We start from the raw sequence: 115,343 nt of genomic DNA on the forward strand, positions 1-115,343 counted from the left end.
CGTTGGCAACCAAGCGCATCCAGACGCCGGCGTCGTTCGGCAGCGCACTCACACCGAACAAGCCGTCCGGCAGAGTGGCGGCCAGCGCGTCGTGGAGCAGATCCGCGAGCACGGCGACCGGCACCAGCGGAGTGAACACGTACAACATCGCGAGGATGTCGTGGTCGGCCAGGACGCCGAGACTCGGTGCTGCGGCGGAATCGTGATCCTCGCCGGGACACAGCCGGACCCGGTCGAGTGCCACGAGACGACCGCCGGGCCGCCGGACTTCGACGTCGGACGCGTAGACCTCGTACCTGTGGCGCTCGTCGCGGGCGAGCCGTCCGGCATACACGGTCTCCCCGAGAAGGAGCGTGGCCGATTCGTCGAGCGTCACCGAGGTGTGCTGGTAGAAGCGCGATCCGGCGAACGGAACCACGGGTTCGGGCAGGTACTCGGTGTACGCACCGGCCCCCACCGAGATGTTCGTGACGGACGACGCGTAGTCGTAGTCCATCCGATACACCCTGGTTTGCGCCTGCGTCGTCACATGTGCCGAGGTGCCTGTCCCGAATGTGAGATCGGTGCGCAACCGGTCCGCCTGGAGAATGCCGCCGCCCGAGGACATCACGTACGTGTACGGAACATCGGGGCGCAACGGATCGAAGTACAGCGGGCGCATGATCTGCAGCGGTGACTTCTGATAGTGCTGCACGAGTTCGGTGCGGTCCCGGTCCTGGTTGTGCTCGAAACCGAGTTGGAGGATACCGACCTTGCCCGGGCTCCCGACCGGGAGAGGCGAGTCACCGCCCGCATACCGGAGTACCTCGGCCGGCACCCGGACGGGCTCGAAGTAGTCCGGCTGGAGCCGATATCCACCGGGGTGCACCGGGCGGACGGGTAATGGGCTCACGGGTGCCAAGCCCCGGGGCGCGTTCGGATCCGCCCCGGGATCGAGGGCCCTGCCCGTCGAGATGTCGGCCGTCATCAGACGAGTTCGGTCCGTGCGCCGTTCCACAACGACAAGATCTGGTCGAGGAGCACGTCCAGGCCTTCGCCGGTGAGCGAGTTGGTGAGGACGACGGGGGCGCCATCGCGTACCCGGATGGCGTCACTCTCCATCACGCCGAGATCCGTCCGGACATACTGTGCGATGTCGATCTTGTTGATCACCAGGATGTCGCTGTCGGTGATGCCCGGACCCCGCTTACGCGGCATCTTCTCGCCTTCCGCCGTGTCGAGGACGAACACGAAGACGTCGGCCAGCGAGGGCGAGAACGTGAGAGTGAGATTGTCCCCACCGGATTCGTAGATCAGCGTGTCGATATCCGGGAATCGCTGCAGCAATTCCTCTCCGACGGCGAGATTCATCGTCGGGTCGTCGCGCACGGCCGTGTGCGGGCACGCGCCGGTCTCGACGCCCACCACCCGTTCGGGGTCGAGCACCCCGTCGAGTTCGCGCCGGACGTGCTGCGCGTCCTCCTGGGTATAGATGTCGTTCGTGATGACACCCGGAGTGCGTCCGGCTGCGATGAGCAGGGGCACAAGCGCTTCGGTCAGTGCCGTCTTCCCCGATCCCACCGGTCCCCCGATACCGATCCTCAATGCGTTGTCACCCATAGTTTTCGTTCCCCTCGGATCTTCACGGGGCCGGCGCTTCGGCCGGCCGCTCTTCGGTATGCGCGGTCAACTGGCGAACAGGCGCGCCTCGGCCCGTTCGTGCTGTGCGGACATGATGTCGGCCATCGGTGCGAAGCCTCCGAGATCGTGCACGTCACGTTCGGCGGCGTCGTGTGCCACCTGCTCGATCACCGGGCCGACGGCGTGCAGAATCACCTGCGCCTGCCGGTGATCGGCCAGCCGGAGGCGCAGCGCGGCGCCCACGAAACTCACCGCGAATGCGGAGAGATCGGAGGCCACCGCGATGCCCGTTCCGACGCCGGTCGCCGAGTAGATGAGAGCGGACACCACCGGCTGGCATCCCGGCGTGGCCCGCGCCTTCACTCGCCGTTGGTACTCGTCCAGCGCGTCGCTGCCGAGCACCACGTCGGCAAGGTCCGCGAGCTGGTGACCGCTGCGTACGGACGCCCGTCGCATCTCGGCATTCAACTTGGACGCGAACAGGCGGTGATCGATTTCCTCGACGAGCTCCCAGTCACCCGCCCCCGCCGCCCGATGTGCGGCGGCGAGGGCTGTCGCGTCCCCGGGCCCGACCGTGTGGACGAGCAACGAACACAACAGGTCCTGCACCTCACCGGGGTCGACGAGGCGGGCCTGACTGTAACCCTCCAGTCCGTGCGACATGGTGTAGAAGCCGCTCGGGAACGCCGAGTCCGAGAACTGCAGACTCGTCAGCAACTGGCGAATATCGGACGTCACCGTGTCACCTCAGGCCAGGAAGAACATCTGCGTGAGCGGGAGGGTCTGCGCAGGATCGATCGCCGCCGGTTTTCCGTCGTACGTGACGTCGTAGGTCTCGGGATCGACTTCGACGACGGGGGTGGCGGTGTTGCGCACCATGTGCTGCTTTCCGATGTTGCGGCACCTCTTCACCGGCAGCACCTGACTCTCCAGCCCCAGCTTTTCGGGCACACCGTTCGCGATCGCCGCCTTCGACATGAACGTGGCTCTCGTGGACTGCAATGCCCTGCCCTGCGCACCGAACATCGGGCGGTAGTACACCGGCTGCGGCGTGGGCAGCGACGCGTTCGGTTCACCCATCAGACCCCAGTTGATCAGGCCGCCTTTGACGATCACCTTGGGCTTGGCGGCGAACGACGTCGTCGGCCACAGCACGATGTCGGCCATCTTCCCTTCTTCGAGCGACCCGATGTAGTCCGAGACGCCCTGGGTGATCGCGGGGTTGATGGTGATTTTCGCCAGGTAGCGCAGCACGCGGAAGTTGTCGTTGTCCGGCGAGTCCTCCGGCAGCTTGCCGCGCTTGTCCTTGCAGTGGTGTGCGATCTGGAACGCACGCATGAAGGACTCGCCGATACGGCCCATGGCCTGTGAATCGGAGGACACCATCGAGATGATGCCTTCGTCGTGGAACACCGTTTCGGCGGAGATCGTCTCGGCACGCACGCGGGAGTCCGCAAATGCGACGTCTTCCGGGATGTCGTGCGACAGGTGGTGGCACACCATCACCATGTCGAGCAGTTCGTCCACCGAATTGGCCGTGTAGGGGAGCGTCGGGTTGGTGGAGGACGGCAGCACGTTCGGGTGACCCGTGACCTTGATGAGGTCGGGTGCGTGTCCGCCGCCGGCGCCCTCGCTGTGGAACGTGTGGATCGTCCGGCCGTCGATCGCATCCAGAGTGTTCTCGACGAAGCCCGACTCGTTGAGGGTGTCGGTGTGTACGGAGATCTGGATGTCGTAGCGGTCGGCGACGTCGAGTGCGTTGCTGATCGCGGCGGGTGTGGCGCCGTAGTCCTCGTGCACCTTCAGACCTGCCGCGCCGGCTTCGATCTGCTCACAGAGCGCCTCCGGCAGGGATCCGTTCCCCTTTCCGAGGAAGCCCATGTTGACCGGCATGGCTTCGGCGGATTCGAGCATCCGGTGGAGGTTCCAGACGCCGGGGGTGGTGGTGACACCGTTGGTGCCGTCCGTCGGTCCGGTGCCGCCACCGAACAAGGTGGTGATTCCGTTCGCCAGGGCCGTCACGCCCTGCTGCGGGGAAATGTAGTGCACGTGGGAGTCGAAGCCGCCCGCCGTCGCGATGCAATGTTCACCGGCGAGGAGTTCGGTACCCGGCCCGACGACGAGTCGGGGATCGACGCCCTTCTGAAGATGCGGGTTGCCGGATTTGCCGACACCGGCGATCTTTCCGTCCCGTACTCCGATATCGCCCTTGAGGACGCCGAGCACCGGATCGAGGATAATCGCGTTGGTGATGACGAGGTCCAGCACTCCCTGGGCATCGGTTCCCTGGGGGTCGGCGCCCATTCCGTCGCGCGCCGTCTTGCCGCCGCCGTAGACGATCTCGTCGCCGTAGTTGCCCTCGTTGAAGTCTTTTTCGATCTCGATGACGAGGTTCGTGTCGGCGAGGGTGACTCGGTCACCCGTCGTGGGTCCGAAGAGGTCCGTGTACTGCTTGCGCGAGATGATTGCCATTACTTTGCGCCCTTCTTCTTCTTCGAGGTGCTCGAGCTCTCTCGCGCCTTGGGTGTGCCGTCCTGGTACTCGAGTTCCTTCATGAGCGCCATGGCACGGATCTTTGTGCCCTCGGAGTCCAGACCGCCGTCGACGAGGTTGTTGAAGCCGATGACGTGGCGGTTGCCGGCGTACGCGACGAGGGTCACCTCACGGGTGTCGCCGGCCTCGACGCGCACCCCCAGCCCGGAAGGCAGATCCAGGTGCATTCCGTAGGCGAGTTCACGATCGAACAGCAGCGCCTTGTTGACCTCGAAGAAATGGAAATGGGACCCGATCTGGATTGCACGATCTCCGGTGTTGCTCACCTGCAGGGTGACGCTGCGCCGCCCCGCGTTGATCTCGATGTCGGCTTCGCTGTGGTCGTATGTGGGCTTGGCTACCATGATGATTCCTTCCTCGCGGAGCGGTTGCGTGTTGCAGCGCGCCGTCGGGTCGATCTGCCGGTCAGTGTGAAGACGCGGTAGCGGGGTGTCGGTGGCTGTGTTCGGTGCCGGGATCGTCGCCGGGACGGCTCCGATCTGCGTGCTCGTGTCCGTGTCCGTGTCCGTGTCCGTGGCCGTGCGCGCTGTCCGGCGAGTCGTCGAAAGCGTGCGAATGGGCGTAGCCGTGGCCGTGGTCCGCCATCAGGCCGGACTCGACTCCGGTACGGCCGTGGGCGAGTTCGTGCACTGCGTCGCGGATGCGCGCATCGATGATGCGGATCGCTGCCTGTTCGCTCATCAACGGTCCGTAGAACTCACAGCCGGTAAACCTGCTGTCGTCCAAAGGAACAGGGGACTCCCGGCGAAAGCCTGCCGGAACGACTACGGCGTGCGGGTTGCCGAGCCGTCGCAGCCGTTGCAGAACGTCGACAAGATCGTCGTCGGTGTGTGTCGTGGCAACCTCCACTACGTTGCCTGCTCCGTGGGTGCGCACGAGGTGCGCGACGCGGTGCAGTTCCGCCTCGTCGAAAGGGTCGGAGGAAGGGGCCTGGATCACCATCGCGGCGTCGGACGAGCGGCTCCGAATACCCGTGGCCGCCAGGCGCAGCCACGAGATCAGATGGTCGGGGCTGCCGAACGGCGCCGCCAGCGCGAGACGTTCCGGCGCGCTCGCTGCCAGCCACCGCACCGTCTTGGCGGTGTCGGCCACCAAGGTCGGATTACGCCCCATCGTCATGGGAACGACCACGATCGGGCCGTCTCCGGACGCCAGATGGCGGGTGAGCAGATTGTGGAGCGGCCGGCCGATCGGGGTGACGAACCACCGGTTGCGAGCCTGTTCGAGGTATCGCACGTCCGCGCCCTCGGCGCTTTCGTGGCCCGCGACCAGAATCGTGGTGGCGTCTTTCCCGGCGGGTTCGGCCACGTCAGTTCCCGATCGGGTCGTGGCAGGAGACCAGCTTGCTCCCATCGACGAACGTCGCTTCGACCTGCAGGAGCGGCAGGCGTTCCCGCACGCCTCCCATGCAGTCCTTCTCCGCGACGATCGTTCTTCCCAGCTCCATCACTTCCGCAACGGAGCGTCCGTCGCGAGCGCCTTCCAGGATCGCCTCGCTGATGAGCGCGGTCGCCTCGCTGGCGTTGAGCTTCGTGCCCCGTTCGCGTCGTCGGCGTGCAAGTTCTGCAACCTGGTACACGTAAAGCTTTTCGATTTCTCGTGGAGTCAAATCCATTTCTGCTCCCGCAATGCCGTAGGTTCCGATTCGATGAGCATCTCCCGGCGACGAGCCGGAGCTCGCTGTCTCGGACGATACGCCGGATCCGCAATGAAGTTCGGCCTTTGGTTTTTTCATCGGACGCGGGCAGCGCCGACGCCGAGACCGATAAGCGCGGCAACATCCGGCGAACCTCCAGATATAGGAACAGCGGTCGTTGTCGTCGTCCGTGAATTGAATATCTATTCATATGTGCAGTCGTTCAGCCTGCATACGTGGCTCCCGACGCTGTAGTGACGTGCGTCTGCTGCTCCGACCCTCCACCGGGGAACGAAAGGCTTCGTGTGCCGGATCCGTGGAAGACTGCATTTCGGCCGATCCGAAGAATGGTCGACTCGGTGGTGCGAATCGGCTGCACAATTTCCGGACGGAACAAAAGCCCGAAACGGACGGATCGCAATTCTTTGTCGTGCGTTCAGTTTCGGAGTCGAGCGAGAGTCGGTGAATTGCGCGTGGACCGCCGGCGGTCGGGTCGCCGTATCGGGTAACGGCAAGCCCGGACATATTTCTCGAGGTCCAGAATTGCGGCCGACCGGATTTCCGTACCAGCGTCGTGGTTCTTCGACGGCGGACACATCATCGCCGAATCCGGTCGTGACATCGATAAGGCGTGCGGCGCACAGTCGCCGCACGCCCCTCCACCGCTCGGGTGTGCTATCCGCTCTCGACCGGCACGACGGTCATTTCGACGAGGTCGTCGCCCAACGCCGACAGGGCGCTTCGCACGCTGGTCAGCGACTCCGCAGGGGTCAGGATTTCCGCGCGGACCCGTGGGGTGACATCCATGGTTCGTTTCTGTCCTCGGACCATCTGGTCGACCGACGAAGCCGTCGTGACGAATACCTCGGACAACATCGCGCGGCGGGCACCTGCGGCGAGCACTTCCCGTTCCACGCCCGCGGCCCCGCCCGAGTCGAGAACGGCGGTGACCAGGTACAGCGTGTTTCCGGGCTCCAACGGTTTCGCAGCCCCGGAAACTGTTGCCCCGTCGGCCGTGGGATCGGGGGGAGTGGGACCCTCGTGGTACGCGCTCATCCCTTGCTGGCTGAGGTCGAGGTGTTCTTCTTCCTCGGCACTGACGCGCAGTCCGATCGTCTTGTCGATCGCGAAGGCGATCACCAGCGTGAGCACCAACGCGTAGGCGATCACCGAGGCCAGTGCGACGACTTGATATCCGAGCAGCGTCAATCCGCCACCGTGGAACAGCCCGTCTCGGCCGATCGCGTTGATGGCTTCTTCCCCGAAGAGCCCGACGCACAGGGTGCCGAACACGCCGCCGATGAAGTGGACCGCCAGCACGTCGAGCGCATCGTCCACGCGCAGAAGCCGTTTCAGGCCGAGGGCCAGGTAGCAGACAACTCCGGCGAGGGCGCCGATGACTACCGCGGCCCAGCTGCTGACATAACCTGCGGCGGGGGTGATGGTCGCCAATCCGGCGACCGCGCCGGTCACGGCTCCGAGCACGGTCGAATGGCCTTCCCGGTACCGCTCGAACACCAGCCAGACAAGCATCGCAGTGGCACCCGCCAACTGGGTGTTGACCAACGCCTGCGCGGCAACTCCGTTGGCCTGCAGTCCGTCACCGGCGTTGAAACCGAACCAGCCGAACCAGAGTATTCCCGCTCCCACGATCACCAACGGGACCGAGTGCGGCAGTGGTGCCCGGTTGGGCCGCACCTTGCGCCGCCCGAGGACGATCAACAGACCGAGTGCGGCAGCCCCCGCCGACGCGTGGACAACCATTCCACCTGCCCAGTCCTGCGCTCCCATCTTGGTCAACCATCCCGTGGGGGCCCACAACCAGTGCGCGACGGGTGCGTACACGATCACCGACCAGATGGCGATGAACACTGCCCACCCGAAGGCCTTGAGGCGATTGGCCACTGCGCCGGTGGCCAGCGCCGGGGTGATGATCGCGAACATCAACTGATACGCGAAGAACGCCAGCGTCGGGATCGCCACGGTTTCGGTCACCACGTGGAGGTCCGGCTTGGGGGCGTCGTCGATGTTGGTGAGTGCGACGAATCCGAGATCGGCGACGATCCCGTTACCTCGGTCGTTACCGAACGCGATGCTGTACCCGAAGGCGAACCAGGTGAGCGAGATGATGCCGAGCCCGATCAGATTCTGCTGCAACATCACGAGGGTGTTGCGCTTGCTCACCATGCCGGCATAGAAGAACGCCAGGCCCGGTGTCATGAACAGCACAAGGGCTGCGCACACCAGCACCCACGCGGTGTCACCGGTGTTGATCACGTCTTGGGACAAGGTCGTAGAGGTCATCGACGGGCCTGCGCTTTCGGGCGAGGTGTGTGATCAATCGCGAACGGCTCTGCTGAACAAGGCATTTCGGACTTCTGTCGACCTGGAGATGGTGCCTGCGGGCTTCGCCCTGCATGGTGTCGAGCGGTATGCATCGAGCGACCTCCGATCCTTGCACCGGTCAGTCACGCTTTTCTCGGCACGCCGGCGCACTGTCGCCGGAAGGACGAGACTTGCAGTCCGACGCGAGCATATACACCGTGTTTGTGTCACGCGGGTCAATCGCGTCAACTCGAACGGGCCGCTCATGAACAGGTTCTCGCGGTACACCTCGCGATCGCCCGGATAGTCCGTTCTTCGCCGTCGATCCCGTTATCCCGTACCCGTACGGTCGTGTAGCCCTAGACTTGCGCCGTGGACGCTGTCCAGTGGCTCGGGATCATCATCCTTGGGTTGACGCTGCTGGATGTATTCCTCACCGCCCTCAATTACGACGACGCAGGCTTTCTCACGCGCGCTGTGACGTCGTGGGTCTGGCGTGTCATCAGACGAGTGACGCGAAAGATGTCACGCGGACGGCGACCCGCCGTACTCCGTCAGGTCACGGGCATTCAGCTCATCGTCACGGTGGGCATGTGGGTGGGCGGCACGATCCTGGGATACGCCTTCATCTACGTCGGCATGATGAGGGAGCAAGACTTCCTGTACAACGGCGGCACCGACGATGCCTTCGGCGCAATTTATTTCAGTACAGCCCAGCTCTCCACGGTGGGCACGTCCCAAGTCGTTCCCGACACCGATGTATCCCGGATCATCTCGGTCCTGGAGACTCTCACCGGTGTCGTGCTCGTCTTCCTGATTCTCACGTTTCTTCTCGGGGTCTACGGAGTGATCAGCGCCCTGCGCGGTCTGTCCGCGCAGTTCTACAATCCCGGAAACAGCGTCGGCGACCCGGTCGCGAGCCTGAAGCCGTACTTCCCGGGCGGCGAATCGCGCGACCTCGACTCCAAACTCTCGTCCATCGCCGACAGTTTCAGCAGCTACACCGACGGTGTCCGGCTGCACCACTCCGCCTACTACTTCCAGAGCGGCCGCGACACGTTCTCGCTGCCGTATTCGATCCGGATGCTGAGCGGGGTCGTCGGGGCACTTCGGTGGGGGTTGCCCAGATCCCACCCGGTGACTGTCGAGCCGATGCTGCTTCCGCTCACCGACCAGTTCCTGAAGTTCGCGGACTACATGCATCCTCTGCTCGGGTGGACGAGCACCGATGTTCCCGAGACGAGGTCGCGTGGGGAGTTCCGCCGGCTGATCGGGGAGGACATCGAGCTGCACCGGACGGACGGACATCGCTCGGCGCCTCCTGTCGAGAGCGAGGATCCGTGGGTTGCCCGGTTCGCCCGGGTGAATCGGAAGATGGGCGAACTCGTTCACCTCGAACCACTCACCGATCTCGACGAGGCCTACGAACGGTACGTCGAGTGGCTGCCGTTCGCGTACCGGGCGCAACAGTTCACCGATGCGGTCGGCCGGGACCTCGATTATCAGCCGGTGTACGCGCCCGGCTGGGCGGATGTTCCGGAAACCACTGCTCCGGGAACCCGGAAGCCCGCCACCGGCGGCGTACGAGCCTTCTTCGCCAACCGGTTCACGCTCATCGATCCCGGCTACATCCGGCTATTCGGGTCCTTGCGCGTGCTCATCGCGGCGGTGGTCTCGGTGGCGGTGGTGGCGATCGGCCTCGAACTCGCAGGGAAAGCCCCGATGCCCACGGCCATCTTCGGCGGAATGATCGCGATGTTCGCGGGCGGGGTTGCGGCGCAAAGCGGTGCGCGCCCGGGACTCGCCAAGTTCGGCGGGATGCTGACGCTCGTCCCCGTGGTCGTCGCGGTCGGTTTGATCACCCTGGTTCCACGCGAACGGTTGCCGTCGGTGCTCGCCGTCGCCGCCCTCGCCTTCGTGGGTGTGTTGCTGTCCCGGTTCGGACCACAAGGGGCCGGGCTCGGCCGCGTGTTGTTCATGACGTTCTACTTCAGCCTGCTGCTTCGGCTGAGCCCTGACGATTTCTGGCTGTACGCACTGACGGGGCTGGTGAGCGTCACCGCGTCGGTACTCGTTCAGTTCATTCCGCTCGGTCACGGACACGTCGGGCTCGTACGGAGCGGCGTCCGGGCGTTCGAGAACAGTGTTGCGCACAGCATCGATCCCCTCGTCGATACGGTGTCGGCAGCCCGGTGGGATCCGGATCTGCGCAAACGTATGCACAGCGGACTCGACCAACTCCACCACACCGCGTCCTTTCTGGGAGGTCAGCTCACCAAACAGGACCCGGCCCTGCACTTCTCCGCAGAGCAGCAGAACAACCTGCGAATACGTCTCTTCGATGTCGAGCTCGCAACGGTCAATCTGTCTGCGGCGGCTCGGGATGCGACCGGGTCGGGCATGCCCATCCCGGTCCGGGCTCGGCTCGCCGGCGAACTCGAACAGCTCCAGCTCCACATTCGTAGTTATCCGGACCTTCCGGCGTGGATGGGCGATTCCGGAGACGAGAACGACGCGATCCGTCCACCCGACGACGTGCCCGATCCCATCGACTGGCCTCTGCCGGCGCAGCGGTTGCATCATGCCGTGCGCGAACTCCGGTTTGCTGTGGACGCGTTGCATACCGCCCGCCCCGAAGACCTCATCGGCAGCCCCGGCGACACCGATGGTGCAGGCTCGACTTCCGCGGTCGGAGCGGGATCTGCTGCGGGTGAGCAGGAATCGTCCTCCGCTCCGAGCGGAGGACGCGCGCCGGCCGGCACGAACGCCGGGCCGATCCGACGCGCGGTGCAGGCCGCACTCGCGACCGGGCTGGCCCTCTGGATCGGAGGGTCCGTATCGGAGACCTACCAGTATTGGGCCGCGCTGCCGGCGTTCTTCGTACTGGGTGAGACGGACGGGGAGACGTTTCTCAAGGGGATGCAGCGCATCGTCGGAACCGTGGCCGGAGCCGCGATCGGGTTCGGCTTCGCGATCGTGGTCGGGACCGACACTCCCGTGGTCCTCCCGCTGCTGGCCCTGTGCATCTTGGCGTCGACGTACTTCCGTCCTGTGTCGTCCGTCCTGTCGGCGCTCTGGATCACGGCGTTCGTCGCGTTGCTCTACGACCTGCTGGGAAGACTGGATACCGAAACCATCGAACTGCGTGTCGTGGAGACGGTGATCGGAGCGGGGCTCGCGCTGGTGGTCGCCGCGGTCGTTCTGCCCACCCGTACCCGCACCCGCTTGTCGTCGGACACGTCTCAGTTGGTGCGGACCGTCCAGGACGTCACCGGCATCTGTCTCGCACACCTGCGGTCCGGATCCACGGGGACCCTGGACAGGCAGGAACTCGCACGCCGGGAACTCGCGCTGACCACGCTGGTCCAGAAGGTCGAGGCCACCGCCGTCCCGCTGCGCCGTTCTTCCGGGGCGCTCGATGTCCGGGGGATCGAAGGGCGGCTCACCGCACTGTGGGCTCTGTTGTTCTACACGCGGCATCTGGTGTCCGCCACCGAGCGTCTCTCGGCCGACGAGAACGTCCTGACCGACTCGCAGTGGGGCGCGATCCAGGATATCGGTGAGGACAACTTCGAGGCCCTGCTGAAAGCGCTGGCAGGGGAGACGCCCTCCGCGGTGCAGGAGGACATGCAGGCCACCGACGAGTACGACATCCCGCACGACAGCACGTTGTCCCGTGTGCTCCAGTCTCTCGAACGAATCGATCAGACCGTGACCTTCATGGTCGAAGAGGTGTTGCCGAGTGAAGGGCGACTGTCGCGGTTCACGTCGTCGTTCCGCCGGGTCTGAACCCGAATCTCGGGAGACTGTCCGAATACACTGCCGGGCAGTCGTTTCTGTTTCGTCTCGATCCGCGGCGACGCCGCCGGGCGGAGCGTCCGTGCTGGTGACCGGCACGTGCGACGCGCTCGTCTAGACTCGATCGATGTGGCCCACCCGATGATTGCCCCCTCGATTCTGTCCGCCGATTTCGCTCGTCTCGCCGACGAGGCGCAGGCCGTCGCCGGTGCCGACTGGCTCCACGTCGATGTGATGGACGCCCATTTCGTGCCGAACCTGACTCTCGGTCTGCCCATCGTGCAGTCGCTGCTGAAGGCGACGGACATCCCGCTCGACTGCCATCTGATGATCGAGAACCCGGGCCGGTGGGCCCCGCCCTATGCCGAAGCGGGCGCACACAACGTGACGTTCCACGCCGAGGCGACGGACGATCCGGTGGCCGTGGCCCGCGATATCCGCGCCGCAGGCGGTAAGGCCGGACTGTCCGTCAAACCGGGCACCCCCATCGAGCCCTACCTGGAGATCCTCCGCGAGTTCGACACGCTGCTCGTCATGAGCGTCGAACCCGGTTTCGGCGGCCAGGCGTTCATTCCCGACGTACTCGACAAGGCGCGCGCGGTGCGGAGACTGGTGGACTCCGGCGAACTGCGCCTCCTGGTGGAGATCGACGGCGGAATCAACGCGGACACCATCGAAGCGGCGGCGGAGGCCGGCGTGGACTGCTTCGTGGCCGGTTCCGCCGTCTACGGTGCCGAGGATCCGGCCGAGGCGGTGCGCAAGCTGCGCGCACAGGCGGCGGCCGCCTCGCCGCACCTGACGCTCGCGACGTGACGCCCCCCGAAGTCACCGAGGCATTCCAGTTCGCGCTGGATGCGTCGGAGGCCGTGCGGGGAACCACCAGCCCGAACCCGCCGGTCGGCGCCGTGATCCTCGACGCGAACGGGCAGGTCGCCGGGGTAGGTGCCACAGCACCTCCGGGTGGTCCGCACGCGGAAGTGCGGGCCCTGGCTGCGGCCGGCGACCGGGCACGCGGCGGCACCGCCGTGGTCACCCTCGAGCCGTGCAACCACACCGGACGCACCGGCCCCTGCGCCCGCGCGCTCATCGACGCCGGAATCGTGACGGTGTACTACTCCGTCCCGGACCCCGGTCCGGTGGCAGGGGGAGGAGCAGAGACCCTGCGTGCCGCGGGGATCACGGTGCATCCGGGACTCGGGGCCGACGCCGTCATCCACGGCCCGTTGCGGGCCTGGCTTCACCGGGCACGCACCGGCCGGCCCCATGTCACGTGGAAGTACGCGGCGACGCTCGACGGCCGGAGCGCCGCGCAGGACGGAACCAGCCAGTGGATTTCCGGACCGGAAGCGCGTGCCAGGGTGCACGACGAGCGCAGTCGGCTCGACGCGATCGTCGTCGGCACCGGGACGGTTCTGGCCGACGATCCGTGGCTGACCGCCCGGCTGCCCGACGGAGATCTCGCACCGCACCAACCGCTGCGCGTGGTCGTGGGGATGCGGGAGATCCCGACCTCGGCACGTGTGCTCGACGACGCGGCGCCGACGCTCGTGCTGCGTACCCGCGACATCGGGGACGTCCTCGACGCCCTCGCCGACCACCCGGACGTGCTGCTCGAGGGCGGGCCGCGACTTGCCGGGGCGTTCCTCGCCGCGCGCAGTGTCGACCGGATACAGGCCTACCTCGCGCCGATGTTCCTGGGTGCGGGAACGCCCGCTGTGCAGGACGCCGGCGTACACAGCATCACCGAGGCGCTACGGTTTCGTCGGGAGCGCATCGACACCGTCGGCGCGGACGTGTTGTTGACCCTGGTCCCGGAACGGGATCTGTGAGACCGGTCCCGGAACGGGATCTGTGAACCGAACCCGGCCTCGGCCGGGAGTGAAGGAGCCCGAACGTGTTCACCGGCATCGTCGAGGAACTGGGTGAGATCGTGGCGCGAGAGGATCTCGCGGACGCAGCGCGCTTCACCGTGCTCGGCCCGGTGGTGACCTCCGACGCGAAACACGGCGACTCGATCGCCGTCAACGGCGTGTGCCTGACGGTGGTGGACGTGCAGGCCGGCGACTCCTTCACGGCGGATGTGATGCAGGAGACACTGAACCGGTCTTCGCTGGCGCGGCTCGCCGCGGGAAGCCGGGTCAACCTCGAGCGTGCTGCCGCGCTGAACAGCCGGCTGGGCGGGCACCTCGTGCAGGGACACGTCGACGGCACCGGCACCGTGATCTCCCGGGCGCCGTCCGAGAACTGGACGGTGGTGCGAATTTCGCTGCCGGACAGCATCTCTCGATACGTGGTCGAAAAGGGATCGATCACCGTGGACGGAGTGTCCCTCACCGTCTCCGCGCTCGGTGGCGATCCGGGTGACGAGTGGTTCGAGATCTCGCTGATCCCCACCACCTTGTCGCTGACCACTCTCGGTTCAGCCGAGCCCGGCACGCTGGTCAACCTCGAGGTCGATGTGATCGCCAAGTACGTGGAGCGACTGCAGAACGCCCGTTAGGTAGTCGTAGGGTGGACACGACAAGTGGACGCGAAGCACGAGTCGTCCGGATACGAGATTTGGAGCCCAGGCAAGTGACGAGGTTCGACACCATCGAGCGCGCGGTCGCCGATATCGCCGCCGGTAAAGCGGTAGTCGTGGTCGACGACGAAGACCGTGAAAACGAGGGTGACCTCATCTTTGCGGCGGAGAAAGCCACACCCGAACTCGTCGCCTTCATGGTGCGATACACCTCCGGGTACCTGTGCGTCCCGCTCGACGGCGACGACTGCGACCGGCTCGGGCTGCCTCCGATGTACTCGACCAACCAGGACAAGCACGGCACCGCCTACACGGTCACCGTCGATGCGAAGGAAGGCATCGGCACCGGCATCTCCGCGTCCGACCGTGCGGCGACCATGCGCCTGCTCGCCGATGCAGACTCGCGCGCCGACGACTTCACCCGGCCCGGCCACGTCGTGCCGCTGCGTGCCAAGGAGGGCGGTGTCCTGCGCCGCCCCGGGCATACCGAAGCCGCCGTCGATCTCGCCCGCATGGCCGATCTCCGTCCCGCCGGTGTCATCTGCGAGATCGTCTCGCAGAAGGACGAGGGCGAAATGGCCCGCACCGACGAACTGCGTGTCTTCGCGGACGAGCACGAACTCGCACTGATCTCGATCGCCGACCTCATCGCGTGGCGCCGCAGGCACGAGAAGCACGTCGTGCGGGTCGCAGAGGCGAGAATCCCCACCCGGCACGGGAGCTTCACGGCCGTCGGATACCAGAGCATCTACGACGAGGTCGAGCACGTCGCGCTGGTGATGGGAGATATCGCCGGACCGGACGGCGACGGGGCAGACGTCCTGGTGCGGGTGCACTCCGAGTGCCTCACCGGCGACGTCTTCGGTTCACTGCGGTGCGACTGCGGACCGCAGCTCGATGCGGCTCTCGAGATGGTCGCGCAGGAAGGCCGGGGCGTCGTGCTCTACATGCGCGGACACGAGGGCCGTGGAATCGGCCTGATGCACAAGCTCCAGGCCTACCAGCTTCAGGACGCCGGCTCGGACACCGTCGACGCGAACCTCCAGCTCGGCTTGCCCGCCGACGCCCGCGACTACGGCATCGGCGCGCAGATCCTCGTCGACCTGGGTATCTCCTCGATGCGCCTGCTGACCAACAACCCGGCCAAGCGCGTCGGCCTCGACGGCTACGGTCTGCAGATCACCGATCGGGTCCCGATGCCGCTGCGCGCCAACCGCGAGAACCTCACCTACCTGCGGACCAAGCGCGACCGCATGGGCCACGACCTCGTCGGACTCGACGAGTTCGAAGCCGGGGACGCCTGATGAGCGGGGAAGGTCTGCCCGACCTGCAACTCGGTGACGCCGCGGACCTCCGCCTCGCCGTCGTCGCAGGCAGCTGGCACGCCGAGATCTCCGGTGCCCTGATCGCCGGCGCCCTGCGCGTCGCCGATCGCGCCGGCATCACCGACGTCACGGTCGAGCGGGTCGCGGGGGCTGTAGAACTTCCCGTCGTCGCACAGCAACTGGCACGAACCCACGATGCCGTGGTCGCACTGGGCGTGGTCATCCGCGGCGGAACTCCGCATTTCGAGTACGTGTGCGACGCGGTCACCTACGGACTGACGCGGGTTGCTCTCGACGAGAGCACACCCGTGGGCAACGGGGTGCTCACCACCGACACCGAGGAGCAGGCGCGTGACCGCGCGGGACTGCCCGGCTCGGCCGAGGACAAGGGCGAGCAGGCATGCGCGGCCGCACTCGACACCGCCGTGACGTTGCGCCGGCTGCGGGAGGCCCGGACATGACCTCTGCCGACACCCGATGGGAACTCGAGGTCCGACCGGCGAAGATGCGCCTGTGGGTGGTCCTCGGTGCCGTCTTCGTCCTCGCCGTACATATCGGCGCCGCGCTGGTCCTGCGCGGCGGCGGCGATTCGGGCGTGCATCTGCGACTGGCGGACCAGATCGCCATTCTCACGATCGGGATCGCGTTGTCGGGCGCCCTGCTGCTGTTCACCCGGCCACGGTTCCGTGCCGGCGCGGACGGCGTCGCGGTGCGCAACGTCGTGGCCGAGAGACACGTCCCGTGGGACGAGGTTCGCGGTCTGTCGTTCCCCGAGGGCGCGCCGTGGGCGCGTCTCGAACTGCCGTACGACGAATACGTGCCCGTGGTCGCGGTGCAGGCGAGGGACGGCGGAAGTGCCGTCGACGCCCTGGACCGGTTCCGGGAACTCGAAGCCCGGTACAGCCGGGGTGTCGTCGGCGACGACTAACCTGGACTCGTGCCCGACCCCTCCACATACCGCCCGGCTCCCGGCACCATTCCGACGGAACCGGGGGTCTACAAGTTCCGAGACCCGCACGGCCGGGTCGTCTACGTCGGTAAGGCGAAGAACCTCCGCTCGCGTCTGAACTCGTATTTCGCCGACGTCGCATCGCTGCATCCGCGTACCCGGCAGATGGTCACCACCGCCGGCAGCGTCGAGTGGACCGTGGTGCGCACCGAGGTCGAGGCGCTGCAACTCGAGTACAACTGGATCAAGGAGTTCGATCCTCGGTTCAACGTCCGCTATCGCGACGACAAGACGTACCCCATGCTGGCGGTGACCCTCAACGAGGAATACCCCCGCCTCTTCGTGTACCGGGGACCCCGCCGCAAGGGCGTCCGGTATTTCGGGCCCTATTCCCACGCGTGGGCGATCCGCGAAACCCTCGACCTGCTGCTCCGCGTCTTTCCCGCCCGCACCTGTTCCGCCGGGGTGTTCAAACGACACACCCAGATCGGCCGTCCCTGCCTGCTCGGCTACATCGACAAGTGCTCGGCCCCGTGTGTCGGCCGGGTCGACGCCGACGAACACCGCCGCATCGTCGAAGCGTTCTGCGACTTCCTCGCCGGCCGTACCGACAAGATGGTCCGCGAAGTCGAACTGAAGATGCAGGCGGCCGCCGACGAACTCGACTTCGAGACCGCAGCCAGGCTCCGCGACGATCTCGGAGCGCTTCGCAAGGCGCTCGAGAAGCAGGCGGTCGTGCTCGGTGACGGGACCGACGCCGACATCGTCGCGTTCGCCGACGACGACCTCGAGGTCGCCGTGCAGGTGTTCCATGTGCGCGGCGGACGGGTCCGAGGCCAACGTGGCTGGGTCGTCGAGAAATCCGGCGACGTGCTCGACCGCCCCGACGACAGGAACACCCCCGGCGAAGCCACCGAGCACGTCGGCGACGTGGAAGAGGTCTCCTTGCTCGTCGAACAGTTCCTCACGCAGTTCTACGGCGAGGAAGCCGCACTCGTATCCGGTGCGCCGGCCGACGAGGAGACACACGAAGGCGGTGCGGTGCCGCGGGAGGTCCTGGTGCCCGCACTGCCCCCGGAACCGGAGGAGATGACTCGCTGGCTCGGCGGTCTGCGCGGTGGCCCGGTGCGCCTGCGGGTGCCGCAGCGCGGCGACAAGAAGGCCCTTGCCGACACGGTGCAGCGCAATGCGAAGGAGGCGCTGGCGCAACACAAGCTGCGACGCGCCGGTGATTTCACCGCGCGCTCGGCGGCATTGCAGGGAATCCAGGAAGCACTCGACCTCGATTCGGCGCCGCTCCGCATCGAGTGCGTCGACATCAGCCACGTGCAGGGCACCGATGTGGTCGCGTCGCTGGTGGTGTTCGAAGACGGACTGCCCCGCAAGTCCGACTACCGGCACTACGGCATCAAGCATGCCGCCGGCGACGGGCACTCCGACGACGTCGCGTCCATCGCGGAGGTCACGCGCCGCCGGTTCCTGCGTCACCAACGCGACACGACACCGGCCGATGCCGGCAACGGCGGCGATTTCGCGCCCGAAGCCGCGCTGGATCCCGCGACCGGCCGCCCCCGCCGATTCGCCTATCCGCCGAACCTCTACGTCGTCGACGGCGGTGCCCCGCAGGTGGCGGCGGCCGCAGAGGTCCTCGACGAACTGGGGATCACCGACGTCGCCGTGATCGGCCTCGCCAAGCGACTCGAGGAGGTGTGGGTACCGGGGGAGGAAGACCCGGTGATCCTGCCGCGCACCAGCGAGTCGCTCTACCTGCTGCAGCGCATCCGCGACGAAGCGCACCGCTTCGCGATCACCTTCCACCGCAGCAAGCGTTCCCGCCGTATGACCGCCTCGGCGCTCGACGGGGTCAAAGGCCTCGGGGAGACCCGTCGCAAGGCGCTCGTCACCCACTTCGGCTCGGTCGCGCGGTTGCGCGAGGCGGACGTCGAGGAGATCACCGCTGTGCCGGGTATCGGCAAGACCACCGCACAGGCGGTTCTCGATGCGCTGCACGCCGAGCGCACCCCGCCGGGTTCCAGCAAGGACGCCGACCCGGGTGCGCCGGTCCCGTCCGTGGGCGATGATGACCCGGTCGGCGTGTCGGCGTCGCGAGCGGAGGCTGAACAGTGACGGAAGTGGATCGTAGGTCCCGGGAGCGGGACGAGCACGGGACGAGTCCGGCAGGGGAGAAGGAAGCGCGTGCAGAGGTGATCCTCGTGACCGGACTGTCCGGTGCGGGACTGAGCACCGCTGCGACCGCGCTCGAGGACCTCGGCTGGTACGTCGCCGACAATCTGCCGCCCCAGCTCGTGATCTCGATGGTCGATCTCGCGGTGCACGCCGACCCTCCCCTCGAACGGCTCGCGGTGGTCATGGACGTGCGCAGTCGCTTGTTCACGGGCGATCTCGGGCGGGTTGTGACCGATCTCGCCGCGAGGCCGGTGAGCACCCGCGTGCTGTTCCTCGACGCCACCGATGCCGTCCTGATCCGCCGGTTCGAGCAGGTCCGGCGCAGTCACCCGCTGCAGGAGGACACCGCCGACCGGACCCTCTCCGACGGCATCGCCGCCGAACGGGCTCAGCTCGCTCCGGTGAAGGGCGCCGCCGATCTCGTCATCGACACCTCCACGCTGTCCGGGCCCGAGCTGCGCCGCAAGATCGAAGCGGCATTCGGCGACGCGGCGTCCGACACGATCAGGGTCACGGTGGAGTCGTTCGGCTTCAAGTACGGACTCCCCATGGATTCGGATCTCGTGTGCGACGTGCGGTTCCTCCCGAATCCCCATTGGATCGCGGAACTCCGCCCGTATACCGGGCAGGACCCCTCGGTCCGCGATTATGTACTGTCCCGCGACGGTGCCGAAGACTACTTGCGCACCTATCACCGGCTCCTGGAATTGACCACGGCCGGTTACCGTCGGGAGGGGAAGCGCTATATGACGATCGCGGTGGGATGCACCGGCGGCAAACACCGAAGCGTGGCGATGGCAGAAGCACTCGCCGCGCGCCTCGAGCGGGAGCCCGGGCTCGCGGTGCACGTCGTGCACCGGGATCTGGGGCGCGAGTGACCGCGCACCCTCCGACTCCACCGCCCGGCGACGCTCGCTCCGGGCCCGCGATCACCGCCCTCGGCGGGGGGCACGGACTGTATGCCACGTTGAGCGCGGTCCGGCGGCTCACCGATCGCGTCACCGCCGTGGTGACGGTCGCCGACGACGGCGGATCGTCCGGCCGGCTCCGCGCCGAACTCGGTGTGATCCCGCCCGGAGACCTGCGGATGGCCCTCGCGGCGCTGGCCGCCGACACCCCGGACATTCGTGTGTGGACCGAGGTCGTGCAGCACCGCTTCGGCGGCACCGGCGCCCTCGCGGGGCACTCGGTGGGCAACATGATCCTCGCGGGGCTCACCGAGGTGGTGGGCGATCCGGTGGAGGCACTGGACATGCTCGCCAAGGTCCTCGGACTGCGGGGACGGGTGCTTCCGATGTCGCCGATCGCACTCGACATCGAAGCCGACGTCTCGGGGCTCGAAACGGACCCCCGGGTGAGCCGGTGCATCCGCGGGCAGGTCGCGGTCGCGACCACCCCCGGCAAGGTGCGGCGGGTGCGGCTGATCCCCGCCGATCCACCGGCGTGCCCGCTCGCGGTCGACGCCGTGTGCGAAGCGGACATGGTGGTGCTCGGACCGGGTTCGTGGTTTTCGAGCGTGATCCCGCACGTGCTCGTCCCGGAACTCCACGAGGCCCTGACGCACACCTCGGCGACGAAGGTCCTCGTGCTCAACCTCGCTGCCGAGCCGGGGGAGACCGCAGGTTTCTCCGCGGAACGGCACCTGCACGTCCTCGCGCAGCACGCTCCGGACTTCCGGGTCGACCACATCGTCGTCGACGCGGGCTCGGTGACCCCGGGGCGGGAACGGGACCACCTGAGTCGCGCGGCTTCGCACCTGGGCGCGGACGTCTCGTATGCCGACGTGTCCGAAGACGGAACCCAACGACACGACCCCGCCAAGCTGGCGGTCGCACTGGAAACGTATCTGTCACCGATTCGCGGCAGCGCCCGCGCCGGAATCGGCGACCGGAGGGAGATCATCTCGTGGCAATGACAGCGGAGGTCAAGGACGAGCTGAGCAGGCTGTCGGTCACCCGTACCAGCAATCGCAAGGCCGAAGTGTCCTCCCTTCTGCGCTTCGCCGGCGGGCTGCACATCGTCACCGGCCGCGTGGTCGTCGAAGCCGAGGTCGACCTCGGTTCGATCGCGCGTCGGCTGCGCCGCGAGATCTTCGAGCTCTACGGCTATGCCGCCGACGTCCACGTGCTCGGCGCGGGTGGCCTGCGCAAGAGTTCGCGGTACGTGGTGCGGGTCGGAAAGGACGGCGAGGCCCTCGCGCGCCAGACCGGACTGCTCGACGGCCGCGGACGCCCGGTGCGAGGACTGCCCGCCCAGGTGGTCGGTGGCAGCGTGTCCGACGTAGCCGCGGCATGGCGGGGAGCCTTCCTCGCACACGGCTCGCTTACCGAGCCCGGACGGTCGTCGGCGCTGGAGATCAGCTGCCCCGGACCCGAAGCCGCGCTCGCGCTCGTCGGTGCGGCTCGCCGCCTCGGCGTCACGGCCAAAGCGCGGGAGGTACGCGGCGCCGACCGCGTGGTGATCCGCGACGGTGAAGCCATCGGAGCGCTCCTCACCCAGATGGGAGCCCAGGACACCCGGTTGACCTGGGAGGAGCGCCGGATGCGCCGGGAAGTACGGGCGACCGCGAATCGGCTCGCGAATTTCGACGACGCCAACCTGCGCCGATCCGCGCGCGCGGCAGTCGCGGCTGCGGCCCGCGTCGAGCGGGCTCTCAACATTCTGGGCGACGACGTTCCCGAGCATCTGGCCGCTGCCGGCACGCTCCGGGTCGAGCATCGCCAAGCCTCCCTCGAGGAGCTCGGGCAGCTCGCGGACCCGCCGATGACCAAGGACGCGGTCGCCGGACGCATCCGGCGTCTGTTGTCGATGGCCGACCGCCGAGCGAAGGACCTCGGGATTCCCGATACCGAGTCGGCGGTGACCGCGGAGTTGCTGGACGACGCGTAGAGGCGCACGCTTGTGGGGAGTTCGTCACACAGGGCGGATCTCACACGGTGGCCCCGGCGCATTAGGGTAGGGGTCACAACGGCACAATCATCAGCACAATTATCGAGATCTGGGCAAAGGAGCTCTACTGTGACTGTCCGCGTAGGCGTGAACGGGTTCGGACGTATCGGGCGCAACTTCTTCCGCGCAGTCGAAGCGCAGAAAGCGCTCGGCACCACTGACATCGAGATCGTCGCCGTCAACGACCTGACCGACAACGACACTCTCGCAACGCTCCTGAAGTACGACTCGATCCTGGGTCGCCTCGACAAGGATGTGCGTGTCGAAGGCGACTTCATCATCGTCGGAGAGCAGAAGATCAAGGCGCTCGAAATCAAGGAAGGCCCGGCCGCGCTTCCGTGGGGCGACCTGGGTGTCGACGTCGTCGTCGAGTCCACCGGTATCTTCACCGACGCCGCCAAGGCCAAGGGGCACCTCGACGCAGGTGCCAAGAAGGTCATCATCTCCGCGCCCGCCAAGGGTGAGGACATCACCATCGTGATGGGCGTCAACGACGACAAGTACGACGGCAGCCAGAACATCATCTCCAACGCCTCGTGCACCACCAACTGCCTCGGACCGATCGCCAAGGTCCTCGATGACAGCTTCGGCATCGAGCGCGGTCTCATGACCACGATCCACGCCTACACGCAGGACCAGAACCTCCAGGACGGCCCGCACAAGGATCTGCGTCGCGCCCGCGCCGCAGCCCTGAACGTCGTTCCCACCGGCACGGGTGCCGCCAAGGCCATCGGCCTGGTTCTTCCGCAGCTGCTCGGCAAGCTCGACGGCTACGCGCTGCGCGTGCCGATCCCGACCGGCTCGGTCACCGACCTCACCGCCAACCTCCGCACCAAGGCGTCGATCGAGGAGATCAACGCCGCGATGCAGGCTGCGGCAGAGGGACCGCTCAAGGGCATCCTGAAGTACAACACCGATCCGATCGTCTCCTCGGACATCGTCACCGACCCGCACTCCTCGATCTTCGACGCGCCGCTGACCAAGGTCATCGACGATCAGGTCAAGGTTGTGGCCTGGTACGACAACGAGTGGGGCTACTCGAACCGCGTCGTCGACCTCATCGGCCTCGTCGGCAAGTCGCTCTGAGACCCCGAACCGGACAGGACACCCGAACAGTGGCAGTTCAGACCCTGAAGGATCTGCTCGACGCCGGGGTGGAGGGGCGCGGTGTGCTGGTGCGCTCCGACCTCAACGTCCCCTTGGACGGCGCGACGATCACCGATCCCGGCCGCATCATCGCGTCCGCCCCGACGATCGAAGCACTGGCGGAAGCCGGCGCCAAGGTCGTGGTCGTGGCGCACCTCGGCCGGCCCAAGGGCGAGCCGGATCCGAAGTTCTCGCTCGCGCCCGTCGCGGCGAAGCTCGGTGAGGTGCTCGGCCGCAACGTCCAGCTCGCCGGCGACGTCGTCGGGCAGGACGCTCTGGCTCGCTCCGAGGGCCTGACCGACGGCGACATCCTCCTGCTGGAGAACATCCGCTTCGATCCGCGGGAGACCAGCAAGGACGAGTCGCAGCGTCAGGCGCTCGCCCGCGATCTCGTCGAGCTCGTCGGCGACGACGGTGCTTTCGTCTCCGACGGTTTCGGTGTCGTGCACCGCAAGCAGGCGTCGGTGTACGACGTGGCGAAGCTGCTCCCGCACTACGCCGGTGGCCTCGTCGCTGCCGAGGTGGCAGTGCTCGAGAAGCTCACCACCGACACCGAGCGTCCCTACGCGGTCGTGCTCGGCGGATCGAAGGTCTCCGACAAGCTCGCAGTGATCGAGGCGCTCGCGCCGAAGGTCGACACGCTGGTCATCGGTGGCGGAATGTGCTTCACATTCCTTGCGGCACAGGGCATTTCGGTCGGCAATTCCTTGCTCGAAGAGTCGATGATCGAGACCTGCAAGGGACTGCTGGACCGCTACGCCGATGTCCTGCACATCCCGCAGGATGTCGTGATCGCCGACAGCTTCTCGGCCGACGCCGAAGCGAAGACCGTCCCGGTCACGGAGATTCCGGACGGCTGGATGGGTCTGGACATCGGACCGGAGTCGGTGCAGCGGTTCGCGTCGTTGCTCTCGGCGGCCAAGACCGTGTTCTGGAACGGCCCGATGGGCGTGTTCGAGTTCCCGAAGTTCGCGGCGGGCACCAAGGGTGTCGCCGAGGCCATCGTCGACGCCACCGGCAAGGGTGCGTTCAGCGTCGTCGGCGGTGGCGATTCCGCTGCGGCAGTGCGCCAGCTGGGCCTGCCGGACGACGGGTTCTCACACATCTCCACCGGCGGCGGTGCCTCCCTCGAATACCTCGAGGGCAAGGAACTGCCCGGCATCTCGGTTCTGGAGGCCTGAGCGCGATGGCACGCACACCGCTGATCGCGGGCAACTGGAAAATGAATCTGAACCACCTCGAGGCCATCGCGCTGGTGCAGAAGATCGCGTTCACGCTGCCCGACAAGTACCTCGAGAAGGTCGATGTCACGGTCATCCCGCCGTTCACCGACATCCGTTCGGTACAGACGCTGATCGACGGCGACAAGATCAAGCTCACCTATGGTGCGCAGGATGTCTCCGCCCACGATTCCGGTGCGTACACCGGGGAGATCTCCGGTGCGATGCTCGCCAAGCTCGGCTGCACCTACGTCGTGGTCGGGCACTCCGAGCGACGCACGATGCACGCCGAAACCGACGAGATCGTGCGCGACAAGACGAAGGCCGCGCTCAAGCACGGCCTGACTCCGATCGTGTGCATCGGCGAGGGCCTCGACATCCGTGAGGCCGGCGACCACGTCGCATACAACGTCGCCCAGCTGAAGGGCTCGCTCGCCGGGCTGTCCGCCGACGACATCGCCAAGATCGTCGTCGCGTACGAGCCGGTGTGGGCGATCGGCACGGGCAAGGTGGCCTCGGCCGCCGACGCCCAGGAAGTCTGTGCGGCGGTGCGCTCCACCCTCGCCGAACTCGCCTCGCCCGAGGTGGCATCGTCGGTCCGTGTCCTCTACGGCGGATCGGTGAACGCCAAGAACATCGGCGAGCTCATCGCGCAGACCGATGTCGACGGTGGCCTCGTCGGAGGCGCCTCGCTCAAGGCCGACGAGTTCGCTCAGCTCTCCGCAATCGCGGCGGGCGGCCCGCTCCTGTAGGCCGGCCCGAGCAGCAGTACGGCTCACTCGATCGTGGGGCGCAGGATCTTCGGATCCTGCGCCCCACGGCGTTTCCGAGTGTGCACCCGAACCGAAAGGCATCACGCGTATGACCGCCCCCGCCGACACCGGCCCGAGCACCCGCAGCGTGGTGTTCGGGTTGGCAGCGGTGCTGCTCGTCGCCGCTTGCCTGCGCCCGGCCATCACCGCGATCGGGCCGCTGCTCGAGGACATCGGCGCCGACACCGGGCTCGGCAACACGGCGCTCGGCGTGCTCGGCGCCGTGCCGCTGTTGTGCTTCGCGGCGGTCTCCCCGTGGATTCACCGCCCCGCGATCCGTTACGGGACGCAGCGCATGGTGCTCGTCGCGATGCTGGTCCTGACGGCCGGAATCCTGCTGCGGTCGATTCCCGGCGCGCTGTGGCTGTGGGGCGGCACGATCGCGATCGGTGTGGGAATCGGCATCGGCAACGTGCTGTTGCCGGCAGTCGTCAAACGCGACCATCCCACGCGCATCTCGACGGTGACCGGCGTGTACTCGTCGGTGACGACCGGCGCCGCCGGACTGGGCTCCGGTTTGGCGGTGCCCTTCGTCGCCCTGACAGGCAACTGGCGTGGCGCGCTCGCGTTGTGGGCCGTGGTGTCGCTGGTCGCGGCGGCCGTGTGGGTCGTGCGCGGACGGGTCCTGCCGACACCGCTGCCGGCCGCCCCGGACACGACACCCGGCGTGTCCATGTGGCGTTCCGCCACCGCGTGGCAGGTCACCGCGTTCATGGGTCTGCAGTCCACCACGTTCTATCTGCTGGTGACGTGGCTGCCGTCCATCGAGACCGGTCTGGGTGTCGACCGCGCGGCCGCCGGATGGCACCTGTCGGTCTATCAGGTGGTCGGCATCGTGGCGGGTCTGGGCGCCACCGCTCTGATGGGACGCCGCACCGACCAGAGTCGGCTCACCGCTGTCGCCGGTTCGGCCCTCGTCGTCGCGATGATCGGTGTGCTGTGGGCGCCGCACCTCGTCCTGTTGTGGGTCCTGGTCGCGGGGATGAGCAGTGGCGCGACGTTCATCATCGCGGTGTCGCTGTTCGGTCTCCGCACCCGCACAGTCGCCCAGACCGCGCAACTCTCGGGCATGGCGCAATGCCTCGGCTACCTGCTCGCGGCGTGCGGGCCGGTGCTCGCCGGCGCGATCTTCGACCTCACCGGCACCTGGACCACGGTCCTGCTGCTGGTCGCGGTGTGCGGGGCCGGGCAAGCTGTGGTCGGGGCGTTCGCGGGTCGCGACCGGTATACCCACGACGAGCCCTGAAGGCCCACGATCCGCGAGGACGGCGAACCGGGTGCGGCAATTCTGGGATTCGCCGGGACCGGGTAAGCTGACGGCCGACGTCACCCACCATCGAAGGACACCGAACGCCGACATGGAACTGTTCCTGGACATTCTGCTGATCGTCACGAGCCTGCTGCTCATCCTGCTGGTGCTGCTGCACCGCGGCAAGGGCGGCGGTCTGTCGAGCCTGTTCGGCGGCGGGGTCCAATCCAACCTGTCCGGTTCGTCGGTAGCCGAGAAGAACCTCGACCGGCTCACCGTGTTCACCGGCATCGTGTGGGTCATCGCCATTCTCGGTATCGGATTGCAGATCAAGTTCAGCTGATCGGCAGCGGTCGCATATCGGCCCCGGGGCGCCGATACTGGCCGAATGACGGATACCGTGCCGGCTTCGGCCACCGAACCCCTGCGTGACGACATCCGCCTGCTGGGCGGCATCCTCGGTGATGTCGTCCGCGATCAGGCCGGCGACGAGGTGTTCGAACTCGTCGAAGCCGCGCGGGTCGCGAGTTTCCGGATCCGGCGGTCCGAGATGGACCGCGCCGATCTCGCCGAGCGTTTCGCTGCCGTCGAGACCGCAGATCTGCTGCCGGTCGCCCGTGCGTTCAGTCACTTCGGGCTGCTCGCCAACCTCGCCGAGGACCTTCATCGCGAACGCCGGCGCGCTGTCCATCTCGAGGCCGGTGATCCCCCGCAGGACAGCGCTCTCGCCGCGACCTACGCCAAGCTCGATGCGGTCCCGCTCGATGCGGACGGGGTCGCCGATGCGCTCGCGGACGCACTCGTCGCACCGGTGATCACCGCGCACCCGACCGAAACCCGCCGCCGCACCGTATTCGACGTGCAAACCGCCGTCACCGACCTGATGCGGCGCCGCGACCGCACCGTCGACCCCTACGAGCGGGACAGCATCGACCGTGCCCTGTACCGGCACATCCTCACCCTCTGGCAGACCGCACTGATCCGGCTGGCGAGGCTTCGCATCAGCGACGAAATCGACAACGGCCTGCGCTACTACGATCTGGCGTTCTTCGAGGTCGTGCCCACTCTCAACGCCGAGGTACGCCGTGCGCTCCGGGAGCGGTGGCCCGATGCCGCAGTGCTCACCCGTCCGCTCGTGCGTCCCGGCACGTGGATCGGCGGCGACCGTGACGGAAACCCCAACGTCGACGCCGCGGTCGTCACCACGGCCGCCGACCGCGCGTGCGCGACCTCCCTGCGCCATCACCTGGCCGAACTCGCCGTGCTCGAACAAGAGTTGTCGATGTCGGTGCGCACCACGACCATCACCGCCCGCTTGCAGGAACTCGCCGACATCGCCGGCGACGAGAATCCCGCGCACAGCGACGAGCCGTACCGGCGGGCCGTGCGGGGAATCCGCGGACGCCTCACCGCGACCGGCGCCCGGCTGCTCCCGGACGTCGACCTCCCACACACCGTCGAGCCGTCGCGCGAGCCGTACCGCACCCCCGCGCAACTGCTCGCCGATCTGTCGGTCGTCGACGCGTCGCTGCGCGCCGGCGGGGGAGCGGTCATCGCCGACGATCGTCTCGCCCGACTGCGCGGCGCAGTCGAGGTCTTCGGGTTCCACCTCGCTCCACTGGACCTGCGGCAGAACGCCGACGTCCACGAGCGCGTGGTAGCCGAACTGCTCTCCTGGGCGGGTGTGACAGACCGCTACGCAACGCTGCCGGAGGATGACAAGGTCGCGTTGCTCACCTCCGAACTACGCATCCGGCGGCCCCTGACCACCCCCGACGCGCAGTTGTCGGACGAAACGGCCAAGGAACTCGGCATCTTGCGCGCCGCAGCGAGCGTCGTGCGCCGCATCGGGCCCGCCGCGATCGAGCACTACATCATCAGCATGTGTACCTCGGTCTCGGATCTGCTCGAGGTGGAAGTCCTCCTCAAGGAAGTCGGGTTGCTCGACCTCGACTCCGGATATCCGCGGAGCAGCGTGCAGGTGATTCCGCTGTTCGAAACCATCGAAGATCTGCGCAGCGGCGCGTCGACGCTGACAGCGGCCCTCGCCGTACCGGAATTCCGGAGCCTGGTCGATGCGCACGACGGGCTGCAAGAGGTCATGCTCGGCTACTCCGACTCCAACAAGGACGGCGGATATCTCGCCGCCAACTGGGCGTTGTACCGAGCAGAACTCGACCTCGTCGAGGCGTCCCGCGCCGCGGGTGTTCGCCTGCGTCTGTTCCACGGCCGTGGGGGAACCGTCGGCCGCGGCGGCGGTCCCAGTTACGACGCCATCCTCGCCCAGCCGCCCGGTGCGGTGCGGGGCTCGCTCCGGGTGACCGAACAGGGAGAGGTGATCGCCGCCAAGTACCGCGAACCCGTGCTCGCCCGTCGCAACCTCGAGGCGCTCGTCGCCGCGACTCTGGAATCCACACTGCTCGACGTCGAAGGGCTCGGCGCGGATGCGTCGGCTGCCTACCGGATCTTCGACGAACTCGCGGACCTGGCCCGAAACGCCTACCGGCGTCTGGTTCACGAGACGCCCGGATTCGTCGAGTACTTCACGACCTCGACGCCCGTCGCGGAGATCGGAGCGCTCAACATCGGCAGCCGGCCGGCGTCGCGCAAACCGACCGCGGCCATCGCCGACCTGCGTGCGATCCCGTGGGTGCTCGCGTGGACACAGAGCCGGGTGATGTTGCCGGGCTGGTACGGCACGGGCAGCGCGGTGGCCGAGTGGGTCGGCGACGATCCCGAGAAGCTCGAGTCCTTGCGAGCCCTGTATCGGCGCTGGCCGTTCTTCCGCACGGTGCTCTCGAACATGGCGCAGGTGATGGCCAAATCCGATCTCGGAATCGCCGCGCGCTACTCGGAGTTGGTCGAGGACACTGATCTGAGGGGACGAGTGTTCGGCCGGATCGTGGAGGAACACGCCCGGACCGTCGACGCCTACCAGCGGATCACGGGCTACGACTCGCTCGTCGCCGACAATCCTGCATTGGAACGGTCACTGCACAACCGGTTCCCCTACCTAGAACCGCTCAACCACCTGCAAGTCGAGTTCCTGCGCAGATTCCGGGCGGGCGAGGACACCGAACAGGTTCGCCGGGGAATCCAGCTGACGATGAACGGACTCGCCACCGCGCTCCGGAACAGCGGCTGACCGGCCGCCGAAAGAAAATCTCGCGCGCGTGTCGATTTCGGTAGGGAGAGTTCGTCGTCATGGTGTACGGCGAATCGTCGTACCGAACCACGAGGAGACGATCATGAAGTACATGCTGTTGATCTACACATCGGCGGCCGACGAGAGCACCTGCACGGTCGAGGACTGGCAGGACTACGAAAAGGCGATGCGGGACGCGGGGGTGCTCGTCACCGGCCACGCACTCCAGGACCTCACCACCGCGACCGCCGTACAGGTGGCGGCGGACGGTCGTCGCACGGTCACCGACGGCCCGTATGCGGAGACCCGGGAGGTACTGGGCGGCTACGACGTCGTCGATGTACCGGACCTCGACGTCGCGATCGAGTGGGCGTCCCGGTGTCCGGGCGCCCGGGACGGCGGCACCGTGGTGGTGCGCCCGATCGCCGAGTTCGGCGACTAGCCGTGCCCGATGCGGGTGTCTCGGCCGAAGCGGTGTTCCGCGAGGAGCACGGGCGGCTTCTCGCGGCGCTGGTGCACCGTTTCGGCGATCTGGACCTGGCCGAGGAAGCCGCATCGGACGCCCTCGAGGCGGCACTCGTGCACTGGCCGGTCGGCGGGGTGCCCGATCGGCCGGGCGCGTGGCTGCTCACCACCGCCCGTCGCCGGGCACTCGACCGGGTACGCCGCGACCGCGTCTACACGCAACGTCTGGCCGAACTCGCGATCGACATCGAGCGGCGCGGCTCCTCGGATCCGCGCGGCGACGAATTGCCCGACGAACGACTCGAACTGTTCTTCACGTGTGCCCACCCGGCACTGGCTCCCGACGACCGTGTCGCGCTGATCCTTCGTTGTCTCGGAGGTCTGACCACCGGCGAGGTCGCGCGCGCGTTCCTCGTTCCGCACGCCACGATGGCGCAGCGGATCGTGCGGGCCAAGAACAAGATCCGTGGCGCGCGAATCCCGTTCCGGGTTCCTCGTCCGGACGAACTCGACGAACGGCTGCCGGTGGTTCTCGGTGCCCTGTATTCGATCTTCACCGAAGGGTATGCGGCCAGTAGTGGCACCGATCTGCAACGGCCCGATCTGGCAGACGAATCGCTTCGGCTGGTGCGGATCCTGCACGGGCTCATGCCTTCGCAACGTGAGGTGGCCGGGTTGCTCGCGCTGGAACTGCTCGTCCATGCCCGTCGCCACGCCCGCACCGATTCCGACGGTGAGATCGTGCTCCTCGACGCCCAGGACCGGACCCGGTGGGACACGGCGATGATCGACGAGGGTCGTGCGCTGGTGGTGACCGGGCTGACCGGTGGGCCCCCCGGCCCGTACGCGGTGCAGGCGGCGATCGCCGCGCTGCACGACGAGGCGCCCGACGCCGAGTCCACCGACTGGCGACAGATCGTTGCGCTGTACGGAGTGCTGCTCGCACTCATGCCGTCGCCGCTGGTTGCCGCGAACCGCGCGGTCGCCGTGGCGATGTGCGACGGCCCGGAGTCGGGCCTGGCACTGCTCGACGGCCTGGCCGGCGAACCGGTCCTGCGCGAGCATCACCCGTACCACACGGCCAGGGCCGATCTTCTCGTCCGCCTCGGCCGTGATGCCGAGGCCGAGTCCGCGTTCCGGCAGGCGCTCGACCTCGCCGGCACCGAACCGGAACGTCGCCGAGTGCGTTCCCGACTGGCTTCGCTCGGGGATCGACCGGGGTGAACGTCCCGGGCTGCGTCCGTTGCCGGAGAGTGCCGGGTGCGGCCGTATCGCGGTGGGAAGATGTGAAACAAACGGAGCGTCGCAACCAGAGAGGCCGATGTCGTGTGCGGACGATATGCAAGCACGAGTACCCGGGACGACCTGCTTGCGGCCTACGATGCCGTGACGGCGGTCGGTGAGGAGTTGCCACCGTCCTACAACGTCGCCCCCACCCAGCGGGTCAACGTGGTGCTCGAGCGCGTCCCACGCGACACGCCCGGCGGTGATCCGGTGCGCATGGTGTCGTCCCGGGTCAGTTGGGGTCTGGTGCCGTCGTGGGCGAAGGACCCGAAGATCGGCTCGCGCATGATCAACGCCCGTTCGGAGACGATCACGCAGAAACCGGCGTTCAAGGCTGCTGCGTCCCGGCGGCGATGCATCCTGCCGGCGGACGGCTACTACGAGTGGATGAAGAACGAGGAGGGCAAGAAGATTCCCTTCTTCCTGCACGCCGACGCGCCGATCTCGATGGCCGGGCTCTACGAGTTGTGGCCCGATCCGGAACGGCCCGAGGATGATCCGGATCGCTGGTTGTGGACGTGCACGGTGCTGACGCGCCCGGCCACCGATGCGGCCGGGCATATCCACGACCGCTCACCCGTGGTGCTTCCGGAGACGTTCGTCGACCCGTGGCTGGACGTGGCGCTGACCGACCGTGACGACGTGGAGGCGCTGCTCAACTCGATCCCGGAACCTCATCTCGAGCCGTACGAGGTCGGTACCGCCGTCAACTCGCCCCGGAACAACACGCCGGATCTGCTACGGCCCGTCCATCATTGACCGGCCCGGAGGAGAGGTCTCACCGATATTCGTCGACCAGCGACAAGTAGTCGCTCCACCGAGGCGGCCGGCCTCCGGTCAAGGCGGCGTCCAAGCGATCGAGGTAGTACTGCCAGACCGGACCGATCTCACCGGCTTCCGATCGTGGGACGTGTGAGTGCGTGAAGTCGAGGGTGGTGACGCGGCCTACGGTGTGCAGCGCGACGGCGAGCAACCATCCGTCGACGTCGACGGAGAAACGGGACGGGGGAGTGCATTCGACGATGCGCACGTCGGCGGTGGCCGAATCGTGCTCGTCCACCATCGTCAACCGCACCCGCCCGGTGGAGGGATCTCCGGTGTATGTGCCGTACCAGCGGGACAATTCGCGGGGTTCGGTGAGTGCTGTCCAGATCTCGCTTGCGGGCAACGCGAAACTGCGACGGTAGACCAGTCCGACCAGCGACGCGTCGTCGGGACAGTCGCTTTCCGGCCGTACTTCTCCCATCACCGTGGTCGGCGTGCCCATCGGATTCTCCCTCTCGTAGACCCTCCCAGTGTGGTCCACCGGACCGCCGACGGGTGACCGAACCGGCGCGGCCGGTAGGTCCCGGCCGGTCGCCCCATCTCCCGAATTCCGACCGGTTCGTCCGTACACTCCCATAAGTTGTCTTTGCACCGGCGGAGGGGGCGGCGTGGCCTGCGAACACGACGGTTCATGGAACCGACGGCAGTTTCTGACCGGCTTGATCGGCGGTGGTGCCGCACTGGCCGCGCTGGGCGTGGTGGGCGCGCCCGCGGCGGGGGCTCAACCCGCGGCCCCGGCACCACCGATCCGGGACACCATCAACGGTGTGCTCTCGTTCGTGGTTCCCGGAAACGACCCCTATTCGCATCATCAGGGGGTGGCGACGGACCGGCCGGGTGGGGTGACTCCGGGCACGGCAGCGTCGCTCGAGCGCACCCTCGACCGAGCGCTCGCGATTCCGCTGTTCGGAGGAGTGGGAGTTCCCCTTCCGGGCGCAGCCGGAGTTGCGGTGCTGCTCAACATCTTTGCTGCCACCGCCGATCCGGGCGCTTCGAACGGGCCGTTCGCGGCGCCGTTCGCCAACCTGGACTTTGCGAAGAAGGCGCTGGTGTTCGAGTGGCTCGACACCGACCCACGCTTCGAGAATTTCATCATCAGGTTCGTGGTCAACGCGCTGCCCACCCTCGCCGCGTTCGCCGCGTTCTCGGAGGTGTCGGCGTTCGATCCGGTCGAACGGAAGACGACCGGCCGTCCCGTCGGCTGGGACCTCAGCAACTACGCCGGGCCGAGCGATGGGTGGGACGAAGTGATCGGGTACTACCGCGGGATCGACAAGGTGGAGGCGTAGATGACCGACGTAATCGTGATCGGGTCGGGCGGGGGCGGCCCCGTGGTCGCGAAGGAACTCGCCGCCCGCGGGCTCGATGTCCTCGTCCTCGAAGCCGGGCCACGCTTCGCCGACCCGGAGAACGAGTGGACGCATTTCGAGGACGACGCCAACAACCCGATCACAGGATTTCTGCGGCAAGGACCCGGTGATCGATCCCGGACGCCGTGGCTGCGCGACGTTCCTCAGCAATCGTATGTGTGGCAGGTCGCCGGCGTCGGGGGCACCACCCTGCACTTCTTCGGTAATTCGCCTCGGGCGGCAGCAGGTGCATTCGCCGGATACGACGGTCCCGACCGGGACATGTACGACACCGCGCATCTGTTCCCGTTCGGTTACGACGAGTTGCGGCGCTACTACGAATGGGTCGAGGCGACACTCCCGGTGCAGACGGCGCCGATGGGCGCCAAGGAGCAGGTGTTCCTCCGTGGCGCCGCCGCCCTCGGCCTGACACACCAGACCACGCTCGACACGACAGGACCGTCGTACCGTGCGCAGCAGAACGCGATCCTGCAGCCCGGCGGAACCGCCGGACGCACCCGCGACCCCGCGCTGCTGCACTACCCCGACGCACGCGGATGCACCATGTGTGGGCACTGCTATCAGGGTTGCTACCTGCCGCTCGGAGCGCCACGAAATCTGAAAGCCAAGCGCTCGACCGATAATTCGTACGTTCCGATGATGCTCACCGCCGACGCGTGGTCGCCCCACGGCCGTGCCGTCACACTCGTCTCCGACGCCGTCGTCACGAAGATCCTCTTCGAGGAGGTCCACGGGGAGACCACCGCGCGTGGGGTGCGGTTCACGACCACTGCCGACGGCGCGGAGCACGAGGCCACGGCTCCCGTCGTCGTTCTCGCCGCAGGATGTGTCGAGTCGCCGCGACTGTGGCTCGGTTCCGGTCTCCCCAACCCGAACGGATGGGTCGGCCGTGGCTTGACCGATCACCACATGGACGGCGTATTCGGGGTCTTCGACGAGTACACGGGCCAGACCAGAGGCCCCGGCTCGAATGCACGCGTCGACCTTCCCGGCTACGGCGGGGTCGAGCAACTCGGTCTGCCACCGGCGCTCATCGCGTACGCACTGAACTTCAGCGATTCCGGGATCCACGGATACGGAAGAGCGGGGGGCGTGGTCGACTCCGCGGGAGCGGACACCATGGGAAGGCTCGTGGGCCGCGATCTGCTGAATACGATGGCCGACACCGACCGGGTGCTCGCGGCACTCGTCATCACCGACGACGACGTCGAACCGGAGAACCGGGTGACGTTGTCGCCGGTGCTGCTTCCGAGCGAAGGCGGGCTCGCGCCGAAAGTGACCATGGCCCACAGAAATCGATCGGCGCGCACGAAGCGCAATCGCGAATACTCGACCCGGAAGGCTGTCGAACTGATGCGCGCGGCGGGCGCCAAGTCGGTGCACCGATGCGACTGGCCGCCGTTGATTCTGCATTCGCAGTCGAGCATGCGGATGGGCCTCGAAGAACACAACTCGGTACTCGACGCCGATGCGGAATCACGTTGGGTCAAGCGCCTGTTCATCACCGACAACTCGGCGCTCGCCAACAGCCTCGGCGGCCCCAACCCCACGCTGACCACGCAGGCTGTCGCCACCCGGACGGCGGAGAAGATCATCGAGAAGTACTTCGGCGGTGAGGTGTGGGTGGGGCGTGAGAATCCGGTCTCGTCGATCGACGACCGGGTCACCGCCGCGGTGATCGAGCGAGGGCTGTAAGGGACAGCGAGACCGAGCTAGGGGAGCGCCGGTTCTTCCTGCGGCGTGGGAACCGCAGGGTCCGGTGGTGCGTCGAACGTGACAAGGGCCGACAACGACGGCGGCCCACCACAGGAGGAGCCCACCCGCATGGATCCACGAACGACGCGATGTGTTCCCGGACGCTCTCGGCTCGCTGCCTCACGCGCGACGCGCGGACCCCGCTCGTCCATAAAGTTTCGTTGCGTCAGGGAGGGCACCGACGACACCGCACCGCAGATCCCGGCCGACGATCCGGACTGCGACAGCGACCCTCGATAACTCGGCGGCGCGGAACCGCCGCCGATCAGGACGTGGGAAGTTTCGCGGCCGCAGCCGGGTCGACGAACCACACGGTGCGCTCACGCCCGTGCGCTCCGGCGGCGGGAACGTCCTCCGGGTCCGCTCCGCCGACCGACGCGGCTACGGCGTCGGCCTTGTTCTCGCCGGCGACCAGCAACCACACCTGACGGGCGCGTTGCACAGCGGGCAGCGTCAAGGTCACCCGCGCCGGCGGCGGCTTCGGTGAATCGTCCACTCCGACGACGAATCGCTCCGTTTCGCGCACCGCAGCGGTGTGCGGGAAGAGGGAGTTGATGTGCCCCTCGCCGCCCATGCCGAGCAGGTGCACGTCGAAGTCGGGCACGGACCCGTCTGCGGACTGTGCCGCGAGGAGTCGGGCATAGCGCTCGGCGGACTCCGCCGGCGTGGTGCATCCGTCCTCACCGAGAGCAGGCATGGTGTGGATGCGCGCCTCGTCGATCGGCACGTGGTCGAGCAACGCAGCCCGCGCCTGTACTTCGTTGCGCTCGGGGTCGCCCGGGGGCAGGAACCGCTCGTCGCCGAAGTACACGTTGACGGCCGACCAGTCGATCCCGCCCTGCTCACGCCCGACGTGTTCGAGCACGGCGATGCCCGTTCCGCCGCCGGTGAGCACCACGTGGGCCTGGAGCCGTTCGGTTTGTGCTGCCACCACCGCATCGACGAAAGCCTTTGCCGCGGCGCGTGCGACGGCATCGGAGTCGGCGAAGGTCAATACCTCGGTCGGGGTCTTGGCGGGATCAGACATATTCCACCTTCGGCAGGGCCGACAGCGCGGCCTCGTAGATGACATCGGGGTCGAGCCGGCGCAGTTCTTCGGCGAGGCACTCCGCGGAGTCCCGCCGTGCCAGCGTGATCAAGGACGCAGGTTTGTCGGTTCGTTCGAGCGTCGCGACACGCCCCTCCTGCGGACGGCCGAGCACGATCGTCTGCGTGGTGGTGCGCAGTTCGACGCGCAGGTCGCCGGTCGCGCGCTGCACCGGGCAGTCGATGCGGCTCGCGAGCCATCCCGCGAGAAGGTCGATGGCCGGTTCGGTCTGCAGGCCCGAGACATGGGCTGACACGACCTGCTCGTACGGCGGTTGTTCGAGCGCGGAGACCAGCAGCGCGCGCCAGTAGGTGATCCGGGCCCATGCCAGGTCGGTGTCACCCGGGGTGTATCCGGACAACCGCGAGAACAGATCGGCGCGCGGATCGAGGGCGTTCGTGGTGTCGGTGAGCCGGCGCACCGCCAACCTGCCCACGGGGTCGTGTGCGGGAACCGGCGGCGCCTGGCCGGGCCACCACGCCACGACAGGCGTGTCGGGCAGCAGGAAGGGCACCACGACCGACTCCTGGTGCTCGGCGAGTTCGCCGTGGAGCGCGAGGATCAGCACCTCGGACGCGCCGGCCTCACCACCGACGCGGATCTCCGCGTCGAGGCGCGAGGGGCCTTCGGCCCGCCCCCGCCCGACGACGATGACGCGGCAGGGATGCTCGCGGGCGGCATCGGTGGCGGCCGAAATCGCCGCCTCGATTCCCCGGGCTTCGCCGGCGCACACGACGAGTGTGAGAACCCTGCCCTGAGTGACGATTCCGCCGGTCCTGCGAAGTTCGACCAGCTTCTTGCTGACGTCCACCGCGGAGGTGTTGCGCAATTGCAGTCTCACGGCCGTCTCCATTCCCGGCCGGAGCGGCGCAGCATCTCGTCGGACGACGCCGTGCCCCAGCTTCCCGCCTCGTACGGTTCGGGCCGGCCCTTCGTGGCCCAATGGTCGAGAACCGGATCGAGGATCTTCCAGGACAACTCGACCTCTTCGTCCACGGGGAACAGGGACGGTTCTCCGAGCAGCACGTCGAGCAACAGTCGTTCGTACGCCTCCGGGGAGGACACCGTGAACGCCTGACCGTAACTGAAGTCCATGCTCACGTCGCGCACCTCCATCTCGGAGCCGGGCACCTTCGACCCGAAGCGCATCGTGACACCTTCGTCGGGCTGCACCCGGATCACGAGTGCGTTCTGGCCGAGGTCGGAGGTCATCGTCGTGTCGAACGGCAGGTGGGGCGCACGCTTGAACACGACGGCGATCTCGGTGACCCGGCGGCCCAGCCGTTTTCCGGTCCGCAGGTAGAACGGGACCCCGGCCCACCGCCGGGTGTCCACCTCGAGGGTGATCGCCGCATACGTCTCGGTCGTCGAATCCGCCGCGAAGCCCTTTTCCTCGAGCAGCCCGACGACACGTTCGCCGCCCTGCCAGCCACCGGTGTACTGACCGCGTGCGGTGGTCTCGTCGAGGGGTTCGGCAAGCCGGGTCGCGGACAGCACCTTGATCTTCTCGGCGCGCAGTTCGGACGGCGCGAAGCTGATCGGCTCTTCCATCGCCGTGAACGCCAGCAACTGCAGCAGATGGTTCTGGATGACGTCGCGCGCCGCCCCGATCCCGTCGTAATATCCCGCTCGTCCGCCGAGACCGATGTCCTCGGCCATGGTGATCTGGACATGGTCGACGTAGTGCGCGTTCCAGATCGGATCGAACAACTGGTTCGCGAACCGCAGCGCCAGGATGTTTTGAACCGTCTCCTTGCCGAGATAGTGGTCGATGCGGAACACCGAATCCTCGGAGAACACTTCGCCGACGACCGCGTTGAGTTCACGCGCACTCTCGAGGTTGTGGCCGAACGGTTTCTCGATCACCACCCGGCTCCACGAGTCGTCGTGCGCCGCCGCGAGACCCGAGCGTGCCAGTTGCCCGCACACCACCGGGAACGCGTCGGGCGGAACCGACAGGTAGAAGGCGTGATTTCCGCCGGTACCCCGCTCCTGATCGAGCTTGTGCAGGGTCTCGGCGAGCTCGGCGAACGCCGCGTCGTCGTCGAACGAGCCCTGGACGAAGCGGATGCCTTCGGCGAGCCGCTGCCAGACCTCTTCGCGGAACGGGGTGCGCGAATTGTTGCGCACCGCGTCATGCACCACTTCACCGAACTCGGCGTCGTCCCACTCCCGGCGGGCGAATCCGACAAGAGCGAATCCGGGCGGCAGGAGCCCGCGGTTGGCCAGGTCGTACACCGCCGGCATCAGCTTGCGCCGGGCGAGATCGCCCGTGACGCCGAAGATGACGAGAGCGCACGGACCCGCGATACGGGGTAGCCGGCGATCCCTGCTGTCCCGCAGCGGGTTCACCCACTCCGCCGTCCCGGATTCGCTCACGTTCAGCCCTCCGCGCCGGGTGCGTGGGCGGTGAGCTGCTCCGACGTGGCCGTCAGCAGCTCGTTCCAGGACGCTTCGAACTTCTCGAGACCTTCTTCTTCGAGCTTGCGGAACACGTCCGGAAGGTCGATCCCCGCGGAAGCGAGCGCGTCGAACACCTGCTGCGCTGCGGCGATGTTGCCGGTGACCGTGTCGCCGGTGATCTCCCCGTGGTCGGCGACCGCTTCGAGGGTCTTCTCCGGCATCGTGTTCACGGTGTTCGGAGCAACCAACTCGGTGACGTACATCGTGTCGGAGTACTCCGGGTTCTTCACCCCGGTCGACGCCCACAGGGCACGCTGCGGGAGCGCGCCCGCCTCTGCGAGCTGCTCGAAACGTGCACCGGACTCGAAGGCCTTGCGGTACGAGCCGTACGCCAGCCGGGCGTTCGCGACGCCCGCCTTGCCGCGCAGCGCCAGGGCCGCGTCGGTGCCGATCTCCTCGAGACGCGCATCGATCTCGGTGTCGACCCGGGAGACGAAGAACGATGCCACCGAATGGATCTTCGAGAGATCGTGGCCGGCGGCCTTGGCCGCGGTCAGCCCGTCCAGGTACGACTCGATGACCCGCTCGTATCGCTCGACGGAGAAGATCAGCGTGACGTTCACACTGATGCCCTCGCCGATCACGCGTGCGATCGCCGGCAGCCCGGCCATGGTCGCGGGGATCTTGATGAAGAGGTTGGGGCGATCGACGACGCGCCACAACTCCAGCGCCTGCGCGACGGTCTCGTCGGTGGCGTGAGCGAGGCGCGGATCGACCTCGATCGACACGCGGCCGTCGAGCCCGCCGGTCGCCTCGTACACGGGAGCGAGCACGTCGCACGCCGAGCGGACGTCGTCGGTGGTGACGGCGAGGATGGTTTCCTCGACGTCCGCACCGCCCGCTGCCAGCTCACGAACCTGCGCGTCGTACGCGTGTCCCTTGGACAACGCCGCCTGGAAGATCGACGGATTGGTGGTGACACCGACGACACTCCGGGTGGCGATCAGTTCGGCGAGATTGCCGGACTCGATCCGCTCACGCGACAGGTCGTCCAGCCACACCGAAACGCCCTGGGCGGAGAGGGCGGCGAGTACCTCGTTCTGCGCGGTGGTCTGCGAAGTCATCCGATCATCCCTTCACTGTGGTCAGCGAGCGGTGCGCAGCGTCGACAACGGCTTCTGCGGTGATTCCGAACTCGCGGTACAGGGTCTTGTAGTCGGCGGAAGCGCCGAAGTGCTCGAGCGACACGGCCTCGCCGGCGTCGCCGATGAGCCGGTACCACGGGAGCGCGAGACCGGCCTCGACGGAGACACGGGCACGCACCGACGGCGGGAGCACCTCGTCGCGGTATGCCTGATCCTGCTCGAGGAACCAGTCGAGCACCGGCACCGAGACGACGCGGGTGGGCACACCCTCGGCCTCGAGGGTCTCGCGCGCGGCCACAGCCAGTTCGACCTCCGAACCGGTTGCGAGCAGCACGACCTCGGGGGTTCCGGTGGACGCTTCGACGAGCACGTATGCGCCGCGGGCGACACCCTCGGCGGCCTTCTCCCGGGTTCCTTCGAGAACCGGCACGTTCTGGCGGGTGAGTGCCAGCGCGGTCGGGCCCGTCTTGTTCTCGAGAGCCGACTTCCATGCGAAGGACGTCTCGTTGGCATCGGCCGGACGGATCACCGCGAGGTTGGGGATCGCGCGCAGCGCGGCGAGGTGCTCGATCGGCTGGTGCGTCGGGCCGTCCTCACCGAGTCCGATCGAGTCGTGGGTCCACACGTAGATCGCCGGTGTCTGCATGAGCGCGGCGAGACGGACCGCGGGCCGCATGTAATCGGAGAAGACGAGGAAGGTGCCGCCGTAGGCGCGGGTCGGGCCGTGCAGCGCGATGCCGTTGAGGATCGAACCCATCGCGTGCTCGCGGATACCGAAATGCAGGGTCCGGCCGTAGGGCTGGGCAGTCCACTCGTCGGTGGAGATCGACTCGGGACCGAACGAGTCGGAACCGGGGATCGTGGTGTTGTTGCTGCCGGCGAGGTCGGCGGAACCGCCCCACAGTTCCGGCAGGATCGGGCCGAGGGTCGCGAGCGCATTGCCCGAGGCCTTGCGGGTCGCGGGACCGCTGTCGGTCGGATCGTAGAGCGGCAGGGCGTCGACCCAGCCCTCCGGGAACTCACCCGCGAACAGACGGTCGAACAGTTCCTTGCGCTGCGGCTCGCGCCGGGCCCACGCGTCGAAGTCGGCCTGCCACGCCTCGCGCACCTTGGCGTTGCGCTCGATGACGCCGCGGGCGTGCTCGATCACAGCCGGATCGACGTCGAAGTTCTTCTCGGGATCGAAGCCGAGCACCTTCTTCACGGCGGCGACCTCGTCGGTGCCGAGCGCAGCGCCGTGCACGTCGCCGGTGTTCATCTTGGTCGGAGCCGGATAGCCGATGATCGTGCGCACGGAAATGAGCGACGGACGATCGGTGACCGCCTTGGCGGCCTCGACGGCCTCGAGGATCCCGGTGACGTTCTCGCCGCCGTCGACGGTCTGCACGTGCCAGCCGTACGCCTCGTACCGCTTCGCCACGTCCTCACCGAGCGCGATCGTGGTGTCGTGCTCGATCGAGATCTTGTTGGCGTCGTAGAAGACGATCAGATTGCCGAGTTCCTGCACGCCGGCGAGCGACGAAGCCTCGGACGTGACGCCCTCTTCGATGTCACCGTCGGACGCGATCACGTAGACGAAGTGATCGAACGGGCTCTCACCCGGAGCGGTGTCCGGATCGAACAGGCCGCGCTCGCGACGGGCGGCCATGGCCATACCGACGGCGGACGCGAGGCCCTGCCCGAGCGGTCCGGTGGTCATCTCGACGCCCGCGGTGTGCCCGTACTCGGGGTGTCCCGGGGTCAGCGAGCCCCACGTGCGCAGCGCCTCGAGGTCGGCGAGTTCGACGCCGTATCCCGACAGGTACAGCTGGATGTACAGGGTCAGGCTGGAGTGGCCGCACGACAGCACGAAACGGTCGCGACCGACCCACTTCGGATCGGTCGGGTCGTGACGCATCACGCGCTGGTAGAGGGTGTAGGCGAGCGGAGCGAGGCTCATCGCGGTGCCGGGGTGCCCGTTGCCGACCTTCTGCACCGCATCGGCGGCGAGCACGCGGGCCGTGTCGACCGCCTTGGTGTCCAGGTCGGTCCAGTCGGCCGGATGCGCCGGCTGAGTGAGGGTGCGGATCTCGTCTGTGATCGACACGAGCAGAGTTCTCCTGACATGGGGTGTACGGGGTGCCTGCGGGTAGAAGTTGGCCCGCGCGCTCCTTAAGAGTAGTGCGCGCCGCGGAGCGGGTCGATTCGGTCGGGGCGGGTCCGCCGTCTACCATCGTTTGTAGTAGAAGGAGCGTCCGGACCCGGGCGACCGTGAACGGGCGAGCGAAAGTGCGGATTCGCGTGGTGCAAGGAGACAGTGTGCGGGCAGGGCAACGGCCGAAGGGACACGGATTCGGCGCCCCCGAAGCGCCAGGCGCTCCCCGCCCCGACACCGCGTGGGGACGTCTCTCGGGCACCGTGCTCGCCTACATCGCGCTCACGAAGCCGCGTGTCATCGAGCTGCTGCTGGTCGCAACCATCCCCGCGATGCTGTTCGCCGACCGGGGCCACGTCGACATCGTCCTGATCCTGAGCACCCTGTTCGGTGGCTGGATGGGTGCGGCGAGCGCCAATTCGCTCAACTGTGTGGTCGACGCCGACATCGACAAGGTGATGAAGCGGACCGCGCTTCGTCCCCTCGCACGTCAGACCGTGCCGACCCGCAATGCGTTCGTCTTCGGCGTCCTGCTGGGTGTGGCTTCCTTCGCGTGGTTGTGGTGGCGGGCGAACCTGCTGTCGGGTCTGCTGGTCGTCGCGACCATCGCGTTCTACGTCCTCGTCTACACGATGGTGCTCAAGCGTCGTACCTGGCAGAACGTCGTCTGGGGCGGCGCGGCAGGATGCATGCCCGTGATGGTCGGCTGGGCCGCCGTCACCGGATCGCTCAGCTGGGAACCGGTCGTATTGTTCCTCGTCATCTTCTTCTGGACGCCGCCGCACACGTGGGCGCTGGCGATGCGGTACAAGGAGGACTACAAGGCGGCCGGCGTGCCGATGCTGCCCGTGATCGCGACAGAGCAGCACGTCACCAAGCAGATCCTCCTGTACACCTGGGCGACCGTGATCGCGACCCTCGTGATCGTGCCCGCCGCCGGCATCATCTACGCCGTGTTCGCCGTCCTCGCCGGAGCGTGGTTCCTGTTCGTCGCGCACCAGCTCTACAGCAGCGTGCGGGGCGGCGCGTCGGTCAAGCCGCTCAAGCTGTTCCTGCAGTCCAACAATTACCTGGCGCTGGTATGCCTCGGCCTCGCGGTCGACTCGGTGCTGGCCCTGCCGACGATCGGCTCCTACTTCTGATCCCGGATCCCCTGATCACGACGAAGCCCCCGCTCCACACCGGAGCGGGGGCTTTGCGTTGTGCGGTCGTTGCTCAGGGAATCAGGACGACGGAGCCGGTCGTCCGGCGGGCAGCGAGATCCGTGTGCGCCCGGGCGGCGTCCGCCAGCGGGTAGGTCGCACCGACACGGACGTGCAGGGATCCGTCGGCGATCGCCGCGAACACGTCCCCCGCCCGCCAGAGCAGCTCTTCGCGGGTGCGTGTGTAGTGCGCGAGGGTAGGGCGGGTGACGAACAGTGAACCCGCGGGGTTGAGGCGCTGCAGGTCGAACGGCGGAACCGGGCCGCTCGCCGCACCGAACAACGCGACCATGCCGCGGATACGGACCGAGGCGAGGGACGCCTCGAACGTTGCCGCACCGACCCCGTCGTACGCCGCGGCGACGCCCTCACCGCCGGTGAGTTCCCGGACCCGGGCTGCGATGTCGTCGTCGTAGCGCAGGACTTCGGCCGCACCGGCGTCGCGGGACAGGGCTTCCTTGGCATCGGACGAGACGGTGGTGATCACCCGTACGCCCTTCTTTGCGGCCAACTGGGTGAGCAGCAGACCCACGCCGCCGGCACCCGCGTGCACGAGCACGGTGTCGCCGGCCCGGGCGGGATACACCGACTCGATCAGGTAGTGCGCGGTCATGCCCTGCAGCAGCGCAGACGCCGCCTGCTCGGTGGGCACGCCGTCCGGGACCGGTACCGCCACGGCCTCGGGGACGCAGACGAGTTCCGCATACGAGCCGGGGGCCGCGCACCACGACACCCGCGTGCCGATCCGCCCGTCCTCGACGCCCTCGCCGACTGCGACGACCGTTCCGGTGCCCTCCGAGCCCGGAACGTACGGCAGGTCGGTGGGGTACATACCGGTGCGGAAATAGGTGTCGATGAAGTTCACGCCGATGGCGTCGGTGCGGACGAGCAGGTCGCCGGGGCCGGGCTGCGGGTCGGGACGTTCCACCGGAACGAGGACGTCGGGACCTCCGAACTGTGCCACTTCGATTGCGCGCATTCCGTCACAGTATTCTGCTTTCATGAGCGCCGAAACAGAGGTCGCGGCCGCACCGGCCGCCATCGTCTCGTCCATTCGCACCTTCGTCGCCGAGCACGGCGGCTCCGGCAAGGCCGTGCTGCAGCCGATCGGCCGGTCCGGGGTCCGGGTCACCGTCGTCGCCGCCGACGGGACGCTCGGTGATCGGGTCGCGAAGGACTTGCCGACCGCCCACGCCGTCATCGACGCGTTGCCGGACGTCACCGTCTCCGAGTGGGACCGGGAACTGACCAGCATCGTCAATCCGCAGCCCGGGCACTGGAAGAAGATGGCCGGCTGGGTCGCCCGTCAGGCGCGGTTCCCGAAGGCACGCAACGAGCACCCGATTCGCTCCTGACACCTGCCCGACACAGACCTCGGGGCCGTCCACATCGTCGATGTGGACGGCCCCGAGGTCTGTATGGGGGACGGTCTGTGAGGAGTCAGACGGTGACCGGTTCGGGCACCGGTGCGGTGGTCCGGATCCGTCCGGCGGCCCAGACGGCGGCGGTCGCGGCGGTGCACAGCCCGGCGCCGGCGACGTGCAGCACGACCAGCACGGCAGGCACGTCGGTCCAGAACTGCACGAGTCCGATACATGCCTGGGCGGCGACGAGGGCGAGGACGACCTTCAGTCGGGTCTTGACCGCTTCGGGGGCGTGGAGGGCGTACACGGCGAACGCGAGGCCGACGAGCAGTGCGAGATAGCCGACGAGTGCTTCCGCGTGCAGGTGAACCAGCATCGTGATGTCGAGGTCGAGGCGAGGCACCGGGTTGTCGATGCTCTTGTCACCGGCGTGTGGTCCCGCACCGGTCACCATGGTGCCCAGGACGAGGACGCCCGCCAGCGCGACGGCGGACAGAGCGGTGAGCCAGCGCAACGGCTGGGGCAGCACCTGCACGACGATCCCGTCGTCCGGTTCGCCGACCTTGGCGTAGAGGATCACTGCGAGCCAGACCATCAGCATGGAAGCGAGCATGTGGATCGCCACGGTCCACCACACCAGGCCCGCGAGGACGGTGATTCCGCCGAGGATCGCCTGGACGACCGTGCCGGCGGGCATCAGCCACGCCCACGCGATCACTTCCTTGCGACGGCGCGCCCGGGTCACAGCGAGGACGATCGCCGCCGCGACAGCGACGACCACGAACGTGAGCAGTCTGTTTCCGAACTCGACGACCTGGTGCAGGGTGTGGACGTTGCTCGACACCCCGACCGGGACCAGCGATCCCGGGAAGCACTGCGGCCAGGTGGGGCAGCCGAGCCCGGACGCGGTCACGCGGACCACGGAACCGGTCACTGCGATGCCGCCCTGGGTGAGGATCGTCAGGAACGCGATGATCCGCTGCGCCCGGAGAGACGGCAAGGGGAGACGGTCGACAAGGCTCAGGTAGCCGCGATACAACACGGCCCCGATGCTACGGCGTCGTCCACTACAACGTGTAGTTGGGTGCTGCGCCGATCAGGTGAACCGGAACCATCTCACAGCGGCGGTCCCGCCGATCGCCGTCCACACCACCAGAACGGCGATCGACAGCCAGTCCACGCCGCCCGCCACGGCGGTGTCGAGCGCCAGCGTCAGCGCGCCCGACGGCACGAGGCGCACGACATGCAGCAGCGCGTCAGGAACGACATCGTCGAGCAGCACGATGCTGCCGATTCCGAGGAGCACGAACCAGACGATGTTCGCCAGCGCGAGCACGATCTCGGCCCGCAACGTGCCGCCGAGCAACAGTCCGAGGGTCGCGAACATCACCGTTCCGAGTGCGATCACGACGGCGCCGACGAGCAGTCCCACCGCGGTGGGCCGCCATCCGAGCGCGACGCCGATTCCTCCGAGGAGAATTGATTGCAGCACCACTACGATCCCGACAGCACCGCTTTTACCTGCGATGATGCCCCACTTCGGGAGTGCGGTCGCACCGATTCTTTTCAATGCACCGTATCTGCGGTCGAATCCGACGGCGATCGCTTGCCCGGTGAAGGCGGTCGACATGATCGCCACCATCATCACGGCGGGAAGAACGCGGGCGGCACGGTCCTCACCGAGATCGGCGATCGGCAGCAGGGTGAGACCGATCAGCAGCGTGATGGGGATGAACATCGTCAGCAGCAACTGCTCGCCGTTGCGCAGCAGTAGTTTCAGCTCCATCCGCGTCTGCGCCGCGAGCATCCTCGCCGGCGCATTCGGAGTGGGACGGGGCGTGAAGGTCCCCTCGGCGAATCGATTGTTCGCCAGTCGGTCGTGGGTCACGCTCACCCTCTCAGCTCCCGTCCGGTCAGTTCGAGGAACACGTCCTCGAGGCTGCGCTGGTCCACCCGGATCTCGGTGGCCAGCACACCCAGCTTCTCGCACCACTGCGCTGCCGCGGCGACGACGGACGGTTCGACCGCACCTTCGATCAGGTAGCGGCCGGGGAGTGCTTCGCGGACCCGGCAGGTGCCGGTCAGCGCGGATTGCAGCGGTGCCACGTCGAGAGCGGGCGGGGCCGTCACCCACAACTGGCCCTCCGCGCCGGTGCGCATGACTTCTTCCGGGGTTCCCGCCGCCACGACGCTGCCGTGATCGATGATCACGATTTCGTCGGCGAGTTCTTCGGCTTCGTCCATCAGGTGCGTGGTCAGCAGCACGCTCACGCCGTCGCGGCGCAACGCGTCGATCAATTCCCAGACCAGCAGCCGGGCCTGTGCGTCGAGACCGGCTGTGGGCTCGTCGAGGAACACCAGTTCGGGTCGGCCGACCAGGGCGCACGCCAGCGCGAGACGCTGCTGCTGGCCTCCGGACAACCGCCGGTAGGGGGTACGCCGCGCTTCCTCCAGGCCGAGACGATGGAGCAACCAGTCCGGATCGAGGGGATCTGCCGAGTAGGCGGCCACGAGGTCGAGCATCTCGCCCGCACGGGACCCGGGGTAGGCGCCGCCGCCTTGCAGCATCACGCCGATCCGTGGTCGCAGCGCGTCGGAGTCGGCGACCGGATCGAGTCCGAGCACTCGGACGGAGCCCGCATCGGGGGTCACGAACCCCTCGCACATCTCGACGGTGGTCGTCTTCCCGGCGCCGTTCGGGCCGAGCAGGGCGAGCACCTGGGCGCGTTCGACCGTCAGGTCGAGGCGGTCCACCGCGGTGACGCCCCCATAGGTCTTCACAACGCCGTCCAGGCGCACGGCCGGCACTGCGGCGGAGGGAGAACTCGGGGTCACAGGGTTCCAGCCTAGGCGTCGGCGGTTTCCGGCGGGCGCGCCGGTGCGCGCTCCTCACCCCGCCACGGCAGGATGTTGCGCGTCGCGACGATGAGCAGACCCACCACCGCGATGGTGGCGATGGCGGCCTGCACGATGATGAACGGCTGATACTCGCCGCCGTTCGGCATCAGGATCACGCTCACCACCGACGAGAACGCGATCGTGGGAATGCGGAAGATCGGGCGGGTCGCCCACGCGGCCAGGGAAATCACCGCCCAGAGCAGGTACCAGGGCTGCACCACCGGGAACAGGAGCACGATCGCGCCGAGCGAGACGCCGAGCGCGCCGACGGGGTGGATCCGTCCCGTCAGGGTTGCCAGCAGCATCCGCACCGTGATGAACGCGGCGACCACGGCGGCGATGGGGCGCGTGATGGACAACACAGCCGTCGTGTGGTCGCCGAGACCGAGCAGGACCCCGCCGAGCCCCGTGCCCATCCCGAGCAGTGTCGGAATCGACATCCAGCTGCGGACCTCGGTGGCGGTCCCGAGAGTCTGCGTCCATCCCAGGCCCAGGCCGCTGCCCCAGCTGACGACGCCGATCACCAGTACGGCGCCGATCCCGAGCATCACCGCCGTGGTCACAACTGCGCGGACGCCGCCGCCTCGCCTCCGCGCGAGGGCCATGCCCACGAAACCGAGTGCGAGTAGTGAGGGCAACTTGATCATGGCGGAGAGCGCGATGAGCGCGGTACCCGCGGCGATCCAGGCCGTCGCGCGGTTGCGGTACGCGCGGCCGTCCGGGGTGTCGCCGTAGACGCCGCGCAGCGCCAGTTCCACGCCGGTGAGCATGAGGCCGAGCATCAGTGCCTCGTTGTGGACGCCGGCAACCAGGTGGAAGAGCAGCAGCGGGTTCGCGGCGCCGAGCCACAGTGCGCTCACGGACGCGACCCCGCAGCGTCGCGCCAGCCGAGGCAGCGCCCACACGATCAATGCGACCCCGACCAGCGCGAGGAGCCGGTGTACGAAGATTCCGGCGACGATGTTCTCGCCGGTGAGTGCCGCGATCTTCTCGCCGAGCCACAGGAATGCCGGGCCGTAGGGCGCCGAGGTGTCGCGCCAGATGTTGGGCACCGTCCGCGTCAGCACATGGTCGACTCCGAGCGCACCGGCGGGACCGATGGCATACGGATCCAGTCCGCGCGCGGCGATCTCGCTCTGCGCGAGATAGGAATACACGTCCTTGCTGAACATCGGCGGTGCGACGACGAGCGGCACGATCCACAGCAACAGCGTCCGGTCGAGCTGGGAGCGCGTCAGCCTGCGGGGTTGTCCGTCCGGGTCGCGGCGGCCGATGGCGAATCGGCCCAGCAGAAGCCAGGCGAGCACCACAAGCACGATGCCCGTCATCGTCACCGTCAGTGCCGCACTGGGCATCCGTGCGGCCAGGCCGAGTCCGCGGACTCCCTGCACCGGATTCTGCAGGACGGGTTGCGCCCCGGCGCCGAGCGCACCGATCGCCATCAGTACGGCGCCGGTCGCACCGAACAGCCTGATCCGGTGCAGCTGCGTGGTCTCGACCGGATCGAGCCCACGACCCTCGGTCTCGTCGCCGTGCAGCACGACGGAGACGTCGGCCCGGGGACTCGGACGGTCGAGTCCGAGTGCGCGTCGCGTCAGGTCGAGGATGCGCGGCCCGATGCCGGGTCGCCCCGCCGCGACCGGGTTCTCGCTCGGACTGAGGGGTGGGTTCGACGGCACCCGAGCAGCGTAACGGGCGGCGTCCGCGGCACCGGACGGCTCCGGGATCGAAGGGTGAGGAAGGGCACCCTTGGTGGAACAGTTTCCTGAATTCCGTCACACTGGTGTTGTGAAATCATCGACCGCACTCGACGTGCAAGCAGAACGCACAGGTCACGCGCCTGTCGCGCGCGCTGCTGCGACCGGTCGCGATGCACACGAAGGTCAGACCCGCGCCGCGGTGGTGAAGCTTCTCGTCGAACACGGACCCATCACCGCACCCGAAATCGGGGAGAGACTCGGACTCAGCGCGGCAGGCGTGCGTCGCCACCTCGACGCCCTGATCGAATCGGGTGAAGCCGAGGCCGCCGCACCGTCACGCCGGCAGGGCCGCGGCAGGGGCAGACCCGCGCGACGCTTCCAGCTCACGGCCGTCGGCCGTGCGCGGCTCGGCCACTCCTACGACGATCTTGCCACTGCCGCCATGCGCCACCTGCGTGAGATCGGCGGCGAAGCCGCAATCGAGGACTTCGCGCGCCGGCGCGTCCAGTCGATCCTCAGCGGGATCGACCCCGCCGGTCAGGACGTGGAAGAAACCGCCGAAGAGATCGCCGGAGCCTTCTCCGCATCGGGATTCGCGGCGTCCACCCGCCGGGTCGGCCCGGGCGTACAGATCTGCCAGCACCATTGCCCCGTGTCCCACGTGGCCGAGCAGTTCCCGGAACTGTGCGAAGCGGAAGAGGAGGCGTTCGTGGAGATCCTCGGAACCCACGTGCAGCGGCTCGCGACCATCGCCAACGGCGACGCGTTCTGCACCACCCACGTGCCGGTCCTCCCGGCCAAGGAGCCGCCGAGCTCTTGACGCCTGCAGGAACCACCCCCGACTTCGTGAACTACCCGATGACAGTCGGCGCGCAGCCCACGCCGACCACACCACAGACTCCGGAAGGAGCTCGCATGACCGTCACCTCGGACCAGACGTCCACCGGCGCACCGCTGACGCAAGAAGAGACGATCGATTCTCTCGGTCACTACCAGTTCGGCTGGTCGGACCCCGACGCCGCAGGCGCTGCAGCGCAACGAGGCCTGTCCGAGCACGTCGTGCGGGACATCTCGGCCAAGAAGAGCGAGCCCGAGTGGATGCTCGACATTCGCCTCAAGGCACTGCGCACCTTCGACAAGAAGCCGATGCCGGGCTGGGGGTCGGATCTCGACGGGATCGACTTCGACAACATCAAGTACTTCGTGCGCTCGACCGAGAAGCAGGCCGCGAGCTGGGACGAGTTGCCCGCGGACATCAAGAACACCTACGACAAGCTGGGCATCCCCGAGGCCGAGAAGCAGCGGCTGATCTCCGGTGTCGCAGCCCAGTACGAGTCCGAGGTCGTCTATCACCAGATCCGTGAGGACCTCGAACAGCAGGGCGTCATCTTCCTCGACACCGACTCCGGTCTGCGCGAGCACCCCGAGCTGTTCCGCGAGTACTTCGGCACGGTGATCCCGGCCGGTGACAACAAGTTCTCGGCGCTCAACACCGCGGTGTGGTCGGGCGGCTCGTTCATCTACGTTCCGCCGGGTGTGCACGTCGACATCCCGCTCCAGGCGTACTTCCGGATCAACACCGAGAACATGGGTCAGTTCGAGCGGACCCTGATCATCGTCGACGAGGGTGCCTCCGTGCACTACGTCGAGGGCTGCACCGCGCCGATCTACAAGTCCGACTCGCTGCACTCCGCCGTGGTCGAGATCATCGTCAAGAAGGGCGGCCACTGCCGCTACACGACGATCCAGAACTGGTCGAACAACGTCTACAACCTGGTGACCAAGCGCACCAAGGTCGAGGCCGGCGGCTCGATGGAATGGATCGACGGCAACATCGGTTCCAAGGTGACGATGAAGTACCCGGCAGTGTGGATGATGGGCGAGCACGCCCGCGGTGAGGTGCTCTCCGTGGCGTTCGCCGGTGAGGGCCAGCACCAGGACACGGGCGCGAAGATGCTGCACCTGGCTCCGCACACGTCGTCGACCATCGTGTCGAAGTCGGTGGCCCGCGGTGGCGGACGCGCGTCGTACCGCGGTCTCGTGCAGGTCAACAAGGGCGCCTACGGGTCCAAGTCGACCGTCAAGTGCGACGCACTGCTCGTCGACCAGATCAGCCGCTCGGACACCTACCCGTACGTGGACATCCGCGAGGACGACGTGACCATGGGTCACGAGGCCACCGTGTCCAAGGTGAGCGACGACCAGCTGTTCTACCTCATGAGCCGCGGCCTCAACGAGGACGAGGCGATGGCGATGGTGGTTCGCGGATTCGTCGAGCCCATCGCGAAGGAGCTGCCGATGGAGTACGCCCTCGAGCTCAACCGACTGATCGAACTGCAGATGGAAGGGGCAGTCGGCTAAATGACTGCGGAAGCGAAGAACATTCCCACCACCGGTGCGCCGACAGGCGCCACCGGTGTCCAGGACGCGGTGCGCGGCGAGAACCGCGCCCCGTCCGGCAAGCCGGCAACCAACAAGGGTGAGGTGTTCACGTCGTTCGACGTGAACGCTTTCGAAGTTCCCTCCGGACGCGACGAGATCTGGCGCTTCACGCCGCTGCGCCGCCTGCGCGGACTGCACGACGGCAGTGCCGTCGCCGACGGCACCGCCACCGTCGAGGTCGCTCCCGTCGACGGCGTCCGGATCGAGACCGTGGGCCGCGACGACGCACGACTCGGCCAGGGCGGTGTCCCGTTCGACCGCGTCGCCGCACAGGCGTACTCATCGTTCGAGTCCGCGACCGTCGTCACCGTCGGCCGCGAAACCGAGATCGCCGATCCCGTCGTCGTCACGGTCACCGGGCCGGGCGAGGGCAAGGTCGCCTACGGGCACCTGCAGGTCCGCCTCGAGGCGTTCGCCCGGGCCACCGTGGTCGTGGACCAGCGGGGGAGCGGCACGTACGCCGAGAACGTCGAGTTCATCGTCGGCGACAGCGCGCAGCTCAAGGTCGTCGCGGTGCAGGACTGGGCCGACGACGCCGTCCATGTCGCCGCGCATCACGCACGGCTGGGCCGCGACGCCGTGCTGCGTCACTTCACCGTCGCGCTCGGCGGTGATCTGGTCCGCGTCTCCGCGACCACCAAGTACGACGGGCCCGGCGGCGACGCCGAGTTGCTCGGACTCTACTTCGCGGATGCCGGACAGCACCTCGAGCAGCGTCTGCTCGTCGACCACTCGCAGCCCAACTGCAAGTCGAACGTGGTCTACAAGGGCGCTCTGCAGGGCGATCCCGGTTCGGGAAAGCCGGACGCGCACACCGTGTGGATCGGCGACGTGCTCATCCGTGCCGCGGCCGAAGGCACCGACACGTTCGAGCTCAACCGCAATCTCGTGCTCACCGACGGTGCCCGCGCAGATTCGGTGCCCAACCTCGAGATCGAGACAGGCGAGATCGTCGGTGCCGGCCACGCCTCCGCGACCGGCCGTTTCGACGACGAGCAGCTGTTTTACCTGCGGTCGCGCGGTATCCCGGAAGATCAGGCGCGCCGCCTCGTCGTGCGCGGCTTCTTCCACGAGCTGCTCGAGCGGATCACGGTGCCCGAGATTCGCGAGCGTCTCGAGGCCGCCATCGAAGCAGAGCTCGAGGCAGTCGGCGTCTGACCGGCTCCGCACGACCCGTAACCCCGATACTTCTTCTTTAAGGAACCACTGATCGATGTCCACACCTGAGAACGTCCTCGAGATCAAGGACCTGCACGTTCGCGTCGCCCAGACCGATGCGAACGCCGAGCCCATCGACATCCTCAAGGGCGTCGACCTCACCGTCCGCTCCGGCGAGACGCACGCCATCATGGGGCCCAACGGCTCCGGCAAGTCCACCCTGTCGTACGCGATCGCCGGGCACCCCAAGTACGAGGTGACCTCCGGCAGCATCACCCTCAACGGTGAAGACGTGCTGGCGATGACCGTCGACGAGCGTGCCCGCGCCGGACTGTTCCTCGCGATGCAGTACCCCGTCGAGGTCCCCGGCGTCTCGATGTCGAACTTCCTGCGCACCGCCGTGACGGCGGCCCGGGGCGAGGCTCCCAAGCTCCGTCACTGGATCAAGGAAGTGAAGGGAGCGATGACCGAACTCGACATCGACCCCGCTTTCGGTGAGCGCAGCGTCAACGAAGGTTTCTCCGGCGGCGAAAAGAAGCGCCACGAGATTCTCCAGCTCGGACTCATCAAGCCGCGCATCGCGATCCTCGACGAGACCGACTCCGGCCTCGACGTGGACGCCCTGCGTGTGGTGTCCGAAGGCGTGAACCGCTACCAGGAACGTGAGCACGGCGGCGTTCTGCTGATCACCCACTACACCCGGATCCTGCGGTACATCAAGCCGCAGTTCGTCCATGTGTTCGTCGGTGGCCGCATCGTCCAGTCCGGTGGCCCCGAACTCGCCGACGAACTCGAGACCAACGGCTACGAGCGCTTCACCCACGCTGCAGCCGCAGACACACAGGGAGCGTGATCGGATGACGGTGCCGGTGCGGACGCTCGACGTCGCCCGGATCAGGGCCGACTTCCCGATCCTCGGGCGGACGGTGCGCGACGACAAGCCACTGGTCTACCTCGACTCGGGTGCGACGTCGCAGCGGCCCGTCCAGGTCCTCGACGCCGAACGTGAGTTCCTCACGACCTGCAACGCCGCGGTCCACCGAGGCGCGCACGCGTTGTCGGAGGAAGCGACGGACGCCTACGAAGGTGCCCGCGCCGTCATCGCCGGCTTCGTCGGTGTCGACGCCGACGAGGTGGTGTTCACCAAGAACGCCACCGAGGCGCTCAACCTGGTGGCGTACGCCTTCGCCGACGATCGTTTCCCGCATGCGCTCGGCCCCGGTGACGAGATCGTGGTCACCGAGCTCGAGCATCATGCGAACCTCGTGCCCTGGCAGGAACTCGCGCGGCGTACCGGCGCGACGTTGCGCTGGTACGGCGTCACGGACGAGGGCCGGATCGACCTCGACTCGCTCGAGCTCACCGACGCCGTCAAGGTGGTGGCGTTCTCGCATCAGTCCAACGTCACCGGCGCCGTCGCACCCGTCGAGGAGATCGTCCGGCGGGCACGGACGGTCGGAGCGCTCGTCGTGCTCGACGCCTGCCAGTCGGTGCCGCACGCGGCGGTGGACTTCCGGGAACTCGGCGTCGACTTCGCCGCGTTCTCCGGGCACAAGATGCTCGGCCCGTCCGGGATCGGCGTGCTGTACGGCCGCCGCGACCTGCTCGCCGACGTTCCGCCGTTCATCACCGGTGGCTCGATGATCGAGACGGTCACCATGGACGCCACCACGTTCGCGGCACCCCCGCAGCGATTCGAGGCCGGCTCGCCCATGTCGTCGCAGGCCGTCGGGCTCGGTGCCGCAGTGCGGTACCTGCAGGACATCGGCATGGACGCGGTGGCAGCCCACGAGCACGAGTTGACCGCCGCGGCGCTCACCGAACTCGGTGACATCGCCGGCGTGCGCATCATCGGGCCCACCACCGCCGAGCAGCGTGGCGGCGCAGTGTCGTTCGTCGTCGACGGCATCCACGCCCACGATCTCGGGCAGATCCTCGACGACGAGGGCGTGGAGATCCGGGTGGGTCACCACTGCGCGTGGCCGTTGCACCGCCGCTTCGGGGTCGCGGCGACCGCTCGCGCGTCGTTCGCGGTGTACAACACGCTCGACGAGGTTCGGGCGCTCGGCGCAGCCGTGCGGCGCGCCCAGGAATTCTTCGGGGAGCGTGGCTGATGCGGATGGAGCAGATGTACCAGGAGGTCATCCTGGACCATTACAAGCGCCCGCACCACCGCGGGTTGCGAGAGCCGTACGGCGCAGAGGTGCACCACGTCAATCCGACGTGCGGCGACGAGGTGACACTGCGCGTGCATCTCGACGGCGGTGCTGTGGCCGACGTGTCGTACGACGGTCAGGGCTGTTCCATCAGCCAGGCCGCCACCTCGGTTCTCACCGATCAGGTGATCGGGATGCCCGTCGCCGACGCACTCGCGACGGTCGACAGCTTCGTCGAGATGGTGGGTAGCCGAGGCACCGTCGAAGGTGACGAGGACGTGCTCGGTGACGGCATAGCCTTCGCCGGTGTGTCGAAGTACCCGGCACGCGTCAAGTGCGCACTGCTGGGCTGGATGGCTTTCAAGGACGCCGTCGCGCAGATCGTGGACCGGAGCAGCGACGCTGCCGGCCTCGGGACCGGCGACGCCGACACCGTTTCGAGCGGAGGACAGAACCGATGACAGAACCCGCCCCCGGCACCTCGAACCCCGAGAGCGCCACAACACCCGCATCCGACGACACCAGCGGAGACACCACGACGCTGGTCGCCGACACGGTGCCACCGCTGGATCCGGTCCGGCTCGACGAGCTCGAAGAGGCGATGCGCGATGTCGTCGACCCGGAACTCGGCATCAACGTGGTCGACCTCGGGCTGGTGTACGGCATCTCCGAGTCCGAAGACGCCGTCACGGTCGACATGACTCTCACCTCCGCCGCATGCCCGCTCACCGATGTGATCGAGGACCAGGCACGCAATGCGCTCGTGCGCAGCGGCCTGTGCCCCGACCTCCGCATCAACTGGGTGTGGATGCCGCCGTGGGGCCCCGACAAGATCACCGATGACGGTCGCGAGCAGCTGCGCGCGCTCGGCTTTACCGTGTGACAGTTGCGGATCTTCGTGACCGACACGGATATCCGAGCAGACGAGGACGGCGGTAGCGTCCCGCCCGGACCGGGCGGGGCCGTCGAGCCCGGACCGGGCGGGGCCGTCGAGCCCGGACCGGGCGGGGCCGTCGAGCCCGGACCGGGCGCCGAGGTAGCCGCCGATCCCGTCGTCGCGCTCGAGCACGAGATGATCGCGGTGGTACGGCGTTTCCGAAGGCTGATCGCCGAGCGGGCCCGCGCGGTGCACCCGAAGCTGGACCCGGTCTGCTACCCGATGTTGCTGATGCTGCGCCGTGCCGACGCGGTCGCGATGTCGGATCTGCTCGCAGAGTTGGCGATCGAGAAATCGACGCTCACCCGCCGCATCGACAGCGCTGCACGCCTCGGGCTGGTCGAACGCATCCCCGACCCGGACGACGCGCGTGCCCGCCTGGTGGCACTCGACCCGGACTGCCGACGCAAACTCGACGAGATCCTGGGCGACGAGACCGAACTGTGGCGTCAGCGGCTGTCGGGGTGGGAGACCGCGGACATTCGCGAACTCACCGTCCTGCTGCACCGCCTCGGGGAGTCCATGGACTGAACCGACGAGGGCGGCCGTCGCAGGACCCGCGGCGTCACGCGCCTTTGCGTTCGCTGCTCTTCTTCGCCGGGGACTTCTTGGCGGCAGTCTTCTTCGCCGGTGTTTTCTTTGCGGTCGTCTTCTTCGCCGCAGACCCGTCGCTCGACGAGTCCTTGCCGCCGGCGTTCTTGGCCGGTGTTTTCTTGGCTGCTGTCTTCTTCGCGGTGGTCTTCTTCGCAGAGGACGACCCGGACGACTTTTCCTCCGACGCCCTACCGGACGTGCGACCGGACCCCGTGCCCGCGGCCTCGACGCTGCGCTGGAGCGCGGCAACAAGATCGAGCACTTCGGCGTCCTCACCGCCGGAGTCCGGCTCGGCGACCTGGAACACTTTCTCGCCGCCACGCGCGAGGGCGTCGTCGATCAGGGCCCGCAGTTCGACCTGGTATTCGTCGGTGAACTCGGTGGGATCGAAATCGCCCGACATCGACTCGACGAGTGTCTCCGCCATCGCCAGTTCTCGCGGCTTCGGTTTCTCGACCCCGTCGAGCGACGGGAACTCGGCGGCGCGGACCTCGTCCGGCCACAGGAGCGTCTGCAACACCAGCAGTCCGTCCCGGTTGCGCAGCGCGGCGAGTCGGGTGCGCTGCCGCAGGGTGAAATGCACCAGCGCGATCCGGTCGCTCTGGTCGAGGGTCGCGGCCAGCAGGGCATACGCCTTCGGCGACGTGGAATCCGGTTCGAGATAGTACGACTTCTCGAAGAGCATCGGGTCGATCTGCTCGGACGGCACGAATTCCAGCACCGGGATCTCGTGTTTCTCCGCTGCGGGCAGCTTCTCGAAGTCCTCGTCGGTCAGGACGACCCGCTCACCGTTGTCGGAGTCGTACGCCTTGTCGATCTCCTGGAACGGGACTACTTCCCCGCATTCGGAACACACACGCTGGTACTTGATGCGTCCGCCGTCCTTGGCGTGCACCTGGTGGAACTTGATGTCGTGGGACTCGGTTGCCGAATACACTTTGACCGGCACGTTGACGAGGCCGAACGCGATGGCACCTTTCCAAATCGACCGCATCTCTCCATCATGATCGACGATCCGGACATGCGCTGAAAAGAAGCCGAAATCGGTCCGGGTGTCGCAGAGACGTGCGTCACCACGCCGAGCGCAGAACAGCGCCGCGCAGGGGTCCCGGCAGACGTCGGAAGAGCGTCCACATCGTGCCGGCGACGGCCGTGAGATCGGCGCGGCCGGAGAGGTAGGCCCGCTGTTGCTCGGTGGGCAGACCGAAGAACTCGTCGAAGAAGGCTGCGGCGGACTGCGCGTCGAGCCGGAGCAGCACACGAAGCCCCAGGCCACGCAGCGCGGCGACACCACGGGCGGACGCCGGCCACAGCACCTGCCGCGGATCGGACCCGGCGAGCACGGAGGCGACGAGGGCGTCCGCCGTGGAGAGGGCCGTCGCGACGGCATAGCCGGTCGCGGGGTGCATGAGTCCGCCCCGCGCGCCGAATCCGACCACCCCGCGCTCGCTACGGATGCCTTCCACAGCGAACCGCACCTTCTCGGTCCGTTCCGGGTCCCCGGTCGCGATGCCCCGCGCCGCCAGCCGGACGTCGAGTCGTCGCTGCAACTCCGGGAGCGTCAGAGGCGGCCGCCCCACCAGGCAGGTTTCCTCGAGGAGGGCGAGCCCGCCGCCCAGCGGCATCGCGTACAGGAACGACGGGACATCGGAGGAGTCGGTGCCGTTGTCGCGCCGCCAATCCATGAACCAGGCCTGCTGCCCTTCCAGGGCGGATGCGGCGGTGGCGTCGTCGAGCACCCGCCCGAAGGCGGTTTGCGCGGCGCGATCCGGGCCTGCGGGCACCCCCCGCGCGTCGATCACGTACCGGGCGCGAATCCGGTCGCCGGTGCTCAGGACCGCGCTGTGCGCGTCGATCGTGTCCACCCGCCCGCGCACCACGGACACCTCCTCGAGATCGAGGCAGTCCTGGAGCCGGGCTGTGTCGAGGATCCGGTACGGCCGGGTCAACTCGTGGAGCGTCGAGGCCCATACCGCAGGGGTGGCGACCTCCGCCGCGGTGACGCGCTCCGGCAGCCACGACGGGAGTTCGTCCCGCCACGCCCCGTATGTCGCCGTCCACCGCCGCGACGGTTGGGGATCCACGGCGATCACGTCGAGACCGGCGCGGGCGGCGCGGGCGGCGACTGCCCGCCCCGCGGGACCGAGTCCGGCGACCAGCACGTCGGTGGGGGAGGAGACAGGCACGACCACAGAGTAGGCGGGCGCCGGCGCAGTCTGCCGAAGCGCGCCCGGACGCGGCATCCGCAGCGGCGTTCGCGCGTGCGTAGTAGTGCATCTCACGGCTGGGAACGCGGACGAACAGGGTAAACTGGGTAGTTCGTGTGCCCCGCCTCGCGGTTCATGGCACCCACCCCGTCGTCGTCTAGGAGTTCTTGCCTGTGATCACCGCTACCGATCTCGAAGTCCGCGCAGGTGTGCGGACCCTGCTCTCCGCGCCCGGGTCGGCGCTGCGGGTGCAGGCCGGCGATCGGATCGGTCTGGTGGGGCGCAACGGCGCGGGCAAGACCACCACGCTGCGGATCCTCGCGGGCGAAGGCGAGCCGTATGCCGGCACCGTGATCCGATCCGGGGAAGTGGGTTACCTCCCGCAGGACCCCAAGGAGGGCAACCTCGACGTCCTCGCGAAGGACCGGGTGCTGTCCGCTCGAGGACTCGACGAACTGTTGCGGGGCATGGAGAAGCAACAGGCACTGATGGCGGAATCGGTCGACGAGAAGATCCGCGACCGTGCCGTCCGGAAGTACGGATCTCTCGAGGAACGCTTCTCGACGCTCGGCGGATACGTGGCCGAGTCGGAGGCGGCCCGCATCTGCAACAGCCTCGGATTGCCCGACCGCGTCCTCGGCCAGGCCCTGCACACGCTCTCCGGTGGCCAGCGCCGCCGCGTGGAACTCGCGCGCATCCTGTTCGCGGCGTCCGACGGCTCGGGCGGCAAGTCGAACACGACCCTGCTGCTGGACGAGCCGACGAACCACCTCGACGCCGACTCCATCACCTGGTTGCGAGGCTTCCTGCAGAGCCACGACGGCGGCCTGATCGTGATCAGCCACGACGTGGATCTGCTCGCCGATGTCGTCAACAAAGTCTGGTTCCTCGACGCGGTGCGCGGCGAAGCCGACATCTACAACATGGATTGGAAGAAGTACCTCGACGCCCGCGCTACCGATGAACAGCGTCGGCGCCGGGAGCGCGCCAACGCGGAGAAGAAGGCGTCGGCCCTGCACAAGCAGGCTGCCAAGCTCGGAGCGAAGGCCACCAAGGCCACCGCCGCGCAGAACATGGCCAAGCGCGCCGACAAGCTTCTCAACGATCTCGACGACGTGCGGGTCGCGGACAAGGTCGCGAAGATCCGGTTCCCCACGCCTGCCGCGTGCGGCAAGACCCCGCTCATGGCGAAGAACCTGACCAAGGTCTATGGGTCGCTCGAGATCTTCACGGGTGTCGACCTCGCCATCGACCGGGGCACCCGCGTGGTGATCCTCGGTCTCAACGGCGCCGGTAAGACCACGCTTCTGCGTCTGCTCGCCGGGACGGAGAAGCCCGATCTCGGCGAACTCGTGCCGGGTCACGGGCTCAAGGTGGGTTACTTCGCTCAGGAGCACGACACGATCGACGACTCGGCGTCGGTGTGGGAGAACATCCGCCACGCCGCGCCCGACGCGGGTGAACAGGATCTGCGCGGTCTGCTCGGTGCGTTCATGTTCACCGGGCCGCAACTCGATCAGCCGGCCGGCACGCTGTCCGGCGGCGAGAAGACCCGGCTTGCGCTTGCGGGTCTGGTGTCGTCGGCAGCGAACGTGCTGCTCCTCGACGAGCCGACCAACAACCTCGACCCCGTCTCCCGTGAGCAGGTGCTCGACGCGCTCCGCAGCTACGAGGGGGCGGTCGTGCTCGTGACACACGATCCCGGCGCGGCCGAGGCTCTCAACCCGGAACGGGTCATCATGCTGCCGGACGGCACCGAGGATCACTGGTCCCAGGACTACCTGGAGCTCATCCAGCTCGCATGATCCGATCCGATCCGCTTCGGTGATCGTTTCGGTCCTTTAGCCTTGAACCAGGACCTTTGTCGAGGTGCCGGGAGGAACCGATGGTGCGAAATCCCGATCGTGGCCAGACGACGTTCGCGAAGGGAACCCGGATCACCGGGGATTCGCGGGACCGATTGCAAGCGGAACTCAAACGCCGCTACGAGGCAGGTGCAAGCATTCGCACCCTCGCCCACGAAACCGGACGTTCCTACGGTTTCGTCCACAACGTGCTGGTGGAGTCGGATGTCCAGCTTCGCGGGCGAGGTGGGCCGAATCGCCGCAGGGCAACAGCCGACAAGAGCGCGTGACGGACGTCGCCGGGATCAGTCCCGGCGACGCACCGATTCTTCGACGAGGTCGAGGACCGCGCACAGTTCCTTTTCGGCATGCCCGGAGGCGAGGCGGGCGATGAGCCCGTCGAGCACCAGGTCCAGGTAGCCCACCAGAACCTCGGTGGGCACGTCGTCGCGCAGGCGACCGGCTTCGCGCTGCCGTTCCAGACGCCCGACGGTCGCAGCGGTCAGTTCCGCGGAGTGCTGGGTCCACTCCTTGGCGAACTCCGGATCGGTCCGCAGGCGCCGCGTGATCTCGAGCCGGGTACCGAGCCAGTCGAACTGGTCGGGCGAGGACAGCATGTCGCGCATGACCTGCACCAGGCCTTCGTTGGCGGCCACGTCGGCCATCCGCTTGGCGTCCTCCTGCGCAAGCGCGAGGAACAACCCGTCCTTGTCTTTGAAATGGTGGAAGATTGCGCCGCGGGAGAGACCCGTGGCCTCCTCGAGGCGGCGCACGGTGGCGCCGTCGTAGCCGTATTCGGCGAAGCAACGCCGGGCGCCGTCGAGGATCTGACTTCGGCGCGCGGCGAGGTGGTGCTCACTGACCTTGGGCACCGCGACCGTCCTTTCCCGATGTGGACGGCGGGCCCGAGACGAGACGTCCCGGGCCCGCCGTCACTTCACAGCGTGGGCCACCCGCGGATGTGGGCGGCCGATCGGGATGTCAGCCCCGGATCATGTTGCGCAGCACGTACTGCAGGATGCCGCCGTTGCGGTAGTAGTCCGCTTCACCCGGCGTATCGATGCGCACGACCGCGTCGAACTCGACCTTGCTGCCGTCGTCCTTCGTTGCGGTGACGTGCACGGTGCTCGGCGTGGTGCCCTCGTTGAGCGCCTCGATACCGGTGATATCGAAGACCTCGGTGCCGTCCAGTCCGAGACTTGCCGCAGACTCCCCGGCGGGGAACTGCAGCGGGACGACGCCCATACCGATGAGGTTCGAGCGGTGGATGCGCTCGAAGGACTCGGTGATGACGGCCTTGACGCCGAGGAGGCTGGTGCCCTTGGCCGCCCAGTCGCGCGACGACCCGGAGCCGTACTCCTTGCCGCCCAGGACGACCAGCGGGATGCCGGCCTTCTGGTAGTTCTGCGACGCGTCGTAGATGAACGCCTGCGGTGCACCGTCCTGGGTGAAGTCGCGGGTGTAGCCACCGGACACACCGTCGAGCAGCTGGTTCTTCAGGCGGATGTTCGCGAACGTGCCGCGGATCATCACCTCGTGGTTACCGCGACGCGAACCGAGCGAGTTGTAGTCCTTGCGCTCGACGCCGTGCTCGTCCAGGTACTGAGCGGCCGGGGTGCCCGGCTTGATCGGACCCGCGGGGCTGATGTGGTCCGTCGTGACCGAGTCGCCGAGCAGCGCGAGCACACGAGCGCCCTTGATGTCGGTGACCGGAGCCGGATCCATCGTCATGCCGTCGAAGTACGGAGGCTTCCGCACGTAGGTCGAGTTCTCGTCCCACGCGAAGGTGTCACCCGCCGGGGTCTCCAGGTTCTGCCAGCGCTCGTCGCCCTTGAAGATGTCGGCGTAGGAGTTGCGGAACATGTCCTGGCTGATCGCCGACTTGATGGTGTCGTCGATCTCCTGCGCGGACGGCCAGATGTCCTTGAGGAAGACGTCGTTGCCGTCCTTGTCCTTGCCCAGGGCGTCGGCCTCGAAGTCGAAGTCCATGGTGCCGGCGAGCGCGTACGCGATGACGAGCGGCGGCGACGCGAGGTAGTTCATCTTCACGTCGGGCGAGATGCGACCCTCGAAGTTGCGGTTACCCGAGAGCACCGCGGTGACCGAGAGGTCGTTGTCGTTGATCGCCTTGGAGATCTCCTCCGGCAGCGGACCGGTGTTGCCGATGCACGTGGTGCAGCCGTAGCCACCGAGGTAGAAACCGAGCTTCTCGAGGTAGGGCCACAGGCCCGCCTTCTCGTAGTAGTCGGAGACGACCTGCGAACCCGGCGCCATGTTGGTCTTGACCCACGGCTTCGTGGCCAGGCCCTTTTCGACCGCGTTGCGGGCGAGCAGCGCTGCACCCAGCATCACGGACGGGTTCGAGGTGTTGGTGCAGGAGGTGATGCCCGCAACGACCACGGCACCGTGATCGAGGACGAACTCGCCCTGCTCCGTCTTGACGGTGACCGGCTTGGACGGCCGGCCGGTGGCACCGTTGGCGGCGGACTGCACGCGGTCCGCGGTGTCGTCACCGTCGTCGGCGAACGAGAGAGCGGCCGGGTCCGACGCGGGGAAGGACTCCTCGACGGCCTCGTCGAGCTGGCTGTGCTCGGTCGGCTGGTCGTCGCCCACGTAGGTGCGGATGTCGCGGCGGAAGGCGAGCTTCGAGTCGCTGAGCAGGATGCGGTCCTGCGGGCGCTTCGGGCCGGCGATCGACGGAACGACGGTGCTCAGGTCCAGCTCGATGTACTCCGAGTAGACCGGCTCCTTGTCGGCGTCGTGCCACATGCCCTGTTCCTTGGCGTACGCCTCGACGAGCGCGAGCTGCTCGTCGCTGCGGCCGGTCAGGCGCAGGTAGTTGATGGTTTCGCCGTCGATCGGGAAAATCGCTGCGGTGGAACCGAACTCGGGGCTCATGTTGCCGAGGGTGGCGCGGTTCGCGAGGGGGACCTCGGCGACGCCGGCACCGTAGAACTCGACGAACTTGCCGACCACACCGTGCTTACGCAGCATCTCGGTGACGGTGAGCACGACGTCCGTCGCGGTCACGCCCGGCTGGATCTCGCCCGAGAGCTTGAAGCCGACGACGCGCGGGATGAGCATGGAGACCGGCTGGCCGAGCATTGCGGCCTCGGCTTCGATGCCGCCGACGCCCCAGCCGAGGACGCCGAGTCCGTTGACCATCGTGGTGTGCGAGTCGGTGCCGACACAGGTGTCGGGGTAGGCCTGGCCGTTGCGGGTCATGACCGTCGGAGCCAGGTACTCGATGTTGACCTGGTGGACGATGCCCATGCCGGGCGGGACGACCTTGAAGTCGTCGAACGCGCCCTGGCCCCAGCGCAGGAACTGGTAACGCTCACCGTTGCGCTGGTACTCGAGGTCGACGTTGCGCTCGAGCGCGTCGGCGCGGCCGAAGACGTCGAGGATGACCGAGTGGTCGATGACCATGTCGGCGGGGGAGAGCGGGTTGACCTTGTTCGGGTCGCCGCCGAGGGTGGTGACGGCCTCGCGCATGGTGGCCAGGTCGACCACGCACGGCACGCCGGTGAAGTCCTGCATGATCACGCGGGCAGGCGTGAACTGGATCTCGATGCTGGGATCGGCTGCGGGATCCCAGTTGGCGATGGCGCGGATGTGATCGGCGGTGATGTTGGCACCGTCTTCGGTGCGCAGCAGGTTCTCGGCGAGAACCTTCAAGGAGTAAGGGAGTTTCTCGGTGCCGGGGACGGCCGACAGGCGGAAGATCTCGTACGAGTTATCTCCGACCTGCAGGGTCCCCTTGGCGCCGAACGAATCAGTATTGGTGCTCACGTCAGCTCCACTCGTCGTTTCGGCTCGCCGCCGACGGGGCTGTGTCGACGGCTGAAGCGAGGCACACAGCGTCCACAGAGGAGGAATTTCCTGTGCGGTGCCGCCGTGGCGTCTCACCGTAGAGTCTAACAGTACGCTTGTCCTGTAATAAAGCCGGGAGTGTACAGAGAATACGGCGCTCTCAGGGGTGCGCGACGCCACATCGGACGCGCCCGCCGACCTCGGCGCGGCTGCGCCACCCGCGCGCGATCGCGTACTGTTCGGTGTTGCCCTGCGAGCGTGTGCTCCCTGTGCCGACTGCTCGACGCGGCGAAGCCGGGCTCGCACACGCTCCCGACCAGCACTACCGGAGAGAAATGTCTGCGCCACTGCTACGAATTCCCGGGCCGTCGGCCACAGATCTCCCTCCGGGTGTCACGGTCGAGGCGATCCTCGCCGACCTGAGCGACGACCAGGTCTCCGCGCCTCCCGAACAGGTCGACGATCTGGTCGCGGAGGTGGCGCGGGCGCAGGAACACGGGATCGACCTGAGTGTCGTGGTGATCGATCGAGATCCGCGCATGGACTCCCAGCTCCGTGACCTCGCCACCGAGGTCGGAGCCGAAGACGGGGGCACCGTGCTCGTCCTCAGCCCCGGGTGGGTCGGCACGTTCAGCGACAGCCTGGACCGGGTCACCCTCGAAGCCGCCGAGGACCGCACCTATACCGGCAACCCGGTGGTCTCGACGAAGAACTTCGTCGATTCCGTGATCGAGCCCTCGCCACCGTGGACGATGCTGACGATCCTGCTCGTGCTCGTCGTCGCAGCGGCATCGGGCGCGACGTACTGGGCGAAGATCCGGCGTGCCGCCCGATCCGATGCGGCCGAACACGAGCAGGTCCCCGCCGAGGACACGACACCCACGACCTCCTGACGGCGCCGCCGCCTGTCTTCTCGCCGGCTCCGGTGTCGATGTCCGGCGCCGGAGTGCGCCCCGAAGGTCGCGTTCCGTAATCGAAATCCGTAACTGTCGCGCGAGACGCGCCTGGTGTGTCGTACGGTTCAGATGACGCTCTTGGGGAAGGTGTGTCACAAGCCCAGTCGTGGGGCGCTGCCCGCGACCGGAGACCGGTACAGCGACCGATCGCGGGGACCCCGCGAGCGGTGTTTGCTGTGCGCTCCCCGAGGCGTCGGGCCCGACTGTTTCTCAGGTCGGCACGACCGAGGGAGAGCGCAAGTGAGACGATTCGGTTTCCACGGGGGGATTCCGCGACGGTCGTCGCCTACCGGCGCACCGGCATCGCCTACCACTGCCGGACGTCGGCGGTCTTCTCTTCGCAGCACCCGTTCGGGCCACGTCGTCCGCGCCTCCCGGTTGCTCGCGGGAATCGGCCTCTTGACGACGGTGCTCGTCGCAGTGGGGTCGACTGCGGCCGCGGTGCCACCACCACCGCCCAATCCGTCGGACACGGAACTGGACGCGGCCGGGGCGGCCGTGAACTCCGGGATCCACCGCATCGGTGAACTGATCGTGCGCATCTCCCACGCAGATCAGCAGCTCGCCGAACTCGACGCCCAGGTCGCGATCAAACGCGAGGACGTCAACCGCGCCCTCGTCGACTTGCATTCCGCCCAGGACGCCGTGGCAGCAGCCGCGCAGGCCGTGGCGTCCTCCCAGCTCGCCCTCCAGGACGCGGGCGCCCAGATCTCACACGCGCAAGCGGACTTCGACTCGTTCGCGCGGGAGAGCTACACCCGCGGATCGAACGCGACATCACTCGCCGCGTTCCTGTCCACCGACGGCCCCGAGGACCTGCTCGACCGCGCGCAGGTGATGCGCATGCTTTCGACCGGACGCGACGCGGTGCTCGACGCACTCGAACGCGCGCGCACCGAACAGGCGAACTCCCATTCCCGTGCGCGCGCCGCGAAACAGGAGGCCGACGCCGCAGCGGCGGCCGCCGAGCAGCGCAAGGTGGACGCGGAAGCTGCGATCGCCGTCGCCCGCGATGCCCTCGACCGGGAAGCCGCAGAAAAGAGCCGCATCGAGCAGGCACGAGCGGGAGCCCAGGCCGAACTGGATTTCGCGCGCACCAATGCCGCCGGTCTCGAGGGTCAGCGCGCGGAGTACGTGGCATGGGATCGCCGCCGCGTGGCGGAGGAGGCGGCCCGTGCCGCTGCCGCCGAGGTGGCGCGTGAGGAAGCGGCAGCGGCGGCCCAGCGGGTCGCAGCCGACGACGCCGCACTCGCGCGGGCAGCCGAACTCGCCAACGGACGACGTCCCCACACCGACTTGGGAGAGAGCGCACCTACCCTCGACACGCCGGCCGTGAGCGCCGCCGTACCGGACGAGGACCTCGATCCCGACGTGACACCGAGCCCGGGTAGCGAGGTGAACCCGGCAGACGAAGTCACCGAGACACCTCGCACGCCCACACCGCAGACTCCGCGGTCGTCGCCGCGCACCCGGTCGACGCCGTCGCTCACCGGCGCCGCGGCGGTCGAGACCGTGATCGACCGTGGGCTGTCCCAGATCGGCGTGCCGTATGCGTGGGGTGGGGGAGACGAGAACGGACCGACCCGCGGAATACGGGACGGCGGTGTCGCCGACAGTTACGGAGATTTCGGCAAGGTGGGCTTCGACTGCTCCGGGCTGATGATCTATGCGTTCGCCGGTATCGGCATCTCCCTGCCGCACTACACCGGATATCAGTACACAGCGGGCACCCAGATCTCGTCGTCGGAGATGAGACGCGGCGACATGATCTTCTACGGCCCCAATGCGAGCCAGCACGTGGGCCTGTACCTCGGCGACGGCACGATGCTCGAGGCGCCGCAGTCGGGTTCGCACGTCATGATCTCGCCGGTACGCTGGGACGGCATGACACCGTATGTGGTGCGCATGGTGTCCTGACGGTGAAGTGATCGTGATCGCACTGTCCGGGCGTGGGACTCGCCCACGCCGCGGGCCTGGCGTTACGGCACACTGAATCGACACCTGCCATAGTGGTGCAGCAGGCGATTTCCAGTGGATCAACGTAGGCGAAAGCGGTGGATTCTTGGTGACCTCACGCGAGGGCGGGACGTCGGGTACGGCAGCGGGCGCACAGAAGGGCGGGGCCGGCTCGAACAACGCCGCCGGTCAGGGCCACGACGTGGAGCCGCAGGGCACGGCCGGACCGGGCAGCGGCAGGGCGGACGCCGGCGCTCCCACACGGGGCAGTGTCGCGGCGAACCCTCCCGTTGCCGGAAACGGCCCGTCCGCCGGTGCGACGAGTGCGTCCGCTCCCGCCGTGTCCACGTCGAAGGAGCCTGTGGCCGCACCGGAGAAGGCGTACGACCCGGCAGACGACGTCCGCCTTCTCGAGCGCGCCATCTACGAGGTCAAGCGAGTGATCGTCGGCCAGGACCTCCTCGTCGAACGCATGCTCGTCGGAGTGCTCGCCCGCGGGCACGTCCTGCTCGAAGGCGTGCCGGGTGTCGCGAAGACCCTCGCGGTCGAGACGTTCGCCAAAGTTGTCGGTGGATCCTTCTCCCGCGTCCAGTTCACTCCCGACCTGGTACCCACCGACCTCGTCGGAACCCGGATCTACCGGCAGGGCCGCGAAGAGTTCGACACCGAACTCGGCCCGGTGGTGGCGAACTTCGTGCTCGCCGACGAGATCAACCGCGCCCCGGCGAAGGTGCAGTCGGCGCTGCTCGAAGTGATGGCGGAACGGCACGTCACCATCGGTGGCAAGACGTTCCCGATGCCCGACCCGTTCCTGGTCATGGCGACGCAGAACCCCATCGAGAACGAAGGCGTCTACCCGCTGCCCGAGGCGCAGCGAGACCGGTTCCTGTTCAAGGTCCTCGTCGACTACCCCTCGGTCGAGGAAGAACGCGAGATCGTCTACCGGATGGGAGTCGCGGCTCCGGAACCGAAGCAGGTGCTCTCCCGGGAGGAACTGCTGCGACTGCAGAAGATCGCCAGTCGCGTGTTCGTGCACCATGCGCTCGTCGACTACGTGGTGCGGGTCATCTTCGCGACGCGCTCGCCGGCCGAACTGGGTCTGCACGACGTGCAGGGATGGATCGCCTACGGCGCCTCTCCGCGTGCCACCCTCGGCATCATCTCCGCAGCCCGCGCGCTCGCTCTCGTCCGCGGGCGCGACTACGTGATCCCGCAGGACATCATCGACGTGATCCCCGACGTGCTGCGTCACCGCTTGGTGTTGTCGTACGACGCGCTGGCCGACGACGTCTCACCGGACCGGATCATCGCCGAGATCCTCCAGACGGTCGGTCTGCCGCAGGTCGCGCCCCAGGCCACGGCACCCGTGCCGGCGGGTCCCCCCGCGGCGGTGCGTCCCGGTGCTCCTGTGGTGCCCGCGCCCGGACCGCACGGAGGTGCAGGGCAACGGTGAGCGAACCCGCCCGCGACGGGTCGCCACCCACGTTCCGTTCCGGCGAGCTGCGCGACCCCGCATTGACTGCTGCGCTGCGCACCCTGGAACTGACCGTCCGGCGCCGGCTCGACGGTGTCCTGCACGGTGATCACCTGGGCCTGATTCCCGGACCCGGGTCCGAACCGGGCGATGCCCGGGAGTACCAGCCGGGCGACGACGTACGCCAGATGGATTGGTCGGTCACCGCCCGCACCACCCATCCGCACGTGCGGCAGACCGTCGCGGATCGCGAACTCGAGACCTGGCTCGCGGTCGATCTGTCCGCGAGCCTCGATTTCGGCACGGCCGCGTGCGAGAAGCGCGATCTGGTCGTCGCAGCGGTCGCGGCGATCGCGCATCTGACGATCGGCGGCGGCAACCGGATCGGCGCCGTGGTGTCCACCGGCCGCGACACGGTGCGGATTCCCGCGCGCGGGGGACGGGCCCACGCCCAATCCATGCTGCGCACCATCGCGACCATCCCGCACCCACCGGACGGGACCCGCGGTGATCTGCGCGGTGTCGTCGAGGCGCTGCGGCGGCCCCAGCGCCGGCGCGGTCTTGCCGTCGTGATCAGCGACTTCCTGGGACCGCTCGACTGGCAGCGGTCGTTGCGTGCCCTCTCCGGCCGGCACGACCTGCTGGCAGTCGAGGTGCTGGACCGCCGCGACCTGGAACTGCCCGACCTGGGAGACGTCGTCCTGCACGATCCCGAAACCGGACGCACCCGTGAGTTCACGACGACACCGCAGCTTCGCGCCGACTACGCCCAGGCTGCCGCGGAGCATCGCGCTGCCGTGCAGCAGGCGATGCGCAGTTGCGGGGCCCCGATGCTGAGTTTGCGGACCGACCGGGACTGGATCAGCGACGTGGTTCGTTTCGTCGCGGCTCGCCGGCACAGTTACGCAGCCGGCGGCGTGGGGAGGGTGGGCCGGTGAGCATTTCCGGTTTCACCTCACCGTGGTGGTTGCTGTTCCTGGTCGTGGTTGCCGCCCTCGGCGTCGGCTACGTGCTGGTGCAGCGCCGCAGGCTCTCTCACACGCTGCGGTTCACCAACTTCGAACTTCTCGAGAAGGTCGCTCCCGACCGGCCCGGACGTGCCCGCCACATCCCGGTCGCGCTGCTGCTGGCCGGCCTGGTCTTCCTCACGGTCGCCCTCGCCGGACCTACGGCCGAGCAACGGGTGCCGCGTAATCGCGCGACGGTCGTCGCGGTGATCGACGTGTCGCTGTCGATGGAGGCGACCGATGTCGCACCGTCCCGGCTCGCCGCCGCGCAGGAAGCGGCGAAGCAGTTCGCGGACGATCTGACTCCCGGGATCAACCTCGGTCTCGTCGCGTTCTCCGGTACCGCGTCGGTGCTGGTGTCACCGACCACCAACCGGGAAGCGACGAAGACGGCAATCGATCACCTGCAACTGAGTGAGCGCACCGCCACCGGCGAAGCGATATTCACTGCGATGCAGTCCATCGACACCCTGGCCGCTGTGCTCGGCGGCAGCGATCAGGCGCCGCCCGCCAGGATCGTGCTGCTCTCGGACGGAAAGCAGACCGTGCCGGAGAGCCCCGACGACCCGCGGGGAGGTTTCACCGCGGCGAGGCAGGCAGCCGAGAAGGGAATCCCGGTCTCGACGATCTCGTTCGGCACCGCGACCGGAACGGTCACGATCGAGGACGAGCGCATCCCGGTCCCTGTCGACGATCCGTCTCTCAAGGAGATCGCGAACCTGTCCGGGGGTAGCTTCTTCACCGCGTCGAGTCTCGAGGAACTCGAGGACGCCTACAACACTCTCGAGGAGCAGATCGGCTTCGAAACGACGCGCGGCGATGCCAGCCGGCCGTGGCTGATGCTCGGTGCTCTCTGCGTCGCCGCAGGCCTCGTCTCCGCCATGGTGCTTCGCCAGCGCCTGCCCTGACCCTTCTTGTCGCCGCTCACGGAGCCCTGTCCGTGTGCGATCCACCACCAGATAGGTTTGTCGCCATGACTGACGCAAGTAGCCCCGCCGCGTCCACGCGCCCCGCGGGCACGCCCCGGTCCGTTCTCGTCACCGGAGGAAACCGCGGTATCGGCCTCGCGGTGGCTCGCCGCCTGCAGGCCGACGGACACAAGGTTGCCGTCACCCACCGCGGTTCCGGTGTCCCCGACGACCTGTTCGGTGTCGTGTGCGACGTCACCGACGCCGAGTCGGTCGACCGCGCATTCACCGAGGTCGAAGAGCATCAGGGCCCTGTCGAGGTGCTGGTCGCCAACGCCGGCGTCACCGACGACACCCTGCTGATGCGCATGACCGAGGACCAGTTCACCAGCGTCCTCGACGCAAACCTCACCGGGTCCTTCCGGTGCGCGAAGCGTGCCAACCGGGCGATGCTGCGCGCACGGTGGGGACGGATGATCTTCCTCGGTTCGGTCGTCGGTATGGCAGGCCAGGCCGGGCAGATCAACTACGCGGCCTCGAAGGCCGGCGTGATCGGACTCGCCCGGTCGGTGACCCGCGAACTCGGCTCACGCTCGATCACCGCCAACGTCGTCGCACCCGGGTTCATCGAGACGGACATGACCGCGGAACTGTCCGACGATCTGCGCGACATGGCAAAGAAATTCATCCCGATGCAGCGTCTCGGCAAGCCCGACGATGTCGCGGGCGTGGTGAGCTTCCTCGCCTCGGACGACTCCGCCTACGTCTCGGGCGCTGTCATCCCCGTCGACGGAGGCATGGGCATGGGTCACTGACCCGCCGCCACACCCGGACCACATCCGAATCTCACTGGAGGATCGACACACTCATGGGCGGACTGCTCGAGGGCAAGACCATTCTCGTCACCGGCATCATCACCGATGCCTCCATCGCGTTCCACACCGCCAAAGCGGCACAGGAACAGGGCGCGAAGATCATCATCACCGGCTTCGACCGGTTGCGGCTGATCGACCGCATCGCGCAGCGTCTGCCGCAGCCGGTGCCGCCGGCGATCGAACTCGACGTGCAGAACACCGAGCACCTCGCCGGGCTCGCCGACAAACTGCGTGAACTCGCGCCCGAAGGGATCGACGGCGTCGTGCATTCGATCGGTTTCGCGCCGCGTTCGTGCCTGGGCAGCCCGTTCCTCGATGCCCCGTGGAGCGACGTCGCCGTCGCCCTGGAGGTCTCCGCGTATTCGTACGGTGCACTTGCCAAGGCGGTGCTGCCGGTCATGAACGAGGGCGGTTCTCTCGTCGGCATGGACTTCGATCCGTCACGCGCGGTGCCGTTCTACAACTGGATGGGCGTCTCCAAGGCGACCCTCGAATCGGTCAACCGGTATGTCGCCAAGGAGGTCGGCCCGCGCGGAATCCGCTCGAATCTCGTCGCCGCCGGCCCGATCAAGACCCTTGCGGCGAAGGCGATCGCCGGGGATGCCACCGGACCGGGAGCCGAGATGAACCGGCTCAACGAAGGCTGGTCCGCCGCGTCCCCGATCGGATGGGACGTCGAAGACCCGACTCCGGTCGCGAAGACCGTGTGCGCGGTACTGTCCGATTGGTTGCCCGGTACCACCGGGTCGATCGTGTACGTCGACGGTGGTTTCCACTCACAGGTCGGCCTCGGCGCCTGACAGGTCAGGAGAGCACTCCCATGGTGAGCACCCCCGAATCGTTCGACGCGCTGCTGGTGCTGTCGTTCGGCGGCCCCGAAGGCCCGGACGATGTCCGGCCGTTCCTCGAGAACGTCACCCGGGGCCGGGGTATCCCGCCGGAACGTCTCGACGACGTTGCGCAGCACTACCTGCACTTCGGGGGTGTCTCACCGATCAACGCGCTCAACCGGGCCCTCATCGATGCCGTGCGCGGCGAGTTCGAGGCGCACGGCATCGACCTGCCGGTGTACTTCGGAAACCGTAACTGGCATCCGATGGTCGAGGACACCGTCGCGGCCATGCGTGACGACGGAATTCGCAACGCGCTGGTCTTCGCGACCTCGGCGTGGGGCGGTTATTCCGGATGCCGGCAGTATCACGAGGACATCCGCCGGGCGCGGAGCGCGGTCGACGACGCCCCCGACCTGACGAAGATCCGGCAGTTCTACGATCACCCGCTGTTCCTCGACGCGGTCGCCGATGCCGTGCGCGCGGCCCGCACCGAACTGCCCGACGACGCAGCGGACGCGCGCCTGGTTTTCACCGCTCACTCGATCCCGACGTCCGCCGATGCGACCGGTGGACCGCCGGACGCCGGTGGCCGTCTCTACAGCCGCCAGGTTGCCGAGGCCGCGCACCTGGTCGCGGATTCGCTCGGTGTCGACGACTACGACCTGGTCTGGCAGTCGCGTTCGGGCCCGCCCCGCGTGCCGTGGCTCGAACCCGACATCGTCGACCATCTCGATGCTCTCCACGAGCGGGGAGTGACCGCGGTGATCGTGGTTCCGGTCGGATTCATCTCCGACCACCTCGAGGTGGTCTGGGATCTCGACACCGAAGCCCGGGACCGTGCGGCCGAACTCGGCATGGAGTTCGTGCGCGCGGCGACGGCCGGGACCGATCCCCGTTTCGCGCAGATGGTCCGTGAGCTCGTGCAGGAACGCCTCGGTACGGCATCGCCGCGCCGGCGCGGAACGGAACCGGAGTTCGGAGTGGGGTGCAACGGCACGCTGTGCGCAGTCCGGTGCTGCGAACCCCCGGCGCGGCCCTCTCGGCCGGCGCCCACAGCGGAGGACTGAGCACTCACGGCTCAGAGCGCCGGCTCACCACTGCGATTCGCCCCGGCCAGGGGAGAGACGAACCAGCTCGGGAGGGACCGCCGCAGCCCCACCGGGCCCTCCACCACCACGGCTCCGGTCCGCAGCGCCTCGGGCCAGTCGTTTTCTCCGCGCCAGATTTCGGTCAGATCCCGCAGCCCAGCCGTGACCGTGACGGAGACCTCGAAGCCCGGATCGGTGTCGCAGACGTCGACCTCTCCGGGAACGATGACCAGCCACCACCGCCGCGACCCGCGTGGGGCGCCGGTGAAGACGAACTCCACGACCACCCGAGTCTCCTCGATCGCGGAGTGGTCGACGTTGCGGTGCATATCCCACATCAGCAGCTTGGGGTCGAGGTCTTCGTCGCCGAGCCGGCCCGTCCACCGCGATCCCCACGTGCCGAGCGCGGACACCACCGGTTCCAGATCACGTCCGGCGGGTGTGAGCACGTAACGGACCTCCGAACCGTCGACGGTCCGTTGCACGATGCCCGCGACCGTCAACTGGTGCAGGCGGGTGGACAGCAACGACGGCGACATCCGGGGGAGTCCGCGGCGGAGGTCGTTGAATCGCTCGCTACCGAGCACCAATTCGCGCACCAGCAGAAGTGTCCACCGCTCGTCGAAGAGTTCCATCGCTTTCGCGACGGGACAGAATTGGTGGTAGGGCGAGCCCATGCTTCGAATGGTAGGCCTGCCGAGCGGTACAGATTCCGAACTGGAAGCAATCCGCGGGTGTTCATACCGTTGACGTGCGCCTCCGAGATCTGTCGACGACGGATCGGACGCTCCGTTGAAGGAGATGTGTGATGACGCAATCCCGCTCGGCACTCGATGCAGACCGCGACCTCAAGGCGAAACACCGGGCCATGTGGGCGCTCGGCGATTATCCGGCCGTCGCGTCCGGAGTGATCCCGTCGCTCGGGCAGATCCTCGTGTCCGCGTGCCGGGTCGGCCCGGGCGACCGGGTGCTCGACATCGCGGCCGGTTCGGGCAACGCCGCGATTCCCGCCGCACTGACCGGGGCCACCGTCGTGGCGACGGACCTGACTCCCGAACTGTTCGACATCGGCCGGCGCGATGCCGAGGACGCCGGCGCCACCGTGACCTGGCAAGAGGCGGACGCGGAGGCGATGCCGTTCGGCGACGCGAGTGCCGACGTGACGCTCTCGTGCGTCGGGGTGATGTTCGCGCCGCACCACCAGGTAGCGGCGGACGAACTCGTGCGCGTCACCCGTCCGGGAGGCCGGATCGGGCTCTTGAGCTGGACGCCCGCGGGTTTCATCGGCCGGATGTTCGCCACGATGAAGCCGTACGCGCCCGCACCACCCCCGGGGGCACAACCACCCCCGCTCTGGGGCGACGAAGACCATGTGCGGACCCTGCTGGGGGACCGGGTGACCGATCTGACGGCGAGCACCGGTTCGTTACGTGTCGACCGTTTCCCCACGGGCGAAGCGTTCCGCGACTTCTTCAAGACGAACTACGGGCCGACGATTGCGGTCTACCACGCACTCGCGGGCGATCCCGAGCGAGTCGCCGCGCTCGACGGCGAACTTGCCGAACTGGCGCGCCGGCACGATCTGGGTGGGGGAGCGATGGACTGGGATTACCTGCTGGTCACTGCCAGTCGCGCGGGGTGAGAACTCAGCCGTGCTGGGGCGCGCGCAGAGCGGCGTCGACCGCGCCGACTCGCGCGTGCCGCACCGCGGTCCACAAGGGACGCAGCGCGGATTCGCGGGCGTCCAGCGTGGTCGCCGAACCGGCACGCAGACCCCCGCCGCGCCCCGCGACGGTGAGGATCGCCGCGACCTGATCGGCGGAATCGAGGATCCGCACGGCACGCTGCGGGATCGAGTCCGGATACCGGTGACGGGCGTACTCGGCGATCTCGGCCGCGATCTCGGCACGCGGGTCGGTGCTGCGCCCGTCGTCGCCGACCGTGCGGATACCCGTGAGCGTGGCGGCGGCGTCGCGCACCGCTTCGCGCATGGTGAATTCCGCTTCGCCGAGGCCTGGTAGGTCGGTGAGTTCGGGTACCGCCGGGACGGCGAACACGGTCCAGCGGAGTACATCGGGTCCCTCGACGGTCGGAACCAGGCCGAGTCCGGGCGTTCCCGGCGCGCCGACGAGTACACCCTCCCCGGCAGCCGTTGCTGCTGCGGAGAAGGCGATGCCGACGGGCAGGCCGCGCACATCGCCCGGAGACGGCAACAGCAGTCGGATGCCCGAACCTCCCGCGGGGTCGGCCCGCCGGATCACGGTGAGCAGTACCGCGGCGCCGTCCTGCGGGTCCTGGCCGGTCAGCCCGGCGCGGTGTTTCGCGTCCGCCTCGGCGGCAGCGACGAGATGCATCGGCGCCCACTCGTGCAGGGCATCGATGACCTCGTCGGGCGCCGCGCGACCGGAGAGCCATGCTCCGGCCCACAGCGTCAGGCTCTGACTCGGGGAACTCACGGAACGAGCATAGGACGCCTGTTCTCCGGCGTGGCGACGACCGCCCGCCGGTGTCGTTGTCCTAACGTTGACCGGCGTGAGTCCACGCGACAGCTACGGCGACATCTATGCCGGACACAACCGCAAGCGGAGGAAGACCGTCCCGGAACTCGAGGCCGAGAAGGATCTCGTGGTCGAAGACGCCGCGTCGGGGTGGTGCGGCGCGATCGTCGGCATCGAACGCACCTACGACGGCGACTTTGTGCGCTTGGAGGACGGGCAACGCCGCACCCGTCTGTTCGCGATGCGGCCTGCCGCGTTTCTGATCGACGGTGCACCTGTCACTCTGGTGCGGCCGAAGCCGCGACCGGCGGCGCAGACCCCGGCGAGATCGGCCTCGGGGTCGACCAGAGTCGAGGGCTTGCGGGCACGCGTGGCCCGCGGAAGCCGCATCTGGGTCGAAGGTGTGCACGACGCGGCCCTCGTCGAACAGGTCTGGGGACACGACCTCCGTGTGGAGGGCGTCGTCGTCGAACAACTCGAAGGGCTCGACAACCTGGCCGAGCGGCTCGCCGAGTTCCGTCCCGGTCCGGGACGGAGGGTCGGTGTCCTGGCGGACCATCTCGTCACCGGATCGAAGGAACAGCGGCTGACCGCGAACCTCGGCCCGCACGTCATGGTCACCGGCCATCCCTACATCGACGTGTGGGAAGCGGTGCGCCCCAAGGCCGTCGGGATCGAGTCCTGGCCGACGATTCCGCGCGGCCAGGACTGGAAAACCGGCGTGTGCCGTGAACTCGGCTGGGGTACGCCGCAGGAAGGCTGGCGGCGGGTCTACGGCGCGGTGTCGTCGTTCCGGGACCTCGAAGCCCCGCTGATCGGCGCTGTCGAGCGACTCGTGGATTTCGTCACCGAACCCGGCGACGGCGACTGAGCGCCCCGCCCCGAAGGTCGACGGCACATCCGGGCGCACTCAATACCTGTACCGCCGCACGGTATCCGGATGGATGACGATACGTACCTGGTCTTCGGCGAGGATCCCGGCGAGATCGGCGGCACGAACCGGATCGTCGAGATCCCAATAGCGCGCGGCCAGGCGGGAACACAACTCGTGTGCTCCGTCCGCCTCGATCGTGGTGTGGCCCGCGACCGACACCCACCGTTCACGTTCCCCGACCGGTGCGGCGACCACGATCGAGGCGCGGGGGTCGCGCCCCAGGCGGCGGATCTTCAGCGAGTCGGGGGCGGTGAACAAGTCGACGGTGCCCGCGTCGGTGGCCTCGAACCAGACCGGTCGGGGCTGGGGCGGGAGCGGTCCTGCGGCCACGCTCACGAATCCGTGCAGGGGGCGTCTGAGGAACTCCAGGTCCTCGGCGGTCAGTGAACTCGTGGGGGTGCTCATCATGACCCTTTCGGATTCGGGGAAGGGTGGGGCCGGCGGCGCCCGCCCGGTCGCGTTCCCTCCGCACGGACGGTTCGCCGACGTGCTGAGCATTGTGCTCGTCGCGGCGGGTGTGTGCGCGGCAACCGCTCAGCAAGCCTGTGAACTGGCTCTCTGCCGCAATGTCCGATTTATGGTTCGATGGTTGCTGTGGCGGCATTGATATGGCTTATCGCCGGCGTGGCACTGGCTGCGGCGGAAGCGCTCACCGGTGACTTCGTCCTGCTGATGCTCGGCGGTGCGGCGCTGGCTACCGCCGGTGTCTCGGCTGCAACGGATCTGCCGGTGTGGCTCGACGCCGTGGTGTTCGCACTGTTCTCGCTGGTATTGCTGCTCGGAGTCCGGCCCATCCTGCGCCGCCGCTATTCCGCGCCGCCCGCGCTCACGACGGGCGTCGACGCGCTACCCGGCAAGCACGCGCTCGTCGTCGAGCAAGTGGGTGAGCACGCGGGCCGGGTGAAAATCGACGGCGACGTGTGGACTGCCCGGCCGTTGGACGCCACCGAAGTGTACGAACCCGGAACAACCGTGACCGTGATGCAGATCGACGGCGCGACCGCCGTCGTATGGAGGGGTGTCTGACCTATGGAAGCGCTGATCGTACTCGCCGTACTGGTGGTACTCGTCGTGATCGTGGTGGTGAAGTCAGTCGCCCTGATCCCGCAGGCAGAAGCCGCGGTCATCGAGCGGCTGGGACGCTATTTCCGGACCGCGTCGGGACAGTTGACGTTCCTGGTGCCGTTCGTGGACCGTATCCGCGCGAAAGTCGATCTGCGCGAACGGGTGGTGTCGTTCCCGCCGCAACCGGTCATCACCAAGGACAACCTGACGCTGAGCATCGACACGGTCGTCTACTTCCAGGTCACCAACCCGCAAGCCGCGGTGTACGAGATCAGCAACTACATCGCCGCCGTCGAACAGCTCACGGTGACGACCCTGCGCAACGTCGTGGGCGGTATGACCCTCGAAGAGACTCTCACCTCCCGTGACTCGATCAACGGTCAGTTGCGCGGCGTGCTCGACGAAGCGACCGGCCGCTGGGGTCTGCGGGTCGCGCGCGTCGAACTCAAGAGCATCGATCCGCCGCCGTCGATCCAGGAGTCGATGGAAAAGCAGATGAAGGCGGACCGCGAGAAGCGCGCGACGATCCTCACGGCCGAAGGCCACCGCGAGGCCGCGATCAAGACCGCAGAGGGCGACAAGCAGGCACGCATCCTGTCGGCCGAGGGATCGAAGCAGGCCGCGATCCTCGAGGCGGAAGCGGAACGGCAGTCCCGCATCCTGCGGGCGCAGGGTGATCGGGCCGCCCAGTACCTCGAGGCGCAGGGCGAGGCGAAGGCGATCGAGAAGGTGTTCGCAGCCATCAAGGCCGGTAAGCCGACCCCCGAGATGCTCGCGTACCAGTACTTGCAGACGCTGCCGCAGATGGCGCAGGGTGACGCGAACAAGGTGTGGCTCGTGCCCAGCGACTTCGGCGACGCCCTCAAGGGTTTCGCAGGCGCGCTCGGTGCTCGCGGTGAGGACGGTGTCTTCCGCTTCGAGCCGAGCCCGGTCGACGAAGACCTCCAGCGTCCCGAGGACGACTCGGCAGAGGTCAGCGACTGGTTCGACATGAAGACCGACCCGGTCGTGGCGAAAGCGGTCGCCGAAGCCGAGGCAGTGGCACGCAAGCCGGTGGACCCCGCGGTCCCGGTCGTCTCCGGAGAGAAGCCGGCCGGTGTCACGCGCGGTAGCCAGTCGTCCGCGCTGCCGGCCGCAGACCCCGCTCCCGAAGAGCGCGTTTCGTCTCTGGAGACAGAGGTCGGCGAGGAACTCCCGAGGCAGTAATCCTGCCCGGCCGCCGGGGCGTGCGCACGCACGTCACCGGCGGCGAGGAGATGTGAGCGGAAGTGCCATCGCCACGATGACGAGACCGGCGCCCACGCCCGCGAGGAGCGACACGGATTCGCCGAACACCGCCACACCGAGCAGCAGAGCGACCACGACTTCCAGGTAGGACAGTCCGGCGAGTTCGGCCGCACGCAGATACGAGCCGGCGACGACGAGCAGGCCCAGGGCGAACAACCCGCAGACGACGAAGAACCCGATAGCCCATACCCAGTTGCCCGGGGTCATTCCGGAAAGATCGGGCCGGGTGACCACCACGACGAGCCCGGTCGCTGCCGCCCCGAATGCGAAGGTCCAGAAACTGCGTACGTCTGCGGGCATATCCGAGCGATAGCGGTAGCAGAGCAGCGCGGCGCCGTAGAACACTCCCGACACGACACCGAGCACGGTACCCAGCACTTGCTCGTCCGAACTCGGGGCGGGCGCGCCGCCGATCAGACCCGCGGCCAGGAGCATCCCGGTGAACGCGGCGACAAGGGACACCGCATCTCGGCGAGTGATCGTCTCTCCGAGGAACATCCTCGCGAACACGGTCGCGAGAACCGGGCCGAGATAGTGCAGGACCACCGCGCGCGACAGGTCGGTGAGCACGGTCGCGGAGAGATAGGTGGCAAGGGACAGGGCGAGGAACACGCCGCCGAGCACCACCGACCACGACAGCCGGGCTCGTCGCAGTTTCCCGAGACGTCGCGACAGTGCCAGCATCACCAGCATCCCCAGCCCGCCGACGAGCATCCGGCCGAAGGTGAGGGCTTCGCCGAGTACGGCGCCGGGAGGGGTGGCCATGCGGCCGAACAACCCGGCGGTGCCCATCGCCGTTGCGGAGACCACGATCGCTGCGATACCCAGCCGCCTTCGGCGGGTATGTGCCGACTGATCGGCCAGGCGGTTATCAATGAGAAGCGGAACGACAGGCACGCGTGAGGGTGCGTCGACAGACGGAGCCACGGAACTTCCTCCGGACAGGGTGCATCGCGCACCGGCGGGTGGTCGGTTCCCCGCTCTGTCATGTGACCTGAGAGCTTTCGCGGATCCGTGGACCCACTTACACCTTCGGTGAACCCCGCGGGGTTGCTTTCCAGAGGAGCCTCGCCGGCGGCGGTCTGGGGGCCTGAGAGATTCCCGGGGAGGTTGCTCCTTCGGCGCCCGCACGTGTGCGGAACTCTCCCGCTGCAGTTCGATGGCATATTCGGTTGTCCGAGCGAGTATGCCAGCCCGATGCGGAGGCCCTGGATCCGGGTGAGCGCGGATCAGGTGATGAGCGCGGTACCGACGCCACACGCGGCACACGCCCACAGCACACTGGTGGCCGTGCCGATGATGAACTGCTCCGAGGCGTTCGGCTCGCGTAGCTCCGGGTACCGCGCGAGACCCTTGACGGCCATGATGATCGCGATGCCTTCGGGCCACCCGGCAAGGATCGACACCGCGACGGCGCCGCGCTCGAGCACGCCGATGACCCGTCCGCCCCGCAGCGGCCCGGGCGGGGGAGCGGGATCGGGTCCGGCATCCGGTTGGCGTCGGGCGACACGGAAGGCGACGAGTACGGCCGGTCCGCCGCCGGTGACGGCGGCCAGGGTGGTGAGCGCGAGTGTCACTGCCAGCGCGAGGCCGTGCACGGGCGCGGTGGCGGTGGCCGCCAGGGCTGCACCGCCGAGCGCCGTGGTCGTCACTGCCGCGCCGAGCCACGCCGGGAGCGTAGGACGGAGAGAGAGCGCGGGCGCGAGGGCGGCAACGGCGAGGCACACCAGCGAGACGACAGTCAACGATCGGCCCTTTCCAGCAGTCGGTGAGCGAGCGCGCATCCTGCGATCTCGGCTTGCCACCCGGCCGCGGCCAGGCGTTGGGACACGGCTTGCTTGCTGATGCCGAGTTCGTCGGCGATCCGGGCCTGCGTCGATCCGGTGCGAGCGAGTGCCACGGCTTCGTGTCCCTGGGGGGAGCGCCGGAGGACGAGGGTCGCGAGCAAGGTCAAGGCGGCGTCGGCATCTGCTGCGGCCTCGGCGTCGTCGCCCTCCACGGCGACCTGCCCGATGGAACTCTTGGCGCGTTCGACGGCACGTCGGGCGAGTTCGAATGCCGGTCCGCGACCGGCGCGGGTCTGTTTCGGCAGGGGAGTCTCGACGGGGCCGATCCCGATTCCGATGCTCCAGCGCTCTCGCCGGAGCAGTTCCAGCACGAGGTCGACCACCACACCGGGATCGTCGGCGACGGCCTGAACTTCGTCGCCGGCTGTGCGGTCGAACGGACGGACCAATCGTGGGTCACGCAGGTCGGCGAGGAGTCCCGAGACGCGGTCGATGTCGCGGCGACTGCCTCGTTGATCGACCGTCAAGACGAACATCGGTCAAGTGTGAAACCTTGTTTGATCAAAGTCAAGGATTGAGGCTTGTTCAGAGTTCGCCTTCGGGCACCCGGTTGTATTCCTCGTCGGTGACAGGTTCGAGCCAAGCATGAAGTGGACGAGAGCGGCCGAGACTCGCGACGGTGGCGGCGCTGCCGCCACCGGGTCTATGTAGACATCACCGCTGAACCAGTCCTCCGGGCCTATCCCGGTATCGAGCGAGCTGCGCACGATCTGCATGACGTCCTCCTTCGGCCGAGCCCTCCCACGTATGTCCCGGACGGCGAGGGCGGCCGTCATCGCCCGATGTCGTGCTGTCCATCAGATCAGGCGGCATCGTCGGGGATGCACTTTCCGAACGGCAATTGCCCGTACTGTGACCTGGAGAGCAGTGCAGCCGTGATCGGTAGCGGGAACGCCGCGGGCTGCGTGAGCAGCACCCGAACGGAGTGCACGTTCGCGTCGTTGATCGCCGAAGTTGACCTTTCGGACGCGGGCGGAACCCCGAACCCGAAACGGGTGAACCGGAATCCGTGTCGGCAGACGAAGGAGATCTCATGCGTGGAGTCATTCTCGACGGGCCCGGCGAGGTGCGGATCGCGGACCGTCCGGATCCGGAGATACTCGAGCCGACCGACGCCGTCATCCGATTGGCCGCCACCTGCATTTGTGGTTCCGATCTGTGGCCCTACCGCGGCGCAGACCCTGTCGACCACATGCCGATGGGTCACGAGTACGTCGGAACGGTCACCCGGATAGGCGATGCGGTTGCCGACGTCGCGGTCGGGGACTTCGTGGTCGGTTCGTTCTTCGCATCCGACAACACCTGTGAGATCTGCCGCGCCGGTTATCAGTCCCGGTGCGTGCACGCCGTACCGATGGGTGCCATAGGCACCCAGGCCGAGTACGCGCGCGTCCCGTTGGCCGACGGCACACTCGTCCGGACGCCCGGCCCACCCGACCCGGATCTCATCCCCTCGCTCCTGGCAGCGTCGGATGTACTCGGAACCGGGTGGTTCGCCGCGGTTGCTGCGGAGGCAGGCCCCGGTAAGACCGTCGCAGTCGTCGGTGACGGTGCAGTGGGGCTACTGGGGGTCATGGCAGCGAAACAGCTCGGCGCCGAACGGATCATCGCCATGAGCCGCCACGCCGATCGTCAAGAGCTGGCGCGCGAGTTCGGAGCCACCGACATCGTCGAGGAGCGCGGGGACGAGGGCGTCGGGAGAATCAAGGACCTCACTTCCGGACTGGGAGCGCACTCGGTGATCGAGGCCGTCGGCACCCAGGAGTCGATGATGCAGGCGATCCGCTCGACACGGCCGGGTGGGCACGTCGGGTATGTCGGTGTGTCCCATGACGTATCGCTGCCCGGCGGAGAACTGTTCTTCGCCGAGGTGCATCTGCACGGCGGGCCCGCCCCGGTACGGCGCTTCCTGCCGGAGTTGATCGACCTGATCTGGAACCGCGCCATCGACCCAGGAGCCGTATTCGATCTGACTCTGCCTCTCGACGAGGCAGCCGAGGGCTACCGCGCAATGGATGAACGTCGAGCGATCAAGGTGATGCTCACTCCCTGAGTTCCGTCGATGGTGCGGTGCTGTCCAGGGCGACGAACTCCGCAGCCGGGAAAGGAAGCCTCCGATGACGATGGAAACCCCTGATCCTGAAGTCGACGTGGGCCGCCGGAAGTGGATCGGACTCGGCGTCCTGGCCCTGGGACTGTCGTTGATCGTCGTCGACGGCACGATTGTCAACGTCTCCCTCCCGGTCATCATCGACGACCTGAACCTGGATCTGACCGACGCGCAGTGGATCAACAGCATCTATTCGGTCGTGTTCGCGGCATTGTTGCTCACGACGGGAAGGCTCGGCGACCGAGCCGGTCGCCGAATGCTGTTCATCATCGGGGTGCTCGTGTTCATCTGCGGAAGCCTGGCCGCAGCGGCGTCGGACAGTTCCACCACGTTGATCTCTGCCCGCGTCGTTCAGGGCATCGGAGGTGCCCTCGTTCTTCCCTGCACACTTTCGACGGTCAACGCCACCTTCCGCGGCAGGGACCGAGCAGTCGCGTTCGGCGTGTGGGGTGCGGTGATCTCGGGGATGGCAGCCGTCGGTCCGTTGCTGGGAGGTTGGCTGACGACCTCGTTCACCTGGCCGTGGATCTTCCTCGTGAATGTGCCGATCGGCATCCTCGTCATCATCGGAGCGGTGCTGTTCGTGCCCGAGACCCGGTCGAAGACCACGGTTCCCGGACTCGATGTCCTGGGGCCGATTCTGAGTGCGATCGGGTTCGGCGCGCTGGTGTTCGCCCTCATCGAGGGGCAGAAGATCGGCTGGTGGAAACCGATCGCCGATCTGAGGGTCTTCGGGGTGACGTGGCCGGAGACCGCGCCGATCTCGGCGACCCCGGTTGTCGCTGTGGTGGGAGTTGTCACCCTCGGGGCGTTCGTGATGTGGGAGCGACACCGTGCCGGCCTCCGGCGGTCCGCAATCCTCGACCTGACCCTGTTCCGGATCCGAACCTTCAGCTGGGGAAACACCACCGCGATGACGGTGGCGATCGGAGAATTCGGGCTCCTGCTGGTGCTACCGCTGTTCCTCGTGAACGCCTACGGACTCAGTACCCTCGGCGCCGGCTATGTGCTGGCAGTAATGGCGCTGGGCGCGTTCGCTTCCGGGGCTTCGGCGCGCTTCGTCACCGGGAAACTCGGAGCTCCCCGTACCGTCATGCTGGGTCTGACGCTGGAAGTGATCGGGGTGCTCGCCTTCGCGCTGTACCTCCGCCCGTCGGCGAGCTCCGTCCTGCTCGCGCTGCTGCTCGCGATCTACGGCATGGGCTTGGGCCTCGCGTCCGCCCAGCTCACCGGAACCGTGCTGGTCGATATCCCGACAGCGGAGTCGGGGGAGGGGTCTGCCATTCAGAGCACCTCCCGGCAGCTCGGCGCAGCCCTGGGCACGGCCATCCTCGGGACCGTGCTCTCGCTCGGCTTGGCGCACAGCCTCACCGACCGCCTCGAATCGAGTCCTCTACCGGCGCAGGTGCAGTCCGGCTTGGTCGACAGCACCCGGGACTCGGCAGGCAGCACCATTCCGATCATCCGCGATCAGGGCGACGACGGCCGTCTCGGTCCGGCCGGTCCCGAGACCGCCGAGGCCCTGTCGGAAGGTTTCGCGGACGCCACCAGGTGGTCGTTGTTCTTCGCGGCGGGATTCCTCGTCATCGGACTGGCGAGCGCCACCCAGTTACAACCGCGCAGGCAGGCTGGAGTGCCGGTACCGGACGCCGGATAGCAGTCGGCGCTTGCTCGTCACCGGATCAGGTGACGACGACGTCTGCGTACGCGGCGGCAGTGTGCCCGAGCGGGAACCGTTTGCTCGGATCCCGGTCGCCGGTCGCGCCGATCACGAGGATGAGCAGCCCGCCGGCCGTCAGCGAGCGCAGAAACGGCAACAACTCTTTCTGGCCCGACGTGTTGTGCATGTAGTCCACGAGGGCGAGGAAATCCTGGCCGGCGTCGAGGCGGCCCGGGGACGCCGTGCAGAGTCTCGAGGCCCGCCGCCGCACCCAGTACGTCGGCACCGGTGGCGGCGAGCGACGTGAGAGCGGTCAACGCGTTACCCACCTGGTGCGGTCCGAGAAGGGAAAGGCGGACTCGGGCATACCCGTCGGGTGTGTGCAGAGAAAAGTCGGTTCCGTCGGCACCGCAACGTATTTCGCCGGCGTACAGATCCGCATGCGTGTCGTTCGTCGAGTGGGTCCACACCGGTATCCTCGCGGTCGCCGCCAATCGCCTCGCGTATTCGTCGTCGCGATTGACGACGGCGGCCTTTGCGCGGTCCGGGGTGAACAGGGCGGCTTTGGTGGCGAAGTAGCGGTCCATCGTTTCGTGGAAGTCCAGATGATCGGGTCCGAGGTTGGTGAACGCAACGGTGCGGAACCACACGCCGTCCACGAGGCCTTGGACGATGGCGTGAGACGACACTTCCATCGGCACCGCGCCCACGTCCTGCTCCCGGAACTCGGCGAGGATGCGCTGGAGCACCGCCGCTTCGGGGGTCGCTCGCGTGGCTGGACGGGCGCCGCCGGGACCGCGCACGGTGACTCCACTGATCATGCCGGTGACGACGCCGAGCGTCCCGAGAGCGGCGTCGAGGAGGTACGTGGCCGCGAAAACTGTTTCCGGGCCCGGCGGCGTAGAGGCAGCGGAGGGCTACCGAGCGATGGACGAACGCCGCGCGATCAGGGTGCTGCTGACCGTCTGACCTCCACCGAGGCCGGTCCCGTCGTCCGCGGTAAGGGGACCGCTCGGAATGCACACCGTCGTCTCCCACAGCGTGATCGGCACTGGGACGTTTCCTTCGGGACCGACCCGGGAACCCCTGATTCGCGATGGAAGGTCCCGCTCATGAAGGCAACGGTCGAAGGTAAGGGGCCGGCGCGGGATCGACACAGTGGTCGACGTCCGAGCCGTCGGACGACGCGAGGCGGACACATCACCTCGGTGGCAGGCGGCTGGCGGCATGTGTAGGCAACCTCCCGCACGGTCGGCGTACGGTGTGCCTTTTCCAGCCGAAGAAAGGACCTGCTCATGAATGCGTCGGCGGAACCACAGGACCTCGGTCGCCAGATGGCGAAGCTGGCACGCGAGTTCTACCGTCCCAGCAGTCTCGCGGATACGTTGCGCGGTGTCACCACCGCTGCGGTCGAACTGGTGCCGGACGCCGACTGCGCCGACGTCCTCGTGGTGACCGGCAGGAGGAAGGTCGAATCGTACGCCGCTACCTCGACTTTGCCGGAAGAACTCGATGCCGTGCAGGAGAAGCTCGGCGAGGGGCCATGCCTCGATGCTGCGTACAAGAATCTCATCGTAAGGACGGATGATCTTCGGACCGAGACACGGTGGCCGCGTTTCTCCCGCGAAGCGGTCCAGGCAGGAGTGCTCAGCACTTTGTCGTTCCAGCTCTACGTCGAGAAGGACTCGATGGGTGCGCTGAATCTGTTCTCGTTCAAGCCGAATGCTTTCGACACGGACGCGGAGGCGATCACCGAGGTGCTGGCCGCGCAGGCAGCAATGGCGTTGAGTGCCGCACGTGACCACCAGAACTTCTCGTCGGCACTGGCGAGCCGCGACATCATCGGTCAGGCCAAAGGCATGATCATGGAGCGGTTCGGCGTCGATTCCGTACGCGCTTTCGAGTTGCTGCGCAAGCTCTCCCAGGACAGCAATATTGCGCTTGCCGAAGTCGCGGCCAGAATTGTCGAGGCGGGTCCCGCCCAACTCGGCGGCGACCCCTCCGCCTGACCGAGCTCCCGGAACCACGTGGGGCTGCGCTCGCATCGGACAAGACAGGTCCGCTCCGGGTTCCGGAGCACGCGCAGCGCTACAGGTCCCTGGGCACGAATCAGGGGTAGCGTGGAGGTCACGGGCAACTTGGCCCGGGCACTTTTTCGCCTCGTCAGCGACATCGTGGTCGATGCGGAAGAGGGCGCTCTCATGGCAGAGCCGATCGACAACAACTTGGTGGATTCGCTGGCAGCACTGGCGCGATCTCTGTCCGGGCAGCGCGACCTCGAGGGTGTACTGCGCACGGTCACCGGCTCTGCGGTCGACTTGATTCCCGGCGTCGAGAGCGCGGACATCCTGCTCATCAGCGGGGACAACACGTTCGAATCCCATGCCCCGACGTCGCTGTTGCCCGTCGAACTCGACCGTGCGCAGGAGCGGCTCAGGGAAGGACCGTGCGTCGATGCCGCAATGGGTGCCTTCACCACCCTCAGCGACGATCTCGTGTCGGAGACCCGATGGCCTCGATTCACCCCCGAAGCGCTCGACGCGGGGGTGCGCAGCATTCTGTCGTTCCAGCTGTACACCTCGGCGAGCACCGCGGGGGCGTTGAATTTGTTCGCCACGTCACCGAACGTATTCGGCGGCGAATCGATTGCGGTCGGGGAGGCGTTCGCGGCGCATGCGGCCATCGCCATCGCCATCGCCGCGGGACGGGACGAACTGAAGCTGCATTCCGCAGTGCTGAACCGTGACGTCATCGGCCAGGCCAAAGGCATGATGATGGAGCGATTCGGCATCCCCGCCGACCGTGCGTTCGGCATGCTCATCAAGCTTTCGCAGGACACCGGGATTCCGCTCGTCATCCTTTCCCGGTGGATCGCCGAAGAGCGCACCGAACCTTCGTAACGCGAATTCGGTAGAATTATCTGCTTGCTGCTTGCTGCTCCCTGCGCTACACCGTGGAACTATCGAGTATGGACGGGTGGGAACGGGGCGAAGGCGCTCCGGCCGGTTTTCCGACCTCGGCGGAGATCAGCCGACGGATCGGAGTGCTGGCGCGTGAGTTCTTCGTTCCCGAGGATCTCGACAGCACGTTGTATCGGATCGCTGCGTCGGCGGCAGAACTGATCGGTGCGGCCGACGGTATCGGCATTCTCCTCTCGGTCGATCGGGAACAATTTCGATCCACCGCTGCCACCTCGCCTCTGGCCGCGCAGCTCGAGGCAATGCAGATCAAACTGGGCGAAGGCCCGTGCCTCGACGCTGCCAGGTCCGACCCCATCGTCCGGTGCGCGGACTTGCGTACCGAGACGCGATGGCCGGCGTACGCGTCGGCCGCGGTCGACGCGGGAGTCCTCAGCTGCCTCTCGGTGCGCTTGTACACCCACCGCGACGAGGTCGGGACCTTGAATCTCCATTCCCGCGTCGCGGATGCGTTCGATGCCGGGGACGAGGCCCTCGTCGATGTCCTGGCCGCACAAGCTGCCACGGCGATCACGGCTGCCCGTGTTCAGGAACAACTCACCTCGGCTCTCGCAACCAGGGATGTCATCGGCCAGGCCAAGGGCATCATCATGGAGCGCTACGGTATCGACGCGCTGCGTGCCTTCGACATGCTGCGGCGGCTGTCGCAGGACACCAACACTCCTCTTTCCGAGCTTGCGACCCGACTCGTCGACTCGGGGCCCGCCACGGCGTGACCGCGTCGCGGCGGCGTTCCACCCGGATCGTGGGCAGCACCACCTCACCCTCAGGTTTACCCGGGGACACGCCGCGGTATCTGTACTGATACCCGGGGAGGGTGTCCGGCGTTGCTACACGGCGCCGGACACAGCCGGCCGCTACGAGAAGGTGAGGGTGACAATGACGTCTCCGCAGAGATATGTGGTGTTGGTGGGCACGCCGTGCGATGCTGCCGCCCGCGCTCACTGGGACGCGGTGCAGAGTTGGGCGGACGAACACGGGTGGCTGACGACGCGAGACATTCCCGCGGCCGGAGATGTCTGGGGCGCAGTGGCCACCGAGGAGGTCCTCGACGGTATGTGTTCTCCGACGGAGGCGAAGGTGATCTACGACGTCCGCGCGGCAGGAATCCCCTGCGTCAGCGTGCATCGGGCGCCTGCGATGCTCGCGTCCCTGTTCCTGACTGCGGCCGTCCAGCCGGCCTGAGGCGACCGCCGCGCTCGACCTCGGCGGAGGGCAGGTGGGTTCCGTCTGTTCCGGACCGACGTCAGTCCTCGACGACCACACGTAGCTTTTCTAGTGTCGCGTCGGTTGCGTCGGGGAGAGTCATCCCCGCGCCCGGTCCGCTGCGCAGGTAGTCGAGAACCGCCCGATCGAGCCGCTCGCCGGGCACCACCGCGGGGATGCCCGGGGGATACGGGGTGATCTGCTCGGCTGCGATACGGCCGGCGGCCTTGTCTGCCGCGATCATTTCCGCACGGCCGAAGAATGCATCTCGCGGCGACATCACCGACTCGAGCTGGATCTCGTCGGGTCCCGGCAAGACTGACAGGACACACCGCTGCAGATTGACGAGTTAGGGGCGAGGCAACGATGCTCGTAATGTTCGCAGGTGCATCGAGGTAGTGATCATGGCGGAGTTCAACCCTGAAAACGTACTGGTCGAACACCACTACGTGCTCACGTCATTCGTGACCACGTAAGACCTGCCCCGACCTCTGGCCGATACTCCCCCTGGAACAAGGCTCCGTTTGTAGTCAGGGCGGTGATCACATCACTTACCAGCGCTCCGAGCGACGGCCACAATGCCCCGCGGCCCGCCCCGGTCTTTCCGAACCTCCCTGACCACCCGGCTCGGACACCGGCCGGTGGTGCGGTCGAGACCACCTCACCCCGGTGGTCACCGTGCCGGCCATATCGAGAGCAGAGAGCGGATCGAGTCCCGGTGCAGGGCACGCATCTCCGACGGACGACATGCCGGATCCCTTCATCTACCCCGAGAACAATGGGGAGCAGGTTCGGGTCAGCCCAGCGGATAGAGCGTCTGCGCGGTCGCGGCGTACGCGGTGTCGAAGTCGACGGCGAGCACTGCCTCGACCGCACCGACCACCGCGTGCTGCTCCCAGCTCTGGCCGGTACGGCTGCGCCACGCGGCGCCGGCGGTGTCGATGCCCCACAACGAGCCGTCGTGCGCGGCGGAGAGAAGCGCCAGGGTCGGGGCGCCGGGCACCACGGTGAAGGTGCGCCCGCCGTCGGTGCTGTGCTGCAGCCCGGCAGCGGTGCTCGCCCACACCCCGGCCTCGGTGACGGCGAGCGCGGCCGCGGCCACCGGGGCACCTGCGGTCCAGCTGGTTCCACCATCGGTGGAGGTCAGCAATCCGGTGACGCCGTCGAACCCGACCAGCAGCTCACCGTCGGTGGACAGGGCATGAAAATCCACCTCGCCGGTCAAAGATTTCGGCGTCCAGGTACGGCCGCCGTCGGTGCTGTCGATCAGCCCCAGCGGATTCGGGGCCGAACTCGACGGCCCCGGATGCCCGGACGCGAAGAGACGGTCGGTGCCCGGCGCCCCGGTCAGTCCCATGAAGTCGTCGTCGGAGTCACCGACGCGGGCGGTGCGCCCGTTCGCGGCGATCTCGACGAGGCCGGTGTGGGTGCCGGCCAGCACCACACCGCCGGAATCGAGGTGCAGACCGTGCAGATGGTCGAGTGCCGGTTCCAATGCTGTGCCGGGCACCTCCGAGGCTGCAGACGGAGAGGCCGAACTTACTGGTGCTGCGGATTGTTCACCGGTCGTACAACCAGCGAGCACGGCCGCCGCAGCAACAGGAACCAGGACATGCGCCCACCGGCGCAGGGGAAAACTCGACATGAGAAGAAAAAGCTCGTTTCGGATCGATCGGGTGCCGGCTCAGGTGCGAGCCAGGCGGGTGGGGTCGAGGTCGAGGCGCCGCAACAGCTGGGCGTTGAGCGCCACGACGATCGTGGAGACGGACATGAGGATCGCGGCGACCGCGGGCGAGATCGCGACCCCGGCGAAGGCGAGCACCCCGGCAGCGAGGGGCACGGCGATGATGTTGTAGCCGGTGGCCCACACCAGGTTCTGCCACATCTTCCGGTAGCTGGCATGCGAGAGTGCGATGATCGAGAGCACCGCCCGCGGATCGTTCGCTGCGAGCACGACCCCGGCGGATTCGATGGCCACATCGGTGCCGGCACCGATCGCGACACCGACATCGGCGCGGGCCAATGCGGGGGCGTCGTTGACCCCGTCGCCGACCATGGCGACCTTGTGTCCGCGATTGTGCAGTTCGGTGACCTTGGCGTCCTTGTGCTCGGGCAGTACCTCGGCGAACACTTCGTCGATCCCGAGGTCGGCGGCCACGGCGTCGGCGACCTGCCGCGCGTCCCCGGTGATCATCGCGACCTTCACCCCGCGGGCGTGCAGGGCGTCGATGGCCTGACGCGATTCCTCGCGCACGGCGTCCTCAAGTGCCACGGCCCCGAGCACCCGGTCCCCTTCGGCGACGTGCAGCACCGACGCTCCGCGTGCTACCCACTGCCCGGTCACGGCGGTGACGTCGGCGGGCACCGACAACCGCAAATCGGCCAGCATCGCCGGGCCGCCGACCGTCACCTCGGTGCCGTCGACGAGCGCGCGGACCCCGCGGCCGGGCAAGGACCGAAAGTCGGTGGCGGTGACCTGCGCGGCGGCCGGGACCCGAGTTTCCGCAGCGGCGACGATGGCTCGGGCAACGGGGTGCTCGCTGTCGGCCTCGACCGCCGCGGCGAGCGCCAACAGGTCTTCTTCGGAGGTGCCGGCCGTGGCGACCACACCGGTGACCTGATGCCGACCCTGGGTCAAGGTGCCGGTCTTGTCGAACAGCACCACATCGACGGTGCGCATGCGTTCGAGCGAGAGCCGATCCTTGACCAGCACCCCGGCCCGGGCGGCGCGTTCGGTGGAAATCGCGATCACCAGCGGAATGGCCAACCCGAGAGCGTGCGGGCAGGCGATGACCAGGACGGTGACGGTGCGCACCACCGCTTCGTCGAGGTTGCCGAGCAGCGACCACACCGTAAAGGTGACGATGCCTGCGACGGCGGCGAAGTAGAACAGGAACGCTGCGGCCTTGTCCGCCAGTGCTTGGGCGCGGGAGGAGGAGGCCTGGGCGTCGGCGACCATACGCCCGATGCCGGCCAGGGCGGTGTCCTCGCCGACCGCGGTGATGCGCACCCGCAGGGCGCTGTCGGTCGCGACGGTGCCGGCGACCACGGTGTCCCCGACCTCACGGGCGACCGCTTTGGATTCGCCGGTGATCATCGATTCGTCGACCTCGGCACGGCCGTCGGTGACGGTGCCGTCGGCGGGCACCCGTGCTCCGGCCCGCACCAGGACCAGATCCCCCCGATTCAGCTCCGACAAGGGCACTTCGGCAATGCCGTCGGCGGTGATCTTCTCCGCGGTGTCCGGCAGCATCGCGGCGAGCGCGTCGAGAGCGCCGGAGGCTGCGCCGAGGGCCCGCATCTCGAGCCAGTGCCCGAGCAGCATGATCACGATCAGCAGGGCCAGTTCCCACCAGAAGTCCAGGTTGAACCCGCCGAGACCCAAGGTGGTGACCCAGGAGGCGAGGAACGCGACGCTGATCGCCATGGCGATCAGCAGCATCATCCCGGGCCGGCGCGAGCGGAGTTCGGCCCAGCCGCCGGTGAGGAACGGCATGCCGCCGTAGACGAAGATCACCGTGCCCAACACCGGCGGAATCCACATGGCCCCAGGGAAATCCGGCATGGTGTAGCCGAGCAGATCCGCGACCATGTGACTGAAGAACACCACCGGTATCGACAGCGCCAGGGACACCCAGAACCGGCGGCGGAACATCTCTCCGTGTGCCCCGTGCCCGGCGTGCCGATCATGACCGCCATGGCCGCCGTGCTCAGCGTCGGTGGTGGGGCCGACGTAGGCGAGATGTTCACCGTGCCCGGCGTGAGCATCGTGCTGCTGAGGTGGCGGACTCTGGACGTCGGCGCCGTGATCGTGTCCGGCAGGCGCCGGGCCTGGCTGGGGGTGTCCGTGCTCCGGATGCGACATCGCAAAGCCTCCTGGGGTGGCGGGCCGAGTGGAAACCGGGTGGTACCGGTTACAGGGTGGTCAGCAACTGGCGCATGGTCTCGATCTCCTGCTGCTGGGTCTCGACGATGGTGCGGGCCATCTCCACCGCGTCGGGGAACTGTCCGTCCTCGATTTCGGTCTGCGCCATCTCGACTGCGCCTTCGTGGTGGGCGATCATCTGCTCGAGGAACAGGCGGGCGGCGTCGGCGGCTTGCGCGTCGGACAGCGCCTGCATGTCCTCCTCGCTCATCATCCCCTCCATGCCGCTGTCCATGCCCTCGTCCATGCCGGGCATGTCGTTGTTGTCGATTTCGGGTATCTCGGTGGGTTCACCCCACTGTTCGAGCCAGGTTTCGAGCTGCTCGATTTCCGGTCCCTGGGCGGCCTTGATCTGCTCGGCCAGGTCGGTCACCTCGACCGGGATGTTGTCCTTGGCCAGCAGCATGTCGCTCATCTCGATCGCCTGACTGTGATGCGGGAGCATCATCTGCGCGAACATCACATCGGCGTCGTTGTGCGCCGCGGCCTCCTCGGCCGCCGAGGTGGTGGCCGAAGTCGTGGCGGGCGAGGTCGCGACGGTGGTGCCGGTGTCGGTCCCGGTGTCGCTGCACGCGGCCGCGGCGAACACCACCGCCAGTGCGGTGGCGCCGACGGCGAGAGTCTTCTTGTTCATCGGGGTGTGTTCCTTTCTCGAACGGTCACTGGAGCAGCGGGGACCGGCGCCGGGTACGGCCCGTCCGGTGCGAGCATTAGGCCAGGTAGGACACGGTGGTCATCATTCCGGCTTCTTGGTGATAGGCGTTGTGGCAGTGCAGGGCCCACTGACCCGGGTTGTCGGTATCGAATTCGATCTCCACGGTGCGCATCGGCCCGATCGTGACGGTGTCCTTGCGCAGGCCGGTGTCGGTGAGCGCGAAGGTGTGGCCGTGCAGGTGCATCGGGTGGAACATGTCCGACATGTTCCGCATCCGCATGCGCACCCGCTGTCCTTCGTTGACGTTCAGCGGCGGGATGTCGGGGTGGGCGCGGCCGTTGAGGGTCCACCGGTACGGCGACATGGTTCCGCCCATGTCCACGCTGTGATACACATCGTGCTCCTTGTCGGCCAGGCGCACATACTCGCGGGGCGTCAGGTCGGTGCCGAGCAGCACCTGCCGGTCCAGCTCGCCCGGACGGGTCTGCGCGGGCAGCTCGCCGGCGGCGGTGCGTACCAGGGCCTGCCCGTGCCCGGTCTTGCCTTCCGCCTGCGTGAACAGGGGGAAGACGCCGTCGCCGAGGGTGACGAGCACATCGACACGCTCGCCCATCCCGAGCAGCAGCGCGTCGGTGTCCTGCGGCACGACGGGGAAGCCGTCGGTGTGGGTGACGGTCATCCGGTGCCCACCGAGCGCGACCCGGAAGGCGGTGTCCGCGCCGGCGTTGATGAACCGGATCCGCGCCCGCTGACCGGGCGTGGCGGTCAAGACCATCGGATCCTCCGGCACGCGTCCGCCGACCAGGAAAAGCGGATAGCTCACGTCCCCGGCGCCGCCGAGCAACGGGGAGAGCATCGATTCCTCCCCCATATCCATACCGCCCATGGCGCCGTGGTCCATCCCGCCTATCGAGGCGTCGCCGCTCGCGCCGGCGGGGGCGCCGATGCCGAGGTCGCGGGCCACCTCGTCGGGGGTGCGGCCGGTGCCGTCGAGCCAGTCGTCGAGCACCACGATCCACTCGTGGTCGTAGTCGCCGGGCTCGTTCGGATCGTCGATGACCAACGGTCCGTACAGACCGCGATCGAGCTGCAATCCCGAATGCGAATGGTAGAAGTACGTGCCCGGATCCGGGACCGTGAACTCGTAGGCGAACCGCCCGCCGGCCACGATCGGGTCCTGGGTCAGCCCGGGCACACCGTCCATGTCGTTGCTCAACGCCAGCCCATGCCAGTGCACACTCGTCTCCGCCGGCAGCTGGTTGTCCACCTCCACCCGCAGCAGATCCCCGGCCCGGGCCCGCAGCAGCGGGCCCGGTAGCTGCTGGTCATAGCCCCAGGTCGACACGATGCGCCCGCCGAGGTCCACCTCGACCGGACGCGGCGTCAACCGCGCCGAGACCACCTGCTGACCCGGGCGACGGCGTTGTTGTTCGAGACGGCGCACCGCAGTCGACGAGGGCTGCACGGGGGCGCCGGTCGGTGAGCCCGACCCGGAACAGGCCATCAGGACTCCGGCTCCGGCTCCGGCAAGTATTGATCCGAGAAGGAAGGATCGACGGCCGAGTTCAGTCATGAACCTGCCCCTGCCGGTGCTCGACCGACGTGGTGTCGCCGGGGTGCATCAGCACCTGGCGACGAGCCACGAATTCCTCGGAGTCGATGTCACCGCGGGCGAACCCCGCCTCGAGCAGCCGCAGCGGATCGGACTCCGGGCTGGTGCGGCCGGGTCCGTTTGCGCGGTCGGTGCGGAACATCATGGCTACCAGATAGATCACCACCGCCCAGAACGCGAACATGCACACGGCCATGACGATCCATCCGGTCCAGGTCAGCTCACCTGCCCAGCCCATCATGGTCGCCTCCTTTCTCCGGTTCGTGCCTTCAGCCTGGCGTACCTACCCCTGGATTCCTGTGGAGGTCGTATGAAGATTTGCTCAAGAAGCCCCACGGCATCGTCGACAGTGGTGCCCGCTGGTGAAGATGGACACCATGGACTCCTCCGCTCGCACTCCCACCGCGACCAGCGATCCTGCGGCGCCGCCGCGCCCGTCGACCGGGTTGCGGGCGATGGTCGTCGAGGACGAGGCACCGTTGGCGAACCTGATCGGCTCGTATCTCGAACGCGACGGGTTCGAGACCGCGATTACCGGTGACGGCGCCGACGCCGTCACCCTCGCCCGGCAGGTCGACCCCGATGTCGTGGTCCTCGATCTGGGGCTGCCTCATCTGGACGGGGTTGAGGTGTGCCGGCAACTGCGGACCTTCTCCGACGCCTATGTCGTGATGCTCACCGCCCGCACCGAAGAAATCGATACCCTCATCGGGCTGTCCGTCGGCGCGGACGACTACATGAGCAAACCGTTCAGCCCCCGCGAATTGATGGCCCGCATCCAGGCCATGCTGCGCCGTCCCCGCACCGGTATCGCCGCACCGGCCGAGGCCGCCCCCGGCCTGATCCGCAGCGTCGGGGACCTGGTCATCGATGTGGACGGCCGGGAAGTCACCGTCGCCGGGATGCCGGTGGCCTTGACCCGCACCGAATTCGACGTCCTCGCCGCCCTGGCCCGCGATCCCGGTGTTGTGCTGACCCGGGCCCAGCTGATCGCGGCGGTGTGGGGACCGAGCTGGACCGGCGACGACCACCTGGTCGACGTGCACATCGGTCACCTGCGCCGCAAACTCGGCGACGACGCCACCCGTGGCCGCTATGTGCGCACCGTGCGCGGGGTCGGCTACAAGATGGGCGCCGGACAATGATCCCCCGGCGCCCCCACCGCAGACGAGGTTCAGCCGCATCGCCCCAGCAAGCGCTGGCGGGCTCGAGTTTCGGCACCCGGCTGTTCCTCGCCTTGACCGTGGTGGTGGTCGGCTGCGCCGCCAGCGCCTGGCTCGTCGCCTCCGCCCTCGCGCCCGGCATCTTCCATGATCACCTCGGCCAGGCCGGCATCGACCACAACTCGAGTCAGGCCGCCCACGTCGAAGAGGCGTTCGCCTGGGCGATCGTCCTTGCCTGGGGTCTGGCGGTCGCGGTCGCGGTGCTGCTGGCATTGGCGGTGAGCTGGTACATCACCCGCCGTGTTCAACGCTCGTTGACCGCGGTGACAACCTCGACCGCCCGGATCGCCGGCGGCCGGTACGACACTCGCGTGTCCAGACCCGGTCTCGGCCGTGAATTCGACGACCTTGCCCTGACCGTCAACGAACTCGCCCGCCGCCTCGAGGCCACCGAAAGCACCCGCCGCCGGATGCTCGCCGATCTCGGCCACGAGATGCGCACCCCGATCGCTACCCTCGACTCCTATCTCGAAGCCCTCGACGACGGCGTCCGCACCCTCGACGACGACACCCGACAGATCCTCCGCGCCGCCACCCACCGGCTGGGTCGTCTCGCCCAGGACATCACCGCGGTCTCGCGCGCCGAAGAACACCTCACCCGCATCCGTCCGGTGCCCACCACCACCGGCGCCCTCGTCACCGCCGCGGTCGATGCGGTGCGCGAACGGTACGACAGCAAAGGCGTCGCACTGCACAGCCGGATCACCGACTCGATGGTCGTGACGGCCGACCCCGACCGGATTGGGCAGGTCCTGGGCAACCTGCTCGACAACGCCCTACGCCATACCCCTCCCGGCGGCACCGTCACCATCACCAGCACAAGAGACCGCGATCGGGTGGAGATCACGGTGTCCGATACCGGCGAGGGTATCGCTCCCGATCACCTCGACCATCTCTTCGACCGCTTCTACCGGGCCGATACTGCCCGCGACCGCCGACACGGCGGGAGCGGTATCGGCCTGACCATCACCCGTGCCCTCGTCGAGGCCCACCACGGGCGCATCCGAGCACACAGCGACGGACCGGGCCGTGGGGCACGCTTCACGATCGAACTGCCCGTCATTGCGGTCTGACCTCGGAGTCTGCTTCGGTGTTGCTGACCGGCTTCCTTGGCCAGCAAGGGATGATCGACGATCGGTAGCCAATAGGCCGCTGCTCGTGGTTCGAGTGTCTGCCGTCCTCGCACCGTCGGGCTCGACAGCAGGCCTCGAACGGGCACTCCACTCACCGCGTCGACAAGGCCGCGGGAGTGGACCACGCCCGACGAACTCAAGGGACGAGCCGCGTCGCTACCGGTCCAGTTCCGTTTGTCTCCGGCATGAGCATGGCGCACCAGCACGAACATCGATCACTGAATTCGGGACTGTCAGGCGCGGGCGACGTCGGGAACGAGCTCGGCGATCAGCGCCTCGACCTTGGCTTTGATCTCGTCGCGGATCGGACGCACCGCCTCGACCCCTTGCCCGGCCGGATCCTCGAGCACCCAATCGCGGTACGACGTGCCCGGAAACACCGGGCAGGTGTCGCCGCACCCCATGGTGATCACCACATCGGAGGCCTGCACCGCATCGACGGTGAGGATCTTCGGGTTCTGCGCGGAGATGTCGATACCGACCTCGGCCATGGCCTCGACGGCGGCCGGGTTGACCTGCTCGGCCGGTGCCGAGCCCGCGGAGCGGACCTCGACCCGGTCGCCGGCCAGCGCGGTGAGGAATCCCGCGGCCATCTGGGAACGGCCGGCGTTGTGCACACACACGAACAACACCGAGGGTGTGCGGTCGGTCGAGGAATCAGTGGTCATGAAAACAGACGTCCTTTCGAAGAGAATTCAGGCAGAAACGGTGTCGAGTTCCGCCAGCAACACCCGCACGCGAGTGTCGATATCGTCGCGGACGGCGCGCACCGTGCCCAGCGACTCGTCGTCCGGATCGATCAACGACCAGTCGAGGTAGCGCTTACCCGGATACACCGCGCACGCATCACCGCACCCCATGGTGATCACCACATCGGCAGCTGCCACCACATCGTCGGTCAGAGGTTTGGGATATTCGCCGCCGAGATCGAGCCCGATCTCGGCCATCGCCTCGACCACGACAGGATGAATCGCCTCTGCAGGAGCCGATCCGGCGGAGCGCACGTGCACCCGCCCCGCGCCGTGATGAGTCAGCAGTGCCGCGGCCATCTGCGAACGTCCGCTGTTGCGCACGCACACGAACAGCACCTCCGGCACCTCCTTCGGCATGGCGCCCTCGGCCTGCGCCAGAGCAGTGAGGCGTTCGCCCGCGAACCGGGTGGCCAGCGAGGGCAAATGGGTGTGGATCTTGGCGGTGCGCCGCAGCGCCGCATACGACTCGAACACCATGCGCTCGACGGTCTGCGCCGAGAACACCCCGGCATACTTCTCGGCGAGATGTTCGGCGCTGCGGTGCAGCACCGCCTGAGGCATCAGTAATTCCGGCTGAGCAGCGTGCTCGGACATCGACATCTCCTGACGTGATCGATCCTTACGACACAGCGGGCCTTACGACACAGCGGGGACAGGCGAACGGGTGAAACGCTTCCGCAGAGCAAGCGAGACATAGATCAGAGCCACGAGGACGGGCACCTCGATCAGCGGGCCCACCACACCGGCCAACGCCTGACCGGAGGTGACACCGAAAGTGCCGATCGCCACCGCGATGGCGAGTTCGAAGTTGTTGCCGGCGGCGGTGAACGCGAGCGTCGTGGTGCGCTCGTAACCGAGCCCGACCGCTGCACCGAACAGGAACCCGCCGCCCCACATGAGGACGAAGTACGCGAGCAGCGGCAACGCGATTCGCACCACGTCCCAGGGCTGCGAGGTGATCTGCTCGCCCTGCAGCGCGAAGAGGATCACGATCGTGAACAGCAACCCGTAGAGCGCCCACGGACCGATCTTCGGCAGGAACGTGTCCTCGTACCACTGGCGGCCTTTCGCCTTCTCACCGAAGTGGCGGGTCAAGAAACCGGCGACCAGCGGGATACCGAGGAAGATCAGCACCGATTTGGCGATCTGCCACGGCGAGACATCCAGGGTGGTCTGCTCGAGTCCGAGCCAGCCGGGCAGAATCGACAGGTAGAACCAGCCGAGCACGGCGAACATGATCACCTGGAAGACCGAGTTGATCGCGACCAGGACGGCGGCGGCTTCGCGGTCGCCGCAGGCGAGATCGTTCCAGATGATGACCATCGCGATGCAGCGGGCGAGGCCGACGATGATCAGTCCGGTGCGGTACTCGGGCAGGTCGGGCAGCAGCAGCCAGGCGAGAGTGAACATCAATGCCGGGCCGAGCACCCAGTTGAGGAGCAGCGACGAGATCAGCAGCTTACGGTCGCCGGTGACGGTGTCGAGGCGGTCGTAGCGGACCTTCGCGAGCACCGGATACATCATGATCAACAAACCGAGCGCGATCGGCAGTGAAATGCTGTCGATCTCGATGACGCTCAGTGCGTCGCCGAGCCCGGGTATGAGACGGCCGAGCAGTAGACCGGTGACCATGGCGATGCCGATCCACACGGCCAGAAACCGGTCGAGGACCGACATCTTGCCGGCGACGGACCGGTGTTCGGTGGTGGTCACGAGACGATCTCCTGAAGAGGTTCGGTCGGGGCGCAGGCACACGCCGACCCGGGCAGCACCCCGGATTCGGTGGCGAGCACCGCGGACAGTTGTTCCAGCGCGGCGGGGAGCACCCGGTAGTAGACCCAGGTGCCGCGGCGTTCACAGTCGAGCAGTCCGGCTTCGCGCAGCACCTTGAGGTGGTGCGAGATGGTGGGCTGCGACAGGTCGAACGCGGGGCTGATGTCGCACACGCAACTTTCCCCGCCCTGATGACTGGCGATCATGCTGAGCATGCGCAGGCGCACCGGATCGCCGAGGGCCTTGAACATGCGGGCCAGGTCGGTGGCCCAATCGGAGGTGAGGGGCTCACGAGACAGGGGTGGGCAGCAGGGCCCGTCCCCATTCGACAGCTGATTCGACATGCGTCTATATTGACTGGTATCTATTCACCCGTCAATTCGTGTACTTCGGGAAGGGACTACTGTCGTGCCCACTGCGTCGGTGCTGTTCGTGTGTGTCAAGAACGGCGGCAAATCCCAGATGGCGGCCGCCCTCATGCGCAAGACGGCAGGCGACCGGATCGCCGTCCACTCCGCGGGCACCGCACCCGGATCGTCCCTGAACGCCCTGTCGATGCAGGTCCTCGGCGAGGTCGACGCCCCCATCGCAGGCGAGTATCCCAAGCCGATCGCCCCGCAGCTCCTCACCGAGGTCGACCTGGTGGTCACCCTCGGCGGCGAAGCCCGCCTCGATGCGCCCGCCGGGGCGGTCGTGGAGAACTGGGACACCGATGAGCCGTCCGAACGCGGCATCGACGGCATCGAGCGGATGCGCCTGGTGCGCGACGACATCGCCGTCCGCGTCGAGGAGCTCGCTACCCGGCTGCTGTCCGTCGCTGACACCCGATAATTGTTCGTCCCGGCACTCCTGTTCGCCTCGATCACTGAAGGACTACCTGATACCTATGAGCACCATCGCAGTCTTCGAACCGGCCCTGTGCTGCAACACCGGCGTGTGCGGCGAGGACCTCGACCAGAACCTGGTCACCTTCACTGCCGACATGGCCGCGCTGACCGAGCAGGGCGCCGCCATCACCCGCCACAACCTGGCCAACGACCCGCTCGCGTTCGCCCACAACGAGACCGTCAAGAAATTCCTCGAACTCGCCGGATCGGACGGGCTGCCGCTCGTGCTCGTCGACGACGTCACCGTCGCTACCGGGCGCTACCCGACCCGCACCGAGCTCGCCACCTGGGCCGGCCTCGAGGTACCCGCGCCGCCGTCCGGGGTGACGATGCTCGGGCTCGCCGACGACAGCGACTCCTGCTGCACCCCGGGCGAGTCCACCTGCTGCTGACCATGTAGATCCGTATCCCGCCCGCCGATACCCGTCCGACGAGGAGTACCCCGCTTTCATGGCTGCCGCCGACCTCACGTTCCTGACCGACCCGCCCCGGTTCGTGTTCTTCACCGGCAAAGGTGGAGTCGGTAAGACCTCCATCGCGTGTGCGTCGGCGGTGCGCCTGGCCCGGGCCGGCAAGAAGGTGCTGCTCGTCTCGACCGACCCCGCCTCCAACGTCGGGCAGGTCTTCGGTCTGAACATCGGCAACACGATCACCGAGATCCCCGTAGTGCCGGGGCTCTGCGCGCTCGAGATCGACCCCGAGCAGGCCGCTGCCGCCTACCGCGAACGCATCGTCGGCCCTGTCCGCGGATTGTTGCCCGCAGCGGAGATCGCGTCGATCACCGAACAGCTGTCCGGCTCGTGCACCACCGAAGTCGCCTCGTTCGACGAATTCACCTCGCTGCTCACCGATCCCGACGGCCGGGTCGCCGGGTTCGATCACGTGCTGTTCGACACCGCCCCGACCGGGCACACCATCCGGCTGCTGCAACTGCCCGGTAACTGGACCGAATTCCTCGACCACGGCAAAGGCGACGCGTCCTGCCTCGGACCGCTGGCCGGGCTCGACAAGCAGAAAGCCATGTACGCCGGCGCGGTCGAGGCCTTGTCGGCCCCCGGCCGCACCCGCCTGGTGCTCGTGGCACGCGCGAACCGCGCCGCTCTGGCCGAGATCGCCCGCACCCACAGCGAACTCGCCGCGATCGGCATGACGAGACAGCATGTGGTCGTCAACGGCGTGCTGCCCGACCCGGCCGACGACACCGACCCGCTGGCTACCGCCGTGTACCAGCGTGAACAGGCCGCACTGGCGGGTCGCGGCGCCGCGATCGCCGCGCTGCCCACCGATCTGGTGGAACTCAAGCCGGTCAACATGGTCGGCCTCGACGCTTTGAGCACCCTGTTCGACACCACCACCACCACCACCACGGCAATGACCACCGGGACCGATCCGGGGCTTGCCGCCGTCGCCGACGCCCCGTTGGCAGATCTGGTCGATGCGATCGAGGCCGACGGGCCCGGACTGGTGATGTGCATGGGCAAAGGCGGGGTCGGCAAAACCACCATTGCCGCCGCGATCGCGGTGGCCCTGGCCCGCCGTGGCCACGACGTGCACCTGACCACCACCGACCCCGCCGCACATCTGGCCGACACCGTCGCCGGGGAACTCGATCACCTCGAGGTCTCCCGCATCGACCCCCATGAGGCGAGCGAGACCTACCGCGACCGGGTGCTCGCCACCAAAGGCGCCGGGCTCGATGAGGCCGGCCGCGCCACCCTCGCCGAAGACCTGCTCTCCCCGTGCACCGAGGAAGTCGCAGTGTTCCAGGCCTTTTCTAAGATAATCCACGAATCACGCCGCAAGTTCGTCGTCGTCGATACCGCACCCACCGGCCACACGCTACTGCTGCTCGATGCGACCGGGTCGTATCACCGGGAGATCGCCCGGCAGATGGGCGACGGCGGTCGCTTCACCACCCCGCTGATGCGGCTGCAGGACCCGGCACAGACCAAGGTCGTGCTGGTGACCCTGGCCGAGACCACCCCGGTGCTCGAGGCGGCGGGTCTGCAGGATGATCTGCGGCGCGCCGGCATCACGCCCTGGGCGTGGGTGGTCAACAATTCCCTGGCCGCGGCGGCGCCCACTTCGCCGCTGCTGCGGCAGCGAGCGGTTGCCGAACTCGAGCAGATCGACACGGTTCGAGGTGAGCTCGCTGATCGGTACGCGGTGATTCCGCTGCAGATCACGGAGCCTGTGGGTGTTGAGCCACTACGTGATCTCACCGCGCCACAGATCGCCTCGCCGGCGGTGTAGCGCCGCCGGTCAGCCCGCATGGGCGTGAGTTCCCCGCCGCGCATGTGAGCTGGGTGCCCAGTCTGGCGTGACGGTCCTTAGCGCGTGCGTAGAACCCGGCCAGCACCAAGAGGGCCGCGTCGGAGAGGGCTTCGGTACCGGCGATCACGTCGAGAAACAGCCAGCAACGCGTGCATCACTTCGAGAGAGAATCCGAGGACATCCCTTGGCTTCGAGCGAAGCTTCGACTGTCTCGACGAATCGGCGGCACAACTCGTCGAGCACCTCGCTGATGAGCATGTCCGCGTTGTCGTAGCGCAGCCGCCTGCTCGGCTGAAGATCGGCAAGGGCAGCGAACTCGATCAGATTCTGCTGGGCATGACACAACTTCTCCGGTGCAGCGAGGACAGCAACGTCACGCAGATCGCGGCGACAGAAAGGACGCACACTTCCTGGTCGCTGGGTCGGGTCGCGGGGGTGACGCTGCGGGCACTGCCACGGCGGGGCCAGAGCGCTCATCCACGCCGTCCCGGTCCACGGCACCTGACCGCAGCCTTCACATTTCGACTGCAGATAGCTCTGGTGGCGTACACAGAGCGGCAGCAACGGATTGGCCCAGTCCGCCCGCCACCACGGCTCGGACTCGGCCAGACATCGGGCGCAGTAGCGCGATCCTCCCCGGTCGGGCCGAACGCGGCGGTGGTGCACCAGGAACCGTGCCGCGGCGGAATCGATCGGCCGACCCCACAGGGCGACGCGCAGGTCACCGGAAGGGACACCGAGGTGAGCGGCGATCCACCGAGCGTGCACGCTCAGGTGCTCGAGAACGAGATGGTATCCGGTCGGGCTCCGCGGCACGCGGAGCTCGCGCAGAATCTGGATCGATACATTTTCGGCGGGGGATCGAACGATTCGGCTTCCTGCACCAGCAACTCGAGGGAGCGGACGAGACGGTCCGTCGTGTCGTCGTCGTCGGCAATCGAGATCGTTGCGAGGATCCGCCGGTGATCGGTCAATCCCATGTCTATCCGGCAATGTTCGCGGAGCCAGTCGGCGCATTGATAGCCCGAGGCGCCGAGCGCGTCGACGTCGACGAGAATCTGGAGCCGGTCCAGGTCGTGTGAGGCCTGGTCACCGAGCAGGCGGCCTTCGAGGACATCGAGTCCGTCGAGTGCGGCGATCCGGTCCCGCGTGCGACGGGCGAGGTCGAGTGCGCTCCCGAGTAGTTCGGTGCCGTGCTCGACCATCTGCCGTCGCCAGCCGTCCATCGCGGCGTAGATCATCACATTGGGGCTCGTGGTCATGAGCAGATCCGCGCAGGCGGACAGGTGTGCGCCGTCGACCAGGTCTCCCTGCACGTGGTACACCGAACCCTGCTCGAAGCCCGAACCCGTCTTGTGGACGCTCACCACGCACACGTCCGCCCCGGCATCCATGGCCCACGTCGGCAGGTCGTCGTGGAAGGGCAGATGTGCCCCCCACGCCTCGTCGACGATCAGCGGTTTGCCTCGTTCGTGGCATACCGCGGCGATGCCCTCGATGTCCGCGCATGTGCCGTACGGGCTAGGGCTGACGATCAGGGCTCCGGCGGCATCCGGGTATTCCTCCCATGTCTGCCGCACCTGTTCGGGTGAAGGCGGATGGGAGAAGTGCATATCCTCGTCCCACTGCGGGGTGATCCACCGGGGAACGACGCCGCTGAAGATCAATCCCGCAACGACCGATTTGTGGGAATCGCGCCCGAGCAACAAGCCGCCGGGATCGTTTCCCGCCACGGCCATCATCGCGGCCTTGACCGAGAGCGAACTGCCGCAGGTCGAGAAGAAGGCCTGTTCGGCGCCGACTGCTTCGGCCATGAGTTGCTCGGCCCGGGACAGGTACCCGTTGCTGGAGGTTCGGTCGTCGAGACCGCCGGAAGCGAGTACGTCGGCCCGGAACGGATCGATGCCGAGCACCTCTACGACGCGTGAATCAACCCCGCGGCCCTCGCGGTGCGCCGGCGGGGAGAATCCGTAGCGACCAAGTTCGTGGTATTGCGCCAACCCCGTCAGCAGCGGTGTCTCCGACTGGTCCATGACGTCGAGATACCCGGTTATCCCTCCGGCAATCGGCTGACGCTGTCCGGATCCGGAGGGCCCGCAGAACATATGCCGAGCGAGTGGTCGGCGCGGTGGTCGGAGACTGCAGTGCCTGGTAACTTCTTGGTATGACGGCGAGTTACACACAATTCGTCGATGGATCGGTTTCCGGCACCGCTCGCACCTACGGGTGCACGTGGACGGCGACTCGGTCCTGTCATCGGGGGAACTGCATATGGAGGCTCGGCAGTGAAGCATTACGAGGTGGTGATCGTGGGCGCCGGAATCTCCGGTATCGGCGCGGCGGTCCGGTTGAGCCAACAGGGGATCGACGACTTCGTTCTTCTCGAAAAGGGAGACGCTGTCGCGGGTACGTGGCGCGACAACACCTATCCGGGATGTGCCTGCGACGTCCCCTCTGCTCTGTACTCGTACTCGTTTGCACCCAACCGGGACTGGTCCCGTCTCTTTGCCGGGCAGGCGGAGATCCGGCACTACATCGAGCGAGTGGCCGGGGAACACCGCATCTTTCCCCGCGTGCGTTTCGGTACCGAGATGCGTCGCGCCCAGTGGGACGAACAGACCCACCGATGGATCATCGAGACCTCCGCCGGCGTGATCACGGCCGGCGCGCTCATCGCGGCAGCAGGTCCCTGGAACGAACCCCTCGTCCCCGACGTCCCCGGACTCGACACGTTCCCGGGCGAAGTGTTCCATTCCTCGCGGTGGAACCACCGGTACGACATGACCGGAAAGCGCGTGGCGGTGGTCGGCACGGGTGCGTCCGCGGTGCAGTTCATCCCCGAGATCCAGCCGAAGGTCGAAGCCCTGCACGTGTATCAGCGCACGGCCCAGTGGGTGCTGCCCAAGCCGGACTACGCCCTGCGCGCCTTCGAGCGCACCGTACTCCGGCGTGTGCCGGGCGCGCACGACGCTCTCCGGCGCGTCGAGTACGGCATCATGGAGGCGCTCGGACTCGGCTTCCGAAACCCGTGGATCATGAAGGTGATTCAGCAACTCGGCAAGATATGGCTCCGACTTCAGGTGAGCGAACCCCGACTCCGCGAGACGCTGACGCCTCGGTACACGCTGGGTTGTAAACGACTTCTGTTCTCCAACAAGTACTACCGGTCCCTGGCCCGACCCGGCGTCGAGGTTCATCCGACGGCCGTCGCGTCCGTGCGCGGGAACGTCGTGGTCGCGGCGGACGGAAGCGAAACCGCCGTGGACGCGATCATCTTCGGCACCGGCTTCCACATTCTCGACATGCCGGTCGCGAGCCGAATCTTCGACGCGCAGGGCCGTAGCCTCGACGACCACTGGAAGGGCAGTCCGCAAGCATATCTCGGAACCACGGTCGCAGGGTTCCCGAACGCATTCGTTCTGCTCGGCCCGTCGCTCGGCACCGGCCACACCTCGGCATTCACGATTCTCGAAGCGCAGCTCGGTTACGTCCTCCAGGTGCTGACCCGTGCGCGGCAGGAGGGATGGACCCGCGTCGAGCCCCGCCGCGCCGCGCAGGACTCCTTCAACACGCGCGTACAGAAGGCACTCGCCGGCACGGTGTACAACGCCGGAGGCTGCCAGAGTTACTTCTTCGACGCCAACGGCCGTAACAGTTTCAACTGGCCGTGGTCGACCCGGCGGATGCTGAAGGAGCTTGCGGCATTCGACGACACCGCGTTCGACGTGGCGTCGGCTTCTCGTGCGGACGTAGTCACGGCGCCGCCGTCCTGACCAGGGGTCAGGACGGCGGCGTGCTTCGTCAGGGCACGGTGTATTCGGTGGAGCAGTCGTAGTACGTAACGTTCTGCCCGTTGTCTGCGGTGTTGGTGACACCGGTGACGGCCGTGATCCGGCCCGGTTCCGTGTTCTGGACAGGCAACTCGATGATCGTGTCACCAGCGTCGATACGCGCCGTTGCCTCGCCGACGCCGTTGAAACCCGTGTCGAGGTTTGCCCAGACCACATGCGCCCTCTGGGTGTACGGCGCTGCAGACTGCGAATGGGTGTGGAACGTGAAGATCACTTGCCCGGGTGCGGGCGAGGCCACGGTGACGTCACTGCTGTCGAATCGACCGAAGTCGTTGGGGTCGACGTAATCGATGCTGCAGAACGGTGTCTCGACGGGATCCTTCGGCGGGAACAAGTCGACGGAGTTCCACGGGACCGCGTGCGCCGCACCCACGCTCAGTGATGCGGCCGCGACGGTGACGAGCGGGGTGACGATCAGGCGGGACAGTTTCCGGTGCATATCTCTCCTCGGACGGTTCGGTGGCGCGACAGGCACGCACGAAATGGCCGGGTGGTGAGAGAATTCTGGCATCGCGATACGTTTCCGGCGCCCGAGAACCTCGAATACGTTGGCGCCGTGTGCGTTCAGCGGACGCTCCGGAACCCCAGGCCCGCTAGGGCGGGGTATACACGTCTCGCTATCCCCCTTTCACGTTATACCGCATCGGGCGACCTCATGAGACCCGGATTTTCGGCCCATACTCGCTCGCAGAGTGCTCGGGCGCGCAGCGAGAGGAGCGGGCATGAACTACGTACTGGGTCTAGATGAGGTCGGGCGGGAACAGGGGGCGCCGGCAGGAGGAAAAGGGGCGAATCTAGGAGAACTCACGAGGGTCGCAGGGACGCGTGTGCCGGACGGCTTCTGCGTCACAGCGGATGCATTCACGCGTGCCATGGACGCCGTTCCGTCATTCGGTGACCTGCTCGATCGACTGTCGCTACTCGACCCGGACGACCGCGACGGGATCCGTGTGGCGAGCGGGACGCTCCGCGACTCCATCGAAGATCACGGCGTTCCGGACGATGTCGCGGGCGCGGTCCTCGCGGCGCTCGGCGGCTTCGGTGGAGATGCCGCCTTCGCGGTCCGGTCCAGTGCCACCGCCGAGGACTTGCCCACGGCGTCTTTCGCCGGACAGCAGGATTCGTACCTCAACGTCTCGGGCCGTGACCAGATCCTTCGGTGCGTAACGCGATGCTGGGCGTCGCTGTTCACCGAGCGGGCCGTCACCTATCGAATGCGGAACGGATTCGACCACCGGCAGGTCCGTATGGCTGTGGTCGTGCAGAAGATGGTGTTCCCGGACGCGGCGGGGGTTATGTTCACCGCCGACCCGGTTACCTCCGATCGCACGGTCGTGTCCGTGGAAGCAGTCTTCGGGCTCGGTGAGGCCCTCGTGTCGGGCTCGGTGAAACCGGACGTCTACAGCGTGCGCGCAGGCGATGTCGTCACCAGGGCGGTTGCCCGGAAACGGCACGCTCTGTGGGCTGCGCCCACCGGGGGAACGCGCGTCCGGGAAGTCGAACCGGAGCGGCGGAACATCCCCGTCCTGTCCGACGCGCAGATCCTTCGTCTCGCGCGTCTGGGGCGGGACATCGAGGCTCATTTCGGCTGCCCCCAGGACATCGAATGGTGTCTGGTGGGCGACGACTTCCGCGTCGTCCAGAGTCGGCCCGTCACCACCCTGTTCCCGCTCCCCGCAGTACGGGACGGAGAAAAACACGTCTACGTGTCGGTCGGACATCAGCAGATGATGACCGACGCCATGAAGCCGTTGGGAATCTCCGTGTGGCAGTTGACGAGTCCGGCACCCATGCGTGATGCGGGAGGACGGTTGTTCGTCGATGTCACCGCTGCGCTGTCCGCACCGGCGACCCGTGCCGCCCTGGTGGAAGGCCTCGGAAGATCCGATCCACTCATCGGGGATGCCTTGCACACCGTTCTCGCCCGCGCGGATCTCGTTGGATCGGGCACCGACGAGCAGCCGGGCGGTCCCGTGCCGGACGCACCCGACCTGCTCGACGCGGACCCGGAGGTCGTCACCGAGTTGATCGCGCACGCGGAGGCCTCTCTGGACGCGTTGCAGCGCGAGATCCGTGGCAGATCCGGGACGGCGTTGCTCGATTTCATAGAATGCGACATCCAGGAGCTGAGACGGCTGTTGTTCGATCCGCGAAGTCTTCGGGTGATCACCTCCGCGACGGAATCGGCGCGGTGGCTCGACGCCCATCTCCACGAGTGGCTCGGTAAGAGGAACGTTGCCGACACGCTCGCGCAATCCGTTCCCCACAACGTCACCTCCGAGATGGGTTTGGCGCTCCTCGACGTCGCGGACGCGATCCGGCCGTACCCGGAGGTGGTGGAGTTCCTTCGGCATGTGGCGCGATCGGGTGGCGACGACGAACGTTTCCGGCGGGAACTGGGTGAGATCCCCGGCGGTCGGCAGGCCGAAGCCGCGATCGACGAGTATCTCGCCGAGTACGGGATGCGCTGTGCCGGCGAGATCGACATCACGAGGCCACGCTGGAGCGAACGGCCGACGGCTCTGGTGCCGGTGATCGTCGGCAATGTCGAGAACTTTGCTCCCGGCGCTGCGATGCGGCGTTTCGAACACGGCCGGCGTGAGGCGGAAGAAAAGACACGCGAGTTGCTCGGACGCCTACGGACGCTGCCGGACGGGAATCGGAAAGCCGACGAGACCGAACGGATGATCGACCGTCTCCGGACTTTCTCGGGGTACCGGGAGTACCCGAAGTACGCCATGGTCAGCCGTTATTTCGTGTACAAACGAGCACTGTCCGCCGAAGCCGAGCGCCTCGTGCACGCAGGTGTACTCCGCCACCGGGACGACATCTTCTACCTGAGGTTCGAGGAACTGCGCGACATCGTGCGCACGCATCGAGAGTGCGATGCCCTTGTGCGGGAGCGGAAAGACTTGTTCCGCACGTACACGTCTCTCACGCCCCCTCGGGTCTTCACGTCCGACGGGGAGGTCATCGTGGGGGAGTACCGGCGTGAGGACGTCCCCGACGGCGCACTGACCGGCATGCCGGTCTCCGCCGGGGTGGTCGAGGGGAGAGCCCGGGTGGTCGACGACATGGCGAAGGCGGACCTCGAGCCGGGCGACATCCTGGTCACCGCGTATACCGATCCGAGTTGGACCCCATTGTTCGTCTCGATCGGCGGGTTGGTCACCGAGGTGGGCGGACTGATGACCCACGGCGCGGTGGTGGCACGGGAGTACGGCGTGCCGGCCGTGGTGGGCGTGCAGCACGCCACCGGGACGATCCGGGACGGCTCGCTCATTCGCGTGAACGGGACGGACGGCTACGTCGAGATCATGCCCGAGGCAGGCACGGGACGTGACGCACCCCCGGGTCCGTGATCAGTGCGGATAACCCCGGCGCACGGTGCGCGCGAGGATACCGAGCGACGATTTGAGAGTCGCCTCGGAGATCACCGGAAAGATGCCCGCCTCGCGCCACGTCGGGTGGATCTCGGACCAGTCGTAGTACGACGTCACGAGAGAACCGTCGTCGACGGGTTCGATCCGGTAGCCGTAGATGTGCCCGATCTGGGGTCGCACTCTTCCCAGGATGGTCCAGGAGATCTCTCGTTCCGGGACGAAGTCTCTGATCGTGACCGTGACATCGTATTCACCCATCGGAATGTCACCGAGGGCCTCCCGGTCCATGTGAACGACGAATTTATCGCCGGCCGCGGTCACCACCGGGCCCTCCGCGTCCATCAACATGCCGGAACCGTCGATGGCAACGTGCCCCTGGGGGTCGCACAGCACCGCGAAAATCGCTGCGGGATCGGACTTGACGGTCCGCTGTACTTCGATCCGATCGGTCGTCACGCCATGATGGTGCCAGAGATACGGGATCACCGCACGGGAGCGCCGGTTGCTCGCGACGGCCTGCCCCAGCATGTGCGAGGCGCAGGAGGGCGACGACCGTCCACACCGTACGAGTGCGGTACTGTCCTTTCCGGTGCGCCGGGAAGTCTGGTCGGCAAGGTGATGATCTCACTCTCGAGCCGGAGGACTGTGTGTACCGTCGTGTTGTATCTCCAACCCCGCCTGCCGGGATGCCCGGCGCGTTGACTCCCGTCGTGAATTCTCGGCCCGGCCGATGCTGCCCCGCACGACAGTCGGCCGCGCTGTCTTCCGAGGACGTGTGATGTCGAGCATCTTCTCCGGCCTTCCGTTCCTGTCCCGTGGTTCCTGGGAGGAATCCCGGCGTGTGGCGGACATTCTGCGCAAAGAAACGGTGGGCGGCATCCTGCTGCTCGTCGGGGCGGTCGCCGCGCTCATCTGGGCGAACACCGCGTGGTCCGACTCCTACCACGCCTTGCGCGAGACCACCGTCGGTCCGTCGGCGCTCCACATGGATTTGTCGTTGGGCACGTGGGCGGCGGACGGGCTGCTCGCGGTTTTCTTCTTCGTCGTCGGTGTGGAACTGAAGCGCGAATTCGTCGAAGGCAGTCTGCGGGATCTGCGCCGCGCCGCGATGCCTGTCACCGCCGCGCTCGGCGGCATGGTGGTCCCCGCGTTGATCTTCGTTGCGATCAACGCGCGCGGCGGTGCGGAGGCGCTCAACGGCTGGGCGGTCCCCACCGCGACCGACATCGCGTTCGCGGTGGCCATCCTCGCTGTGATCGGCGCACACCTGCCGTCGGCGCTGCGGACGTTTCTGCTCACGCTGGCCGTGGTGGACGACCTCCTGGCGGTGACGGTGATCGCCGTGTTCTATACCGACGATGTAAAGCTGCTCTTTCTCGGCGCTGCGCTGCTTCCCCTGCTGGCGTTCGGGTTCGCCCTGCAGCGCGGGGTGAACGCATGGTGGGTGCTGGTGCCCTTGGCTGCTGTCACCTGGTGGCTCGTCCACGAATCCGGGGTGCACGCCACGATTGCCGGCGTCCTGCTCGGGTTCGTGGTTCCGGTGTCACGGATGGTCGACGGTAAGAAGATTCCGGTGGCCGAGCACATCGAACACCGGATTCGCCCGCTGTCCGCCGGAGTCGCGGTACCGGTGTTCGCGTTCTTCGCCGCCGGCGTGACGGTCGGTGGCCTCACGGGGTTGGCCGATGCCCTCACCGATCCCATCTCCATCGGCGTGATTGCGGGCTTGGTCCTCGGTAAGGTCGTCGGAATCTTCGGTGTCAGCTACCTGGTGGCGCGCTTCACCCGCGCGCACCTGGACGACGAACTGAGCTGGGTCGATGTGTTCGGGGTCGCGCTGCTCGGCGGTATCGGATTCACGGTGTCGTTGCTGATCGGGGATCTCGCGTACGGCGCGGGGACTCCTGCCGCCGACCACATCAAGGTCGCCGTCTTGTGCGGCTCGCTGCTCAGTGCCTTGTGCGCTTCGTCGGTGCTTGTCGTCCGCAACCGCACCTACCGGAGGATCGTCGCACTGGAGACGGTCGACGACGACGGAGACGGGATCCCCGACGTCTACCAGAAGGGTGAGCGTCATGCCTGAGATCGGGCTCGGCGCGGCGCCGGGAGGCAGAGTTCGGCCGAGCTCGGCGCGGGACACAGTCCCCGACTTCCGCACAGTCCCCGAGGTGCGCACCGTCCCCGAGGTGCGCACCGTCCCCGAGGTGCGCACTGTCCCCGAGGTCCGCACGCGGACACACCGTGATGCTGCATCGTGTACGAGGAGAAGATCGTGAACTGGACCGTATTTGCCGTCTTCGTCGTCGTGTGGGTGTGCGTCGGATTGCTGACGGGTCTATGGATGGCGCGCCGCGGACACGACGGTCGATGGACACTCATCGCGGTGATCCTCGGGCCGTTGTTCGTCCCCATTGCGTACGAGCGAGTCGAACGCAATCCCCGCTCCGTCGACGTGACGTCCGTCGACAGCTGGGGCGCCGACGCCGCGAAGGCGTCCGGACTCCGCGTGATGGTCGGGTACGACGCGTCCGTCGAGGCCGAGCACGCGCTGCACTCGGCGCTGCGCTTGTTCGGGAGCGGCGGCGGAGTTCTCGAGCTGGTCGCGGTCGTGTCCTACGACGACGCCAACGACCCCGACTCGACGATGGTGGACCGGGCGAAGCAGCGTCTGACCGCGGCAGCCTCCGGCGCCGGGACCGTTCCGGTGGGTTACGCGGTTCTTGCAGGTCCGCCCGGAGAGTGCCTGCGCTGGTACGCCGAGAACCACCGTGCAGACGTGCTGGTCGTCGGGAAGCGGGGCCGCGGGATGTCGACCCGGATGCTCGGCAGTGTGGCGGAGTACCTCACGGCGCACTGTCCGGTCCCTGTTCTCGTGGTGGATCCGACGGTTCCGTCGGAAGGGCAGGATTCCGCAGAACCCACTGTGGCCGTTCGGGTGAGCCCACTCGACTCGCCGAGAGAAACCGGAAACCGTTAGCGATCCCCCATGTTTCCCACGCATCGACGACGGTCGATCCGGCCACGGCGGTGGGCGCAGCGAACGCCGGGCGGCGTCGGACGACAGCCGGGGGAGCGGTCGCCCGCCTCAGTGAAGTCCGCGCCGCTGAGCCTCGCTCGTGAATTGTCCGAGGGCGGCGCGAGCCTCTTCCTCGGCGACGGTGTCTCCTTCGGAAGCGAAGTGGCGCAGTCTGTTTCGCCAGAAATAGAGGCCTTCTACGATCTCGTCGTCCGAAAGGTCGGCGGGCACCCCGAAGTTCCCCATGCGGTGATTCTCTGCAGGAAGTCGGCCCAGCACAAGGGATGATCGTCGCGCGATCAGGGACCTTCGGACCTGGATATCGTGTCCTTTCTGTGGATCGTGATGATCGTTCGTCGTCACCGCGGGAGCATTGCCGTGCCTCCTGGTGGGTCCGGAGGACTACCGGTAGGTCGCGCAGTCCGGTGTCGGCTCGTACCGTTTGAAGTATCGGATTCGATGTCCGCACGACAGGAGGCACACGATGGGAATGCTCAGCAGGGTCATCAAGGGCGGCGTGGCCGTCAAGGCAATCCAGGTGGTCAAGCGCGAAGCGTCCAAACCGGAGAACCAGCGCAAGGCGCGCGAGTTCGCTACCCGGTTACGCGACAAGCGCCGCTCGCGCTGACGTGTGACGGCGGAGGTCCGCAGAAACACTCACCCGTCCCGCCGCACTCCGGCGACGAATAACTCTCGTACGAGTGACCACGAGGAGAGCGGGCGAGCGATGAAGGAGTTTGATACCGGATTCTTCAGCTGGACTGCCCGGCGGGTGAGCCTCGGTGGGGAACTGCAGGAGGTGCGTCGAGGCGAGCATGTGGACGTTTCCTTGCCCGCAACGACGCGCCCCAGTCATCTCGTCGTCTACCACGACGACGAAGCCGACTACGTCGCGCTCGTCGTCGGAGATGCTGCCGGAAACGAGGACGTCCCGGTCCATGCCGTCCACGAGGAACAACTCCTGCTCGAGGGTGGGCGCAGTACTGCCCCTGTCGAGATCCTCGTCGGGGTACCCGACGGCCGTGATCTGGGCGCGCAACAGAGAGAACTCGACCGTCAATTGTGCGCAGGCGGGCCGATTCGGTCGATGCTGGAATGGTCGGGGGTGCGGTCGGTGGTCGTGAGTTGGTCCGGGCCGTCGAGGACGTCGGCGTCGCCCTCGCCGGAGTAGGGGTCCGAGTTCGTCGCGCACCCTCGGTCGGCCCGGTGGGCCGGGCGTCCGAACGGGGAGTGGGTATACCCCGAGGGGTATACTGAGAGGAGGTGCCTGCCTGACGCAAAGCGGGCCCGACGCCGGACCGGAAAGGAAACACCCATGACCCTCGCACTCTCGACCACTCTCGCGACCACCTTCGACGACGCACTCGACCGGACTCGAAAAGCATTGTCGGAGCAGGGTTTCGGTGTTCTCACCGAGATCGATATGAAGGCGACGCTCAAGGCCAAACTCGACGAGGACATCGAAGACTACGTGATTCTCGGCGCGTGCAATCCGCCACTCGCGCATCGCGCAGTGACCACCGACAGGCAGATCGGTCTTCTCCTGCCCTGCAATGTCGTGGTGCGTCGGGACCCCGAGAACGACGACGTGATCATCATCGATGCGATGAACCCGCAGATCATGGTGCAGGTGGCCGACACCGAGGGGTTGCGTGAGGTCGCGGAGGACGCCGCCGCCAAACTCGCAGCCGCGATCGACGCACTGCAGAACGACTGATCCACGACCCTGCGCGATCCGGCGGTACTGCTTCTCTCGGGTCTGACGAGCCGCCGCGACCGTTCGCCCGCTTCCGTCGAGCGCCCGCGCCCGCACGGAGGCGGCGCTAGAGTTGAACCGGCCGCCAACACGCTTTCCCGATGGGAAGGACTTTGCTGTGGAGATCGGATTTCTCGGCCTCGGCACGATGGGTACACCGATGGCCCGCAATATGGCACGAGCCGGAAACACCGTCTCCGTCT

At 67.5% G+C, this 115,343-nt stretch carries 108 protein-coding genes, 4 pseudogenes and 1 riboswitch (2 of these 113 cut by a window edge); of the genes and pseudogenes, 65 read left to right on the forward strand and 47 right to left on the reverse strand.

Going from position 1 to position 115,343, the window contains the following annotated elements:
* The 8 genes from HF877_RS14260 to HF877_RS14295 all read right to left on the reverse strand — a co-directional run.
* Positions 1–892: the 5' portion of an urease accessory protein UreD gene (locus tag HF877_RS14260; RefSeq protein WP_206037113.1), read on the reverse strand. The gene continues 95 nt to the left of window position 1, outside the view; the window shows 892 of its 987 coding nt (coding positions 1–892); its start codon is at positions 890–892; its stop codon lies off the left edge, out of view.
* 74 nt (positions 893–966) lie between these two features.
* Positions 967–1,599 (reverse strand): urease accessory protein UreG, encoded by a 633-nt coding sequence (gene ureG, locus HF877_RS14265; protein ID WP_169621839.1) that lies wholly within the window; start codon positions 1,597–1,599, stop codon positions 967–969.
* Between the two features lie 66 nt (positions 1,600–1,665).
* Complete coding sequence (locus HF877_RS14270) at positions 1,666–2,358, reverse strand: urease accessory UreF family protein (protein WP_346765165.1); 693 nt, start codon at positions 2,356–2,358, stop codon at positions 1,666–1,668.
* 9 nt (positions 2,359–2,367) lie between these two features.
* On the reverse strand, positions 2,368–4,092 hold the full coding sequence (ureC, locus tag HF877_RS14275) for an urease subunit alpha (RefSeq protein ID WP_169621841.1): 1,725 nt from the start codon (positions 4,090–4,092) through the stop codon (positions 2,368–2,370).
* Positions 4,092–4,517, reverse strand: a complete 426-nt coding sequence (gene ureB, locus HF877_RS14280) for an urease subunit beta (RefSeq protein ID WP_169621843.1) — start codon at positions 4,515–4,517, stop codon at positions 4,092–4,094. The genes ureC and ureB overlap by 1 nt, the downstream gene beginning before the upstream one ends.
* A gap of 61 nt (positions 4,518–4,578) precedes the next feature.
* A complete protein-coding gene (locus HF877_RS14285) occupies positions 4,579–5,481 on the reverse strand; it encodes a hypothetical protein (protein WP_169621844.1) in 903 nt (300 codons plus the stop codon).
* Between the two features lies 1 nt (position 5,482).
* Positions 5,483–5,788, reverse strand: coding sequence for an urease subunit gamma (locus tag HF877_RS14290; protein WP_169621845.1), 306 nt, complete (start codon positions 5,786–5,788; stop codon positions 5,483–5,485).
* A 696-nt stretch (positions 5,789–6,484) separates the two neighbouring features.
* On the reverse strand, positions 6,485–8,113 hold the full coding sequence (locus tag HF877_RS14295) for an ammonium transporter (protein ID WP_169621846.1): 1,629 nt from the start codon (positions 8,111–8,113) through the stop codon (positions 6,485–6,487).
* 393 nt (positions 8,114–8,506) lie between these two features.
* On the opposite strand from HF877_RS14295, the gene HF877_RS14300 reads away from it, so the two are divergent.
* The 20 genes from HF877_RS14300 (at position 8,507) to HF877_RS14395 (ending at position 31,943) form a co-directional block, all read left to right on the forward strand.
* Positions 8,507–11,923, forward strand: a complete 3,417-nt coding sequence (locus tag HF877_RS14300; RefSeq protein ID WP_169621847.1) for an FUSC family protein — start codon at positions 8,507–8,509, stop codon at positions 11,921–11,923.
* A gap of 138 nt (positions 11,924–12,061) precedes the next feature.
* Positions 12,062–12,745: a ribulose-phosphate 3-epimerase gene (gene rpe / locus HF877_RS14305; RefSeq protein ID WP_169621848.1), complete on the forward strand. Its 684-nt coding sequence runs from the start codon at positions 12,062–12,064 to the stop codon at positions 12,743–12,745.
* Positions 12,742–13,761 (forward strand): bifunctional diaminohydroxyphosphoribosylaminopyrimidine deaminase/5-amino-6-(5-phosphoribosylamino)uracil reductase RibD, encoded by a 1,020-nt coding sequence (gene ribD / locus HF877_RS14310; protein WP_169621849.1) that lies wholly within the window; start codon positions 12,742–12,744, stop codon positions 13,759–13,761. The genes rpe and ribD overlap by 4 nt, the downstream gene beginning before the upstream one ends.
* Before the next feature lie 65 nt (positions 13,762–13,826).
* Positions 13,827–14,432 (forward strand): riboflavin synthase, encoded by a 606-nt coding sequence (locus HF877_RS14315; protein WP_169621850.1) that lies wholly within the window; start codon positions 13,827–13,829, stop codon positions 14,430–14,432.
* A gap of 74 nt (positions 14,433–14,506) precedes the next feature.
* Positions 14,507–15,757: a bifunctional 3,4-dihydroxy-2-butanone-4-phosphate synthase/GTP cyclohydrolase II gene (locus tag HF877_RS14320; RefSeq protein WP_169621851.1), complete on the forward strand. Its 1,251-nt coding sequence runs from the start codon at positions 14,507–14,509 to the stop codon at positions 15,755–15,757.
* Entirely contained in the window at positions 15,757–16,239 is a 483-nt protein-coding gene (ribH, locus tag HF877_RS14325) for a 6,7-dimethyl-8-ribityllumazine synthase (RefSeq protein ID WP_169621852.1), read from the forward strand. The genes HF877_RS14320 and ribH overlap by 1 nt, the downstream gene beginning before the upstream one ends.
* On the forward strand, positions 16,236–16,706 hold the full coding sequence (locus HF877_RS14330) for a PH domain-containing protein (protein ID WP_169621853.1): 471 nt from the start codon (positions 16,236–16,238) through the stop codon (positions 16,704–16,706). Before ribH ends, HF877_RS14330 begins: the two co-directional genes overlap by 4 nt.
* Before the next feature lie 9 nt (positions 16,707–16,715).
* Positions 16,716–18,854: an excinuclease ABC subunit UvrC gene (gene uvrC / locus HF877_RS14335; RefSeq protein ID WP_169621854.1), complete on the forward strand. Its 2,139-nt coding sequence runs from the start codon at positions 16,716–16,718 to the stop codon at positions 18,852–18,854.
* Between the two features lie 77 nt (positions 18,855–18,931).
* Positions 18,932–19,792 carry an RNase adapter RapZ gene (gene rapZ / locus HF877_RS14340; RefSeq protein ID WP_346765178.1) on the forward strand — a complete coding sequence of 287 codons (861 nt, stop codon included), beginning with the start codon at positions 18,932–18,934 and terminating at the stop codon, positions 19,790–19,792.
* The gene (gene yvcK, locus HF877_RS14345; RefSeq protein WP_346765166.1) at positions 19,789–20,829 is read left to right on the forward strand and encodes a uridine diphosphate-N-acetylglucosamine-binding protein YvcK; all 1,041 of its coding nucleotides are present in this window, start codon (positions 19,789–19,791) and stop codon (positions 20,827–20,829) included. The genes rapZ and yvcK overlap by 4 nt, the downstream gene beginning before the upstream one ends.
* Positions 20,820–21,803: a DNA-binding protein WhiA gene (whiA, locus tag HF877_RS14350; RefSeq protein ID WP_169621859.1), complete on the forward strand. Its 984-nt coding sequence runs from the start codon at positions 20,820–20,822 to the stop codon at positions 21,801–21,803. The genes yvcK and whiA overlap by 10 nt, the downstream gene beginning before the upstream one ends.
* A 129-nt stretch (positions 21,804–21,932) precedes the next feature.
* Positions 21,933–22,949, forward strand: coding sequence for a type I glyceraldehyde-3-phosphate dehydrogenase (gap, locus tag HF877_RS14355; protein WP_169621860.1), 1,017 nt, complete (start codon positions 21,933–21,935; stop codon positions 22,947–22,949).
* Positions 22,950–22,978: 29 nt separating this feature from the next.
* A complete protein-coding gene (locus HF877_RS14360; RefSeq protein ID WP_169621861.1) occupies positions 22,979–24,190 on the forward strand; it encodes a phosphoglycerate kinase in 1,212 nt (403 codons plus the stop codon).
* Between the two features lie 5 nt (positions 24,191–24,195).
* Positions 24,196–24,981, forward strand: coding sequence for a triose-phosphate isomerase (tpiA, locus tag HF877_RS14365; protein WP_169621862.1), 786 nt, complete (start codon positions 24,196–24,198; stop codon positions 24,979–24,981).
* A 109-nt stretch (positions 24,982–25,090) separates the two neighbouring features.
* Positions 25,091–26,287, forward strand: coding sequence for an MFS transporter (locus tag HF877_RS14370; protein ID WP_169621863.1), 1,197 nt, complete (start codon positions 25,091–25,093; stop codon positions 26,285–26,287).
* Positions 26,288–26,399: 112 nt separating this feature from the next.
* Positions 26,400–26,633: a preprotein translocase subunit SecG gene (gene secG / locus HF877_RS14375; RefSeq protein ID WP_072698320.1), complete on the forward strand. Its 234-nt coding sequence runs from the start codon at positions 26,400–26,402 to the stop codon at positions 26,631–26,633.
* A gap of 45 nt (positions 26,634–26,678) precedes the next feature.
* Entirely contained in the window at positions 26,679–29,435 is a 2,757-nt protein-coding gene (ppc, locus tag HF877_RS14380) for a phosphoenolpyruvate carboxylase (RefSeq protein ID WP_169621865.1), read from the forward strand.
* Between the two features lie 103 nt (positions 29,436–29,538).
* On the forward strand, positions 29,539–29,877 hold the full coding sequence (locus HF877_RS14385; protein ID WP_169621866.1) for a YciI family protein: 339 nt from the start codon (positions 29,539–29,541) through the stop codon (positions 29,875–29,877).
* Between the two features lie 2 nt (positions 29,878–29,879).
* Entirely contained in the window at positions 29,880–31,124 is a 1,245-nt protein-coding gene (locus HF877_RS14390; RefSeq protein WP_169621868.1) for a DUF6596 domain-containing protein, read from the forward strand.
* 102 nt (positions 31,125–31,226) lie between these two features.
* Positions 31,227–31,943, forward strand: coding sequence for an SOS response-associated peptidase (locus HF877_RS14395; protein WP_169621870.1), 717 nt, complete (start codon positions 31,227–31,229; stop codon positions 31,941–31,943).
* A gap of 19 nt (positions 31,944–31,962) precedes the next feature.
* Here HF877_RS14395 and HF877_RS14400 read toward each other — a convergent pair whose 3' ends face one another.
* Positions 31,963–32,451: an SRPBCC domain-containing protein gene (locus HF877_RS14400; protein WP_169621871.1), complete on the reverse strand. Its 489-nt coding sequence runs from the start codon at positions 32,449–32,451 to the stop codon at positions 31,963–31,965.
* Positions 32,452–32,617: 166 nt separating this feature from the next.
* Here HF877_RS14400 and HF877_RS14405 point away from each other — a divergent pair, with 166 nt between their 5' ends.
* Both HF877_RS14405 and HF877_RS14410 read left to right on the forward strand, forming a co-directional pair.
* On the forward strand, positions 32,618–33,298 hold the full coding sequence (locus HF877_RS14405; protein ID WP_169621873.1) for a hypothetical protein: 681 nt from the start codon (positions 32,618–32,620) through the stop codon (positions 33,296–33,298).
* Positions 33,299–35,074, forward strand: a complete 1,776-nt coding sequence (locus tag HF877_RS14410; RefSeq protein WP_169621874.1) for a GMC family oxidoreductase N-terminal domain-containing protein — start codon at positions 33,299–33,301, stop codon at positions 35,072–35,074.
* A 325-nt stretch (positions 35,075–35,399) separates the two neighbouring features.
* Here the strand turns inward: HF877_RS14410 and pgl are convergent, their stop codons facing one another.
* The 5 genes from pgl to tkt are packed head-to-tail and all read right to left on the reverse strand — an operon-like array spanning position 35,400 to position 41,855.
* On the reverse strand, positions 35,400–36,161 hold the full coding sequence (pgl, locus tag HF877_RS14415) for a 6-phosphogluconolactonase (protein WP_169621875.1): 762 nt from the start codon (positions 36,159–36,161) through the stop codon (positions 35,400–35,402).
* The gene (gene opcA / locus HF877_RS14420; RefSeq protein WP_346765167.1) at positions 36,154–37,062 is read right to left on the reverse strand and encodes a glucose-6-phosphate dehydrogenase assembly protein OpcA; all 909 of its coding nucleotides are present in this window, start codon (positions 37,060–37,062) and stop codon (positions 36,154–36,156) included. Before opcA ends, pgl begins: the two co-directional genes overlap by 8 nt.
* Positions 37,059–38,600 (reverse strand): glucose-6-phosphate dehydrogenase, encoded by a 1,542-nt coding sequence (gene zwf, locus HF877_RS14425; protein WP_169621877.1) that lies wholly within the window; start codon positions 38,598–38,600, stop codon positions 37,059–37,061. The genes opcA and zwf overlap by 4 nt, the downstream gene beginning before the upstream one ends.
* 2 nt (positions 38,601–38,602) lie before the next feature.
* Complete coding sequence (gene tal / locus HF877_RS14430) at positions 38,603–39,748, reverse strand: transaldolase (RefSeq protein ID WP_169621878.1); 1,146 nt, start codon at positions 39,746–39,748, stop codon at positions 38,603–38,605.
* 4 nt (positions 39,749–39,752) lie between these two features.
* Complete coding sequence (gene tkt, locus HF877_RS14435; protein ID WP_169621879.1) at positions 39,753–41,855, reverse strand: transketolase; 2,103 nt, start codon at positions 41,853–41,855, stop codon at positions 39,753–39,755.
* A 212-nt stretch (positions 41,856–42,067) separates the two neighbouring features.
* Between tkt and HF877_RS14440 the strand changes: the two genes are divergently transcribed.
* Positions 42,068–43,045 (forward strand): heme o synthase, encoded by a 978-nt coding sequence (locus tag HF877_RS14440; protein WP_169621880.1) that lies wholly within the window; start codon positions 42,068–42,070, stop codon positions 43,043–43,045.
* A gap of 73 nt (positions 43,046–43,118) precedes the next feature.
* Here HF877_RS14440 and HF877_RS14445 read toward each other — a convergent pair whose 3' ends face one another.
* Positions 43,119–44,084, reverse strand: a complete 966-nt coding sequence (locus HF877_RS14445) for a quinone oxidoreductase (protein WP_169621881.1) — start codon at positions 44,082–44,084, stop codon at positions 43,119–43,121.
* Between the two features lie 22 nt (positions 44,085–44,106).
* Between HF877_RS14445 and HF877_RS14450 the strand changes: the two genes are divergently transcribed.
* On the forward strand, positions 44,107–44,460 hold the full coding sequence (locus HF877_RS14450; RefSeq protein ID WP_169621882.1) for a hypothetical protein: 354 nt from the start codon (positions 44,107–44,109) through the stop codon (positions 44,458–44,460).
* A gap of 85 nt (positions 44,461–44,545) precedes the next feature.
* On the opposite strand, the gene HF877_RS14455 is transcribed toward HF877_RS14450, so the two are convergent.
* From HF877_RS14455 to mptB, 4 genes are read right to left on the reverse strand one after another with little or no spacing between them, the layout of a single operon-like run.
* Complete coding sequence (locus HF877_RS14455; protein ID WP_169621883.1) at positions 44,546–45,511, reverse strand: heme A synthase; 966 nt, start codon at positions 45,509–45,511, stop codon at positions 44,546–44,548.
* Between the two features lie 54 nt (positions 45,512–45,565).
* A complete protein-coding gene (locus tag HF877_RS14460) occupies positions 45,566–46,363 on the reverse strand; it encodes an ABC transporter permease (RefSeq protein ID WP_169621884.1) in 798 nt (265 codons plus the stop codon).
* The gene (locus HF877_RS14465; protein WP_169621885.1) at positions 46,360–47,304 is read right to left on the reverse strand and encodes an ABC transporter ATP-binding protein; all 945 of its coding nucleotides are present in this window, start codon (positions 47,302–47,304) and stop codon (positions 46,360–46,362) included. Before HF877_RS14465 ends, HF877_RS14460 begins: the two co-directional genes overlap by 4 nt.
* An 11-nt stretch (positions 47,305–47,315) precedes the next feature.
* Positions 47,316–49,046, reverse strand: coding sequence for a polyprenol phosphomannose-dependent alpha 1,6 mannosyltransferase MptB (gene mptB / locus HF877_RS14470; protein ID WP_169621886.1), 1,731 nt, complete (start codon positions 49,044–49,046; stop codon positions 47,316–47,318).
* Between the two features lie 220 nt (positions 49,047–49,266).
* Here mptB and HF877_RS14475 point away from each other — a divergent pair, with 220 nt between their 5' ends.
* The 8 genes from HF877_RS14475 to HF877_RS14510 all read left to right on the forward strand — a co-directional run bounded on the left by HF877_RS14475 (position 49,267) and on the right by HF877_RS14510 (position 56,291).
* Complete coding sequence (locus HF877_RS14475) at positions 49,267–49,887, forward strand: metalloregulator ArsR/SmtB family transcription factor (protein ID WP_296550806.1); 621 nt, start codon at positions 49,267–49,269, stop codon at positions 49,885–49,887.
* Positions 49,888–49,982: 95 nt separating this feature from the next.
* On the forward strand, positions 49,983–51,428 hold the full coding sequence (gene sufB / locus HF877_RS14480; protein WP_169621888.1) for a Fe-S cluster assembly protein SufB: 1,446 nt from the start codon (positions 49,983–49,985) through the stop codon (positions 51,426–51,428).
* Positions 51,429–52,667 carry a Fe-S cluster assembly protein SufD gene (gene sufD, locus HF877_RS14485; RefSeq protein WP_169621889.1) on the forward strand — a complete coding sequence of 413 codons (1,239 nt, stop codon included), beginning with the start codon at positions 51,429–51,431 and terminating at the stop codon, positions 52,665–52,667.
* Positions 52,668–52,722: 55 nt separating this feature from the next.
* Positions 52,723–53,520 (forward strand): Fe-S cluster assembly ATPase SufC, encoded by a 798-nt coding sequence (gene sufC, locus HF877_RS14490; protein WP_169621890.1) that lies wholly within the window; start codon positions 52,723–52,725, stop codon positions 53,518–53,520.
* 4 nt (positions 53,521–53,524) lie between these two features.
* A complete protein-coding gene (locus HF877_RS14495) occupies positions 53,525–54,781 on the forward strand; it encodes a cysteine desulfurase (RefSeq protein ID WP_169621891.1) in 1,257 nt (418 codons plus the stop codon).
* Positions 54,781–55,284, forward strand: coding sequence for a Fe-S cluster assembly sulfur transfer protein SufU (gene sufU / locus HF877_RS14500; RefSeq protein WP_169621892.1), 504 nt, complete (start codon positions 54,781–54,783; stop codon positions 55,282–55,284). The genes HF877_RS14495 and sufU overlap by 1 nt, the downstream gene beginning before the upstream one ends.
* Entirely contained in the window at positions 55,281–55,706 is a 426-nt protein-coding gene (locus tag HF877_RS14505) for a metal-sulfur cluster assembly factor (protein WP_169621893.1), read from the forward strand. The genes sufU and HF877_RS14505 overlap by 4 nt, the downstream gene beginning before the upstream one ends.
* Positions 55,707–55,721: 15 nt before the next feature.
* Complete coding sequence (locus HF877_RS14510; RefSeq protein ID WP_346765168.1) at positions 55,722–56,291, forward strand: MarR family winged helix-turn-helix transcriptional regulator; 570 nt, start codon at positions 55,722–55,724, stop codon at positions 56,289–56,291.
* Between the two features lie 34 nt (positions 56,292–56,325).
* On the opposite strand, the gene HF877_RS14515 is transcribed toward HF877_RS14510, so the two are convergent.
* Entirely contained in the window at positions 56,326–57,348 is a 1,023-nt protein-coding gene (locus tag HF877_RS14515) for a Ku protein (protein WP_169621894.1), read from the reverse strand.
* A gap of 76 nt (positions 57,349–57,424) precedes the next feature.
* On the reverse strand, positions 57,425–58,540 hold the full coding sequence (locus HF877_RS14520; RefSeq protein ID WP_296550751.1) for a lycopene cyclase family protein: 1,116 nt from the start codon (positions 58,538–58,540) through the stop codon (positions 57,425–57,427).
* 194 nt (positions 58,541–58,734) lie between these two features.
* Here HF877_RS14520 and HF877_RS14525 point away from each other — a divergent pair, with 194 nt between their 5' ends.
* Together HF877_RS14525 and HF877_RS14530 are read left to right on the forward strand one after the other, a co-directional pair.
* Complete coding sequence (locus HF877_RS14525; protein WP_169621896.1) at positions 58,735–60,366, forward strand: ABC-F family ATP-binding cassette domain-containing protein; 1,632 nt, start codon at positions 58,735–58,737, stop codon at positions 60,364–60,366.
* Positions 60,367–60,446: 80 nt separating this feature from the next.
* Positions 60,447–60,695, forward strand: coding sequence for a helix-turn-helix domain-containing protein (locus HF877_RS14530; protein WP_169621897.1), 249 nt, complete (start codon positions 60,447–60,449; stop codon positions 60,693–60,695).
* Between the two features lie 15 nt (positions 60,696–60,710).
* Here HF877_RS14530 and HF877_RS14535 read toward each other — a convergent pair whose 3' ends face one another.
* On the reverse strand, positions 60,711–61,277 hold the full coding sequence (locus HF877_RS14535; RefSeq protein ID WP_169621898.1) for a TetR/AcrR family transcriptional regulator: 567 nt from the start codon (positions 61,275–61,277) through the stop codon (positions 60,711–60,713).
* A gap of 109 nt (positions 61,278–61,386) precedes the next feature.
* On the reverse strand, positions 61,387–64,197 hold the full coding sequence (locus HF877_RS14540) for an aconitate hydratase (RefSeq protein ID WP_169621899.1): 2,811 nt from the start codon (positions 64,195–64,197) through the stop codon (positions 61,387–61,389).
* A gap of 356 nt (positions 64,198–64,553) precedes the next feature.
* Between HF877_RS14540 and HF877_RS14545 the strand changes: the two genes are divergently transcribed.
* The 8 genes from HF877_RS14545 to HF877_RS14580 all read left to right on the forward strand — a co-directional run bounded on the left by HF877_RS14545 (position 64,554) and on the right by HF877_RS14580 (position 73,294).
* On the forward strand, positions 64,554–65,111 hold the full coding sequence (locus HF877_RS14545) for a DUF6676 family protein (protein WP_169621900.1): 558 nt from the start codon (positions 64,554–64,556) through the stop codon (positions 65,109–65,111).
* A gap of 462 nt (positions 65,112–65,573) precedes the next feature.
* Complete coding sequence (locus HF877_RS14550) at positions 65,574–67,091, forward strand: NlpC/P60 family protein (RefSeq protein ID WP_240952441.1); 1,518 nt, start codon at positions 65,574–65,576, stop codon at positions 67,089–67,091.
* A gap of 379 nt (positions 67,092–67,470) precedes the next feature.
* Positions 67,471–68,583 carry a MoxR family ATPase gene (locus tag HF877_RS14555; RefSeq protein ID WP_346765179.1) on the forward strand — a complete coding sequence of 371 codons (1,113 nt, stop codon included), beginning with the start codon at positions 67,471–67,473 and terminating at the stop codon, positions 68,581–68,583.
* Positions 68,580–69,542, forward strand: coding sequence for a DUF58 domain-containing protein (locus tag HF877_RS14560; protein ID WP_169621902.1), 963 nt, complete (start codon positions 68,580–68,582; stop codon positions 69,540–69,542). Before HF877_RS14555 ends, HF877_RS14560 begins: the two co-directional genes overlap by 4 nt.
* The gene (locus tag HF877_RS14565; RefSeq protein WP_169621903.1) at positions 69,539–70,519 is read left to right on the forward strand and encodes a VWA domain-containing protein; all 981 of its coding nucleotides are present in this window, start codon (positions 69,539–69,541) and stop codon (positions 70,517–70,519) included. Before HF877_RS14560 ends, HF877_RS14565 begins: the two co-directional genes overlap by 4 nt.
* A 65-nt stretch (positions 70,520–70,584) precedes the next feature.
* Positions 70,585–71,334 carry a 3-oxoacyl-ACP reductase FabG1 gene (gene fabG1 / locus HF877_RS14570; protein ID WP_169621904.1) on the forward strand — a complete coding sequence of 250 codons (750 nt, stop codon included), beginning with the start codon at positions 70,585–70,587 and terminating at the stop codon, positions 71,332–71,334.
* A 53-nt stretch (positions 71,335–71,387) separates the two neighbouring features.
* The gene (inhA, locus tag HF877_RS14575) at positions 71,388–72,194 is read left to right on the forward strand and encodes an NADH-dependent enoyl-ACP reductase InhA (RefSeq protein ID WP_169621905.1); all 807 of its coding nucleotides are present in this window, start codon (positions 71,388–71,390) and stop codon (positions 72,192–72,194) included.
* A gap of 20 nt (positions 72,195–72,214) precedes the next feature.
* Positions 72,215–73,294, forward strand: coding sequence for a ferrochelatase (locus HF877_RS14580; RefSeq protein WP_169621906.1), 1,080 nt, complete (start codon positions 72,215–72,217; stop codon positions 73,292–73,294).
* 11 nt (positions 73,295–73,305) lie between these two features.
* Here the strand turns inward: HF877_RS14580 and HF877_RS14585 are convergent, their stop codons facing one another.
* A complete protein-coding gene (locus HF877_RS14585; protein ID WP_169621907.1) occupies positions 73,306–73,992 on the reverse strand; it encodes a helix-turn-helix domain-containing protein in 687 nt (228 codons plus the stop codon).
* Positions 73,993–74,123: 131 nt separating this feature from the next.
* Here HF877_RS14585 and HF877_RS14590 point away from each other — a divergent pair, with 131 nt between their 5' ends.
* A complete protein-coding gene (locus HF877_RS14590) occupies positions 74,124–74,957 on the forward strand; it encodes a methyltransferase domain-containing protein (protein WP_169621908.1) in 834 nt (277 codons plus the stop codon).
* Between the two features lie 4 nt (positions 74,958–74,961).
* Here HF877_RS14590 and HF877_RS14595 read toward each other — a convergent pair whose 3' ends face one another.
* Positions 74,962–75,771: a hypothetical protein gene (locus HF877_RS14595; protein WP_169621909.1), complete on the reverse strand. Its 810-nt coding sequence runs from the start codon at positions 75,769–75,771 to the stop codon at positions 74,962–74,964.
* A 76-nt stretch (positions 75,772–75,847) separates the two neighbouring features.
* Here HF877_RS14595 and HF877_RS14600 point away from each other — a divergent pair, with 76 nt between their 5' ends.
* Positions 75,848–76,684 carry a DUF3097 domain-containing protein gene (locus HF877_RS14600; protein WP_169621910.1) on the forward strand — a complete coding sequence of 279 codons (837 nt, stop codon included), beginning with the start codon at positions 75,848–75,850 and terminating at the stop codon, positions 76,682–76,684.
* A gap of 39 nt (positions 76,685–76,723) precedes the next feature.
* Here HF877_RS14600 and HF877_RS14605 read toward each other — a convergent pair whose 3' ends face one another.
* Entirely contained in the window at positions 76,724–77,152 is a 429-nt protein-coding gene (locus HF877_RS14605) for a pyridoxamine 5'-phosphate oxidase family protein (protein ID WP_169621911.1), read from the reverse strand.
* A 180-nt stretch (positions 77,153–77,332) separates the two neighbouring features.
* Between HF877_RS14605 and HF877_RS14610 the strand changes: the two genes are divergently transcribed.
* Both HF877_RS14610 and HF877_RS14615 read left to right on the forward strand, forming a co-directional pair.
* Positions 77,333–77,773 carry an NfeD family protein gene (locus HF877_RS14610; RefSeq protein ID WP_169621912.1) on the forward strand — a complete coding sequence of 147 codons (441 nt, stop codon included), beginning with the start codon at positions 77,333–77,335 and terminating at the stop codon, positions 77,771–77,773.
* 3 nt (positions 77,774–77,776) lie between these two features.
* Positions 77,777–79,018: an SPFH domain-containing protein gene (locus HF877_RS14615; RefSeq protein WP_169621913.1), complete on the forward strand. Its 1,242-nt coding sequence runs from the start codon at positions 77,777–77,779 to the stop codon at positions 79,016–79,018.
* Between the two features lie 33 nt (positions 79,019–79,051).
* Here HF877_RS14615 and HF877_RS14620 read toward each other — a convergent pair whose 3' ends face one another.
* The 3 genes from HF877_RS14620 to HF877_RS14630 form a co-directional block, all read right to left on the reverse strand.
* Positions 79,052–80,026 carry a DMT family transporter gene (locus HF877_RS14620; RefSeq protein WP_346765169.1) on the reverse strand — a complete coding sequence of 325 codons (975 nt, stop codon included), beginning with the start codon at positions 80,024–80,026 and terminating at the stop codon, positions 79,052–79,054.
* Positions 80,027–80,167: 141 nt separating this feature from the next.
* Positions 80,168–80,258, reverse strand: a riboswitch (glycine riboswitch).
* Between the two features lie 70 nt (positions 80,259–80,328).
* The gene (locus HF877_RS14625; RefSeq protein WP_169621914.1) at positions 80,329–80,844 is read right to left on the reverse strand and encodes a hypothetical protein; all 516 of its coding nucleotides are present in this window, start codon (positions 80,842–80,844) and stop codon (positions 80,329–80,331) included.
* Positions 80,841–81,422 carry a hypothetical protein gene (locus tag HF877_RS14630; protein WP_169621915.1) on the reverse strand — a complete coding sequence of 194 codons (582 nt, stop codon included), beginning with the start codon at positions 81,420–81,422 and terminating at the stop codon, positions 80,841–80,843. Before HF877_RS14630 ends, HF877_RS14625 begins: the two co-directional genes overlap by 4 nt.
* A gap of 557 nt (positions 81,423–81,979) precedes the next feature.
* Here HF877_RS14630 and HF877_RS14640 point away from each other — a divergent pair.
* Positions 81,980–82,999 (forward strand): zinc-dependent alcohol dehydrogenase family protein, encoded by a 1,020-nt coding sequence (locus HF877_RS14640; RefSeq protein WP_169621916.1) that lies wholly within the window; start codon positions 81,980–81,982, stop codon positions 82,997–82,999.
* A 64-nt stretch (positions 83,000–83,063) separates the two neighbouring features.
* Complete coding sequence (locus HF877_RS14645; protein ID WP_169621917.1) at positions 83,064–84,713, forward strand: DHA2 family efflux MFS transporter permease subunit; 1,650 nt, start codon at positions 83,064–83,066, stop codon at positions 84,711–84,713.
* Positions 84,714–84,738: 25 nt separating this feature from the next.
* On the opposite strand, the gene HF877_RS21380 is transcribed toward HF877_RS14645, so the two are convergent.
* Together HF877_RS21380 and HF877_RS21385 are read right to left on the reverse strand one after the other, a co-directional pair.
* Positions 84,739–85,002, reverse strand: coding sequence for a cyanophycin synthetase (locus tag HF877_RS21380; RefSeq protein WP_346765170.1), 264 nt, complete (start codon positions 85,000–85,002; stop codon positions 84,739–84,741).
* 76 nt (positions 85,003–85,078) lie between these two features.
* A pseudogene (locus HF877_RS21385) lies at positions 85,079–85,537 on the reverse strand (Mur ligase family protein); the annotation flags it as partial.
* A gap of 474 nt (positions 85,538–86,011) precedes the next feature.
* On the opposite strand from HF877_RS21385, the gene HF877_RS14655 reads away from it, so the two are divergent.
* From HF877_RS14655 to HF877_RS14670, 4 genes are all read left to right on the forward strand, one after another.
* Positions 86,012–86,725, forward strand: coding sequence for a GAF and ANTAR domain-containing protein (locus HF877_RS14655; protein WP_169621918.1), 714 nt, complete (start codon positions 86,012–86,014; stop codon positions 86,723–86,725).
* A 111-nt stretch (positions 86,726–86,836) separates the two neighbouring features.
* Positions 86,837–87,616, forward strand: a complete 780-nt coding sequence (locus HF877_RS14660) for a GAF and ANTAR domain-containing protein (protein WP_346765171.1) — start codon at positions 86,837–86,839, stop codon at positions 87,614–87,616.
* Positions 87,617–87,684: 68 nt separating this feature from the next.
* On the forward strand, positions 87,685–88,410 hold the full coding sequence (locus HF877_RS14665) for a GAF and ANTAR domain-containing protein (protein WP_169621919.1): 726 nt from the start codon (positions 87,685–87,687) through the stop codon (positions 88,408–88,410).
* Positions 88,411–88,573: 163 nt separating this feature from the next.
* Positions 88,574–88,879: a hypothetical protein gene (locus HF877_RS14670; RefSeq protein WP_169621920.1), complete on the forward strand. Its 306-nt coding sequence runs from the start codon at positions 88,574–88,576 to the stop codon at positions 88,877–88,879.
* Between the two features lie 61 nt (positions 88,880–88,940).
* On the opposite strand, the pseudogene HF877_RS14675 reads toward HF877_RS14670, so the two are convergent.
* The 6 genes and pseudogenes from HF877_RS14675 to HF877_RS14700 form a co-directional block, all read right to left on the reverse strand.
* Positions 88,941–89,216: pseudogene (locus tag HF877_RS14675) on the reverse strand (ornithine decarboxylase); the annotation flags it as partial.
* 480 nt (positions 89,217–89,696) lie between these two features.
* A complete protein-coding gene (locus tag HF877_RS14680; protein ID WP_169621921.1) occupies positions 89,697–90,545 on the reverse strand; it encodes a F510_1955 family glycosylhydrolase in 849 nt (282 codons plus the stop codon).
* 39 nt (positions 90,546–90,584) lie between these two features.
* Entirely contained in the window at positions 90,585–92,555 is a 1,971-nt protein-coding gene (locus tag HF877_RS14685) for a heavy metal translocating P-type ATPase (protein ID WP_206037169.1), read from the reverse strand.
* 259 nt (positions 92,556–92,814) lie between these two features.
* Positions 92,815–93,459, reverse strand: a complete 645-nt coding sequence (locus HF877_RS14690) for a DUF305 domain-containing protein (RefSeq protein WP_169621923.1) — start codon at positions 93,457–93,459, stop codon at positions 92,815–92,817.
* A gap of 76 nt (positions 93,460–93,535) precedes the next feature.
* Entirely contained in the window at positions 93,536–95,053 is a 1,518-nt protein-coding gene (locus HF877_RS14695; protein WP_169621924.1) for a multicopper oxidase family protein, read from the reverse strand.
* Complete coding sequence (locus HF877_RS14700; RefSeq protein WP_169621925.1) at positions 95,046–95,333, reverse strand: SHOCT domain-containing protein; 288 nt, start codon at positions 95,331–95,333, stop codon at positions 95,046–95,048. Before HF877_RS14700 ends, HF877_RS14695 begins: the two co-directional genes overlap by 8 nt.
* A gap of 214 nt (positions 95,334–95,547) precedes the next feature.
* Here HF877_RS14700 and HF877_RS14705 point away from each other — a divergent pair, with 214 nt between their 5' ends.
* Both HF877_RS14705 and HF877_RS14710 read left to right on the forward strand, forming a co-directional pair.
* On the forward strand, positions 95,548–96,237 hold the full coding sequence (locus HF877_RS14705) for a response regulator transcription factor (protein ID WP_240952482.1): 690 nt from the start codon (positions 95,548–95,550) through the stop codon (positions 96,235–96,237).
* The gene (locus tag HF877_RS14710; RefSeq protein ID WP_169621926.1) at positions 96,234–97,388 is read left to right on the forward strand and encodes an ATP-binding protein; all 1,155 of its coding nucleotides are present in this window, start codon (positions 96,234–96,236) and stop codon (positions 97,386–97,388) included. Before HF877_RS14705 ends, HF877_RS14710 begins: the two co-directional genes overlap by 4 nt.
* A gap of 53 nt (positions 97,389–97,441) precedes the next feature.
* Here the strand turns inward: HF877_RS14710 and HF877_RS14715 are convergent.
* From HF877_RS14715 to HF877_RS14735, 5 genes and pseudogenes are all read right to left on the reverse strand, one after another.
* Positions 97,442–97,660, reverse strand: a pseudogene (locus HF877_RS14715) (histidine phosphatase family protein); the annotation flags it as partial.
* A gap of 21 nt (positions 97,661–97,681) precedes the next feature.
* A complete protein-coding gene (locus HF877_RS14720) occupies positions 97,682–98,116 on the reverse strand; it encodes an arsenate reductase ArsC (protein ID WP_169621927.1) in 435 nt (144 codons plus the stop codon).
* A 27-nt stretch (positions 98,117–98,143) separates the two neighbouring features.
* The gene (locus HF877_RS14725) at positions 98,144–98,794 is read right to left on the reverse strand and encodes an arsenate reductase ArsC (protein WP_169621928.1); all 651 of its coding nucleotides are present in this window, start codon (positions 98,792–98,794) and stop codon (positions 98,144–98,146) included.
* Positions 98,795–98,836: 42 nt separating this feature from the next.
* Positions 98,837–99,877 (reverse strand): ACR3 family arsenite efflux transporter, encoded by a 1,041-nt coding sequence (gene arsB, locus HF877_RS14730; RefSeq protein ID WP_169621981.1) that lies wholly within the window; start codon positions 99,875–99,877, stop codon positions 98,837–98,839.
* 32 nt (positions 99,878–99,909) lie between these two features.
* Positions 99,910–100,317 carry a metalloregulator ArsR/SmtB family transcription factor gene (locus tag HF877_RS14735; protein ID WP_169621929.1) on the reverse strand — a complete coding sequence of 136 codons (408 nt, stop codon included), beginning with the start codon at positions 100,315–100,317 and terminating at the stop codon, positions 99,910–99,912.
* A 64-nt stretch (positions 100,318–100,381) separates the two neighbouring features.
* On the opposite strand from HF877_RS14735, the gene HF877_RS14740 reads away from it, so the two are divergent.
* The 3 genes from HF877_RS14740 to arsA are packed head-to-tail and all read left to right on the forward strand — an operon-like array spanning position 100,382 to position 103,113.
* Positions 100,382–100,804 carry a low molecular weight phosphatase family protein gene (locus tag HF877_RS14740; RefSeq protein ID WP_169621930.1) on the forward strand — a complete coding sequence of 141 codons (423 nt, stop codon included), beginning with the start codon at positions 100,382–100,384 and terminating at the stop codon, positions 100,802–100,804.
* A gap of 55 nt (positions 100,805–100,859) precedes the next feature.
* On the forward strand, positions 100,860–101,252 hold the full coding sequence (gene arsD / locus HF877_RS14745; protein WP_064063745.1) for an arsenite efflux transporter metallochaperone ArsD: 393 nt from the start codon (positions 100,860–100,862) through the stop codon (positions 101,250–101,252).
* 58 nt (positions 101,253–101,310) lie between these two features.
* Positions 101,311–103,113 carry an arsenical pump-driving ATPase gene (gene arsA / locus HF877_RS14750; RefSeq protein ID WP_169621931.1) on the forward strand — a complete coding sequence of 601 codons (1,803 nt, stop codon included), beginning with the start codon at positions 101,311–101,313 and terminating at the stop codon, positions 103,111–103,113.
* Positions 103,114–103,257: 144 nt separating this feature from the next.
* Here the strand turns inward: arsA and HF877_RS14755 are convergent, their stop codons facing one another.
* Entirely contained in the window at positions 103,258–103,950 is a 693-nt protein-coding gene (locus HF877_RS14755; protein ID WP_169621932.1) for a TniQ family protein, read from the reverse strand.
* Between the two features lie 29 nt (positions 103,951–103,979).
* Positions 103,980–105,167, reverse strand: a pseudogene (locus tag HF877_RS14760) (ornithine decarboxylase); the annotation flags it as partial.
* A 252-nt stretch (positions 105,168–105,419) separates the two neighbouring features.
* Between HF877_RS14760 and HF877_RS14765 the strand changes: the two are divergent.
* Positions 105,420–106,907 (forward strand): NAD(P)/FAD-dependent oxidoreductase, encoded by a 1,488-nt coding sequence (locus HF877_RS14765; protein WP_346765173.1) that lies wholly within the window; start codon positions 105,420–105,422, stop codon positions 106,905–106,907.
* Positions 106,908–106,935: 28 nt separating this feature from the next.
* Here HF877_RS14765 and HF877_RS14770 read toward each other — a convergent pair whose 3' ends face one another.
* On the reverse strand, positions 106,936–107,424 hold the full coding sequence (locus HF877_RS14770) for a hypothetical protein (RefSeq protein WP_169621934.1): 489 nt from the start codon (positions 107,422–107,424) through the stop codon (positions 106,936–106,938).
* Positions 107,425–107,707: 283 nt separating this feature from the next.
* Between HF877_RS14770 and rph the strand changes: the two genes are divergently transcribed.
* A complete protein-coding gene (gene rph, locus HF877_RS14775) occupies positions 107,708–110,347 on the forward strand; it encodes a rifamycin-inactivating phosphotransferase (RefSeq protein WP_169621935.1) in 2,640 nt (879 codons plus the stop codon).
* Here rph and HF877_RS14780 read toward each other — a convergent pair whose 3' ends face one another.
* Positions 110,348–110,824: a polyketide cyclase gene (locus tag HF877_RS14780; protein ID WP_169621936.1), complete on the reverse strand. Its 477-nt coding sequence runs from the start codon at positions 110,822–110,824 to the stop codon at positions 110,348–110,350.
* A gap of 322 nt (positions 110,825–111,146) precedes the next feature.
* Here HF877_RS14780 and nhaA point away from each other — a divergent pair, with 322 nt between their 5' ends.
* Together nhaA and HF877_RS14790 are read left to right on the forward strand one after the other, a co-directional pair.
* Complete coding sequence (nhaA, locus tag HF877_RS14785) at positions 111,147–112,451, forward strand: Na+/H+ antiporter NhaA (protein WP_169621937.1); 1,305 nt, start codon at positions 111,147–111,149, stop codon at positions 112,449–112,451.
* Between the two features lie 189 nt (positions 112,452–112,640).
* The gene (locus HF877_RS14790; RefSeq protein WP_169621938.1) at positions 112,641–113,345 is read left to right on the forward strand and encodes a universal stress protein; all 705 of its coding nucleotides are present in this window, start codon (positions 112,641–112,643) and stop codon (positions 113,343–113,345) included.
* Positions 113,346–113,453: 108 nt separating this feature from the next.
* Here the strand turns inward: HF877_RS14790 and HF877_RS14795 are convergent, their stop codons facing one another.
* Complete coding sequence (locus HF877_RS14795) at positions 113,454–113,630, reverse strand: hypothetical protein (protein ID WP_169621939.1); 177 nt, start codon at positions 113,628–113,630, stop codon at positions 113,454–113,456.
* Positions 113,631–113,868: 238 nt separating this feature from the next.
* Between HF877_RS14795 and HF877_RS14800 the strand changes: the two genes are divergently transcribed.
* The 4 genes from HF877_RS14800 to HF877_RS14815 form a co-directional block, all read left to right on the forward strand.
* Positions 113,869–114,012: a hypothetical protein gene (locus HF877_RS14800; RefSeq protein ID WP_169621940.1), complete on the forward strand. Its 144-nt coding sequence runs from the start codon at positions 113,869–113,871 to the stop codon at positions 114,010–114,012.
* A gap of 99 nt (positions 114,013–114,111) precedes the next feature.
* Complete coding sequence (locus HF877_RS14805; protein WP_169621941.1) at positions 114,112–114,555, forward strand: hypothetical protein; 444 nt, start codon at positions 114,112–114,114, stop codon at positions 114,553–114,555.
* A gap of 144 nt (positions 114,556–114,699) precedes the next feature.
* Positions 114,700–115,101: a DUF302 domain-containing protein gene (locus tag HF877_RS14810; RefSeq protein ID WP_169621942.1), complete on the forward strand. Its 402-nt coding sequence runs from the start codon at positions 114,700–114,702 to the stop codon at positions 115,099–115,101.
* A 157-nt stretch (positions 115,102–115,258) separates the two neighbouring features.
* Positions 115,259–115,343, forward strand: the beginning of a protein-coding gene (locus tag HF877_RS14815) for an NAD(P)-dependent oxidoreductase (protein ID WP_169621943.1). It continues 806 nt past the right edge of the window; 85 of the gene's 891 nt are visible here — the first part of the coding sequence; it begins with the start codon at positions 115,259–115,261; its stop codon lies beyond the right edge, outside the window.

Source organism: Rhodococcus sp. BL-253-APC-6A1W, assembly GCF_012843405.1.
Classification (GTDB): Bacteria; Actinomycetota; Actinomycetes; order Mycobacteriales; family Mycobacteriaceae; genus Rhodococcus.

Coding starts and splice junctions, on each gene's coding strand:
- HF877_RS14450 (WP_169621882.1), top strand. CDS start 44,107: ATGAGCGCCGAAACAGAGGTCGCGGCCGCACCGGCCGCCATCGTCTCG.
- sufD (WP_169621889.1), top strand. CDS start 51,429: ATGACTGCGGAAGCGAAGAACATTCCCACCACCGGTGCGCCGACAGGC.
- HF877_RS14630 (WP_169621915.1), bottom strand. CDS start 81,422: ATGTTCGTCTTGACGGTCGATCAACGAGGCAGTCGCCGCGACATCGAC.
- arsB (WP_169621981.1), bottom strand. CDS start 99,877: ATGTCGGTCCTCGACCGGTTTCTGGCCGTGTGGATCGGCATCGCCATG.
- HF877_RS14330 (WP_169621853.1), top strand. CDS start 16,236: ATGACCTCTGCCGACACCCGATGGGAACTCGAGGTCCGACCGGCGAAG.
- tpiA (WP_169621862.1), top strand. CDS start 24,196: ATGGCACGCACACCGCTGATCGCGGGCAACTGGAAAATGAATCTGAAC.
- HF877_RS14690 (WP_169621923.1), bottom strand. CDS start 93,459: ATGAACAAGAAGACTCTCGCCGTCGGCGCCACCGCACTGGCGGTGGTG.
- HF877_RS14515 (WP_169621894.1), bottom strand. CDS start 57,348: ATGCGGTCGATTTGGAAAGGTGCCATCGCGTTCGGCCTCGTCAACGTG.
- HF877_RS14545 (WP_169621900.1), top strand. CDS start 64,554: ATGTCTGCGCCACTGCTACGAATTCCCGGGCCGTCGGCCACAGATCTC.
- sufU (WP_169621892.1), top strand. CDS start 54,781: ATGCGGATGGAGCAGATGTACCAGGAGGTCATCCTGGACCATTACAAG.
- HF877_RS14585 (WP_169621907.1), bottom strand. CDS start 73,992: ATGGGCTCGCCCTACCACCAATTCTGTCCCGTCGCGAAAGCGATGGAA.
- HF877_RS14645 (WP_169621917.1), top strand. CDS start 83,064: ATGACGATGGAAACCCCTGATCCTGAAGTCGACGTGGGCCGCCGGAAG.
- HF877_RS14670 (WP_169621920.1), top strand. CDS start 88,574: ATGACGTCTCCGCAGAGATATGTGGTGTTGGTGGGCACGCCGTGCGAT.
- tal (WP_169621878.1), bottom strand. CDS start 39,748: ATGACTTCGCAGACCACCGCGCAGAACGAGGTACTCGCCGCCCTCTCC.
- HF877_RS14700 (WP_169621925.1), bottom strand. CDS start 95,333: ATGATGGGCTGGGCAGGTGAGCTGACCTGGACCGGATGGATCGTCATG.
- arsD (WP_064063745.1), top strand. CDS start 100,860: ATGAGCACCATCGCAGTCTTCGAACCGGCCCTGTGCTGCAACACCGGC.
- pgl (WP_169621875.1), bottom strand. CDS start 36,161: ATGTCTGATCCCGCCAAGACCCCGACCGAGGTATTGACCTTCGCCGAC.
- HF877_RS14725 (WP_169621928.1), bottom strand. CDS start 98,794: ATGTCCGAGCACGCTGCTCAGCCGGAATTACTGATGCCTCAGGCGGTG.
- HF877_RS14795 (WP_169621939.1), bottom strand. CDS start 113,630: ATGGGGAACTTCGGGGTGCCCGCCGACCTTTCGGACGACGAGATCGTA.
- HF877_RS14410 (WP_169621874.1), top strand. CDS start 33,299: ATGACCGACGTAATCGTGATCGGGTCGGGCGGGGGCGGCCCCGTGGTC.
- HF877_RS14590 (WP_169621908.1), top strand. CDS start 74,124: ATGACGCAATCCCGCTCGGCACTCGATGCAGACCGCGACCTCAAGGCG.
- secG (WP_072698320.1), top strand. CDS start 26,400: ATGGAACTGTTCCTGGACATTCTGCTGATCGTCACGAGCCTGCTGCTC.
- ureC (WP_169621841.1), bottom strand. CDS start 4,092: ATGGCAATCATCTCGCGCAAGCAGTACACGGACCTCTTCGGACCCACG.
- HF877_RS14680 (WP_169621921.1), bottom strand. CDS start 90,545: ATGTCGAGTTTTCCCCTGCGCCGGTGGGCGCATGTCCTGGTTCCTGTT.
- HF877_RS14580 (WP_169621906.1), top strand. CDS start 72,215: ATGGTGAGCACCCCCGAATCGTTCGACGCGCTGCTGGTGCTGTCGTTC.
- HF877_RS14655 (WP_169621918.1), top strand. CDS start 86,012: ATGAATGCGTCGGCGGAACCACAGGACCTCGGTCGCCAGATGGCGAAG.
- HF877_RS14735 (WP_169621929.1), bottom strand. CDS start 100,317: ATGTCGAATCAGCTGTCGAATGGGGACGGGCCCTGCTGCCCACCCCTG.
- arsA (WP_169621931.1), top strand. CDS start 101,311: ATGGCTGCCGCCGACCTCACGTTCCTGACCGACCCGCCCCGGTTCGTG.
- HF877_RS14800 (WP_169621940.1), top strand. CDS start 113,869: ATGGGAATGCTCAGCAGGGTCATCAAGGGCGGCGTGGCCGTCAAGGCA.
- HF877_RS14770 (WP_169621934.1), bottom strand. CDS start 107,424: ATGCACCGGAAACTGTCCCGCCTGATCGTCACCCCGCTCGTCACCGTC.
- HF877_RS14290 (WP_169621845.1), bottom strand. CDS start 5,788: ATGGATTTGACTCCACGAGAAATCGAAAAGCTTTACGTGTACCAGGTT.
- HF877_RS14720 (WP_169621927.1), bottom strand. CDS start 98,116: ATGACCACTGATTCCTCGACCGACCGCACACCCTCGGTGTTGTTCGTG.
- HF877_RS14370 (WP_169621863.1), top strand. CDS start 25,091: ATGACCGCCCCCGCCGACACCGGCCCGAGCACCCGCAGCGTGGTGTTC.
- HF877_RS14610 (WP_169621912.1), top strand. CDS start 77,333: ATGGTTGCTGTGGCGGCATTGATATGGCTTATCGCCGGCGTGGCACTG.
- HF877_RS14445 (WP_169621881.1), bottom strand. CDS start 44,084: ATGCGCGCAATCGAAGTGGCACAGTTCGGAGGTCCCGACGTCCTCGTT.
- HF877_RS14805 (WP_169621941.1), top strand. CDS start 114,112: ATGAAGGAGTTTGATACCGGATTCTTCAGCTGGACTGCCCGGCGGGTG.
- HF877_RS14605 (WP_169621911.1), bottom strand. CDS start 77,152: ATGAGCACCCCCACGAGTTCACTGACCGCCGAGGACCTGGAGTTCCTC.
- HF877_RS14400 (WP_169621871.1), bottom strand. CDS start 32,451: ATGGGCACGCCGACCACGGTGATGGGAGAAGTACGGCCGGAAAGCGAC.
- HF877_RS14615 (WP_169621913.1), top strand. CDS start 77,777: ATGGAAGCGCTGATCGTACTCGCCGTACTGGTGGTACTCGTCGTGATC.
- HF877_RS14810 (WP_169621942.1), top strand. CDS start 114,700: ATGACCCTCGCACTCTCGACCACTCTCGCGACCACCTTCGACGACGCA.
- ppc (WP_169621865.1), top strand. CDS start 26,679: ATGACGGATACCGTGCCGGCTTCGGCCACCGAACCCCTGCGTGACGAC.
- sufB (WP_169621888.1), top strand. CDS start 49,983: ATGACCGTCACCTCGGACCAGACGTCCACCGGCGCACCGCTGACGCAA.
- HF877_RS14385 (WP_169621866.1), top strand. CDS start 29,539: ATGAAGTACATGCTGTTGATCTACACATCGGCGGCCGACGAGAGCACC.
- HF877_RS14530 (WP_169621897.1), top strand. CDS start 60,447: ATGGTGCGAAATCCCGATCGTGGCCAGACGACGTTCGCGAAGGGAACC.
- ureB (WP_169621843.1), bottom strand. CDS start 4,517: ATGGTAGCCAAGCCCACATACGACCACAGCGAAGCCGACATCGAGATC.
- nhaA (WP_169621937.1), top strand. CDS start 111,147: ATGTCGAGCATCTTCTCCGGCCTTCCGTTCCTGTCCCGTGGTTCCTGG.
- HF877_RS14685 (WP_206037169.1), bottom strand. CDS start 92,555: ATGTTCCGCCGCCGGTTCTGGGTGTCCCTGGCGCTGTCGATACCGGTG.
- sufC (WP_169621890.1), top strand. CDS start 52,723: ATGTCCACACCTGAGAACGTCCTCGAGATCAAGGACCTGCACGTTCGC.
- HF877_RS14705 (WP_240952482.1), top strand. CDS start 95,548: ATGGTCGTCGAGGACGAGGCACCGTTGGCGAACCTGATCGGCTCGTAT.
- HF877_RS14710 (WP_169621926.1), top strand. CDS start 96,234: ATGATCCCCCGGCGCCCCCACCGCAGACGAGGTTCAGCCGCATCGCCC.
- ribH (WP_169621852.1), top strand. CDS start 15,757: ATGAGCGGGGAAGGTCTGCCCGACCTGCAACTCGGTGACGCCGCGGAC.
- HF877_RS14505 (WP_169621893.1), top strand. CDS start 55,281: ATGACAGAACCCGCCCCCGGCACCTCGAACCCCGAGAGCGCCACAACA.
- HF877_RS14695 (WP_169621924.1), bottom strand. CDS start 95,053: ATGACTGAACTCGGCCGTCGATCCTTCCTTCTCGGATCAATACTTGCC.
- inhA (WP_169621905.1), top strand. CDS start 71,388: ATGGGCGGACTGCTCGAGGGCAAGACCATTCTCGTCACCGGCATCATC.
- rph (WP_169621935.1), top strand. CDS start 107,708: ATGAACTACGTACTGGGTCTAGATGAGGTCGGGCGGGAACAGGGGGCG.
- HF877_RS14665 (WP_169621919.1), top strand. CDS start 87,685: ATGGACGGGTGGGAACGGGGCGAAGGCGCTCCGGCCGGTTTTCCGACC.
- HF877_RS14495 (WP_169621891.1), top strand. CDS start 53,525: ATGACGGTGCCGGTGCGGACGCTCGACGTCGCCCGGATCAGGGCCGAC.
- HF877_RS14640 (WP_169621916.1), top strand. CDS start 81,980: ATGCGTGGAGTCATTCTCGACGGGCCCGGCGAGGTGCGGATCGCGGAC.
- HF877_RS14295 (WP_169621846.1), bottom strand. CDS start 8,113: ATGACCTCTACGACCTTGTCCCAAGACGTGATCAACACCGGTGACACC.
- fabG1 (WP_169621904.1), top strand. CDS start 70,585: ATGACTGACGCAAGTAGCCCCGCCGCGTCCACGCGCCCCGCGGGCACG.
- ureG (WP_169621839.1), bottom strand. CDS start 1,599: ATGGGTGACAACGCATTGAGGATCGGTATCGGGGGACCGGTGGGATCG.